Source organism: Herbaspirillum sp. AP02 (assembly GCF_015767275.1).
Lineage (GTDB): Bacteria > Pseudomonadota > Gammaproteobacteria > Burkholderiales > Burkholderiaceae_D > Herbaspirillum.
On sequence record NZ_JADWMY010000007.1, the window covers coordinates 170548 to 285073 of the forward strand.

Here is a 114526-nt window from a genome sequence, read left to right on the forward strand (position 1 = left end):
ATGGTGGCCGGCTATGGTCGCGCCTTCGGCATGCAGGTACTGGTCTGGGGACGTGAGGCCAGCCGCGAACAGGCGCTCAAGGATGGCTACCAGGCCGCGGCCAGCAAGGAAGCCTTCTTCGCCCAGGCCGATGTGTTGAGCCTGCACCTGCGCCTGAACGATGCCACCCGCGGCATCGTCACGGCGGCCGACCTGGCGCTGATGAAGCCGACGGCCTGCTTCGTCAACACCAGCCGCGCCGAGCTGGTCGAGCCCCACGCGCTGGAAGCCGCACTGGCGACAGGGCGCCCCGGCCTGGCCGGACTCGATGTCTTCGAGCGCGAACCCTTGCCGGTGGACTCCCCCCTGCTGAAAATGGATAACGTGGTGGCGACCCCGCACCTGGGGTATGTGGAAAAGGACGGCTATGAGCTCTACTTCCGCGCCGCCTTCCAGAACATCGTGAACTACGCCGCCGGTACGCCCGCGAACGTACTCAATCCTGAGGCTCTGGGGTGATGCGATGGATGGTGCGCACCGGCGGCTGATACGCCGACTGCGGCATCGGGCCGCCTGACTTCCACAGATGCTGCCATCCCGGCGGCCATGGCAGCGGTGGCCCGGCATACTCGGGGACATTGCGCCGCACCGGGATTACCGGCAGGTGCTCCGGCATGCTGCCGTTGTCGTGCCACCCCAGGCTAAATGCATAATCCGGCAACAAGGTGGCGCATACCCGCTCGAACCAGTTGGCATGTTCTTCATCCTCGCCCAGCGCACGTGCCAGCCCGTGCGGATCGAATTGCGCCAACAGCCGCGCCAGCTCCTGCGACGAAGCCGAGGGGCCATCGCCCCAACCCAGCACCGGATTGAAGTTGTAATCGGCGCCTGAGCCATACCAGCCCTCGCGCCATGGCCGCTCGATCCAGTTGCGCGGGCCGCTGAACAGGTGCCAGCGCCAATGCAGCCCGGACGGCTTGGGCCAACTGTAAAGGTAAAGCCGCTGATAGCCGGCGCGATGCAGTTCGCGCACCATCTCCATGAGCCGGACATGCGGCATGCGGTCCGGCGGAGTGCGACGGAACAGGATGGGCGTGCCATCGGCATGCTGCACTTCGTCGGAGGACAGGTTCAGATCCAGCGTACGCACTTCACTGCCGAAGCGCGCAGAAATCCAGCCCGTCAACAGGTTGACGAGCACGATCACGCCATAGCCGCGATGGCGGTGGAAGATGACGGTGCCGGGTGCCAAAGGTTTCATATCCAGTCCATTATAGATGTCATTACAAAATCGCATTGGCAGCCAGGCCGCGGCGCATCCGCCACGGTCGTGCCAGACAGGGAAACCGCCGCGGCTGCGTGTAAGATAGCGGCTGGCCCGCGCCGGAACTGCCGTTCCCCGCGCCACTGGAGCGTTCCTTGCTTGATTCCCGGACGCCCTTTTCTCGATTTTTTTGACCAGTTGGAAGATAGGAAGACCATGAGCCTGCGCATCATCGCCACCGGCGGCACCTTCGACAAGCACTATGACGAAATCGCAGGCCAGCTCGGCTTCGGTGAGAGCCACCTGCCCGACGTCATCGCCCGTGCCCGCATCACCACCGAAGTGTCCCTGGAAACGCTGCGCCTGCTCGACTCGCTGGAGATGCAGGATGGCGATCGCCAACGCGTGCTGGCGGCCTGCCAGGCCTCGCCGCAACAGGCCATCGTCATCGTGCACGGCACCGACACCATGCAGCAGACCGCCCAGGTGCTGGGCCCGGCGCTGGCCGACAAGACTGTGGTGCTGACCGGTGCCATGATCCCCTACGAGATCGCCAACTCGGATGCGCTGTTCAATTTCGGCTTCGCCTGTGGTGTGGCGCAAGTGCTGCCACCGGGGGTGTATGTGGCGATGAACGGGCGCATCTTCGCCTGGAACAAGGTCGCCAAGAATCGCAGTGCCGGCGTCTTCGAGCCGATCTGACATAGCAATGGCATCGTCCGCCCTGCCCTAGCGAGGTTGCTGCCGGGCCCACTCCCGACAGAACGACAGCAGCGCGGCCAGGCTGGGCGAAGGCGCCCGGTGCCGGCTGACCACCATGTAGAAATGGCGACGCAAGGTCGGCAACGGCGTCTCCAGTTCGACCAGCTTGCCGGAGTCGATCAAGTCCTCCACCACCGAGCGCGACAGGCAACTGATGCCCAGACCTTCGGCGGTAGCGCGCTTGATCGCCTCCGAATTACCAAATTCGAACGACGACGGCAGGTGGTGCAGATAGGGAATCAAGGCATGCTCCACCGCCTCGCGCGTACCCGAGCCCGCCTCGCGCAACAGCCAGTCGGCCTCGCGCAACATCTTCAGCGTGATCTTGCGCCCGCCTGTGACGATGGGATGCGCGGGCGCGGCCACCACGATCAGCTCGTCCATCATCCACGGTTCGACCTGCACGTCGTCGGCGTGGCAGGGCCCTTCGATCAGGCCGGCATCGACCTCGAAATTGACCACCGCATCGACGATATCGGCCGTATTGGCCACCAGTGCCCGTACCCGTGCACCGGCATGGCCCCGGCGATAGGCCGCGATCATGGCCGGCAACAGATAGCTGCCGATGGTGGTGGAGGCCCCCAGATGCAGCTCGCTGCCGGAGGCCGGGTCGCTGAACTGGCGTTCGATGGTCTGCGCGGCGTCCAGCATGTGGCGCGCCTGCGGCAGCAACTGGCGGCCGCTGTCGTTCAGGACCAGGCGCTTGCCCACACGGTCGAACAATTGCACCCCCAGCAGGCTCTCCAGCTCATTGAGCGAAGCACTGGCAGCCGACTGCGACAGCGCCACCAGGCCGGCTGCGGCCGTGGTCGAGCCCGACTGGGCCACGGCCAGGAAGATCTGCAACTGCCTGAGTGTGATCCGCATATCTCTCCCAAAAGCATTCCCGGCGTCCGGGAGTCATCGTCAATCTACCTGCTTAACAGGTAGATATTATCAAAATAACGCGTTTTTCTTTTATATGTAGCCCACGTACAGTGCACTCCATCAACCGAACTGATCCATCGAACACGTCCTGTGTGGAGAGCATCATGCGTACCGCAACACCAACCTTCCCGCTGCATCCCGCGCTGGCCGGCATCGTCCTCTCCGGCGCGGTAGCGTGGGCCGCCATGCGCCTGGGCGATATCGCCTGGCTGCAGAACCACGGCTTTTCGGCACTGACGGTGGCCATCGTGCTGGGCATCATCCTGGGCAATACCGTCTATGCGCGCATGGGCGCCTATTGTGGCGAGGGTGTGCGCTTTTCCAAGCAGACACTGCTGCGCGCCGGCATCATCCTGTACGGTTTCCGCCTGACCTTCCAGGACATCGCCCATGTCGGCATCGCCGGCGTGGTGATCGATGCGGCCATGCTGCTGTCCACCTTCGGCCTGGCCTGGCTGGTCGGCACCCGGCTGCTGAAGCTGGATCGAGATGCCGCGCTGCTGATCGGTGCCGGCAGCTCGATCTGTGGCGCGGCCGCGGTGATGGCGACCGAACCGGTGCTGCGCGCGCGCAGCGAAGAAGTCACCGTGGCGGTATCGACGGTGGTGATCTTCGGCTCCCTGGCGATCTTCCTCTATCCACTGCTCTACACCTTGCAGGCCGAACCGGTCTGGGGCCTGCGTCTGCCGGATTTCGGCGTCTACATCGGCTCCACCGTCCATGAAGTGGCGCAGGTGCTGGCCGCGGCGCGCTCCATCGACCAGCACACGGCCGACGTGGCGGTGATCACCAAGATGGTCCGCGTGATGATGCTGGCGCCCTTCCTGCTGATGCTGTCGATGCGGGTCGCTCCGCACAGCCCGGGTCAACAACACCAGCCGCACCAGCAGCGCAAGCTGTCCATTCCCTGGTTTGCCTTTGCCTTCATCGGCGTGGTCATCTTCAACTCCTTCTTCCCGCTGCCGGCCCAGGTCAACCAGGTGCTGCTGCAGATCGATACCCTGATGCTGGCCATGGCCATGGCCGCCCTGGGTCTGTCCACCCACCTCTCGGCCCTGCGCAGCGCCGGCATCAAGCCGATGATCCTCGGTGCAGTGCTGTTCGCCTGGCTGGTCATCGGGGGCGCACTGGTCAACGGCGCACTGGGACGGCTGCTGGCCTGAGTATCAGAAGGCAGCAACACGTTTCGACGCCAGCCTGAAAAAAAGCGCGGTCTCCTTCGGGAGCCGCGCTTTTTGCTTGCGGAGTTGAGCGGTGGACAGGGACGCAACTTAATGCAAGCCGCCGCGCTGGGACAATTCACGGATGATGCGTATCGTATCGATATCGGCCTCCTGATAGGCCTGGCGCCGGAAATTGTCGTAGAAGGCTTCGGAACCATCGATATCGGCCGGCTTGCCATCGTCGTACTCGAAGCGCACGAACAGCACCTCGTCCTGCGGCTCCTCGATGGTCATGCTCATGCGCGAGGCCGGAATGTCGCCCTGCGCCGGTACCTCGTAGAGCACCTGGATCTGCGGCAGGTAGGTCACCTTGTCGATGATCACCAGTTCGCCATAGCGCAACTCGCGACGCACGCTGTCCAGGCTCTTGTCGGACAGGCGGCACTCGTCCAGGTGCGGCATGAACAGACGTGGCGACTCCGCCCGCAGGACCAGGCCGTGCCACAGCTCGTCGCGGCTCAAGGTATCGATCAGCGGGTTGAGCGGATCGTTGATCTGGATGAGGTGATTGAATTTCATGTTTGCACTCGTTTAGTCTGGCCACGCTGGGTAGGCCCATGCGCGCATTGTCCCACAGGGCCGGCCCGCCGGTAGCGACCTGAAGCGGCCGGGCTGCAGGCGGACTGCTACAATGGCGCCTCTTTTCCACCCCCTGCCGCCGCCGATACCCTCCGTATGTCCGCCCCTTCTTTCGGCCTGAACAAGCCACAAAGCGAAGCCGTCCACTACATGGCCGGACCTTGCCTGGTGCTGGCCGGGGCCGGCTCGGGCAAGACCCGGGTGATCACGCAGAAGATCGCACACCTGATCGAGAACTGCGGTTACGAATCGCGCAACATCGCCGCGCTGACCTTCACCAACAAGGCCGCGCTGGAAATGCAGGAACGTATCGCCAAGCTGTTGAAGGACCCGAAACAGGCCAAGCACCTCACGGTGTCGACCTTCCATTCGCTGGGGGTGAAGATATTGCGGCAGGAGTCCAAGCATCTGGGGCTGAAGGACCGCTTTTCAATCATGGACAGCGACGATTGTTTTTCCCTGGTGCAAGAACTGGCGGTGACCACCGACAAGGCCATCATCCGCGGCATCCAGAATGCCATCTCGCTGTGGAAGAACGGCCTGGTCGATCCGGCACTGGCCGAGAAGAACGCCCGCACCGAGGACGAGGCCCAGGCGGCCCGCATCTATCGCAGCTATGTCGCCACGCTCAAGGCCTACCAGGCGGTCGACTTCGACGACCTGATCCGCCTGCCGGTGGAACTGTTCCGCAGCAACGAGGAAGTGCGCGACCGCTGGCAGCGCAAGCTGCGCTACCTGCTCATCGATGAATACCAGGACACCAACACCTGCCAGTACGAACTGGTCAAGCTGCTGGTCACCGGCGTGGGCAAGAAGCCCATGTTCACCGCCGTGGGCGACGACGACCAGGCCATCTATGCCTGGCGCGGCGCCACCATCGAAAACCTCAAGCTGCTGGGCGTGGACTTCCCCAACCTGCACCTGATCAAGCTGGAACAGAACTACCGCTCCAGCACGCGCATCCTGCAGGCGGCCAATGCGGTCATTTCCAACAACCCCAAGCTGTTCGACAAGACGCTCTGGTCGGAACACGGCCTGGGCGATCCGATCAGCGTGATGGCCATGGATGACGAGGAAGCCGAGGCCGACCAGATCGCCATCACGCTCTCGGCGCACCGCTTTGAACGGCGCGCCAAGTTCGCCGACTATGCGATCCTGTATCGCGGCAACCACCAGGCCCGCATCCTGGAAAAATCGTTGCGGCGCGAACGCATTCCCTACGTCATGTCCGGTGGCCAGAGCTACTTCGACCGCGCCGAGATCAAGGACATCATTGCCTACCTGCGCCTGATCGCCAATCAGGACGACGACCCGGCCTTCATCCGCGCCGTCACCACCCCGCGTCGCGGCGTCGGCCAGGCCACGCTGGAAGTGCTGGGCACACTGGCCGGGCAGTGGCAGTGCTCGCTGTTCGAAGCCGTCTACAAGGGTGGCCTGGAAGACAAGCTGACCGACCGCCAGCTGCTGCCGCTGCGCAAGTTCTGCGACTTCATCAACGCGCTGGAATCGCGTGCCACCCGCCCCGGCCCCTCCGGCAGCGGCGCCGAGGCCGGCCGCGTGCTGGACGACATGATGGAGGCCATCAACTACGAGTTCTACCTCTACGACAGCTTCGAGGAACGTGCCGCCCAGGCACGCTGGCAGAACGTGGTGGACTTCATCAACTGGTTGAAGGAACGCGCCTGCGGCGGCCGCGATGGCGATGGCGAGGAAAAGAACTTGCTGGAAATCACCCAGATGGTGGCCCTGATGAGCATGCTCGAAGGCCGCGACGAAGAGCAGGATGCGGTGCGCATGTCGACCCTGCACGCCTCCAAGGGACTGGAATTCCCGCACGTCTTCCTGGTGGGCGTGGAAGAAGGCATCCTGCCCCACAAGGGCGACCCCGATACCCCGCCGGAAGCCGCCGCTGCACGCGTGGAAGAAGAACGCCGGCTGATGTACGTCGGTATCACCCGCGCCCAGCGCTCGCTGCACCTGTCCTGGTGCAAACGCCGCAAGCGCGCCCGGGAAGTGATCGAGTGCCAGATCTCGCGCTTCGTCAAGGAGATGCGCCTGGACGAAGGCGAGGCAGTACCGCAGGAAAGCGAAAAGATCACCCCCCAGGCGCGGCTGGCCAATCTGAAGGCCCTGTTGCAGAAACCTCGTCCGACGCCGGAAGGAAGTTGAGCCTGGCAGCACCAGTGCGTTCAAAACGTGGCAAAAATGTCGTCCACGCGCACATAAATTGTGCGATTTGATGCGATTTGATGTGTTAGCGCCCGTCCCGGCCATCTCGCGGTTTAAAATGCCGCCTGCTAAAAAATCCCCGAGTTTCACCGGAGCAACACCACCGGCTGTGCCATCCGCGCTTGCCTGGCTGCTCCGCCCAACCATTCCAGACAAGGAAATCCACAAGATGATCAAGATGTTCTCCCGTCACGCCCGCTCGCTGGCGCTGACCGCCGGCTTCGTCGGCATGCTGGGCCTGGCTGCCTGCGGCAAGCAGGAAGACAAGAGTGCCGCTGGCGCCGCGCCGCAAGCCGCCCCGGCACGCGTGTACGTGGTCGGCGTGGAATCGGCCTATGCGCCCTTCTCCTCGGAAAACGAACAGAAGGAAGTGGTCGGCTTCGACATCGACATCATGAAGGCGCTGGCCAAGAAGATCGGCATCGAAGTCAAGTTCGTGCCGACCCCGTTCGAAGGCTTCTTCAACTTCCTGGCGCAGGGCGACCGCGACCTGCTGATCTCGGCCATCACCATCACCGACGAGCGCAAGAAGTCGGTGGCCTTCTCGGACCCCTACTTCGTGGCCACCCAGACCATCGCCCTGCCGGCCGCTGATACCAAGGTCAGCAAGATGACGGACCTGAAGCCCCTGACCGTGGGTACCCAGAGCGCCACCTCCGGTGACGAACTGGTGCAGCAGGTGCTGGGCAAGAACAGCGCCAAGATCAAGCGTTTCGACTCGACCCCGCTGGCCCTGAAGGAACTGGAAAGCGGCGGCGTGGATGCGGTCGTGGCCGATGAGCCGGTGGTCAAGAACTACATCGCCAACAACCCCGACAGCAAGCTGCGCACCGTCACCGATCCGGATTTCCCCAAGGAAGACTACGGCATCGCCGTGCGCAAGGATGATCCGGAACTGCTGGCCAAGATCAACAAGGGCCTGGCCGAGATGAAGGCTGATGGCAGCTTCGCGGCCATCAGCGCACAATACTTCGGCAAGTAAGCGCCGGCACCGGCACTACCGCAGGACGGCGGCGCGATGCCGCCGTCCTGTCTTTTCGACACCCGATTTCTTCAACCACCGATCGAGTCCGACATGGATTTCCGCTGGAGCATCATCCAAGGCTATGCGCCGCTGTTCGCCAAGGGCATTCTCATGACCTTGCAGGTGTCGCTGATCAGTATCCTGATCGGCACCGTGATCGGCTTGCTGGTGGGCATGCTGCGCCTGGCCGAGGTGCAGCACGGCGCCTGGAAGTGGCCGCTCAAATGCCTGCGCTGGCTGGCCGGCTTCTACGTCGCCTTCTTCCGCGGCACACCGCTGTTCGTGCAGATCATGCTGATCCACTTTGCAGTGATGCCCTTGCTGGTGCAGCAGGAGCATGGCCTGCTGATCAGCGGCGAACTGGCCCGGACCATCAAGCAGGACTACGGCGCCTTCCTGTCGGGTACGGTGGCCTTGTCGCTCAATGCCGGGGCCTACATCTCGGAAATCTTCCGCGCCGGCATCCAGTCCATCGAGCGCGGCCAGTCCTATGCCGCCGCTAGCCTGGGTATGAACTACGGCCTGACGATGCGCTACGTGGTGCTGCCACAGGCCTTTCGCCGCATGTTGCCGCCGCTGGGCAACGAAGCCATCACGCTGTTGAAGGATTCGTCCCTGGTCTCGGCCATCGGCCTGGCCGAACTGGCGTATGCGGCCCGTACCGTGGCCGGCACCTATGCCCGCTACTGGGAACCTTACATCACCATCTCGGTACTGTATTTCTCCATGACCATCTGCCTGGCGCTGGTCGTGTCGCGCCTGGAAAACAAGTACAGCGCACCGCATCGTCGTTGATCGCGACTGACCACTACTGACCACCACCGCAGCAATGTGCGGCAATCGCGTGCGCTCAGCGCAGGCGGGCGGTATCATCCCGCGCATGACACAGATGCAGACTCCCCCAAGCAACACCCCAGGCAACGGCCGCGCAGTCGTGATCGGTGCCGGCCCGGCCGGGCTGATGGCGGCCGAAGTGCTGGCCGCCCATGGCCTGGCCGTGGACGTCTATGACGCCATGCCCTCGGCCGGCCGCAAGTTCCTGCTGGCCGGACGCGGCGGCATGAACATCACGCATTCAGAACCCCAGCCCGACTTCCTGCCGCGCTATGGCAATCGCCGCGAGCAGATCGCGCCCTTCGTGCGCCGCTTTGATGCGGATCGCCTGCGCCAGTGGATCCATGATCTCGGCATCGAGACCTTCGTCGGCAGTTCCGGCCGGGTCTTCCCGCGCGAGATGAAGGCTGCACCGCTGCTGCGCGCCTGGCTGCATCACCTGCGCGAGTCCGGCGTGCGCCTGCACATGCGCCATCGTTGGCTGGGCTGGCAGGACGATGGCCGCCTGCGCCTGGCCGGCCCCGAGGGCGACATCAGCGTGCGCGCCGACGCCGTGGTCCTGGCCCTGGGCGGAGCGAGCTGGCCGCGCCTGGGCTCGGATGGCAGCTGGGTGCCCCTGCTGCGGGAACGCCAGGTCGAGGTCGCGGCACTGCAGCCCTCCAACTGCGGCTTCGAGCTGGACTGGAGCGAACACTTCCGCGAGCGCTTCGCCGGCGAGCCGGTCAAGCCGGTGGTTGCCAGTACCGCGCTGCCCAGTGGCGGCGTACAGAATCGTCGCGGTGAATTCATCGTCACCGCACAAGGCATCGAAGGCAGCCTGGTCTATGCCATGTCAGCCGCCCTGCGCGAGACCATCGCCAGCACCGGATCGGCCCGCCTCTATCTGGACCTGCTGCCGGACTGGTCGCTGGAGAAGGTGGAGGCCGAACTGGCCCATCCACGTGGCGCCCGTTCGCTGTCCAGCCACCTGCAGAGCCGCCTGCATCTCAAGGGCGTCAAGGCCGGCCTGCTGCGCGAGCTGATGAGCAAGGAAGATTTCGCCGACATGGGCAAGCTGGCGCGTGCCATCAAGGCATTGCCATTGCCGGTGTTGCGACCGCGCCCGATCGGGGAAGCCATCAGCAGTGCCGGTGGCGTCAGCTTCGAGGCGCTGGACGACGCGCTGATGCTGCGTGCCCTGCCGGGTGTGTTCTGCGCCGGCGAAATGCTGGACTGGGAAGCGCCCACGGGCGGCTACCTGCTCACCGCCTGCTTCGCCACCGGCCATGCCGCCGGCCTTGGCGTGGTCCAATGGCTCAAGGACGAAGGCCGCCATGCCGGCCTGGCCACCCCCTATACGGAAGGACAGAAGTGATCAACGAAGACCGCATCATCGACATCGAGATGAAGATCGCCCATCAGGAAGACCTGGTGGATGAGCTGAACCAGACCGTCTATCGCCAGCAGAAGAAGATCGAAGAACTGGAAATGCTGTTGCATGCCCTGGCCAAGCGCTTCAAGGAAATGTCCGACAGCAGCCAGGATCGTGCGGCGGCCAATGAAAGGCCGCCGCATTACTGAACCATCGGCGGCAGCACTACCGCCGGATGGAGAATTCAGGGACGGACGTGGACAATCCGACATCGCTTGTGTCGGGATGGACGTGTAAAATCTTCCTTTTGCCCCTGTCCCCGGAAGCCTATGTGGTTTAAGAATCTACAGATCTATCGTCTGCCCGCACCGTGGGCGATCAACGCCGACGAACTCGAATCCCATCTGGCGCCGCAGGCCTTCGCCGCCTGCTCCAGCCTGGACATGCAAAGCCAGGGTTGGGTCGCACCGCGCAACAATGAAAAGCTGGTGCACGTGGTGAACCGCCAGCTGTTGCTCAAGCTCGATACCGAAAAGAAACTGCTGCCCTCGACCGTCATCAACCAGGTCACCAAGGCCCGTGCGGCCGAGCTTGAAGAACAGCAGGGCTTCCCGCCCGGCCGTAAGCAGACCAAGGAATTGAAGGAACAGATCACCGATGAGCTGCTGCCACGCGCCTTTTCCGTGGTGCGCAGCACCTGGGTCTGGATCGATCCGGTCAATGGCTGGCTGCTGGTCGATGCCGGCTCGCCCTCCAAGGCCGAGGAAGTCCTGAAGCTGCTGTTCAAGGCCATTCCGAAGTTCCCGCTGGAAACGCTGCGCACGGTCATGTCGCCAGGCGCGGCGATGACCGACTGGCTGGTCAGCGATGAAGCCCCCAACGGCTTCACCGTCGACCAGGATACCGAACTGCGCTCCACCGCCGAGAGCAAGGCCACCGTGCGCTATGTCCGCCACGCGCTGGAGGCGGAAGACATCCGCCGCCACATCGAGGCCGGCAAGCAGTGCACCCGTCTGGCCCTGACCTGGGCGGACAAGGTGTCCTTCGTGCTGACCGAGAACCTGTCGGTCAAGCGCATCGCGCCGCTGGACGTGCTCAAGGAAGACAGCGAGATCGCCGGCAAGAACGACGATGAACGCTTCGATGGCGATTTCATGCTGATGACCGGAGAACTGGCCAAGCTGTTAGCCGCATTGGTCGATGCTCTCGGTGGCCAGTTGAAGGAAAACGACGGCGCTTTGGCACAAGCGGCCTGATTTCCAGCGTGCCAGTCAATGGATGACGGGAGCCTCGGCTCCCGTTTTTTTACGTCTGCGGCCGCCGCAGTCTCAGTCGTTCGCGCTCACCAGCACGTTCTCCAGTGGCAGCATGGCATGCCTGAGCGTGGCGGCCAGCCGCGCATTGGACACCCCGTCCCGGGCACCCAGCGCCAATCCATTGAGGAAGCTGGTATAGAAATCGCCCAGCGCGGTCACGTCGGCGTCGGCGCGAATCTCCCCTTCACGTTGTGCCTGCAGCAGGCGGGCGCGAATCTCGTTGCGGCGCTTGTGACGACGTTGCGATAGCGCATCACTGTGTTCGCTGTTCTCGGGGGCACAGTTGATGGCGGAAATCACCACCATGCAGCCCTTGCCGACCGGCAATCCAGGTGCCCCGGATTTGCCAGAATACATGCGCACGCTGGCACGCAGCATGGCATGCAGGTCTTCGCGTATGCCCTTTCCGGCCTGCAACAGGCGCAACGGTTCGGCGCTGACGGTACGCGAATAGACTTCCACGACCTCCCTGAACAAGGCATCCTTGTCGCCGAAGGCGGCGTACAGGCTCGGGGCCTTCACGCCGATGGCATCGGTCAGATCGGCCATGGTGGTGCCCTCGTAACCCTTGTTCCAGAAGACTTGCATGGCCTGGCGCAATGCCTGATCGCGATCGAAACTGCGCGGACGGCCGCGGGTTCTTATCATCGGTTTCCTTTGCGGGGTGTTACCCCAAACGGTAATGGACTCGTCAGGCAGTGTAGTTTATTTTAATTCAGGTTACAAAAATAAATGCAAACCCCTTGAATAATCCCGCAGTCGTTTCTATTATCTAATGCTCGTTACATAAATAAGCGTGTACCGAACAGGAATTGGTGGTCGGCAACGGCCGGTTCCCCACCACATCAGTCATATCGGCACCCATCGAAAGGACATGCCATGAGCCGCAAGACCCGAATAGAAAACTACCGCAACATCGGTATCAGCGCCCACATCGACGCGGGCAAGACCACGACCACCGAGCGCATTCTTTTTTATACGGGTGTGAACCACAAGATCGGCGAAGTGCATAACGGTGCGGCCACCATGGACTGGATGGAGCAGGAGCAGGAACGCGGCATCACCATTACCTCGGCCGCCACCACGGCCTTCTGGAAGGGCATGGCCGGCAATTATCCCGAGCATCGCATCAACATCATCGACACCCCGGGCCACGTGGACTTCACCATCGAGGTGGAGCGCTCCATGCGTGTGCTGGATGGCGCGGTGATGGTGTACGACTCGGTGGGTGGCGTGCAGCCGCAGTCCGAGACCGTCTGGCGCCAGGCCAACAAGTACAAGGTGCCGCGCATCGCCTTCGTCAACAAGATGGACCGCATCGGTGCGGACTTCTTCCGCGTGCAGCGCCAGATCGAGGAACGCCTGAAAGGCAAAGCCGTCCCCATCCAGATTCCGGTGGGCGCGGAAGACCACTTCTCGGGCGTGATCGACCTGGTCAAGATGAAGGCCATCATCTGGGACGAGGCCAGCCAGGGCGTGCTGTTCAAGTACGAAGACATCCCGCTGGAGCTGGAAGAAACGGCACGCGAATGGCGTGACCGCATGGTCGAGCAGGCCGCCGAGGCCAATGAGGAATTGCTGGAGAAATACCTCTCCGGCACGCCCCTGACCGAGGACGACATCAAGCGCGGCCTGCGCCTGCGCACAGTGGCCAACGAGATCGTGCCGATGCTGGCCGGCAGCGCCTTCAAGAACAAGGGTGTGCAGGCCATGCTGGATGCGGTGATCGACTACCTGCCCTCGCCCATCGATGTGCCGGCCATCGCCGGCCATGCCGAGGACGACAGCGAGATCGAGCGCCATCCGTCGGACGAAGAGCCGTTCTCGGCCCTGGCTTTCAAGATCATGACCGACCCGTTCGTGGGACAGCTGACCTTCTTCCGCGTGTATTCCGGCATCATCAATTCCGGCGACACGGTCTACAACCCGCTGAAGGGCAGGAAGGAACGCCTGGGCCGCATCCTGCAGATGCACGCCAACGAGCGCAAGGAGATCAAGGAAGTGTTCGCCGGCGATATCGCGGCGGCCGTGGGCCTGAAGGACGTGACCACCGGTGACACGCTGTCGGATCCGGAGCATCCCATCATTCTGGAACGCATGATCTTCCCGGAACCGGTGATCTCGCAGGCGGTGGAACCGAAGACCAAGGCCGACCAGGAAAAGATGGGCATTGCCCTGAACCGACTGGCCCAGGAAGACCCGTCCTTCCGCGTGCATACCGACGAGGAATCAGGCCAGACCATCATGTCGGGCATGGGCGAGCTGCACCTGGAAATCCTGGTGGACCGGATGAAGCGCGAGTTCAACGTCGAAGCCACCGTGGGCAAGCCGCAGGTGGCTTACCGCGAAGCGATCCGCAAGGGCGTGGAAGACGTGGAAGGCAAGTTCGTCAAGCAATCCGGCGGACGCGGTCAGTACGGCCATGTGGTGATCAAGCTGGAGCCGCAACCGGCCGGCAAGGGCTATGAATTCGTCGATGCCATCAAGGGTGGCGTGGTCCCGCGTGAATTCATCCCGGCGGTCGACAAGGGTATCCAGGAATCACTCAAGGCAGGCGTGCTGGCCGGGTATCCGGTGGTGGACGTGAAGGCCACGCTGACCTTCGGGTCGTATCACGACGTGGACTCCAACGAAAACGCCTTCCGCATGGCCGGCTCGATGGCCTTCAAGGAAGCGATGAAGCGCGCCGGTCCCATGCTGCTGGAGCCGATGATGCAGGTCGAGGTGGAAACGCCCGAGGAATTCATGGGCAACGTGATGGGCGACCTGTCCTCGCGGCGCGGGATGGTGCAGGGCATGGAGGACATGGTGGGCGGCGGCAAGCTGGTGCGCGCCGAGGTCCCCCTGTCGGAGATGTTCGGCTACTCGACCACGCTGCGCTCGCTGTCGCAGGGTCGCGCCACCTACTCGATGGAGTTCAAGCACTATGCCGAGGCGCCACGGCAGGTGGTGGAGCAGTTGACCGGTAACAAGGGCCGCGGCTGATTGCCTGGCCTGCGCAGGCAATCGGGGTTCTACGCCGGGTAGTCACAAAGCCGGGGCATCTTGCGATGTCCCGGCTTTATTTTTAAGAGACGGTCAGTCAACGTGGCTGGTTGACCTTCTCCTTGGCCATCGACAGGGCAATCGCCGCCGCCACGACCAGGCTGGCCGAAATCACGTACAGGCCATTGTTGGTGCTGTGCGTGACATCCTTGATCCAGCCGACGATGAAGGGGCTGACGAAGCCCGCCAGGTTGCCCACCGAATTGATGACTGCGATCCCTGCGGCGGCAGCGGCACCCCGCAGGAAGGCCGGCGGCAGACACCAGAACTGTGCCAGGCCGGTAATGATGCCCATGGTCGCCACCGTCAGCGTGGCCACGGCCACCAGCGGCGTCTGCGGCAGCAGGGTACTGGCGATCAGGCCGACCATCCCCACCAGGGCCGGCAGAGCCACGTGCCAGCGGCGTTCACCGGTGCGATCGGAATGCGTGCTGGTCCAGATCATTGCCAGGGTGGCGGCAGCGTAGGGGATGGCGACCAGCCAGCCGATGGTCTCAGGGCTGCTCACACCGGAGGCCTTGATCAACGTCGGCAACCAGAAGCCGATGCCATACAGGCCCATGATGAAACCGAAGTAGGCCGCCGACAGCACCCACACCATCGGATGGCGGAAGCCACCCAGCATCGAATGCTCGCTGACCGTGGCGTCGTCAGCGTCGATATTGGCCTGCAACAGGCGCTTCTCGTCATCGTTGAGCCAGGAAGCCTTGTTGATGCCGTCGTCGAGGTATTTGAGCACCATCACGCCCAGCATCAGCGAGGGCAAGGCTTCGATCAGGAACAGCCACTTCCATCCCGCCATGCCATGCGCACCATCGAAGGTCGCCAGGATCCAGCCCGACAGCGGACCGCCCAGTACACCGGCCATGGGGATGCCGGTCATGAACAGCGACGTCACCTTGGAGCGCCGGGCCGAGGGATACCAGTAGGTCAGGTAGAGGATGATGCCGGGGAAGAAGCCGGCCTCGGCCACGCCCAGGAAGAAGCGCATGATGTAAAACACCGTCGGTGTCTGCACGAACATCATGGCGCCGGAGATGATGCCCCAGCTGAACATGATGCGGGCAATCCAGCGACGCGCGCCGAAGCGATGCAGCATCAGGTTGCTGGGCACTTCGAAGATGAAATACCCGAGGAAGAAGATGCCGGCGCCCAGACCGTACACGGCCTCGGAAAACTGCAGTTCGTTCAACATCTGCAGCTTGGCGAAACCGACGTTGACGCGGTCGAGATAGGCGACCACGTAGCAGATGAAGAGGAAGGGAATCAGGCGCCAGGTGACTTTGGCATAGAGCCGCTCTTCGGCGGCCGGCGCAAACCCGGCGTGGCCGGTGGCGATGGTGGTGGTCATGGGGTCTCCGTTGTGATGGGGTACTGCTGGCCGGCCGCCTCTGCGGGCGCTCGGCCGCTGTTGCCGGCTCAGGTGAACATGTCGGGCTGGGTCGCCACCAGGTCGTCGTAGATGGGCTGGAAGTGTAACCAGCCGATGTAGTCACTCCCGACGTGCTCGCGGCTGTAGCGGGCCTTGTCTTCGGGCACCAGGCGCGGCGTCTGGCCGCTGGCGGCGATGAGCAACTGCTGTTTGCAGCATCGTTCCAGGGCGATGAACCAGAAGGCGGCCGATTCGATGCTGTGGCGGCTGGCGGTCAACAGCCCGTGGTTCTGATGGATGGCCGCCTTCACGCCGGCAAAGGCATTGGCCACGCGATGCCCGGCCTTGACCTCGACGGCGACCTGGCCGGCCTCGTCGCCGATGACCACGTGGTCTTCGAAGAAGGCGGCGGCATCCTGACTGATCGGCAACAGCGGCTGGCCCAGCGTGGAGAAGGCGGTGCCGTATTCGGTATGGGCATGGCACATGGCGACGATCTCGGGATGCGCTTCGTGCACGGCCGCATGCAACACGAAACCGGCGCGGTTGACAGCATAGTCGCCCTCGATCACGCGACCTTCGTGATCCACCAGGATCAGGTTGGACATACGCACCTGATTGAAATGCACGGCCATCGGATTGGTCCAGTACAAGTGGGGACGTTCCGGGTCACGCACCGTCAGGTGGCCGGCGAAACCATAGTCGAAGCCTTGCTGGGCGAAGGCGCGGCAGGCCGCGACCAGACGCTTCTTGAGGTAGAGACGCTGCTCGTCGAAGCTCTTGAAATCGGGAATCTCGGGGAACCTCAGGCCCAGTTGCTCGGGCTGATAGACGGATGTGCGTTTGACGGTGTCGAGCATGATGCGGTCTCCTGTTATCGGGAATGAAGGGGCGCAGGTAGTCTTCCTGACGGCTGGCTGCCATGGTGGCAGTACGCCCGCGCGTTGACAAAAGACCTGTTTTCACCGATTGTTGAATCCGGCTCAACCATAGGCCGATCCGCTGCACACTCCACCCTGCCAGCCATCCGCCATGCGCAAACTGCCCTCCTTCTTCTCGCTACGTGCCTTCGAGGCGGCTGCCCGGCTGGGCAGTTTCACACTGGCCGCACAAGAGCTGCACCTGACCACCTCGGCCATCAGTCACCAGGTACGTTCGCTCGAGGAGTGGTGCGGCAAGGAGTTGTTCATCCGCCAGACCCGGCGGGTGACGCTGACCCTCCAGGGGCAGCTGTTTCTGGGCAAGCTCTCCCCGGCCTTCGATGCGATCGAAGACGCCTGCGCGGTGTTCCGCCAGGCCGATGAGCGGGCCGTGCTGGCGGTGCATTGCGCGCCCAGCTTTGCCAGCAAGTGGTTGAGTCCGCGCCTGGGGCAGTTCATGCAGGCGCATCCGGCGATCACCCTGCAGATGTCCACCAGTGCCGAACCCATCGACCTGCAGCGCGACGCCGCCATCGATATCGACATTGCCTACGGCGCCCCACCGCACCGCGATGGCGTCCTCGTCGAAGCCCTGGGCGTGGAGCCGACCGTACCGCTGTGCTCTCCGACGCTGCTGCAGCGTCATGCCATCCGGGGGCCGCTGGATCTGCTGGAACTCACCCTGATCGAATCCAAGCTCAATCCGGTGCGCTGGAAGGACTGGTTCGACCTGCACGGCGTACGCCTGCCGCCGCGCGCCCACCCCTCCTTCGACCGTGGTTCGCTGGCGGTAGCCGCCGCCGTCGATGGCCTGGGCGTGGCGCTGGAGACGGCGCGCTTCGCCGAGACCGAACTGGCACGCGGGGACCTGGTGCGGCTGGACGAGAATGTCTTCAAGTCCATCCACAAGGAAATGCACTTCCTGTGCTATCGCCGGGGAGACGCCGGCATGCGGGCGGTGAAGGCATTCAGGGAATGGGTACGTGCGGCAGCGGGTGAACCCGGCGAGGACCACGTGCAACGCGACTAGTCCGCTTGTTTCTGCTGCACGAAAAGCAAAAACGCCCCGTTCTTGCGAACGAGGCGTTTTATTTGGCGGAGCGGACGGGGCTCTCCTACACATGCGCAGGCCGCGGAATCGCTTGCAGGCGATTCCCTTCTCGCCCCGCCGGGAGCCGCGCAGGCGGCTCCCTCCACTCCGCAGGTTTTCGCTGCGCAAAAACAAAAACGCCCCGTTCTTGCGAACGAGGCGTTTTATTTGGCGGAGCGGACGGGGCTCGAACCCGCGACCCCCGGCGTGACAGGCCGGTATTCTAACCAACTGAACTACCACTCCTAAAACCGTTTCAGCTGTCGTTGCTTGCTGAAAGAACGCTATTATAGGAGAGCTTTTTCTAAAAAGCTAGGCCCTATTCCTAAAATTGCGAAATATTTTACGGCGAGGCCTCAGGCCTTGAACTTGCCTTCAAACGCCAGCTTCGACAGCGGTTCACGCGGGCTCGGGACTTCGCGGGCCTGCAGGCCTTCGGGCAGGACGGACTTGTCGCCCAGCTTGCCGATGACGACCATGGCTTCCACCGAGAATTCCGCCGGTACGTTCAGTTCAGTGCGGGCCTTGTCCTTGTCAAAACCGGCCATGCCGTGGGCGTGCCAGCCGGACAGCGAGGCTTGCAGGGCCAGGTAGCCCCAGGCCGAGCCGGTGTCGAAGGAGTGGGTCGGGGCCGGGACGACTTCGGTCGCGCCCGGGGGCAGCATGACGGTACGCGAGAGCACCACGATCAGGACCGAGGCGTTGGCGCACCAGGCGCGGTTGAATTCGTTCAACAGGCCCAGCAGGCTGTCCCATGCAGGGGTGCCGCGACGGGCGTAGACGAAGCGCCAGGGCTGGGCATTGTAGGCGGAAGGCGCCCAGCGGGCGGCTTCCAGGAAGGTCAGTACGGTCTCTTCGGAAATCTCGGCACCGTTGTAGGCGCGGGGCGACCAGCGGTTCAGGAATTGCGGATCGATGGGGTAGTCGGCGTTACGCGGATTGGCGGACATGCTCTTTTCCTGTGAAGTTGTTTTTGAGGGATGAATTCAGGCAGCAGGCATATTAGCAGCGCCACCTTTTTCGTGCAGAGCAGCAAAGGAAACCAGCGATGCGCGACTGCTTGAGCCATAAAAAAACCCGCGCACCTTGCGGCGGCGGGTTAAATCCAATTCTCAGGGGTGATGAATTGGAGGGGGAGGAACTTCAGAATAACGATGCTCTCTCCCCACCTCCAAGCTTTTTACACGCTGTAACATCCGTTGCAATTCTGCAGTGGACTGTCGGGAAACTGTCAGGAATGTATGTGTCGTTCGACCTTCAACTTCCCCGTACCCTCACCTACTTGCCGATACAGAAACGCGAGAAGATCACCCCCAGCAGGTCATCCGGCGTGAACTTGCCGGTGATGCTGGACAGGCGCTCCTGCGCCAGCCGCAGTTCTTCGGCGAACAGGTCCAGCGCATGCTCGCCGGCCTCGTTGTCCAGCGCCGCATGGGCCGCTGCCTGGGCCAGGTGCTCATCTGCCGCCTTCAAGGCCAGCAGATGGCGCTCACGTGCCAGGTAGCGCGATTCCACGGTCTGCTGCCAACCGGCAATGCGCAACAGTTCGCCGCGCAACAGTTCCACGCCCTGCCCTTCGGCTGCCGACAGGTAGACATGGGTGGCGTCGGGCATCTGGTCCACTGCCGGCTTGTGCCCGGAGCGATCGATCTTGTTCCAGATGCGGATGATCGGCACGCCCTCGGGAAAACGGGCGGTGATCTTTTCATCTTCCAGCGTCGGTCCCCGATCAGCATCCAGCATGTGCAGGATGACGTCGGCCTTGGCCACCTCGGCCCAGGTGCGTTCGATGCCGATGCGTTCGACCTCGTCGGGGCCGCTGCCATCGGCGCCAGCCTCGCGGATGCCGGCGGTGTCGATGATGTTCAGCGGCATGCCTTCGATCTGGATGGTCTGGGTGACCTTGTCGCGGGTAGTGCCGGCGATGGGGGTAACGATGGCCACGTCCGAGCCGGCCAGGACGTTAAGCAGCGAGGATTTCCCGACGTTGGGCTTGCCCGCCAGCACGGCGTTGAGGCCGTCGCGCAGCAGGGCGCCCTGCGCGGCATGGCGGAAGACATCTTCCAGCGTGCTGCGGATGGTGGCCAGTTGACCACGCGCATCGCTCTGCTTGAGGAAGTCGATTTCTTCCTCGGGGAAGTCCAGTGTCGCCTCCACCAGCATGCGCAAGCGCGTGACCTGGTCGACCAGCTCGTGGATCACCTTGGAAAAAGCGCCGGAGAGCGACTCCGAGGCCGACTTGGCGGCCGCCTCGGTGGTGGCTTCGATCAGGTCGGCCACGGCCTCGGCCTGGGCCAGGTCGATCTTGTCGTTGAGGAAGGCGCGCTGGGTGAATTCACCCGGCTCGGCCAGGCGCAGGCCGATCTCGGCGCCAGCCTGGACGCAGCGTGCCAGCAGCATCTGCATCACCACCGGGCCGCCATGGCCCTGCAGTTCGAGCACGTCTTCGCCGGTGTAGGAATGCGGGCCCGGGAAATGGATCGCCAGGCCCTGGTCGATGGCGCTGCCATCCTCGTTGAGGAAAGGCAGATAGGTGGCGTGGCGCGGAGCCAGGCTGTCGCGTCCGCATACGGCGCGGATCACCGGTGCCAGGTTCTTGCCGGAAATGCGGACCACGCCGATGCCGCCGCGTCCGGGAGCGGTGGCGATGGCGGCAATGGGAGAAGAATCGAAAGTCATCTGCGTCTACTTGTTGTTGTGTGATCAAAACACGCTGTATCCCCCCCTTCGGGCCAGCGGTAAAGACAATGTTAAACCCGACGGGCGCGTGAGACCGAAAAAAAACCCGTGGAATCCACGGGTTTTTCCTTTGATGGGCTGCAGGAACCAGCTTTACTTGGTCTTGCCGCTCTCGATATTGCGGGTGATCACCCATTGCTGCGCGATCGACAGGACGTTGTTGGTCACCCAGTACAGCACCAGGCCGGACGGGAAGAAGAAGAACATGAACGAGAACACCAGCGGCATGAACATCATCACCTTGGCCTGGACCGGATCCGGCGGGGTCGGGTTCAGCTTGGTCTGCAGGAACATCGAAGCAGCCATGATGATGGGCAGCAGGCCGATCGGCATGTTGAAGTAGGGGATGGTGCCGAACAGGCGGTCCGGGGCGGTCAGGTCATGCACCCAGCCCAGCCACGGCGCGCCGCGCATTTCCACCGACGCCAGCAACACCGAGTACAGCGAGATGAACACCGGAATCTGGATCACGATGGGCAGGCAGCCGCCCAAGGGGTTGATCTTCTCGGTCTTGTAGAGCGCCATCATCTCGCGGTTCGTGGCCTGCGGATCACCCTTGTGGCGTTCGCGGATGGCCTGCATCTTCGGCGAGACCGCCTTCATCTTGGCCATGCTGCGATAGCTGGCGGCCGACAGCGGGAAGAACACCAGCTTGATCAGCACGGTCAGCAGGATGATGGTCCAGCCCCAGTTGCCGACCAGGTTGTGGATATGCGTCATCAGCCAGAAGATGGGCTCGGCGATCACGGTCAGGTGGCCATAGTCACGCACCAGATCCAGGCCCGGTGCAATCGCCTGCAGGGTCTTGGAGATGGTGGGGCCGGAGTACAGCTGGCTGTCCATGGTCACGCTGGCGTTGGGCGCCACGGTACCCAGCGGCAGGATGGAACCGACCGCGTACAGGTTGTCGCCGACCTTCTTGCTGAAGACGTCGCGCTGGGCCTTCTCGGGCGGGATGAAGGCCGAGACGAAGTAGTGCTGCACCATCGCGATCCAGCCGTTGTCGGCCTTGTTGACGTGCTGCTGCTTGCCGTTGGCGATCTTTTCGAAGTCCAGCTTCTCGAAATGTTCGGTATCGCTATAGACCGCCGGACCGGTAAAGGTGCTGTAGAAGTGCGATTCGCCGCCAGGCTTGTTGCCGTCACGCACCAGTTGCAGGTACAGCGAGGGATTGATGGCCGCGGCGGTGGTGTTGGTCACCGTGTGCTTGACATCGATCAGGTAGCTGTCGCGCTTGAAGGTATAGGTCTTGGTCAGCTTCACGCCACCCTGGTCGGCCACCAGCACCAATTGCACTTCGTTGCCGTTGTCCAGCGTACGCGGACCCGGCTGGGCGGTGAAGATGGTCTTGTGGTTGGGGAAGGGACCGCCGATGAGGCCCGACTCGGCCAGGTACATATGACCCGGCTCGGAATCGAAGAGCACCACGTTCTTGGTCGGATCGACCACGTCCGGCTGCTTGAGCAATTCCAGGCGCTTCAACTCGCCGCCGACGGTATCGATGCTGGCCTTCACCAGATCGGTCGTGATGGTGATGGTTTCGCCCTTGGTCGCGACGGCGCTGCCGTCAGCGCCCGGCACCGCGCCAGGCGTACCGGCAGCGGTCGGAGCCGGTGTGCCGGTCTGCGGGACGGGCGAACCGGTCGGGCTGGCGGTGGGTGCGGCCGGATTGGCGGCGGCTTGCTCCTGAGTCGGGTTGGCCGACGGGAAGAACATCGACTGATGTCCGTTATGGCGCATCCAGCCATCCCAGAGCAACAGCAGGGAGAAGGAGAATACAACCCACAGGACGGTACGTTTGATATCCATATGCGTATTGATGAGTTCAGGAGTGGCTGCAACCGTCAGCGGCCACAGGGGGAGAAACCCGCGCAGCCTGGGGCTGCGACGAAGTATTCGGAAAATCGGGAGAAGACGTGGAAGACTGGCTCATCGCATGCGCCCGCGCCTCGGCCGAGCCCGGCACGAAATCCAGTCCACCGGGATGCCAGGGATGGCACTTGCACAGGCGCTTGCCGGCCAGCAGGCTGCCCTTGAGCGCGCCATGCACGCGCACCGCCTCGGCAGCATAGTCGGAACAGCTGGGATAGAAACGGCAATTCTGCCCCAGGAACGGGCTCACTCCCAGCTTGTAGGCACGTAACAGCAGGAGCAAAGGCGTTTTCATGACTTCCTATTTCCTGGCAAATGCCGGCGCGTTCGGCAAGAAAGCAAACAACTGCAGCAACTCGGCCCGCAGCATCGCCTTGACGCCGGCGCTGCGGGCTGGATCCTTGCGCGCATTGACCGGGCGCGACAGGCGCACGATGCAATCCACGGCGGGCAGTTCAGCTTGGCGGAACAGCTCGCGTGTGGCGCGCTTGATCGTATTGCGGGTCACCGCGCGCGGCGCGAGCCGCTTGGCCGCAACCACGCCCAGGCGAGCCTGCGGCAGGCTGTTACGGCGCGCATACAACACGAAGTGCTCGGTGCGATACACGGGGCGCAAACGAAAAACGGATGAAAACTCATCCGTTTTAACGATTCGCCGATCGCGTGGGAAGTCGCCTGCTTGACGTGCTGGAAGCGGTGAGCGGACGTCCGTCACTCGAAACGGCAGCGCAATGCTCTGGCTTAAACTGCAGCCAGACGCTTGCGGCCCTTGGCGCGACGGGCGTTGATCACGGCACGGCCGCCACGGGTTGCCATACGGGCACGGAAACCATGGGTACGCTTGCGACGCACGACGGAAGGTTGGTAAGTACGTTTCATGTTGGACTCGCTAAGTTGGGCTGCCTTGGAGCAAACAGCAAAAATAAATCGGAATTCTGGAACCGCTTTCGGTGTGCCTGTTCCGCATCACCGATGCCCTGCCGCCATGTAAGCCGGCAGCCCCTGCATCGCTGACACCATTTGTTGGCCTCTGCCACCACCCGGTTGGCTTACCTGGGTAATCGACCGGCGGGCAACTGAAACAGCACTGCGTCGGCACCGCGCGCAATTCTTCAGATGGTGAACCCTGAATTAGACTGCATTTTCCACTTAGCTGTCAATGACTTATGCGATTTCCAGGCCCCGGACAGCCACCAACGGCCGAGTTTGCGACAGGATCGTGGCAGATTTGCCTCGCCTGGACGAAGAGTCGGAAATAAGTTGCCTGATCAACATGAATCCCTACCCGCCCATTGCACTCGCCACAGTGCCATCACCGGATCAGGCCGGTGCCGCGTCCGGCAGTTGAACCGGACGAAAATCATCTAAAGCATTTCATTGCGACGTCGATTGACGCCATGGGATGAGGCAGATCAGCAACAACCGCCGCAACCGGGCGCCATCGTTACAAAAAAGAGAGCGCCTCCACGCGGCGGGTAGAAATAAGTCATACCGGGCTGGCACGATTCCAGCTATAAGGGACATGGGGTAGTCATCAGTGTGCGATCCGCACCGGAGCCAGGAGACGACAAACACAGGCGAAGCGCCTGCCAACCTGACCAGGCGGACATTGTCTGCCGGTTTTGTCCCGTCGGCCATCAGGGTTTTTATGATGGCGCGCTGCGCGAAAATAGCGCACCGTGAGGTCAACCGCTGCAGCAATCCGCACATTGAAAGAGCACGGGCAGAAGATTTCTTCGCAAGCGGCGCGATGGGATTGGTGCGATCAAGAGGGATGGTTCATGGCGACGGCTAGCGACACTTCAGAAAATCTGCGCATCAGATGAACCATGCCGGACACAATGGATCACTACCTGGAAGCAAAGAGGAAGCAAAAAAAGGACTAGAATAAAAACCAGAAGTGAAAAGATCTTCGCATCACGCTGTGGATGCTACGGCTTTCAAAGAACACACCGGCAATGACGCTTTCCCGAGTCACCGACGCGTTCTTCGATAACCGCAGATGGCAAGTCCAGACATATGAATCTGTTTCGTACTTTTTTGAGAGCGACGGAGGTGGTATGGATATCTACAGCAGCTTTGCAAGCCGGTTCGACAAGACCAGAGAAGAAGAATTATCGCTTGAAGAGTATCTGAATCTTTGCAAGAACGACCCGGCAGTCTATGCATCGGCTGCCGAACGGATGCTGATGGCCATCGGCGAACCGGAGAAGGTCGATACCCGGGAAGATCCGCGCCTCTCGCGCATCTTCGCCAACAAGGTCATCAAGGTCTACCCCGCCTTCAAGGAGTTCTACGGCGCGGAAGAAGTGATCGAGCAAGTGGTTTCCTATTTCCGCCATGCCGCCCAGGGGCTGGAAGAGAAGAAGCAGATTCTCTACCTGCTGGGTCCGGTGGGCGGCGGCAAGTCCTCCATCGCCGAACGTCTCAAGCAGCTGATGGAACAGGTGCCTTTCTATTCCATCAAGGGTTCGCCGGTCAATGAATCGCCGCTGGGCCTGTTCGACTACGACGAGGACGGCGCCATCCTCGAGGAGCAATACGGCATCCCGCGCCGCTACCTCAAACCCATCCTGAGTCCCTGGGCCGTCAAGCGCCTGCACGAGTACAACGGCGATATCCGCCAGTTCCGCGTGGTCAAGCGCTACCCGTCGATCCTGCGCCAGATCGGTATTTCCAAGACCGAGCCGGGTGATGAAAACAACCAGGACATCTCGACGCTGGTGGGCAAGGTCGACATCCGCAAGCTGGAGCAGTATTCGCAGGACGACGCCGACGCCTACAGCTACTCGGGCGGGCTGTGCCTGTCCAACCAGGGTCTGCTGGAATTCGTGGAAATGTTCAAGGCGCCCATCAAGGTGCTGCACCCGCTGCTGACGGCAACCCAGGAAGGCAACTTCAAGGGCACTGAAGGCTTCGGCGCGATTCCCTTCGATGGCGTCATCCTGGCCCACTCCAACGAATCGGAATGGAAGGCCTTCCGCAACAACAAGAACAACGAAGCGCTGCTGGACCGCATCTTCATCGTCAAGGTGCCGTATTGCCTGCGTGTGTCCGAAGAAATCAAGATCTACGAAAAACTGATCCGCAGCTCCTCGCTGGGCAAGGCCACCTGCGCCCCCGGCACGCTGAAGATGATGGCGCAGTTCTCGGTGCTCACGCGGCTCAAGGAGCCGGAAAACTCCAGCCTCTTCTCCAAGATGCAGGTCTATGACGGCGAGAACCTGAAGGACACCGACCCCAAGGCCAAGTCCTATCAGGAGTACCGCGACTATGCCGGCGTCGACGAGGGCATGAACGGCATTTCCACCCGCTTCGCCTTCAAGATTCTGTCGCGGGTGTTCAACTTCGATACCACCGAGGTCGCGGCCAATCCGGTGCACCTGATGTATGTGCTGGAACAGCAGATCGAGCGTGAACAGTTCCCGCAGGAAGCCGAGCAGAAATACCTCTCCTTCGTGAAGGACACGCTGGCCTCGCGCTATGCCGAATTCATCGGCAAGGAAATCCAGACCGCCTACCTGGAGTCGTACTCGGAATATGGTCAGAACGTCTTCGATCGATACGTGACCTACGCCGACTTCTGGATCCAGGACCAGGAATACCGCGATCACGACACCGGCGAGAGCTTCGACCGCGCCGCCCTGAATGCGGAACTGGAAAAGATCGAGAAGCCGGCCGGCATCAGCAATCCCAAGGACTTCCGCAACGAGATCGTCAACTTCGTACTGCGCGCGCGGGTCAACAACGGTGGCAAGAATCCGCTGTGGACCAGCTACGAAAAGCTGCGTGTGGTGATCGAGAAGAAGATGTTCTCCAACACCGAAGACCTGCTGCCGGTGATCTCCTTCAATGCCAAGGGCTCCACCGAGGAAATGCAGAAACACGAAGACTTCGTCAATCGCATGGTCAGCAAGGGCTATACGCCCAAGCAGGTGCGCCTGCTGTGCGAATGGTACCTGCGCGTGCGCAAGTCCTCGTAAGCGCCGCAGTCGCGCATCGTCCTGCCCGACCGTCAGGGCGATGCCCGCTGCGACCCTTCGGCGCGTGCCACCCTGTGCGGCCCGCCGACCACTAGCAGGAGAACCGAGTGCTGCATCAGATCATCGACCGCAGGCTGGCTGGCAAGAACAAGAGCATCGCCAACCGGGAGCGCTTCCTGCGGCGCTTCAAGGGGCATATCCAACGTTCGGTCGCGGACGCCGTGCGCGACCGCAGCATCACCGACCTCGAAAAATCCAAGAGCATCAGCATCCCGCGCAAGGATGTCACCGAACCCTTCTTCCATCACGGCAAGGGGGGCAAGCGCGAGGCCGTACATCCGGGCAACCAGGATTACCTGCAAGGTGACCGCATCCCGCGCCAGAACGGTGGCAGTGGCGGCGGTGGCGGCAGCAGCGCCAGCAACGATGGTGAAGGCCAGGACGATTTCACCTTCGAACTGACCCGCGAAGAATTCATGCATTACTTCTTCGAGGACCTGGAACTGCCGCGCCTGGTGGAAACCAACCTGCTGCAGGTGCCCAACTGGAAGAACCAGCGCGCCGGTTATTCGGTCGATGGATCGCCCAACAACATCGACGTGGTGCGCTCGCTGCGCTCTTCGCTGGGCCGCCGCATCGCCCTGGGTGGGCCCTTGCAGCGCCAGCTCGAGGTGGCCGAGGAAACGCTGGCCGAGATGAAGCGCAAACCCGAGGAGCACAGCGCCGACATCCAGTTGCTGGAAGAGGAAGTGAAGCATTTGCGCGCCCGCATCCTGCGCATCCCCTTCATCGACCCCTTCGACCTGCGCTATGTGAACCGGGTGCGTCAACCGCAACCTTCCAGCCGCGCCGTGATGTTCTGCGTGATGGACGTATCGGGCTCGATGGATGAACAGCGCAAGGACCTGTCCAAGCGCTTCTTCATCCTGCTCTACCTGTTCCTGACGCGTAACTACGAGCACATCGAAGTGGTCTTCATCCGCCACCATACACGCGCCGACGAGGTCGATGAAAACACCTTCTTCCACTCGCAGGAAAGCGGCGGCACGGTGGTCTCCAGCGCCCTGGAACTGATGCACGAGATCATCACCAAGCGCTACTCGCCCAGCGAATGGAACATCTACGGCGCGCAAGCCTCGGATGGCGACAACTGGAACGACGATTCGCCAAAATGCCGTGAACTGCTGGAGTCCGCCATCCTGCCGCTGACCCGCTACTTCGCCTACATCCAGGTGGCCGAGCCGGAACAGAACCTGTGGACCGAATATCTGCAACTGATCGAGTCGCACCCGCACTTCGCCATGAAGAAGGTGCAGTCGGCTGCCGAGATCTATCCGGTCTTCCGCGAACTCTTTGAAAAACAGGTGCACGCATGAACAGCCGCTTCAAGCATGATCCGCTGCCCTGCCCCTCGGACTGGGACTTCCAGCTCATCGAACGCTACAACGAGGAAATCGCGCGGGTGGCCAAGGACTACCAGCTCGACATCTATCCGATCCAGCTGGAGATCATCACGGCCGAGCAGATGATGGATGCCTATGCCTCGCATGGCATGCCGGTCAACTATCGCCACTGGTCCTACGGCAAGCACTTCATGCTGACCGAGCGCGATTACAAGCGCGGCCAGATGGGGCTGGCCTACGAGATCGTGATCAACTCCGATCCCTGCATCGCCTATCTGATGGAAGAGAACACGATGACCATGCAGGCCCTGGTCATCGCCCACGCGGCCTATGGTCACAACTCCTTCTTCAAGGGCAACTACCTGTTCCAGTTGTGGACCGATGCCAGCGCCATCATCGATTATCTGGTGTATGCACGCAATTACATCGCCGAGTGCGAAGAACGGCATGGTTTCGAGCGGGTCGAGGAACTGCTGGACTCCTGCCATGCCCTGATGAACTACGGCGTGGACCGCTACAAGCGTCCGCAACGACTGTCGCTGGCGCAGGAAAAGGCCCGCCAGCGCGAGCGCGAGGCCTACATGCAGTCGCAGGTCAACGAGCTCTGGCGCACCCTGCCGGCGAAGAAGGAAACCGCCGCCGCCGCCGTCGAGGGGCGCTTCCCCTCCGAGCCCCAGGAAAACCTGCTCTACTTCGCCGAAAAGAATGCGCCGCTGCTGGAGCCCTGGGAACGCGAGGTGATCCGCATCGTGCGCAAGGTCGGCCAGTATTTCTATCCGCAGCGCCAGACCCAGGTGATGAACGAAGGCTGGGCCACCTTCTGGCATTACACGCTGTTGAATACGCTCTACGACCAGGGCCGCCTCACCGATGGCTTCATGATGGAATTCCTGCATTCGCACAGCAATGTGGTGTTCCAGCCGCCCATCACCAAACCCTATTACAACGGCATCAATCCCTATGCCCTGGGCTTCTCGATGATGAGCGACATCCGCCGCATCTGCGAGCATCCGAGCGACGAAGACCGCGAGTGGTTCCCCGAAATCGCCGGCAGCAACTGGCTCGATACCCTGCAATACGTGATGCGCAACTACAAGGATGAGAGCTTCATTGCCCAGTACCTCTCGCCCAAGCTCATGCGCGACATGCGCATGTTCGCCGTCCTGGACGATGAGGCGCGCAGCGAGATCGAGGTCTCGGCCATCCACAACGAGCGCGGCTTCCAGTACGTGCGTCAGGCACTCTCGCGGCAGTACGACATCAACCACCGCGAGCCCAACATCCAGGTCTGGTCGGTCAACACGCGCGGCAATCGCAGTCTGACGCTGCGCCACTTCCGCAGCGACGGCCGGTCACTGGGCGACAGCACCAACGAGGTGCTGCGGCACATGGCGCGGCTGTGGCAGTTCGACGTCTACCTGGAAAGCGTGGATGACAATGGCTACATCGTGCAGCGCTATGAATGCGTGGCCGAGAACAGGTATGCTCTGCGCTCATGACTGATCGCCATCCGGAGTGATGATGCCCGCTGCCCCCGCGACCCCGCGCCCGCCGATCTCGGCCCGGACCATTCCACTGTTTCCGCTGGCCAGCACGCTCTTTCCGGAAGGACGCCTGCCGCTGCAGATCTTCGAGGTGCGCTATCTGGACATGATCGGCAAGTGCATCGCCGAAGGCAGTGGCTTTGGCGTGGTGGCCCTGACGGCAGGCTCCGAGGTGCGTCGTCCGGGACAGAGCGAGCGTTTCGTTGGCGTGGGCACGATGGCGCACATCAAGGAATGGAGCACACCTTCCCCCGGCCTGATGCGCGTTGCCTGCCTGGGTGACGAGCGCTTCCGCATCCTGCAGGCCGAGCAGCAGAAGCATGGCCTGTGGACGGCGCAGGTGGAAATGATGGAAGCCGATCGCGCCGTGAAGATCCCCGACGAACTGGGCAATACCGTGCAGGCGCTGGACAATCTGTTGCAGTCGGTGCTGCGCCAGGGCCTGCCGGAAAGTGAGGTGCCGATCGCCGCGCCTTACCGGCTGGACGACTGCGGCTGGGTCGCCAACCGCTGGGCCGAGATGATGCCCATCACCGTGGAACTCAAGCAGAGCCTGCTGGCGCTGGACAACCCCGTACTCCGCCTGGAGCTGGTACAGGATGCGCTGGATGAACTGGGCTGGCTGAAATAGGCCGCACCGTCGTCAAGACTGGAGGGCCTGAACATTTCACGGCGCCACGCCGCTGATACCCGCCTCGGCCAGCAGCGCCGACATCCCCGACCAGAAGATCTGGATGCCGATACACAACAGGATGAAGGCCGACAGGCGCAGCACCACCATGGTGCCCAGGCGCCCCATCAGCACCACCAGCTTGTGCGCATAGTTGTAGCAGAGGAAGATCACCAGCGCGGTCAAGGCCGCACCGAGGGCGGCGCTGCCCACCGAAATCACCCAATCCAGCAAGCGCGTGGGCGTATTGGCACCCAGCGTGATGGAGGCGGCGATGGTGCCCGGACCGACGGTGAGCGGGAAGCTCATCGGGTAGAAACTGCGGGCCTTGATCTCGTCATCGGGCAGGTCTTCGTCATAGGTCTTGGCGACCTGGTTCGGAATCGAACTGTCCTGGCTGTTGTCGTTCAACAGCCTCCAGCCTGATACAGCCACCAGCAGACCACCTCCCACGCGCACGATGGGTAGCGAGATGCCGAAGAAGGTCAGCACATGCGAGCCGATGAAGATCGCCGCCACGAGCATGAACCAGCAATTGATGGCAACCTGGCGTGCGATACGCTTTTCGGTGCTGCGGCTGACGTTGCCCAGCAGGTTGGCGAACACCGGAGCAATGCCCAGCGGGTTGAGGATGGGCAGCAGCGTGATCGGGATCAGGACCACGGCCTTGAGGAAGAGGATGAACATGGCGGAATGGGTGCTCGGAGATGCATTGATCGGTTGACCCGGCAGCGTAGCTGAAAGCCGCTACGCTGCCAACTACGACCGCGCTGTGTGCCCGCTGTTCGTCCTCAGGCCGCCCGCAAGCGCATGCCGCGCGCACGGGTCAGCAGCAGGATTGCGATACCCAGGTTGAGCAGGTTCCAGCCGATGCCATTGGCGAAGGCAGCGTGATAGGAGCCGGTCAGGTCGAAGATCGTCCCCGACATCCAGCCACCCAGGGCCATGCCGAACATGGTCGCCATGATGACCGCCCCCACCCGCTGGCCGGCTTCGGCCGCCGGGAAGTATTCGCGCACGATGATGGCGTAGGAAGGCACGATGCCGCCCTGGAACAGGCCGAACAGGGCCGAGATGATGTACAGCGAGGCCAGGCTGTCGAAGGGGATGAACAGCAGCAGCGACAGGCCCTGCAGCATGGAACCCAGCAACAGGGTGCGCAGGCCGCCGATGCGGTCACAGATGGCCCCCGAGACCAGACGGCTGATCACGCCGCAGGCCAGCATCAACGACAGCATCTGGGCGCCACGTGCCGGGCCGTAACCGAGATCGCCGCAGTAGGCCACGATGTGCACCTGGGGCATGGCCATGGCCACGCAACAGGCCACGCCGGCCACGCACAGCAGCAACTGCGCCGCACCGGGCGAGAGGCCGAAGGGACGCGGTCCGCCGCCCAGGCGAGCGCTGGTCGCGCCACTTTCCTGCGCGGGAGGACGGGCGCGCATGAGCAGGGCCAGCGAGCACATGGTCAGCGTACAGGTGATGCCCAGGCCGATATAGGTCTGCTGCCAACCGACGCTGTCGACGAAATGCTGGACGATGGGCGGCCAGATCGCGCCGCCCAGGTAGTTGCCGCTGGCGCAGACCGCCACGGCGATGCCGCGCCGCTTGCGGAACCACAACGACGTGTCGGCCACCAGCGGGGAAAAGGTACAGGCCGTGCCCAGCAGGCCGATCAGCACACAGTGCGCCGCCATGAAGAACCAGATATTGGGCGCCAATGCCGCGGCGATGAAGCCCCCGCCCAGGCAGACGCCGCCCAGCAGCAAGGGGCGCATGATGCCGGAGCGGTCGGCCATGCGACCCATCAGCAGGCCACCTACGCCCACGCCGAGCATGGTCAGCGTGTAGGGCATGGAGGCCAGGCCGCGATCCACCTGGAAATGGGTCTGCACTGCCGGCAGCACCACCGCCATCACGTACATGCCGCTGGCGCCCACGACCATCAAGACCATGGTGATGCACAGACGTATCACGGCATAGGAGGAATCGACCTGATGACGGTCGGCAGCTGCGGACTCTGGGGGCAATGAGGGTGGCACAGTCGGTCTCCGGACTAATTTTTATATCTTTATATCGATCGGGTCTTGTTTTCTTCAGCGGCGTTTCTGATGTCTTATCTGCCGCTGACGGATTGCACCTGGCTGGTGCAGGCCGACTAGCCTAACATGGGTCGCGCCGGCTTGCAGATGAGCGCCTGCCGCCGGCGAGGCGAGACGACTTGATCAGCCGACGTAATCAGCCGACGTAATCAGCCGACGTGATACAGATGGACCTGGCGAAAGCCCAGGCGCTCCTTGTGGCGGGCGATTTTCTGCAGCATCTGCAGGCCCTGCTCGTGGCCGTCGACCACCACGCGGCGCACCGCGCTGCGGCCCTCGGCACCGTCCCACGCCTGCGTGAGCACCCAGTCGCCCAGGAGGTCCTGCACCAGGTCCACCGTGAAGATGGCGCGCGACTTGCCGTCCGAGAAGTGCAGGCGCGTGGCCACGGTCACGGGCAGTGCATGGGTGACGTGGTCAGCGGAATCGATCATGGCTAAAGCAAGGGCTACGGAACGGCGGGCGTGGATGATAGCAGGACGGCGGCCGAATACAAGCCACAGGAAAAACTGCCCGGCGCGCAGGCCGGGCATGGGGGACTTACAGGTTGGGCGCGAGCCAGCGTTCCAGCTCGTCCCTGGACACCTGGCGACGGCGGGCCATGTCCTCGACCTGGTCGGCGCCGATCTTGCCGACCACGAAGTACTTCGACTGCGGGTGAGCGAAGTAGAAACCCGAGACCGAGGCACCGGGGAACATGGCATAGGACTCGGTCAACTGCATGCCGATCTCGTCACACTGCATGGTGCGGAAAGCGTCAGCCTTGACGGTGTGCTCCGGGCAGGCCGGATAGCCCGGTGCGGGGCGGATGCCGAGGTATTTTTCCTTGATCAGGTCGGTGCTGCTCAACTGCTCGTCGGCGGCATAGCCCCACAGGTCCTTGCGCACGCGTTCGTGCAGGTATTCGGCGAAGGCCTCGGCCAGGCGGTCGGCCAGGGCCTTGAGCATGATGGAGGAGTAATCGTCATGCGCATCCTCGAAGCGCTTCTCGTACTTTTCGATACCCAGGCCGGCGGTGACGGCGAACAAGCCGATGTAATCCTGCACGCCCGAATCCTTGGGCGCGATGAAGTCCGACAGGCACTGGTTGGGACGCGCCACGCCATCGACCACCGGCTTCTCGGTCTGCTGACGCAGGCCGTAGTAGGTGAAGGCGACCTGGCTGCGGCTGTCGTCGGTGTAGATCTCGATGTCGTCGTCGTTGACGGTATTGGCCGGCAACAGCGAAATGACGCCATTGGCGGTGAGCCAGCGGCCATCGATGATCTTCTTCAGCATGGCCTGGGCTTCTTCGAAGACCTTGGTGGCAGCTTCGCCCACGACCTCATCGGTGAGGATGGCGGGGTAAGGTCCGGCCAGGTCCCAGGTCTGGAAGAAAGGGCCCCAGTCGATGTAGTTGGCCAGCAGAGCCAGGTCGACATTCTTGAACAGGCGACGACCGATGAACTTGGGCTTGACCGGGGCAAATTCCAGCCGCGTCTTGTTGGTGCGGGCGGCCGCCAGCGACAGCATGGGCGCGGCCTTCTTGCTGGCGTGCTGCTCGCGGATGCGCTCGTAGTCGGCGTTGAGCTCGGTGACGTACTGGCTCTTCTGCTCGTCGGCCAGCAGCGACTGCGCCACCGACACGGCACGCGAGGCGTCCGGCACATAGACCACCGGACCTTGATAGTTCGGTGCGATCTTGACGGCGGTATGGGCGCGCGAGGTGGTGGCGCCGCCGATCATGAGCGGCATCTTGATGCCGGCGAAATACGGGTCGCGCTGCATTTCCTTGGCGACGTAGGCCATCTCTTCCAGCGAGGGCGTGATCAGGCCGGACAGGCCGATGATGTCGGCCTTCTCTTCCTTGGCCTTGGCCAGGATCTCGGCGCAGGGCACCATCACGCCCATGTTGACCACCTCGAAGTTGTTGCACTGGAGGACCACGGTGACGATGTTCTTGCCGATGTCGTGGACGTCGCCCTTGACGGTGGCAATCACGATCTTGCCCTTGGCCTTGGCGACCTCGCCGGTGGTGATCTCGAGCTGGCGCTTTTCCTCTTCGATGAAGGGGATCAGGTGCGCCACGGCCTGCTTCATCACGCGGGCCGACTTGACCACCTGCGGCAGGAACATCTTGCCCTGGCCGAACAGGTCACCGACCACGTTCATGCCATTCATCAGCGGACCTTCGATGACGTGGATGGGGCGACCACCGTCGGCGGCGATCTGCTGGCGCGCCTCTTCGGTATCTTCCACGATCCATTGCGTGATGCCGTGTACCAGCGCATGCGAGAGGCGCTTGGCAACCGGTTCGCTGCGCCATTCCAGGGTGGCTTCTTCCTTCTTGTCGCCGGCCTTCAGGTTGGCGGCGTATTCGATCATGCGCTCGGTGGCGTCGTCGCGGCGGTTCAGCACCACGTCCTCGACACGCTCGCGCAGCTCGGCCGGCAGGTCGTCATAGACGCCGATCATGCCGGCGTTGACGATGCCCATGGTCATGCCGGCCTTGATGGCGTGATACAGGAACACGGTGTGGATCGCCTCACGCGCCGGGTCATTGCCACGGAAGCTGAAGGAGACGTTGGAGACGCCGCCACTGATCTTGGCGTAGGGCAGGTTCTCGTGGATCCAGCGGGTGGCTTCGATGAAGTCGACCGCGTAGTTGTTGTGCTCTTCGATACCTGTTGCGACCGCGAAGATGTTGGGGTCAAAGATGATGTCTTCGGGCGGGAAATCCAGCTTGTCCACCAGCAGGCGATAGGCGCGCTCGCAGATCTCGGTCTTGCGCGCGAAGGTATCGGCCTGGCCCACTTCGTCGAAGGCCATGACGATCACGGCCGCGCCGTAACGACGGCACAGCTTGGCTTCGCGCAGGAATTTCTCTTCGCCCTCCTTCATCGAGATGGAGTTGACGATGGACTTGCCCTGCACGCACTTCAGGCCGGCCTCGATGACTTCCCACTTGGAGGAGTCGATCATGATGGGCACGCGGGCGATGTCCGGTTCCGACGCGATCAGGTTCAGGAAGCGCGTCATGGCGGCGACCGAGTCCAGCATCGCCTCGTCCATGTTGATGTCGATGATCTGTGCGCCGTTCTCGACCTGCTGGCGCGCCACGGCCAGGGCTTCGTCGTATTGTTCGTTGAGGATCAGGCGGGCGAAGGCCTTGGAGCCGGTCACGTTGGTGCGCTCACCGACGTTCACATAGAGCGATTCGTCATTGATGGTGAAGGGCTCCAGGCCCGACAGGCGCATCTCGTGGGTGACTTCAGGCAGCTTGCGCGGGGCGATGGTGGCGACCGTCTCGGCAATGGCCTTGATGTGCGGCGGCGTGGTACCGCAGCAGCCGCCGGCGACGTTGACGAAGCCGCTCTCGGCGAATTCCTTCAACAGCGCCGAGGTGACATCGGGCGTCTCGTCGAAGCCGGTATCGCTCATCGGATTGGGCAGGCCGGCATTGGGGTAGATGCAGACGAAGGTATCGGCGATGCGCGACAGTTCTTCCGCATAGGGACGCATGAGCGCTGCGCCCAGCGCGCAGTTCAGGCCCACGGTCAGCGGGCGCGCATGACGGATGGAATTCCAGAAGGCGGTCACGGTCTGGCCCGACAGGATGCGGCCGGACGCGTCGGTAACGGTACCGGAGATCATGATGGGCAGGCGCTTGCCGCTTTCCTCGAAGAAGGTATCGATGGCGAACAGCGCAGCCTTGCAGTTCAGGGTGTCGAAGATGGTCTCGACCAGCAGCACGTCGGCGCCGCCTTCGACCAGCGCGCGCGTCTGTTCCAGGTACGCGGTCACCAGTTGATTGAAAGTCACGTTACGCGCGGCGGGGTCATTGACGTCCGGCGAGATCGAGGCGGTCTTGGGCGTGGGGCCAAGGGCGCCGGCCACGAAGCGCGGCTTGTCCGGGGTGGAATACTTGTCGCAGGCGGCGCGGGCCAGGCGGGCCGATTCCACGTTCATCTCGTAGACCAGATGGGCCATGTGGTAATCGTCCTGGGCCACACTGGTGGCGCCGAAGGTATTGGTCTCGATCAGGTCGGCGCCGGCAGCCAGGTATTGCTCGTGGATTTCCTGGATGATGTGCGGCTGGGTCAGCGAGAGCAGCTCATTATTGCCCTTGACGAACATCTCCTTGCCGGGAACGCTGAAGTCGGCAAAACGCTGGCCACGATAATCCTCTTCGGTCAGCTTGTAGCGCTGGATCATGGTGCCCATGGCACCATCGAGGATGAGGATGCGCTGCGACATCAGGTCGCGCAGCAGCAATTCGGTCTGGCACAGTTCGTTCGGCTTCATCTGGCGTTTTTCTCTGGTTGCGGCAACAATGCGGGCCTGTCTGCGGGACTGTCCACGCTTTGGCGGGACAAAAAAACCGGTCTGGACCGACCGTGGACCGACCGGTTTTACAGGCAAAAATGAGAGCCAGATTATACGCGAAAGCGCCCTACCACCCCGCGCCGGCCGGCCTTTGCGGCTGGATTTGCTTGCAATCCATTAACTGTTGACAAAGATGACAGCGCATCGCCCCATTCTTATCCTGACCGCCCTGGAAAGCGAACTCCAGGCCGCCGACGCGCCTGCTGGCGTGGAGCTGCTCTATTGCGGCGTCGGCAAGGTCAATGCCGCGCTGCACGCCACCCGGGCCATCCTGGAACGACAACCGCGCCTGGTGATCAACTTCGGCACGGCTGGCAAGATCGATCCCTTGCATGACGGTCTGCTGGAGGTGGCGGCGGTGATCCAGCGCGACATGGCGGCCATGCCGCTGGCGCCACGTGGCGTGACGCCGCTGATGAACCAGGAGCAACAGCCGCCGCGCCTGGAATCCGGCCACCCCGGCGTGCTGTGCGGCACCGGGGACAGCTTCGTCACTGCAGCCGATGACTGGCTGGTGGCGCAGGGCGTCGATCTGGTAGACATGGAGTTGTTTGCCATTGCCCGCGTCTGCCACCATTTCGGGCTGCCCTGGCGGGCCTTCAAGTTCGTCACCGACGGCGCCGACGACGATGCCGCCGATGACTGGCAAGCCCGCGTCCATCTGGGTGCGGAGCTGTTCTGGCGGCATCTGCCGCACGTGCTCAAGCAATACGCCTGAGCGCACCCGCTCAGGCGAAGCGGCCGCCTTCCAGCGGGAAACCCTTCAGGAATTCCGCCGCCGGCAGGCGCTTGCCGCCGGGCTTCTGCAATTCGGTCAGCAGCAGCGCGCCTTCGCCGCAGGCCACCACGATCCCGCCCTGGGCATCAGCCGACAACACCTGGCCGGGTTCGCCCTGCTGCACCACGGTCACCGGACGCGCCTGCCACAGCTTGACCACGGTGTCGCCAAAGCGGCCGGTGGCGCCGGGGAAAGGATTGAAGGCGCGGATGCGGCGCGCCAGTTGCTCTGCGCTCTGGCTGAAGTCCAGAGCAGCCTCTTCCTTGGCGATCTTGGCGGCGTAGTTGGCGCCCTCTTCCGGTTGCGGCGTGGCCGGCAATGCGCCGCGCTCCAGCTTCTCCATGGCTTCCACGATCATCCGGCCGCCCAGCGCGGCGAGCTTGTCATGCAGGCTGCCGGTGGTGTCATCGTCAGTGATGGGCAGGCTTTCGATCAACATCATCGGGCCGGTATCCAGTCCTTCTTCCATCTGCATGATGGTGATGCCGGTCTCGGTGTCGCCGGCCTCGATGGCGCGGTGGATGGGGGCGGCGCCGCGCCAGCGCGGCAGGAGCGAGCCGTGGATGTTGATGCAGCCGTAACGCGGGATGTCGAGCACGCTGCGCGGCAGGATCAGGCCGTAGGCGGCCACCACCATCACGTCATGCGGAGTCGATTGCAGCAGCACATGCGCTTCCTGCGCGACCTCGGGGTACTTGCCGTTCAGGCGCAGCGAGACGGGCTGCGCCACCGGCGTGCCGTGCTTCAACGCGCATTGCTTGACCGGCGAGGCCTGCAGCTGCATGCCGCGTCCGGCGGGGCGGTCAGGCTGGGTCAGGACCAGGGTGATCTCGTGACCGGCGGCGTAGAGGGCTTCGAGGGCGACGGCGGCAAATTCCGGCGTGCCGGCGAAAATGATCTTCATGAAAAACTCCAGACGCGGCGCTGGGCGCCGCTGGGTCGGGTTGTTAGAGATTGCGGGGCTTGTGCGGGGCGCGGGCGAAGGCCATATCGTACAACCAGTTCGGCAACAGTCTGAGCAACTTGGCCACCACCCCCATCTGCCAGGGAATGACACGGTAGCTGACACCTTCGGCGATGCTCTGTACGGCGCGTTCGGCGAAGCGTTCCACCGGCATCAGGAAGGGCATGCGATAGGTGTTCACGCGGGTCATGGGGGTGTCGATGTAGCCGGGCGCAATGGTCACGACCTTGATGCCGGAAGCGCGCAATTCCACCCGCAGCGATTCGCAGTAGCTGATCACGGCAGCCTTGGAGGCGCTGTAGGCCTCGGCACCGGGCAGGCCACGGATACCGGCCACGCTGCCGATGCCGACCAGGCGGCAGCGGCGACGCTGTGCCTCGGGTTGTGCTTTCATGCGCGCCACGAAGGGCGTGAAGGTGGCAAAGGTGGCGGTGACATTGACGGCCAGGATGCGCTCGAAGGCGCGCAGGTCTTCCTGGTATTCGGTGAGCGTTCCTTGGGAGATGCCGGCGTTGGCGATGACCACATCGGCGCCACCGAACTCGGTCATGAAAGACTCTGCGGCAGTGGCCAGGGCGGCATGATCGGTGACATCAAGCGCATACACGCGATGCCGTTCAGGATGCGGCAGGCTGGCGCGCAAGGCGTCCAGCTCGGCGCCACGCCGTGCCACCAGCCCCAGGACCGCGCCACGCTGTGCATAGGCGCGCGCCAGGGCCATGCCGATGCCGCTGGAAGCTCCGGTCAGGAAGACGCGTTCCTGGGCTGCGACGACGGGAAGGGTGGCCATGCCGGCTCCTGGGGGAATGTGAAGGGTTGCGACGAGGCGGACATGCCCGGGCTCAAATGACAACGGTCCGCGGCCTTGCGGACGCGGACCGTGCAGGACAGGTGAAGCTTACTTCTTTTTGGCTGCAGCGCCGCCAGCAGCCTTCTCGGCCGCCACCTTGGCCACCAGGTGATCCATCACCTGCAGGGCAGCGGCCTGCTGCATCGACTCGGGCTGGTTGGCCAGGGCCACGCCGACCACGGCCGGCGAGGTCACGTAACGACCGTCGATGGCGATCATGGGCACGCCGTCGACCTTGTAGGCTTCCTGCAGCTGGGCGGCACGGCGGGCCTTGGTCTGCACGCCGAAGGAGTTGTACAGGTCGAGGAATTTCTGTTTGTCGATACCCGCCTTCTCGATGTAGGCCAGGATGGTCTTGTCGGTGTTGATGCGCTGGTTCTCGACGTGGATGGCGTGGAAGATCTTGGGGGTCAGCTCATCCGCCTTGCCCATCGCTTCCAGCGTGTAGTACAGCTTCTGCTGCGGCACGAAGCTGTCGCGGAAGGCCACCGGCACCTTCTTGAAGTTGATCTTGTCGCCCTGCTTCTTGACCCAGGCGGTCAGCGAGGGGTCCCATGCGGCGCAGTGCGGGCAGTCGAACCAGAAGAATTCGGTGACCTCGACCTTGTTGCCGGAGTCGGTCGGCTGGGCCTGTTCCAGCACGCGGTAGTCGCTGCCCACTTGCGGATTGGCCGGCGAGGCCGAGGCGCCGACGCTGGCGGTGAAGGCCAGTACGCCAAAGCTGACGGCTGCCAGCAGCTTTTGATGGAAACGCATGGTATTACCCTCTCTGATGGATAGTCGTTTGGAACCGGCCTGTGCGCCGGTCTGCACCCGATGCCGGGCGGTCATCCCTTGCCGCCGGCAGCGTCGGTGCGCTGTGGATTACTTGGGAATGCGCACGATGGCGGCATCGACCCCGTTATCGGACAGCTTGCTGCGCGTGCGGTTCATCGCCTCGGCATGGTCGAAGGGACCGATGCGTACGCGATAGAGCACGCCGCTGTCAGCGGTACGTTCGGTAACGCGGGCTTCGAAACCGAGCAGGGCCAGCTTGGCGCGGGCGCTTTCGGCATCGGCCTGGTCACGGAAGGCGCCAGTCTGCAGGAAGTAGGTCCACTTGTCGTCGTTGCTGTCGTTCTTGGAGGCGGACGGCGCGGCGGCAGACGGCTTGGCGTCCGCAGTCCTGGTGTCAGGCTGCTTGGCCGGCGGGGTCGCGGCCTGCGGTACCGGAGCCACTGGCGGCACCGGCTGGGCAGCGGCGGTATTGGGCGGCACCGGGGTCTGCGACTGCTGCTGGTCGCGCGCAGCCTCGCGGGCGATGTCGCGGTTACCGTAGAGCGGACGGTTGGGATCGGCCGCCTGGGCCGGGGTCGGATCGGCCCGTTCGGGGCGAACCACCTTGTTGACGAAGGGGATGGGCGACTTGGTGATCATCAGGGCTACGCCCACGGCGATGCCCAGGCCGACGATCAAACCCAGGATCAGGCCGAGCAGCGTACCGCCGGCCTGCTTGTGATGTTTCGCGTTCAACGGTTTCACGTTTCTCTTTAGCTGCTTGTTTACATTCTGGCCGGAGCCGATACGCCCAACAGGGCCAGGCCGTTGCGCAGTACCTGACGGGTGGCGGACAACAGCGCCAGGCGTGCGGTCCTGGTTGGGACATCGTCGACCAGCACGCGTTCCGCATTGTAGTAGCTATGCAGTTCGCCTGCCAGATCGCGCAGGTAGAAGGCGACCTGGTGCGGTCCCAGCTCCTGCAGGGCATGCGCCAGCATCTCCGGGTATTCGGCCAGCTTGGCCAGCAGGGTCGCTTCACGCGGCGCGGTCAGCAGCGACAGGTCGGTCACGTCCTTGAGCTCATCCTCGTTGCCACCCCACTTGCCCAGCACGGTGCAGATGCGGGCATGGGCGTATTGCACGTAGTAGACCGGGTTTTCGTCGGACTGGGCCAGGGCCAGGTCGACGTCGAAGACGAACTCGGTATCGGCCTTGCGCGAGATGAGGAAGAAGCGCACCGCATCGCGGCCGCGGGTGAGGTCACGTTCCTGGCCTTCGACGGCCTCGCCGGCCGACCATTCGATCAGGTCACGCAGGGTGACGTAGGAACCGGCGCGCTTGGAGATCTTGACCTCTTCGCCGTTGCGCATGACGGTGACCATCTTGTGCAGCACGTAGTCGGGGTAGCCCTGCGGGATACCCACGCCGGCTGCCTGCAGGCCGGCGCGCACGCGGGCAATGGTGCCGTGGTGGTCGCTGCCCTGGATATTGATGACCTTGCCGTAGCCACGTTGCCACTTGTTGATATGGTAGGCGACGTCGGGCACGAAGTAGGTATAGGTGCCATCGGTCTTCTTCATGACGCGATCCTTGTCGTCGCCATAATCGGTGGTGCGCAGCCACAGCGCGCCATCCTGCTCGTAGGTCTTGCCAGCCTTGACCAGCGCGTCCACGGCGGCGGCCACCTTGCCGTCGGCATAGAGCGAGGACTCCAGGTAGTAGTTGTCGAACTTCACGCCGAAGGCCTGCAGGTCCAGGTCCTGCTCATGACGCAGGTAGGCGACGGCGAAGCGGCGGATCGATTCGATGTCGTCGACATCGCCGCTGCCGGTGACGGGTTCGCCATCGCTGGCGGCGACAGTCTTCTTGCCCAGGAAGTCACGCGCGATGTCGGCGATGTAGTCGCCGTTGTAGGCCGATTCCGGCCATTGGGCATCGCCCGGCTTGAAGCCGCGGGCGCGCGCCTGCACCGAGGTGGCCAGGGTGGCGATCTGCACGCCGGCATCGTTGTAGTAGAACTCGCGCAGCACATCGTAGCCCTGCACGTCCAGCAGCGACGACAACGCGTCGCCCAGCGCGCCCTGACGACCGTGTCCCACGTGCAGCGGACCGGTGGGGTTGGCGGAGACGAACTCGACCAGCACCTTCTGGCCCGCGCCTGCGGACCCACGGCCGAACGCCTCGCCCTGTTCGTGGATCGCCTTCACCACCGCCTGCTTGGCGGCAGCCGCCACGCGCAGGTTGATGAAGCCGGGGCCGGCGATCTCAACCGATTCCACCAGGCCTTCGCGGGCCGGGTCGGCCATCACGGCAGCCACGATGGCTTGCGCCAGTTCACGCGGGTTCTTCTTGAGCGGCTTGGCCAGTTGCATGGCGACGTTGCAGGCGATGTCGCCGTGCGAGGCGTCGCGCGGGCGCTCCAGGGTGATGGTCGGCGTCAGGCCGCTGTCGGCCAGCAGCGGCTGCAGGGCGGACGAGAACAGGTCGGAGATGCGTTGTTTCTGTTGTGCGAGCATGGGAATGAGGGGTAAAGCGGAAGCGGCCGTGGCGCTGGAGCGGCTGTGAGGCGCCGCGCGGAGGGATCGCTTGCAATTGGTTGAGCAGCCGAGATTATACCGGCTAGGCGTACCGTGTTGGCTGCATGAACAAGCGGCTTGCGTGCAGTCCGGCGCCCTGCCGAGGCAAAGATGCCGTAATCACAACAAAAATCGGCCCGGGCCGTCTCAGATATCGACCGGATCGACTTCCAGCGACCAGCGCGCGCGGGTCTTCATCTGCCGCAACAAGGCCAGCCATTCCTTGAGGAAAGCCTGCAGTGTCGGACGCGAGGGACATTCGATCAGCAATTGGGCGCGCTCGACATTGGCCACCCGCATCATGGTCATCGGGATCGGTTCATTGATGGTGATGGCCGGGGCGTCCAGCAAGCTGGCCGCTTCCTTCAGAAAACCCATGGCGATCTCCAGTTCGCGACCTTCGGCGCGCAACAGCGCCTGGTACATGAAGGGCGGGAAATAGGCCTGGCGCCGCTCGTCCAGCAATTCACCGGCAAAACCATCGTAGTCGTGGCGGATCACGGCCTGGTACAGCGGGTGATGCGGATAGCGGGTCTGGATCAGCACCTCGCCCGAACTGCCATCGGCCGACAGCCCGGCGCGGCCGGCGCGGCCGGCCACCTGCATCAGTTGCGCGAACAGGCGCTCGCTGGCGCGATAGTCGTGCGAGAACAGGGCGGTATCGGGATTGAGCACGCCCACCAGGGTGAGCTTTTTGAAATCATGCCCCTTGGCCACCATCTGGGTGCCGATCAGGATATCGACCTCGCCCCGGTGCACGCTGTCGAAGGCGCTCTGGGCCGAGCCCTTGAGGCGGGTGGAATCGGCATCGATGCGCAGGATGCGGGCCTCGGGGAAGATGCCATGCAGGCCCTCTTCGACCCGCTGGGTGCCGCGTCCCAACGGTTGCAGATCGACGTTGCCACAGGTCGGGCAGGCGCGTGGAATATGCAGTTCCAGGCTGCAATGGTGGCAGCGCAGGCGCCGCTCGGGGCGATGCACCACCATGAAGGCATCGCAGCGCATGCAGTTGCTGATCCAGCCGCAGGCGTCACAGGCCAGCACCGGCGCATAGCCACGCCGGTTGAGGAACAGCAGCGATTGCTCGCCCTGCTCCAGGCGCTTGCGCACGGCCGCGATCAGGGTCGAGGTGAGGCCGTCGACGGGCTTGTCGCGCTCCATGTCGATCACCTTGACGCTGGGCAGCACTGCCTGCAGGGCGGCGCGCTGGCGCAGTTCCAGACGGCGATAGCGGCCGGCCTGGGCGTGCTGCCAGGTTTCCAGCGAGGGCGTGGCCGAACCCAGCACCACCGGGATGCCAAGCTGGTGGGCGCGCCAGACAGCCAGGTCGCGCGCGGAGTAGCGCAGGCCTTCCTGTTGCTTGTAGGAGGGATCGTGTTCCTCGTCGATGACGATGAGCTTCAGCGACGGCAGCGACGACAGGATCGCCAGCCGCGTCCCCAGCACGATGTGCGCCTGCCCCAGATGGGCCGCCAGCCAGTTGCGGGCGCGCTCACCCTCGGCCAGGCCGCTGTGCAGGGCGACCACGTTCAGATGCGGGAAACGTGCGCGGATATTGCCTTCCAGCTGCGGGGTCAGGTTGATTTCCGGCACCAGTACCAGGATCTGGGCCGGCGCCGGCTGGCCAGGTTCGGACGGTCCGGCCTGGTCAGCAGCGCGGCGCAGGATGGCGGCGGCCGCCTGCAGGTAGACCTCGGTCTTGCCGCTGCCGGTGACGCCATACAGCAGCAGCGGCGCGAAACCCTCAGCGCCGGCAATCGCCTCGACCGCCTCCTGCTGGGACGGATTCAGTGGGGGGGCGGCACCCAGTTGCAAGGGGTCCGGCGGCGCATCGGTAGTCACGGGATCGATGACGGTTTCATCCGCCGTGGCGGCCACCGCCGCCTTTTTCCTCGACCTCGGCTTGGCCTTGGCGGCGGGAGCAAGCCGGCCCAGAGCCTTGAGTGCCTTGTCCAGCGCCACCGTGGTCAGGGCACGCAGATTCTTGGGCAGGCCTGGCAGCATCACCTCACCCAGCGGACGCTGATAGTAGTCGGCGGCAAAGCCGCACAGTGCCAGCCAGTGCGCCGACATCGGCGGCAACTGGTGTCGCACGGCGATCACGTCCTTGATCTTGTCGGCCTGCAGCTCGGTCTGCGCATCCTGCCCGACCACCACGCCGACCGCTTCGCGGCGGCCAAACGGCACCACGACCAATTGGCCGATAGCCGGCAGCGGCTCGTCCGGCGAGGTCGCCTTCCAGCGGTAATCAAAGACGGTATGCAGGGGCGTGTCGAGCGCAACCTGGAGCAGACGTTGTTCCACGAACTTAATGTAAATCCTGAAAAACCAGGCTAAGCCCCGGTTTAATCGAAATTTTTCAACCTATCCACAAACCCTGTGGATAACTTTGGGGACAAATGCCTCTTGACATCTGCGCGTGCAGACTGGGTATGGCTTGTGGCGCACTGCCCAAATGCAGGGCAAAAAAATAAATCAATAAAATCAATGACTTGCAAATGCCATTCTTCAGGCGGAAAAAAAATTTGCTTAGCCGCTTTCCGCAGATGCAGCATGCTTTCAATGTGCATAAGTCCCTTGACGGGGATCAGACGGATAGGTTTTGTCAAGTGCTGGCTGACAAAAAATCACTGACATTTTTGCGCATCGCCCTGTCCGACTTGTCCTACAAACTTAAAGTAATTCTTCAAATACTTCGATAAGCGGCGGTTTTGTAAACGCTTTTGCCCATTATGCACAGCGCCTGTGGATAACTTTGTTGACAACTGCCTCTTGACAAGCCTGAGAGCTAATACCAGGGCCGTTTACGGACGAACAGCGTTTCCGAAGGGTAAAAATAAACCCATTAAAATCAATGACTTACAAACGGCGCATTGCGCTCGCCGTGCATATTTCAATAAGTTTGATTCTCAATCAGAAAATGCCGGCGAATGTGCATAAGTCAGGTCGGACTGGCAAGGATGTGCATATTAACTTATCCAGCCGCACAGATATGAACAGATAGCGACAGATACGCGCACGATCAGCCGCGCATGGCACGGCTCATCTCATGCACCGCCTGTGCCAGGGTCGCCACGGCTTGCGGCGGAGTGTGCTGGGAGATGCCATGGCCCAGGTTGAAGACGTGCCCACTGCCGGCGCCGGGGCGTCCGAAGGACTCCAGCAGCTTGCGCACTTCGGCACGGATGGCGTCGTCCCCGGCGAAGAGCACGTTCGGGTCCAGGTTGCCCTGCAGGGCAACCTTGTCGCCGACACGACGGCGTGCGTCGCCCAGATTGACGGTCCAGTCCAGGCCCACGGCGTCGGCGCCAATGGCGGCGATCTGCTCCAGCCACAGGCCACCGCCCTTGGTGAAGACGATCACCGGAATCTGCTGCCCGTCCTGCTTACGCTGGAGCCGGCTGACCACCTGCTGCATGTAGGCCAGCGAGAACTGCTGGTAGATGCCATCGGCCAGCGCACCACCCCAGGTATCGAAGATCATCACGGCCTGGGCACCCGCGGCGATCTGTGCGTTCAGGTAGGCCGCCACGGCGTCGGCGTTGGTCTTGAGGATATGGTGCATCAGGTCAGGACGGCTGTAGAGCATGCTCTTGACCAGGCGGAAGTCGTCCGAGCCGCCACCTTCCACCATGTAGCAGGCCAGCGTCCAGGGGCTGCCGGAGAAGCCGATCAGCGGCACCCGGCCATCGAGTTCCCGGCGGATCTGGGTGACGGCCTTGAAGACGTAATCCAGCCGACCCAGGTCGGGGGCCTGCAGCGCGCGGATTGCAGCTTCGTCGCGCAGGGGGCGTTCGAACTTGGGGCCTTCGCCCTCGGCGAAATAGAGTCCCAGACCCATGGCATCGGGGACAGTAAGAATGTCCGAGAACAGGATGGCGGCGTCCAGCGGATAGCGTTCCAGCGGCTGCAGCGTGACTTCCGTCGCATAGTCGGGATTGGTCGCCAGGCCCATGAATGAACCGGCGCGGCTGCGAGTGGCGCGATATTCGGGCAGGTAGCGGCCAGCCTGGCGCATCAGCCACAGCGGGGTGTAGTCGGTAGGCTGGCGCAACAGCGCGCGCAGGAAGGTATCGTTCTTGAGCGGAGCGAAGGTGGACTGCGCTGTGGACGGAGAGGCGGACTGAGACGAGGAAGAAGACATGGTAGGCCTGCAATGCGATCTGAGGACAATCCGGCATTATCGCATCCTACGGGCGGGGCTTCCGGGCTAATTGTCGCTATCGCCGTGCGCTGAAATTGATGCAGGTCGTGGCAGCGGGTTTTGCTATGATTGCCCGGCTGGCGAAGTGCTCGCCCAGCCGGCCCTCCAAATGAACAAGAATCGGGCCGATCCGCCAACCGTCCACTTATCGGGAGTTTTCATGAAGACCATCATCCGTGCCGCCTTGCTGGCAGGCCTGGCCGTACTGTCGCTGGCCTTGTCGCCGGCTCGTGCCGAAGACGGCGTCCCGGCGTCGCGCCTGGATCAGGTGCTCAAGGCCGGCAAGCTGCGCATCTGCATGACAGGCGACTACAAGCCCTTCACCTATTATCGGCCTGACCAGACTTTCGAAGGCATGGATGTGGATCTGGGGCAGGCGCTAGCCAAGTCGCTGGGTGTAGAGGCGCAGTTCATCAAGACCACCTGGAGCACGTTGATGAATGACTTCATCGCCCAGTGCGATGTCGGCATGGGAGGTGTCTCGATCACGCTGGACCGCGCGCGCAAGGCTGCCTTCTCGGAACCCACCATGGTGGATGGCAAGGCCCCCATCATCCGCTGTGCCGACAAGGACAAGTTCCGTAACTTCGACATGATCGACCAGCCGGGTACCCGCGCCATCGTCAATCCGGGCGGCACCAATGAGCGCTTCGCCCGCGCCCGTTACAAGCGCGCCACACTGCTGCAGCATCCGGACAACGTGACGATCTTCCAGCAGATCGTCGACGGCAAGGCGGATGTCATGGTGACCGATGCCAGCGAGACGCTGTGGCAATCCAAGCTGCATCCGGAACTGTGTTCGGTCAGTCCGGACCAACCCCTGCAGTTCGCCGAAAAGGCCTACCTGCTGCCACGCGGCGATGTCGCCTTCAAGGCGTATGTGGACACCTGGCTGCACCTGGCCAAGGCCACTGGCGAATACCAGCAGATCTTCGACAAGTGGTTGAAGTAGTCTGCCGGCATCCCGATGGCCAGGCGCTCAGTCGAACTTGAGGTTCTTCAGTTCCGGCTTGGCATCGGGGAATTTCAGCTTCAGCTTCTGCAGTGTTTCCAGGACCACATTGGCCACCAGCAGGTTGCGATGGGTCTTGGAATCCGCCGGCACCACATACCAGGGCGCATGTAAGGTACTGGTGGCACGCAGCACCTCCTGATAGCGCTGCTGGTAGGCATCCCAGAACTTGCGCTCTGCCAGATCCTGGGGATCGAATTTCCAGTGCTTGTTGGGGTCGTCGATGCGGGATTGCAGGCGTGATTTCTGCTCCGCCTTTGAAATGTGCAGGAAGAACTTCAGCACCACAGTCCCCGTTTCCCACAACATGCGCTCGAAATCGTTGATCTGGCGATAGCGGCGCTGGCATTCCTTGTCATCGATCCAGTCATGGACGCGGGTGATGAGCACGTCCTCGTAATGGCTGCGGTTGAACACCGCAATCTCTCCTGCTACCGGCACCTGCGCATGTACGCGCCACAGGTAATCGTGCGCCAGCTCGATGGCCGTCGGCCCCTTGAAGTTGGCGATGCGGATGCCCTGGGGATTGACGGCAGCGAACACGTCATTGACCGTGCCGTCCTTGCCGCTGGTATCCATGCCTTGCAGGATCACCAGCACCTTGTGCTTGTGACCGGCGTAGAGCATCTGCTGCTGCAGGCCGATCTTGGCGGCCAGGGCCTGGACAGTGGCCTTGTCCTTTTCCTTGTCACCGCTGGAGAGCGGCTTGTTGGTGGCTTCGCTCTCTTTCAGGACGAACTTGGGGTGTACGGTAAATTGCGGGCCTATTTTCTTTGCCATGCTGTCTCGCTTTATCGTTATCGGGAAATGTCCGTATCCGGGGTGGTGCCGCTCACAGCACGCCGTGCAATTCACCCATGGCGTGCTCGATCTTGATGCACTTGTCCATGATGACCTTAAGGCCTGCGGCACGGGCGCGGGCCGCCGCGGCTTCATTGACGATGTCCAGCTGCATCCAGACGCAGTCGGCGCCGATGGCGATGGCTTCTTCCACCACCGGTGGGATGTCGGCCGACTTGCGGAAACAATCCACGATGCTCACCCGCAGGCCCTGCCCCGCCAAGGCCGTGCTGGCCTCCTGCAAACTGGCGTGACACTGTTCGCCCAGCATGGTCTGCCCGGCGTACATGGGATTGACTGCAACGATGCGATAGCCCGCCGACTGCAGGTAGGCGGCAACGTCAAAGCTGGCCCGCTCGGGGCGGTTGGACAGTCCGACCACGGCGATGATGGGCTTGCCATTGACGCGTGAGGACAGGGTGGCGGAGGAAGAAGGCGAGACGGCTGAAGACATGTGTGCTCCTGCTGAGGATGAATGGGCGCTGGGGACCCATATCATCTAAATGATTTACGCACGCCGATTTGGTTCGCCACGGCGCTTCGAAGGGCTCACTTTACCCGAACATGGGCATGACGGCAGGCGTGCCGACAGGCAGCTTGATACAGGTTAAGTAGGCGGCGCGAAAGAGGAACGGCTGGGACGGGAAAGGTCGGCTTGCGCCGCAAGATGCAGTACAGAGTACGGCGACCGATTCGCGACGAGCATGGATGAGCATGAAAAAAGGCAGCCGAGGCTGCCTTTCGATTTACTGCCTTTGCCTCGCACAACGAGGACACGCCGAGCGATCAGCGCTTCTGACGCAACTTCTGGATCGCAGCCAGCTGAGCCACTGCAGCAGCCAGTTCGGCCTGGGCGGCGGCGTGGTCGATCTTGGAGTCGCGATTGACCAGCGCTTCCTCGGCCAGACGCTTGGCTTCGGCGGCCTTGGCTTCGTCCAGGTCGGCACCACGGATCGCGGTGTCGGCCAGCACGGTCACGGTATCGGGCTGCACTTCCAGCAGGCCACCGGCCACGAACACGAATTCCTCGTGCGCCTGACCCGGCACCTTGATACGGACAGCACCTGGCTTGATGCGCGTGATCAGCGGGGTGTGACGGGGGTAGATACCCAGTTCACCCGCTTCGCCCGGCAACGCGACGAATTCCGCCTCGCCGGAGAAGATTGCCTCTTCCGCCGAGACCACGTCCACGTGAATAGTATGTGCCATGTCGTTTCCTAGTCGATGGACCGCCACCGTGAACGATGGCGGCGCCGAAAATCAAAGAATGCCCTGCTGCGTTTGCCGGCTCACCACAGTCGCACCGCATTGCTGCGTTCCGCCTGCCAGCGAAACCGGCTTTCGCCAGTCGGTCTTAGTTGATCTTCTTGGCTTTTTCGATTGCTTCTTCGATGGTACCGACCATGTAGAACGCTTGTTCCGGCAGGTGGTCCAGTTCGCCGCTGGCGATCATCTTGAAGCCCTTGATCGTGTCCTTCAGCGAAACGTACTTGCCCGGGGAACCGGTGAACACTTCGGCGACGTGGAAGGGCTGCGACAGGAAACGTTGCATCTTACGAGCACGTGCCACCAGCAGCTTGTCTTCCGGAGCCAGTTCGTCCATGCCCAGAATCGCGATGATGTCACGCAGTTCCTTGTAGCGCTGCAGGGTACCCTGGACCGCGCGGGCGGTCTCGTAGTGTTCCTGGCCGACCACTTGCGGGTCCAGCTGGCGCGAGGTCGAATCCAGCGGATCGACGGCGGGGTAGATACCCAGCGAGGCGATGTCACGGGACAGAACGACGGTCGAGTCCAAGTGGGCGAAGGTGGTTGCCGGCGACGGGTCGGTCAAGTCATCCGCAGGGACGTAGACGGCCTGGATCGAGGTGATCGAACCGGTCTTGGTCGAGGTGATGCGCTCTTGCAGACGGCCCATTTCTTCGGCCAGCGTCGGCTGGTAGCCCACGGCGGACGGCATACGACCCAGCAGCGCGGACACTTCGGTACCGGCCAGGGTGTAACGGTAGATGTTGTCGACGAAGAACAGCACGTCCTTGCCTTCATCGCGGAAGCCTTCGGCGATGGTCAGGCCGGTCAGCGCCACGCGCAGACGGTTGCCCGGCGGTTCGTTCATCTGACCGTAGACCATGGCCACCTTGGAGTTGGCCGGGTTTTCCAGGTCCACCACCTTGGCTTCTGCCATTTCGTGGTAGAAGTCGTTACCTTCACGGGTACGCTCACCAACACCGGCGAACACGGACAGACCGCTGTGCGCCTTGGCGATGTTGTTGATCAGTTCCATCATGTTCACGGTCTTGCCCACACCGGCGCCACCGAACAGACCGACCTTACCACCCTTGGCGAACGGGCAGACCAGGTCAATGACCTTGATGCCGGTTTCCAGCAGCTCTTGCGACGGCGACAGTTCGTCGTACGCGGGAGCCTTGCGGTGGATCGAAGCGGTTTGCTCGTGCGAGACCGGACCGCATTCGTCGATCGGGTTGCCCAGCACGTCCATGATGCGGCCCAGGGTCGCAGTGCCAACCGGCACCGTGATTGCCTTGCCGGTGTTCGAGATGGTCAGGCCGCGGCGCAGACCGTCCGACGAACCGAGCGCAATGGTACGAACCACGCCGTCACCCAGCTGCTGCTGGACTTCCAGGGTCAGATCCGAACCTTCCAATTTCAAGGCATCGTAAACCTTGGGCATCGCATCGCGGGGAAACTCCACGTCCACCACAGCGCCGATACACTGAACGATTTTGCCATCAGCCATTTTCGTTCCTTCAATAGATAAAATTTAAATTCTGTTTCGCTGCGCTACGTTAGCTGATCAGCCAACCGCGGCCGCACCGGCGACGATTTCCGACAGTTCCTTGGTAATCGCGGCCTGACGAGTCTTGTTGTAGACCAACTTCAACTCGCCGATCACGCTACCTGCGTTGTCGCTGGCGGCCTTCATCGCGACCATGCGCGCCGATTGCTCGGACGCCATGTTCTCGGCGACGGCTTGATAAATCAGCGCTTCGACGTAACGCACCAGCAGCTCGTCCACCACGGATTGCACATCGGGCTCATAGATGTAGTCCCAGGAGTGCGCACCCTCGTCAGCCTTGAGCTTGTCGCTGGTCAGCGGCAGCAGTTGCTGCAGGGTGGCTTCCTGCTTCATCGTGTTGATGAACTTGGTGTACACCAGGTACACCGCGTCCAGCTTGCCTTCCTGGTAAGCGTCGAGCAGCACCTTGACGGGGCCGATCAGCTTTTCCAGGTGAGGCGTATCACCCAGTTGCGTCACGTTGGCGGCCACGCGGGCGCCGATACGATTCAGAAAACCCAGACCCTTGTTGCCAATGGCGACGGTCTCGATAGCCTTGCCCTGGCCTTCCAGTTCACGGAACTTGGTGGTCAACAGACGCAGCGAGTTGGTGTTCATGCCGCCACACAGACCCTTGTCGGTCGTGACGACGATGAAACCAACGCGCTTGGCCGTATCCTGCTGGACCATGAACGGGTGCACGTACTCCGGGTTGGCCTGCGACAGGTTGGCCGCAATGTTGCGGATCTTGTCGCTGTACGGGCGGGCTGCGTGCATCCGGTCCTGCGCCTTGCGCATTTTGGATGCCGCGACCATTTCCATCGCCTTGGTGATCTTCTTCGTATTTTCTACGCTCTTGATCTTGCCACGTATCTCTTTACCTGTAGCCATGAGTAAGACTCCTTATAGCTTCAGTAAAAATTAGTACGCGCCGGATTTCTTGAAGTCAGCGATGGCGGCCGCCAGGGCTGCTTCAGCATCCTTATCCAGTTGCTTGGTGTCTTCGATCTTCTTCAACAGGTCAGCGTGGCTGGTCTTCATGAAGTTGTGCAGACCGGCTTCGAAGGCCAGGATCTTCTTCACTTCGACGTCGTCCATGTAGCCCTTGTTGACGGCGAACAGGGTCACGGCCATGATCGAGATCGACTGCGGAGCGTACTGAGCCTGCTTCAGCAGTTCGGTCACGCGTGCACCGCGGTCCAGCTGCTTGCGGGTGGCTTCGTCCAGGTCGGAAGCGAACTGCGCGAACGCAGCCAGTTCACGGTACTGTGCCAGGTCGGTACGGATACCGCCGGACAGATTCTTGATGACCTTGGTCTGGGCAGCACCACCGACGCGCGACACCGAGATACCGGCGTTGATCGCAGGACGGATACCGGCGTTGAACAGCGAGGTTTCCAGGAAGATCTGGCCGTCGGTGATCGAGATCACGTTGGTCGGAACGAAGGCGGACACGTCACCGGCCTGGGTTTCAATGATCGGCAGTGCGGTCAGGGAACCGGTCTGGCCCTTGACTTCGCCGTTGGTGAACTTCTCGACGTAGTCGGCGTTCACGCGGGCAGCACGTTCCAGCAGGCGGCTGTGCAGGTAGAACACGTCGCCAGGATAGGCTTCGCGGCCCGGCGGACGGCGCAGCAGCAGCGAGACCTGACGGTAGGCCACGGCTTGCTTGGACAGATCGTCATACACGATCAGGGCATCTTGACCGCGGTCGCGGAAGTATTCGCCCATGGCGCAACCCGAGTAGGCCGACACGTATTGCATCGCAGCCGATTCGGAGGCGGTCGCGGCCACGACGATGGTGTATTCCATCGCGCCGTGTGCTTCCAGTGCGCGCACCACGTTCTTGACCGACGAAGCCTTCTGGCCGATCGCGACGTAGATGCAGGTCATGTTCTGACCCTTTTGATTGATGATGGCATCGATCGCCACAGCGGTCTTGCCGGTCTGGCGGTCACCGATGATCAGCTCGCGCTGGCCACGGCCGACGGGGACCATCGAGTCGATCGACTTCAGGCCGGTCTGCATCGGTTGCGACACGGACTGACGTGCGATCACGCCCGGAGCGATCTTTTCGATCGGGGCGGTCAGCTTGGCATTGATCGGACCCTTGCCGTCGATCGGCTGGCCCAGTGCGTTGACCACACGGCCCTTCAGTTCAGGACCGATAGGCACTTCCAGGATGCGGCCGGTGCACTTGACAACGTCGCCTTCGGAAATGTGTTCGTATTCGCCCAGGATAACGGCGCCCACCGAGTCACGCTCCAGGTTCAGCGCCAGGCCGAAGGTGTTGCCCGGGAATTCCAGCATCTCACCTTGCATCACGTCGGACAGACCATGGATACGGCAGATACCGTCGGACACGGAAATGACCGTGCCCTGATTGCGAATCTCAGCGGTATCGCCAAGGCCTTGGATCCGGCTCTTGATCAGCTCGCTGATTTCAGATGCGTTGAGTTGCATACTAACTCCTAAAAATTGTTCTTTCGCTTAGCCAGCCAGAGGCACTTACGCGGCCAGAGCAGCTTGCAGCTGCTGCAGCTTCGCGCGCACGGAGGTATCGAACACTTCATCGCCGATCACGACCCGCACACCACCGATCAGGCTGCTGTCTACCGTCACCGAAGGATTCAGCTTGCGGCCGAACTTCTTCTCCAGTGCCGAGACGACATCCTTGACCTGGGCATCGCTGAGCTCGAAGGCGCTGACGATGTCGGCATCGGCCGAACCTTCCGATGTGTTCTTGAGCACATGGAATTGTTGGGCGATTTCCGGCAGCAGCACCAGACGGCCATTGTCAGCCAGCGTCCGGACGAAATTCTGCGCCTCGATGGACAGCGGGGTCTTCAAGGCGGCGGCAAAGACTTCTGCCAGCTTGTCGTGGGATACGGAAGGGTTCTGCGCCAGGGCCTGCACCTCAGGATGCGCTGCCACCTGGGCCATCTCGTCGACGAGATCGGACCAGGCTGCCGGGCTGCCTGCCTTGGCCACACGGAACAAGGCTTCAGCGTAAGGACGAGCGATCGTTGCGAGTTCGGCCATATTACAGCTCTGTCTTCAGTTGATTCAGCAAGTCGGCGTGGGCCGCAGCATTCACTTCGCGCTTGAGGATGTGTTCCGCGCCCTTGACGGCGAGCGTAGCGACCTGGCCGCGCAGTTCTTCACGTGCCTGGTTCACTTGCTGTTGGGCGTCGGCACGGCCAGCGGCGATGATGCGGGCAGCTTCTTCAGCGGCCGTCTTCTTCGCTTCTTCGATGATCAGCTGAGCGCGCTTCTCGGCTTCGCCGATACGCTTCTGGCCTTCATCGCGTGCCGATGCCAGTTCGCCCTGGATGCGCTTTTCGGCGGCGGCCAGATCGGCCTTACCGCGGTCAGCGGCTGCCAGCCCGTCCGCAATCTTCTTGGCGCGTTCGTCGAGCGCCTTGATCAACGGCGGCCACACGAATTTCATCGTGAAGCCGGCGAGGATGAAGAAGACCACGAACTGCGCAATCAATGTTGCATTTAAGTTCACGGTAATTTCCTTCTCAGAATAACGAGTGCCGGAACCAATCGTCCGGCAAGATGAGAATCGGCTATGAAGCGCGAATTACTTGGCGATGAACGGATTTGCAAATGCGAACAGCATGGCGATACCAACGCCGATCAGGAAGGCGGCGTCGATCAGGCCGGCCAGCAGGAACATCTTGGTTTGCAGGGTGTTCATCAGTTCAGGCTGACGTGCGGATGCTTCGAGGTACTTACCGCCCATGATCGCGATACCGATACAAGCGCCGATAGCACCCAGGCCAATGATCAAACCGCAAGCCAGAGCAACGAAAGAGACATCAGTCATGACAATTCCTTAAGAAAAGTTAATTAAATACAAAACCAAAAAACAAACTGAAAAACAGGTACTGCAAGCCTTGTGTTAGTGCGCTTCGTGCGCCTGGCCCAGGTAAACCAGTGTCAACATCATGAAGATGAATGCTTGGAGCAACACGATCAGGATGTGGAAAATTGCCCAGATAGAACCGGCGATCACATGGCCGATGAAGCCGAATGCGGTCGCGGTCGATCCCAGCAATGCGATCAGCAGGAACAACAGTTCGCCTGCGTACATGTTGCCGAACAGTCGCATGCCCAGGGACACGGTCTTGGCGGCGAATTCGATGATGTTCAGCAGCAGGTTGAACGGCGCCAGGTAGATGCCGAACGGTGCTGCGAACAATTCGTGGATGAAACCGCCAGCACCCTTGATCTTGACGCTGTAGTACAGCATCAGGGCCAGCACGCCCAGGGCGATGCCCAGGGTGCCGTTGAGGTCGGCGGTCGGAACGATGCGGTGGTGCATTTCACCCAGGCCGAACAGGCCCATGATGCTGGAAGCCAGATCCACCGGCAGGAAGTCCAGCGAGTTCATCAGGGCGACCCAGACGAACACGGTCAGGGCGACCGGGGCGATGAAGGTGCGGTCACCATGAACGATGGCCTTGGACTGGTCTTCGACCATTTCCACGACCATCTCGACGAAGGCCTGGAAGCGGCCCGGCACGCCCGAGGTCGCCTTGCGGGCAGCCAGGAACATGAAGAAGCAGGCGATCACGCCGCAGAACACGGACCAGAAAATGGTATCCACGTTCAGGATCGTGAAATCGACGATCTTGGTCTGGTGCTGGGTGGAGAGGTGTCCGAGGTGGTGGACGATATATTCTGAGGCTGTCGGCGCGTGCTCAGCGGCTTCTACGGTCATGGTCGGTGTCTAAACAGTAAAATGAAATAACTCTTAAGCACCACGATGAAGCTCAGCAGGAATGCGAGCCAATTGACACCGTGGTACAACCAAACGGTCGCGCCCATGAGCGCAAACGTCGTAGCAATCTTGATAAATTCCCCGAAGAAAAAGGCCATCGGGTTGGTACCACCGGGTTTCTGTGCACTGATATACAGTCGCAGGGCAAACAGGGCGTTGGGGATGACACAGCAAACCCCGCCCAGCAATGCGGACCAAAACGCCGAAAGTCCGCCCAACATGCCTGCGACCAAAGCAGCGACGACCGTGGTTACGAGCTGCAAGAGAATGATGCGCAGCATATCTATCCAATTTCGTGCATGCGCCGCACCCCTTAAGGGCAGACGGCAGCTTAAAAGCCCGGCGATTATAAAGGTTCGTTTTCTGGTAAGTCAAACCTTTTGCGGCCAGATCGGGGGCTTATCTGGGGCACTTCGCGGTGAGTTGTGGCAAAAAGGCAGCCACTTCGATTTTTTGCAGCGCAACAAGAAGGATCGCTGACCCATGCGGGGAGGCGATCCCGTTTTCGCGCCAAGCGGATTCTTCCCTCCTGACTGTTCGTTCAGGTTTGCACAAGCTGCACTGAAATTGCTAGCAAGAATGCACAAAAGACCACCAACGGCGCCGGTTTTGCGAACAGCGCTCAATTTAATCAAAAAAGTCGCACAGGGCCAGAAAAATATCCCGCAAATTCAATGATTTACGGAAATTAGGTGAGCGCTCGCAATCTAGCGGTGGCTGTACTGACATTTTGTCAGGAAGTTGGAAGTTGTCAGACGACCAAGCTCGCGTTCTTGGCCATATGCTGCAGCACAGCGAAGGGCCACGGCAAACGTGAGCCTGGACGCCGACGGCCAGGATTCCGCCACCTGGCATGCAGTAGAAATACGGTCTTCAGATCAGTCCCAGGTTCAGGCCCTTGAGGGTGGCGGCAGCCCGCGTGGAACACTGCAATTTGCGGAAAATGCTCTCCACGTGGGTACGCACCGTGGAGGGACTGATGCGCATGACCCTGGCGGCTTCCTTGTTGCTCTCGCCCAGGCTGATGCGTCGCAGCACCTCGACCTCGCGCTCCGACAGCAGTCCCTTGCGCGCCGGCATCGGCAACGCAGCCGTGGTATCCCCGGCTGCGGCAGCGGCTACCCACCGTACGGCATCGGCATCAAACTGGCCCGCCACAGCCTGCCGGCCGAGTACATCGTTGGCCTCATCAATGCTCAGTGCCCCCCGCCATGGGCGCCGGGCACATAGTGCGGCGTGGGCGGCGGCGACTGCCAGCAGCCGCGCCGGGTGGCCGAGGGCCTCCCCATCCAGCCCACGAAAATAGCCACTGCCATCCATGCGTTCATAGAGTTGGGAGGCCAGCGCCGCGTCCTCGCGCAGGGCCGGAATCAGGGCACCGGCACGCGCCGTCCAGTAGGGTGCCAGGCGGATGCGTTCCCAGTCGTCCACGCCAGGACGCCCCGGGCGCTCCCAGATGGTGTTGGAGACGGAGACCCGGCCGATGCCGTGGAGCAAGGCGGCACGCACCAGCCCCTGCTGTTGCAAGGGTGGCAGACCCGCCAGCGCGGCGGCCCGCGCCGCCAGTTCACTGACACGCCGCGAATAACCGGTCAACCAGGGCAGCTTCAGTTCGATCAGGTCGGCCACGATGCTCAGCGGCACCTCGTGGGCGGGCAGTTCACCGGAGGATGCCAGGGCATCCTGCCCGTCCAGCGCAGCCAGCCATGCGCCGGCCTGCACTGCCACGCGTTCTGCCAGCGGCGCCGGGTACTTGATGCCGCCAGCGGCAAGCACCATGCGGATGGCGCTGTCGGCACCGTGCGTACGGGCCAGGATGTCGAGGTCGCCCGCCAGGCTGGTGTAATACACCAGCGCCGGCACCTCGGCGCCGCTCAGTTGTTGCGGCGCCCCGCTGCCATCGAAGTGTTCCCAGACATGGCGCAGTCCGGCCTCCACCGCGGGCGGCAGGCCCAGCATGCCGGCCACATCGCCGGCCACCTCGCAATGGATGCGTGCCAGCGGTTCGATATTGGAAAAGGTCAGCGGATGGTCCGGCGGCAAGCCATGGCGCAGCATGGCCTCCCGACCACCGACATCGTCGCCCAGCAGGTTGGCGAAACCTGCGGCATTGGCGGTGCAGCCCGACCAGCGCAGCAAGGCCACCAGGCGCGCATTCAGGATGTCTTGCGCACCGGCGCCGTCCAGCTGCGCCACCTGGGCCGCCAACCGTGCGGCGCGCTGCGACTGGGCGGGGGGCTGTCCCATGCTGAGATCACCCACCAGCGCCAGGACATGCACTGCCACCTCGGCGGAAATCATCGGAATACCGCAGACAAGCGGATCGGAGGCAGCCAGATCGCTGGCTGGGGCAGGCGCGGCACTGCCGGATGGAATGACGTCGGGAAGCATCCCGACACTGTAGCGGCAACTCCGAGCGTGAGGCAATCAACTCTTCGGTTAATGGCTCCGGCCTGTATGACAGGCCGGAATCGCTGCGCCTTGCCCATCGCGCCCCTGGGGTCGGTCGATTGACCGATACCGATGGGGCCAGCGCATTCCTATACTGGCCTCACTGAAACGAACAACCCCACCACCTTCCCAAGGAGAACACCATGAAAGCAACGTCCCCCCTCTTCGCCGTCAAGACCAGCCTCGGCATGCTCGCCGTTGCCGCCGCCTTCACCGGCGGCAACGCCATGGCGGCCGCTCCTGCCGAGCAGCCCTCGGTGGTGATCGTCCACGGCGCCTTCGCCGACGGCTCCGACTGGGCCAAGGTGATTCCGCTGCTGCAAGCCAAGGGCATCAAGGTCACCGCCGTGCAGAATCCGCTGACCTCACTGGCCGACGACGTCGCTGCAGCCAAGCGCGCCATCGACAACCAACCGGGCAAGGTCGTGCTGGTCGGTCACTCCTGGGGTGGCACCGTGATCACTGAAGCCGGCAACAATGACAAGGTCGCCAGCCTGGTCTATGTGGCCGCCTTCGCACCGGACGCCGGCCAGGCCACGGGCGATCTGGGCAAGGACCTGCCGGTTCCCCCGGGCATTGCCAAGCTGTCCGTGGACAAGGCCGGCTTCGCCAGCCTGCCGCCGGCCGCCCTGGCCGCCGATTTTGCCCAGGATGTGCCGGCCAAGCAGGCTGCCGTGATGGCCGCGACCCAAGGTCCGATCGCGCTGAAGGCCTTCGGCGACAAGGTCGAGACCGCCGCCTGGAAGACCCGTCCCAGCTGGTACATCGTCAGCAAGAACGACCGCATGATCCAGCCGGATCTGGAACGCGCCTTCGCCAAGCAGATCAACGCCAAGACCACCGAATTGGCAACCAGCCATGTGCCGCAGCAATCACGTCCGGCCGAGGTGGCCAAGGTGATTCTGGATGCCGTAGCCGCCACCAAGTAAGAAGGTCAATGCCCTGCCCCGGCCGCCCAGGCCGGGCCAGGGCAGGGAGGCGCACTGCGGGCGTGCCGGATTTCAACGGATTCACACTGGCCGCGCCGAGGATTGCGTCCAAATGCTGCGAGGGGGCCTGCGACTCTGAGATAATCGCGCTATCCCCTACGAATCAACAGGACCAGCATGATTACCCTCGTCAATCGGCAGGTGGCAGACCGCCATCAACCCTGCTGACCCGGGCCGCACCATGATTTTCATCACCGGCGGCACCGGCTTCATTGGCAGCAACTTCATCCTCGACTGGCTGATGCAAGCCGCGGCTGAACCTGTGCTTAACATCGATAAACTGACCTACGCCGGCAACCCCTACAACTTGGGTGCGGTCGAGGAAGATGCGCGCTATGCCTTCGTGCAGGCCGATATCTGCGACGAGACTGCAATTGCCACCTTGTTGTCACGCTACCGCCCACGCGCGATCGTTCACTTCGCCGCCGAAAGCCATGTCGATCGCTCCATCCACAATCCCGATGAATTCATTCGTACCAACGTCAATGGCACCTTCAATCTGCTCAACAGGGCGTTGCACTATTGGCTGACACTGCCAGCCCCTGAAAAGGCGGATTTTCGCTTTCTGCATATTTCTACCGACGAGGTCTATGGCAGCCTGGCACCGGAAAGCGCGCCTTTTTCGGAAGCGTCCCCGTATGCCCCAAACAGTCTTTACTCGGCCTCCAAGGCGGCGTCAGACCATCTGGTACGGGCCTACTACCAGACCTACGGATTACCTACACTGACCACCAACTGCTCTAACAACTACGGTCCCTATCACTTTCCCGAGAAACTGATTCCGCTGGTGATTTCCAATGCCCTCGCGGGAAATCCGCTTCCTGTGTACGGTGACGGCATGCAGATTCGGGACTGGCTGTTCGTGACCGACCACTGTGCCGCCCTGCGAACGGTCCTGGCAAACGGTACGGTCGGGGAGACCTACAACATCGGCGGCGGCAACGAGCATACCAACCTGCATGTGGTGCACACCCTCTGCGATATCCTGGACGAACTGGCTGCGCGACCACAAGGCAGCTATCGCGACCTGATCACCTTCGTCAAGGACCGGCCTGGGCATGATCGTCGCTACGCCATCAACGCCAGCAAGATAGAACGCGAACTCGGCTGGAGACCGGCCGAATCCTTCGAAACCGGCATCCGCAAAACGGTGCAGTGGTATCTGACCCATGCTGAATGGATGCGCCAGGTACGCTCAGGGGATTACCTGAACTGGCTGAGACAGCAATACGGCGATCATCCGCCAGGAGCACTCCTATGAGCGATGCCACCACACCACTGCACCGCAAGGGCATCATCCTAGCGGGAGGCTCGGGCACGCGACTCTATCCGGCCACCCAGGTTGCCTCCAAACAGCTCATGCCGATCTACGACAAGCCGATGGTGTACTACCCGCTATCGAGTCTGATGCTGGCCGGCATCCGCGATATCCTGATCATTTCCACACCGCGCGATACTCCGCGTTTTGCCGAGCTGCTGGGTGACGGCCAGCAATGGGGCTTGCACATCCGCTATGCGGTACAACCCTCGCCCGATGGACTGGCGCAGGCTTTCCTGATCGGCCGGGATTTCATCGGCAATCATCCGTGTGCACTCATTCTGGGAGACAACATATTCTACGGACGCGACCTCGAACCGCCGATGCGCCAGGCCAATGCCCGAACCGACGGCGCGACCATCTTTGCCTATCATGTGCAGGATCCGGAACGCTACGGCGTGGTCGAGTTCGATCCGGCACGCCGGGTCATTGGCATCGAGGAAAAGCCAGCCCAACCGAAATCCAATTTCGCCGTGACAGGTCTGTACTTCTACGACAATCAGGTAATCGATATTGCCCGTACCATCAGGCCCTCGGCACGTGGGGAACTGGAGATCACCGATATCAACCGCAGCTATCTGGCACAGGGGCAATTGCATGTGGAATTGATGGGGCGCGGCATCGCCTGGTTAGATACCGGCACCCATGAATCGCTGCTGGACGCCGGCCAGTTCATTGCAACCATCGAGAAGCGCCAGGGCTTGAAGGTCGCCTGCCCGGAAGAGATCGCCTATCGACGAGGCTATATCGATGCCCTCCAACTGGAAAGGCTTGCCGCGCCGTTGAAGAACAATGCCTATGGCAAGTACCTGCTTCAACTGCTGACCGAAATGAGTTATTAACGGCCCTTGCTGGCCCCACACCATGCTGGTCATCCCAACTCCCCTATCTGGCCTCTTGCTGATCAAACCCCGGGTCTTCAATGACAGTCGTGGCTTCTTTTACGAGAGCTTTAATGAGCGCGACTTCCGCGCACAGACCGGGGTCGACATCCGCTTTGTGCAGGATAACCACTCCCTTTCTGCGCGCAACGTCGTGCGCGGCCTGCACTACCAGATCCCCAATGCACAGGGCAAGCTGGTACGAATCACCCGGGGCGCTGTGCTGGATGTGGTGCTCGACATCCGCCGCAGTTCGCCCACCTTCGGTCAGTGGTTCAGCCAGGTATTGAGTGCCAGCAACCGGCTGCAGCTATGGCTGCCGCCGGGATTCGCTCATGGCTTCTCGGTCCTCGAAGAGGCGACCGAATGCCTCTACAAGACCACCGATTACTGGATGCCGGAACAGGAGCGCACCATTCTCTGGAATGATCCGGCGCTGGGTATCGACTGGCAACTGCAAGGAGAACCCATCCTCTCCGACAAGGATAGGGCCGGAATTCCGCTGGCGCTCGCTGAGGTCTTTGCATGAAAGGCTTACGCATCCTGCTCACCGGTTCATCGGGGCAGGTCGGTCGGGCCTTGGCGCGGCAACTGGGTGGCGCAGAACTATTCACTCCTGCGCGCTCTGAATTGAATCTAGAAGACCCGGCGGCCATCGTCCGCTACGTGGACCAGATCGCGCCAGACCTGATCATCAATCCCGCCGCCTACACCGCTGTCGACAAGGCTGAAAATGAACAGCAGGCAGCCATCGCGATCAACACCGTCGCACCGCGGGTCCTTGCACGTACGGCCCAGCGCCACGGCATCGGACTGATCCACTTCTCGACCGACTATGTATTCGACGGTACGAAGTCCGAGCCTTACGCGGAAAACGATGTCACCGCACCATTGAACGTCTACGGTCGCAGCAAACGGGATGGAGAGATCGCCGTGCTGGAAGAGTGCGATGCCGCTTGGGTATTCAGAACGAGCTGGGTCTACTCCGCTCATGGCCGCAATTTCCTGAACACCATCCTGCAACTTGCGCAGCAACGCCAGCAGTTGAGCATCGTCGCTGACCAGTGGGGAGCGCCGACATGGGCTCGCACGATCGCCGACGCCGTGACCCGCATGCTGGGGGATGAAGGGGACAGCATCGCGCTGACTTCCAGCATGCGCGCTACGTGTGGCGTGTATCACCTCACCGCCGGCGGGGCGACCAACTGGCAGCAATACGCCTGTCGTATAGTCGAGACCATGCCAGCGCTGGGCCTGCAGGCGCAGCTATCACCCGCCGACGTCGTGCCCATCGCCAGTGCGGCTTATCCGACTCCGGCGCTACGTCCTCGCAATTCGCGTTTGTGCACGGACAAGTTCACGCGTACTTTCGGTATCCCGCTTCCACCATGGGATCAGGCACTGCAGGACTGTCTGCAGGAGATGAAGACGCTTAAGCCGTAAGGCGTGCGTGGCATCCGCCGGGCGAGCAGGTACGAAATATCAAACAACCCACAATATCGGCCTGTGCCGGTCGGATATTGATATCGCGCAAAGTATTTGACGTACGGGCAAAGGATAATATTTCCCAGCAGAATACGTTGCAGTTTTGATAATTTTGTATTGCACGAATACTTGCTTTGGCCTAGGGCAGAACCCGCTCTTTCAAGCGGTCTGGCAAGTATTCTGGACGAAGTCGGCGGGTATCTGGCTGTTGGCTCAAGTTTGCAGAGCAACTCAGCAACAGCCGATGTGGTGCGGGGGGAGAAAGTGGCGCGGCTGGCGGGGATCGAACCCACGACCCTTGGCTTCGGAGGCCAATACTCTATCCACTGAGCTACAGCCGCGCTGACGGGGCGAACCCCGGAAAGGCCTGAAGGATACCCCCTTTCCCTCCGGACGTCCATGGCGCTGGCGGTTTTTCCGTGTCAAACGGAAAGCATTGTGACTATAATCAAGAGTTCGGCGAGAGAGCGCAATGAAAGCCCTGCCTGATCCTAGTTCCACGCAATGCCAGGCGATACAAAGGGAACCGACGTTTTCCGCCCCAATTTCGAGGAAACATTACGGAGGGACGCCAATGAGCTCAGCTCAGCATGAACACGAGTCGGCAATCAAGACTCCCAAGCAATTGATCGCAGCTGTGGTCGCCGGTTTTATGGTCCCCATCGTGTGCATCGTGCTGCTAGTGCAGTATGTGACCAATGGCCAGAAGACCGGTGCCGGCTCCGACAGCCAGACGTCCGAGATGATCGCGGCGCGCATCAAGCCCGTCTCCGATGACGGCTTTACCTTCCGTGATGCCAACGGCCCCAAGCAACTGCTCTCGGGCGAAGAAGTCTACAAGACCACCTGTGCCGCTTGCCATGGTGCCGGTGTGGCAGGCGCACCGAAGGTGGGCGATAACGCTTCCTGGCAAGCCCGCATCGCGCAAGGCTATGACACCCTGGTCTCGCATGCCATCAACGGTCTGCGCGCCATGCCCGCCAAGGGCGGCAACCCGGACCTGGACGATGTGGAAATCCAGCGTACCGTGGCCTACATGGCCAACCAGTCCGGTGGCAAGTTCAAGGAGCCGGAAGCGAAGGCACCGGCCGCTGCTGAAGGTGCCGCACCCGCTGCAGACGCGCCTGCCAAGTAAGACCTGCGTTACGCAGGCAATCACGCGGCTGCAAAAAAAATCCCCGAATCGGATTCGGGGATTTTTCTTTTCTGGTCGCTCTGTCATCTTTCCGTTATCGCGTCGCTCGCCGGACGGTGCATGGCACCGTCGGGCCGGTCCAGCTCACACTCAATAACGTGGCGGCGGAGGAGGAGGATAGCCACCCGGCGCATAACCGGCGGGGGCTTGCTGGGCCGGTGCTGCAGCCTGTTGCTCAGCCACGAAGATTTCCACGCGGCGGTTCTTGGCACGGTTGGCATCCGAATTGTTCGGCACCAGCGGCTCATGTGAGCCACGACCCATGATCACGAAACGATTGGCTGCAACACCCCGCGAGCTCAGATAGTCGCGGGTACGGGCCGCGCGTTGTTGCGACAGGGGATCGTTGATCGCATCACTGCCGGTGTTATCCGTATGACCAACGATGGTGACCGTGGTAGCCGGATTCTCCACCAGGGTGGCGGCAAAACGGTCCAGCACCGGGCGCATCTCCGGCTTGATGTCGGCGCGCCCGGTATCAAAGGAGATATCGCTGGGGATTTCGAGCTTCAGACGGTTATCTGCAGTCTGCGTCACTTGCACGCCGGTGCCCTGGGTTGCCTGCTCCATGGCGCGCTTCTGGTTTTCCATGCGGTTGGACCAGATGTTGCCGGCCACGGCGCCAATGGCGCCACCGATGGCCGCGCCACCCAGTGCGCGTCCGCCACCGCCGCCGCCGGTCGCCGCGCCGATGATGCCACCCAGGCCGGCGCCGATGCCGGCACCGGTCGCCGTGCCGCGTTGTGTCGGATTCATGTCTGCACAGCCGGAGAGCGCCAGCACGCCGGCGATCGCCGCAATCGAGAGTTTCTTCATGTCATGTCCTTTCTTGTCTTTTAGTCTTGTTGTCCAAGCCATTGGCCGGTGTTCTTCAGAGCCTCGGACGCCCGATATGTTCCTGCGCGGGCAGCCGGACCCGTCAAATGAGAAAGGCATCCGGATGAGCGGATGCCTTTGAATGAAGCGGCAATGCACGTGGACTCAGTCGGGCTGGGATGGCCCTTCCAATTCCACCGTATCGGCGCCGCCTGCCGTACCGCGCTGGCTGAAATAATAAGCCAGCCCGCCAACAGCGGCGATCACGCCGCCCATCATCAGCGGCTTGCGCAGCCAACGACGCGACAACAGCGACGCACCCGTCATCAGCAACGGCGTCACCGTCTGCAGATTCAGGTTGCCCAGCCCGCCACTGCTGATCGACTTGATCGATTGCACCGCCTTGCCGCCACCGAACAGGGAGGCGGCAAAATGGCCCACACGGCTGAGGGCACCCTTGGCCAGCGACTCGGCGCTGAGATTTTCGCGCACCACTTCACGCGACTCCATCACGCCGAGCCGATACAGCGCACCCTGCGCCAGTACCTTGCGTTTGCGCTCCTCATGGGTCATACCGTGGTCCTGGTCTGTCATTCTGTCCTCACTCAGATGGAAAAGTCGCACTCACAACAGTGCATCGCGATCCTTGCGCAACTCGGCCATGGTCTGCGGCAGTGAAAGCTTGCCTTGCTGCAGAATCGAGCGGGCGTACCACACCAGGCCGACGGTCGCCACACTGAAGACCAGGCCCAGCAGGGCCAGGATTTTCCAGCCCCAGGCGTCCCACGCCAGCATGACGATCAGCACCGACCAGAATGCGATGGCAAACCACAGGCCCACTGCCGCCAGCACGAAGATGACGGCAAACCGGAGCAGGTTGGCGCCGATCTCCGACATCTCCAGCGATGCCAGCTCGATGCGACTGATGATCAGGCCGAGCAGATTTTTCGCCAGACCCAGCAGGCCCGCCGTCAACCCCGGGTTGGCGGCATGGGCCGCGGAGGCGGGCGGAGTTTCTTTGTGAGGCGTCGCCATCAGAACGGCGCTTACTTGCTGCGACCGATGACCAGGCCGACCAGCAGGCCCAGACCGGCCGAAATGGCCACGGCGCGCCACGGATTTTCGTGGACATAGTCGTCAGTCTTGGCAGCCACTTCCTTGCCCTTCTCGAGGGCGGCGGCCTGCGCGCCCTGAGCAGCTTCGGCAGCGGCTTCCAGCAAGGTCAGTCCCTTGGCGCGCAGTTCGTCGGCCTTTTCACCGGTGGCAGCTGCGGCCTCGGCGAACAAGATCTGGGCGTCCTTGACCAGGGTTTTCATATCGTTGCGGACGGTCTTCAGTGCGGGGGATTGAGGCATTTAAATTCTCCTTTTTTGCCGGTGATGGAAAAGACGAGCAAGCCGTCGCGCCCTTTTTGCCATGTGCCAGCGGGTCACGCTGGCTTGCTGCGTTGCGACGGCATTTTGATTCTACAGAGTCCGCACCCAGGCGGATAGCGCAATGCAGTCATGCTGCGCATGCATCGCAGCAGCCTTGCGCCAGCGCAAACTGATTCGATGACGCTCTGAACGTTAGGTTCCGGCGGATTTTCCCGACACATGACGTATCGGGAGACCTTCAAGCATCCAGCAGACCGTCAGAAGCGGGTTTCGCGCGCTGCCCGCAGGAAACTGTCGAGGATCGGGGTGCAATCAAGCAGCTCCGCCCCTCCCGCCCGGTGAAATTCGGGGTGCCATTGAAGACCCATCACGAAGGGCGCCTTGCGATAGCGAATAGCCTCCACGATCTGGTCCGGCCCCGACACCGCTTCCACCGACAGGTCGCGTCCGAGGTCGCGCACCGCCTGGTGGTGAATAGAATTGACCATGGCATTCTCGGTCTTGACCATGCCCGCCAGCGAAGAACCCTGCGGGAAGTGCAGCGCGTGGTAATTGCTGTCGTACTGGTCGTTGACGTGCAGGATGGCGGTCGGCACATCGGTGGCAATGTCCTGATAGAGCGTGCCGCCGAAGGCCACGTTGATCAACTGGCAGCCGCGGCAAATTCCCAGTACCGGCTTGCCGGCCTCGACAAACTCGTGCAGCAGCTCCAGTTCATACATGTCGCGTACACGGTCACCGCTCCATTCCGGGCGCGTCGCAGCCTGGGCATAGCTCTGCGGCGAGACGTCGGCCCCCCCTTGCAATACCAGCCCGTCCAGGTGCTTGGCATAGTCGCGCAGGCGGATATTGCTGGGGTGGACCAGGCCATTGGTATTGACAGTCGGGATCATGAACACCAGCACATCGCGCGACATGACCCACTGCGCGATGGATTCCTCAAGGTACTGCAGGGTCTTGCTGCGCAGGCCCTTGGCGCCACTCTCGGGGTGGAAGATACGGGCCGATACGCCGATCTTCAGGGTCCGTTGCATGACGCGGCGTCCGGCCTTGTCGGAGAGCTGGCGCAGGCGTGCCGTCAGGAAGCGCCAGGTCTGCGCCCAGGGAGCGTCGCCGGCATGATGGGGCGGCGGTGGCAGCGACGAATAAGCGGATTGCTGCGCCTGTGCGTGGGTCGCCTCGGCCGCCGGCCGGGCACCGGGCCCCGGCTGTACCGGAGCGGCGGTGACAGCCGGGTCTGCCGATGTCGGGCTACCCGCCTGCACAACAGGGCTGGCCGCAGAAATCGGGGCAGGCGACGCAGGGGCAGGATTCTGGGAGGTAGCCGGCGTCCCGGAGGTGTCGGCAGGAACTGGCTTGGCCGGGACCGGACCCGGGGTGCGGTCTGGCGGCAGGTTGGCTTCGGAATCTTGGATGTCGGACATGGCTGCAATAAGTGATCAGGATGAATGAACTGCCGCAAGCGTCATGACCCGCGCTTGGCGACAATCGTGCGACAGAGGACCCGGGGAGTGGCTGAGTATAAGCGCATTACCCGGCTTTGGACACCTGTCGGCGGCAAGGCAGCCGTACCAGCGGCGGCGGGTACCGGCGAGCAGTTTCATACAAGCCGCCGGTCCCGCTTTCATGGCACACTCCTTTCCCTCGTACTGGCAGACAACACAAATGCCTTGCATGTTCCGGTCAATTTCGCCCGGCCTGCCCGGGCAGCCAGATCAACCGTCCAGCTCCGCCATCATGTCCAAGGTCCTGATCCTCTACGCCCATCCCGCCGCCGAGCTTTCGCGCACCAATCGCCTCATGCTGGAAGCCGCCGCCCGGCTGCCGGAAGTCCTGGTCCACGATCTCTATGAGCACTACCCGGATTTCCACATCGACGTCGAGCGCGAACAGCAACTGCTGAGCGCGGCCGAGCTGGTCGTGATGCAGCATCCCATCCACTGGTACAGCATGCCGGCGCTGCAGAAAGAATGGCTGGACCGCGTGCTCTCGCGCGGCTGGGCCTTCGGTCATGATGGCCACGCGTTGCAGGACAAGCGTTTCTGGCTGGTCGCCTCCACCGGCGGCGAGACCGCCTCCTACAGCAGCGACGGCCGTCACGGCCACCGCTTCGAGGACTTCCTCCCGCCCTATCAGCAGACCGCGCGCCTGTGCGGCATGCAATGGGTGGAACCGCTGATCCTGCACGGCGCCCACCATATTCCGCCGGTGGAGTTCCAGCACCACGTGGAGCGCTATCTGGAAGGCCTGCAGGCATGATCCGCATCACCCACCTTGCCCTACCGACCCGACTTTTCACGACTGGACGTTCCCATGGATGAACAACTGCTCATCGCCCTGGTTTATCTGCTCGCGGCGGTGGCTGCCGTGCCCATCGCCAAGCGCCTGGGCCTGGGCGCCGTACTGGGCTACCTGCTGGCCGGCATCGTCATCGGTCCTTGGGGACTGGGACTGATCACCGAGGTCAAGCACATCCTCGAATTCTCCGAGTTCGGCGTGGTGCTGCTGCTGTTCCTGATCGGTCTGGAACTCGACCCCAAGCGCCTGTGGGCCTTGCGCCGCTCCATCTTCGGCTGGGGCAGCGTGCAGGTCGCCAGCGTCTCGCTGACCCTGTTCGCAGCGGCCCTGGCGGCCGGCATACCGTGGCGCATCGGCCTGATCGCGGCGCTGGGAATGTCGCTCTCCTCCACGGCCATCGCCCTGGCCACGCTAGGCGAGCGCAAGCTCACCGCCACCCCGGCCGGCGCAGCCGGCTTTTCCATCCTGCTGTTCCAGGATATCGCCGCCATCCCGATGATGGCCGCCGTTCCCCTGCTCGGCGTGGCCGTCAGCCAGGGCAGTGGCCAGGGCTGGCTGCACGCAGGCCAGGTGGCACTGGTGATCGCCCTGCTGATCTTCGGCGGACGCGTACTGATCCGCCCCATCCTGCGCATCATCGCCAAGACCGACATGCGCGAAATCTTCACCGCCTTCTCCCTGCTGCTGGTGATCGCCACCTGCCTGCTGATGCAGTCGGTGGGCATGTCGATGGCGCTGGGCACTTTCCTGGCCGGCGTGCTGCTGGCCGACTCCGAATATCGGCACGCGCTGGAGAGCGACCTGGAACCCTTCAAGGGCCTGCTGCTGGGTCTGTTCTTCATCGCCGTGGGCATGTCGGTGGACTTCGGCGTATTCCTTGCGCAGCCCTGGCGCATCATCGGCCTGGTGCTGGGCTTTCTGGCCATCAAGACCAGTGTGATGTGGGTCCTCGGCCGCTGCTTCGGCATTCCCCGTGGGCAGCAATTGTTCTTCGCCTTCCTGCTCTCCCAGGGTGGGGAATTCGCCTTCATCGTCTTCGGCGCGGCGGTCACCGCCAAGGTGCTCACGCCCGAGATCTCTTCCATGCTGGTGGTGGTGGTGGCCTTGTCGATGCTGGTCACGCCGCTGCTGTTGCTGGTGCATGACCGTCTGCTGGTGCGCTGGCTGGCAGGCGGCAAGCGCCGTCCGGAAGACAAGATCGATCCGCAGGACCATCAGGTCATCATCGCCGGCTTCGGGCGCTTCGGCCAGATCGTCGGCCGCCTGCTGGCCGCCAACGGTATCGGCGCCACGGTGCTGGACCATGACCCGGACCAGATCGATTTCCTGCGCAAGTTCGGCTTCAAGGTGTTCTATGGCGACGCCACCCGCATCGACCTGTTGCGCACCGCCGGCGCCGACAAGGCCCGCGTGCTGGTGATCGCCATCGACGACGCACAAGCTGCCCTGGAGATGGTGGACAAGGTACGCGAAGAATTCCCGCACCTGCAGATCGCCGCCCGCGCCCGCAACGTCACCCATCTCTATGACCTCATGGATCGCGGCGTGACCGTACTCGAACGCGAGACCTTCGAGAGTGCCCTGCACATGGGCCGACAAGTGTTGCAGCAGCTGGACTTCGGTGCCTACCGCGCGCGCGAGGCCGCCATGAAATTCCGCGCCCACAATGTGAAGACACTGGAAGCGCTCTACCCGCACTACAAGAACCAGGCACAGATGGTATCGATGGCCGCGCAGGCACGCGAGGAACTGCAGGCCATGTTCGCCGGCGACCGCGAGGCACTGGAGCGTGATCATTCGCACGACCAGTGGCGCCAGGAACCGCCCGCACCGCCCACGCCATAAAAAAGGGCCGGATACGCTTGCGCACATCCGGCCAAATCCCTCACTGCTTACTGCTTACCACTTACTACAAGACTACCTACAGCTCACTACTCACTACGTACTACGTACTACTGACTGCTCACCGGTACTACCCACTGCAAAACGTCAAATCGTTTATATCAATTCAGCGCCAGCGGCACGAAGATCTTCTCGTCGCCGCGTTCCACCAGCAGCGCCACATTCTTGCCGGCCTCGGTGGCCAGCTTGCGTAACTGGGCCACGCTCGACACCGGCGTGCCGTTGAGCGCCAGAATCACGTCGCCGCTCTGGATGCCAGCCACCGCGGCGGGTCCGCTGGCATCCTGCACCAGCAAACCCTTCTGGCCGCCCAACTGGGCTTGCTCATCCTTGTCCAGCGGACGCACCGCCAGCCCCAGCCGCCCCTGGTCATCGCTCTTGCCAGGCTTGGCATCGCTCTTGGCCTGCTTCATCTCACCCACCGTCACATTGAGGGTGCGCACCTTGCCGCCCCGCATCACTTCCATCGGCTTGCTGCTGCCTGGAGTGGCATCGGCCACCAGCGTGGGCAGGTCCACCGAGTGATCGATGGAATGACCATCGAAGCTCAGGATCACGTCGCCCGGTTGCAGACCCGCCTTGTCGGCAGGACTACCCTTCTCCACCGAACTGATCAGCGCACCCTCGGACTTCTTCAAACCGAAGGAATCCGACAGCGCCTGGTTCAGGTCCTGCACGGAGACCCCAAGGCGACCACGTGTCACCTTGCCATGCGTCACCAGCTGCTGCTCCACCTTCATCGCCACATCGATCGGGATCGAGAACGACAAGCCCTGGAAGCCACCGGTCTGGCTGTAGATCTGCGAATTGATGCCGATCACCTGACCATTCAGGTCGAACAGCGGGCCACCCGAGTTACCCGGGTTGACTGCCACGTCGGTCTGGATGAAGGGAACATAATTGTCGTCCGGCAGACTGCGCGACTTGGCGCTGATGATGCCGGCCGTGGCGGTATTGTCAAAGCCGTAGGGCGAGCCGATGGCCAGCACCGGCTGCCCGACCTTGACCCGCGACGGGTCACCGATCTGCACCGTCGGCAGGCTCTTCGCATCGATGCGGATCACGGCGATATCACTCTGCTTGTCGATGCCCAGCACCTTGGCCTTGAACTCGCGACGGTCGGTCAGCTTGACCACCACCTCCTGGGCACCATCGACCACGTGGGCGTTGGTGAGGATCAGGCCATCAGGCGAAATGATGAAACCCGAACCCAGGCCATGCATCACCCGCGGCTGTTGCGGCATCTGCAGCTGCGGCCCGAAGCGCTTGAAGAATTCAGAGAAGGGATCGTTGGGGTCCACGCCGTTGTCGTCGTCGTCGGCCACCTTGCGTGCCTTGCCGGTCACGCTGATGTTGACCACCGCCGGGCCATAGCGCTGCACGATGCCCGAGAAATCGGTCGCCGCCGCGACCACCGGTCCGGCCGGGGTAGCGGGCGCGGAGTTGGCCGCCACCAGCGGGGCGTTGACCGCGGCCGCCTGCGCCGACGGCAGGTCGGCGCCACGAAAATAGACATAGCTGCCGCCGACCACTGCGGCAATCATGACGGCCAAAGTGTTACGTACAAAAACAATGCGACGGCTCATCTTCTTCTCCTTGATCGAACGCGATATCGATGGTCGGGCCGGTTCGCCGCACTTGAGCGACCCACTGGCCTCAACCGTTGGAGTGAAGATTAAGCAGTGAAAATTAAGGCAGACTTAAGGCAGAAAAAAGAAGCCTGCTGCCCTGCATGTGGCCTGCCTGGCGCCGCCTAGGCAGGCAGCAGGATGAAGTCGACCCTTGCCTGCAAGCCCTTGCCGGTATTGACCAGGGTCACCGGAACGCGGTGCAGGTCGGCGATCTGGCGCACGATGGCCAGCCCCAGGCCGCTACCGAAGGCGGCACGGCTGCCGCTGGCATCCTGCGCACCGTGTGGACGCTGGGCACGATAGAAACGATCGAAGACTCGCGGCAGTTCGCTCTCGGCAATCCCGGGCCCACTGTCCTGGATGATCACCGTGCAGCGACAGGCAGCGGACAGATCGAAGCCGACATCGACCACGCCACCTGCGGGCGTGTAACGCAATGCGTTGTCCACCAGATTGTTAAAAAGAATGCGCAAGGCATCGGCATTGCCTTGCACCTGCAGCGGCCGGCCATCGTCACCTGCATCAGAGAGCCCCAGATCGATGCCGCCATGCTCGGCCACCGACGACAGGTCGCCCACCACACTGCCCAGCAGCGTGCGCAGATCCACCACCGCAAAGCCCATGGCATCGGGCTCCTGGCGCGCCAGGGTAAGCAACTGGTGCACCAGGTGGGAGGTCCGCTCCAGCCCGCTCTTGAGGTCCCCGAAAGCGGCCCGGCGCTCCTCTTCATCGCTGGCACGCTCGGCCAGTTGCGCCTGCAGACGCAGGGCGGTCAGCGGCGTGCGCAATTCATGGGCGGCGTCGGCGACGAAGGCGCGCTGGGTTTCGGTGGAATGCTTCAGCCGCGCCAGCAGGTCATTCAAGGCATGCGTGAGCGGCTGGATTTCCTGCGGCATGCCCACGTCCGACAAGGGTTGCAGCGAATTCATGTCACGCGCCGCCACTTCGGCGGCCGCCTTGCGCACCGGCGCCAGCCCACGACTCACTGCCACCCATGACAACACCCCGATGAGCGGGAACAGCAACAGCAAGGGCACCACCGTCTTGACCGCCATCTGCGCGGCGATCTCGTCGCGTGCGCTCTGCGGCTGCGCCACCTGCACCACGGTACTGCCGATCTGCGCGCTGTAGACGCGCCACATGCCATTGGGCCCGCGTACATTGGCAAAGCCCAGTTCGGCCTGGCGCGGCATGGCACCACGGGCATGCGAGTGATAGATGACGGAGCCACGACTGTCCCAGATCTGCATCATGATCTCGTCCTCCAGCTCGGGGAACTGCTGCCCCGGCGAGATCGGCGAGAAGGCCTGGCGCGGCAGCGAGGCCGCGATCTGGCGCATCTGGTAATCGAAGATCTGGTTGGCCTCGCCACGCGCCTGGAAGTACAGCGCCACCCCGGCCAGCACGATGATGGAGAACAGGCCCAGTCCCAGCCACAGCAGCAGCTTGTTGCGGATCGATTTCATGCCGGCACCAGGTAACCCACGCCGCGCACGTTCTTGATGAAGTCGCTGCCGACCTTCTTGCGCAGCGCGTGGATATGCACTTCGACCGCATTGCTCTCGATGCTGTCGTCCCAGCCGTAGAGTTTTTCTTCCAGTTGGGCCCGCGAGAGCACCACGCCCGGGCGGTCCATGAAGGCCTGCAGCAGCGTGAATTCACGCGCCGACAGGTTGACCGGCTTGCCGCCCACGGTGACCTCGTGGGTAGCTGGATTCAACACCACCTCGCGTACCTGCACCAGGCTCTCCGCCCGCCCTGCCTGACGGCGCGAAAGGGCGCGCATGCGGGCCGACAGCTCTTCCAGGTCGAACGGCTTGATCAGGTAATCGTCGGCCCCCGCGTCAAGCCCGGCCACGCGGTCGGCCACCGCGTCACGCGCCGTGGTGATGAGCACCGGGATGCCATTGCCACGCTCGCGCAGCGTGCGCAGCACCGCCAGACCATCCTTTTGCGGCAGGCCCAGGTCCAGCAGCAGCATGGCGTAATCCTCGGTCCGCAGGGCGACATCGGCCGACTTGCCGTCCTGCACCCAGTCGATGGCAAAGCCGTCCTGGCGCAAACCCTTGCGCACGGCCTCGCCCACCATGGGATCGTCTTCCACCAGCAATACGCGCATGTCGCGGGCTCCTTGTCCGATTCAGAGTAGCTTCGCCAGCAGGAACACCACCACCGAGATCAGGATGGTCGAGGCGAAGGGCAGCGAAAAGATGCGGCCGAACAGGCGGAAGCGCAAGTCCCCCGGCAAGCGGCCGATGCCCAGCTTTTCCAGCCAGGGCAGCAGGGTCGAGAACACGATGACCGAGAGAAAGATGACGACGATCCAGCGTATCAAGCGCTTCTCCTCAGAGTCGGTGGGTACGGTCGTGACGCAGCATGCGGGCCGGCCATTCGACATTCTTGCCGATGGCCAGTACCTTGAACAGCTCGCCCATCTCGGCCGGGGAAATCAGTTTCTGCATGCCATTGGCCAGCGGCAGGTAACGCAGGCTGTCCTCGGGCGAAGTACGCAGCAGCAGCTCGCCGATGCCGGCATTGAGCAGGAAGGCGCCCTGGCTGGTATAGGCCAGCACTTCGACGCCCTCTTCCACCGCCGCCACCGCCATCGCGGTGAAATCGACGTGGGCCGTGATGTCCTGCAGGCCCGGCCAGTAGAAGGGATCGGGGTGGGCGTGATGGCGGTAGTGACACATCAGCGTTCCCTGGTCACGGTCTTGCAGATAGTATTCCGCGGCCGAGAATCCGTAATCCGGCAGGATCGCCAGGCCACCCGGCCCCCGGGCCAGCATGCGACCCAGCGTATGCATGAAACCGATGGCCACCGGTGCCAGTTCGGTGAGGTAACCCTGCGGCAGTTCGTCCGCATCGGGAATCTGGGCCACCGGCAGGCCGGCCACGGCACGATCCTCGAAGCGCAGGCGCCCCTGGGCATCACATGCCACGCCGCGCTCCAGCCAGCCCTCGGCCGCCTTCACGGCCAACCGCACCGGCATGGCGTCCAGCACCTCATTGCCCACGACCACGCCGGAAAAGCTTTCCGGCAAGGCATCGAGCCACTCCACCACCGAGGCGAAAGCGGCCAGCGTTTCCTGTTGCTGCGCGCGCAACTGCGCAGAAATTTCCAGAATGAAATATTTTCGCGGCAGGGCCTCGCGCAATTGCAATTCGGCCAGGATGTCACGTGCCAGCTTGCCGGTACCGGCACCGAATTCCAGCAGCACGTTGTCCACGTCCGCACTGGTGGCGATCACCTCAGCCGCCAGGTGGGCCAGCGTGGCGCCATACAGGGGCGAGATTTCCGGCGCGGTTGTAAAATCCCCCTCTTTGCCCAGCTTGGCCGAACCACCGCTGTAATAGCCCACCTGGGGCGCATACAGGGCCAGATCCATGTAGCGTTCGAAGGAAATCCAGCCACCGGCGGCGGCGATCTCGCCGGCGACCAGTTGCTGGAGGGTGTGCGAGGCCAACTGTGCGTCGGCGCCTGGTTCGGGTAGTTGCAGTTGCATGGGCCGTATTGTATTGGAGTATCGGACTATTGGAGACCTGGAGCATGAGCTCATCCACTTCGGCCGGCGTCGCGCTGGTCACCGGCGCGGCGCGGCGCATCGGCAGGCACATCGCCCTGGCACTGGCGCGGGCCGGCTGGGACGTGGCCGTCCACTACAACCGCTCGCGCGAAGAGGCCGACACCCTGGTGCGCGAGATCGAAGCCCTGGGGCGCCGGGCGCTGGCCGTGCATGCCGAGCTGGGCGACCAGGCCCAGGTGAGCAGCCTGCTGGCCCAGGCCGCCCCGCTGGGACGCGTGCGCTGTGTGGTCAACAACGCCTCGTTGTTCGATTTCGATGACGCCGCCAGCTTCGGCAACGAACGCCTGCTGCGCCACATGAGTGCCAATGTCGGCGCCCCGGTGTTGCTGGCGCAGGCCTTGTATGCGGCCACGCCGGAGGGCGAACAGGCCGTCGTGGTCAACCTGCTGGACCAGAAACTGTACAATCCCAATCCCGACTTCCTGTCCTACACCCTGTCCAAGGCCGCCCTGCACAGCGCCACCACCCTGCTGGCGCAGGCACTGGCGCCCAAGGTCCGGGTGGTGGGCGTGGCCCCCGGCCTGACCATGGTCTCGGGCGACCAGACCGAGCAACAGTTCGACCGGGCGCACACCGTCACGCCCCTGGGCCGTGGCAGCACGCCCGAGGACATCGCCGCTGCCGTCTGCTACGTAGCATCGGCGCGGGCCGTGACGGGTACCACCCTGCTGGTCGATGGCGGCCAGCATTTGCTTCCCCTTTCGCGCGACGTCATGTTCGTGGCGAAATAACCTTTACATTTCTGATCATGCTCTTCCTGTCCCATCCTTCCCTGCAAGATTGCCGCCGCGTGTTCCTGCGCAACTACGAGGTGTTCATCAACATCGGCGTGCACGAGTTCGAAAAGAAGGGTGAGCAACGCATCCTGATCAACGTCGACCTCTACGTCCCGCTGGCCGATACCACGCCCACCGCCGACCATCTCGACGAAGTGGTCGACTATGACTTCATCCGCTCCACCATCGCCCAGCGCATGGCACGCGGCCACATCCACCTGCAGGAAACCCTGTGCGACGACGTGATGACGGCCATGCTGGCCCACCCCAAGGTGCGTGCAGTCCGCGTCTCCACCGAAAAGCCCGACGTCTATCCGGATTGCGATTCGGTGGGCGTGGAGACATTCCGTATCAAGACCGCGGGCTGATCTGATCCGCAGCATTCCAGCCTTCCTCCGCCGGCAGCACGACCAGAACCCCGCCTGATGCGGCGTTCTGTGTTTTTCGAGAATTACGTACGGTTTTACACTTCCGTCCCGCTACCAAGGTGGTAGCATGTTACGGTGTGTCGATGCGCATCATTGCCCTCTCCACCTTACGGACTTTCTGGACCGCACACCCTGCCGCGGAGACTTCGCTGCGAGCATGGCACGCCTTGGCCAGCCGGGTGAACTGGAAGACCCCGGCCGACATCAAGGTGGCCTATCGCAATGCCAGCTTCACCAGAAACAACCGTGTGGTGTTCAATATCAAGGGCAACGACTACCGGTTGGTGGTCGCTGTGCGCTACGACAAGGAATTGATCTACATCCGCTTCGTCGGCACGCATCGCCAGTACGACGCCATTGATGTGGAAACGATTTGAAGGAATGCCACATGCAACTCAAACTGATACGTACCCGCAAGGACTACCGCGCTGCACTGGCCGAGGCGGAGCGTTTGTGGGATGCTCCGGCACGTTCGCAACAAGCCGATCAACTGGATGTACTTACCCTGCTGATCGCCCATTACGAGCGCTCGCACTTTGCCATTGGTGATCCGGACCCCATCGACTTCCTGCTGCATGTCATGGAAGCGCGTGGCCTGACGCGTAAGGATCTGGAGCCCTACCTGGGACCACGTGGTCGCGTCTCCGACATCCTCAACCGGAGGCGTCCGATGACCCTGGACATGATCCGCAAGCTGAGCGCCGGCTTGAACCTCCCGGCCGATCTGCTGATCCAGCCCTATCCCGTCAGGTCGGCGACCGGTGAACCGATCAGCTCCTGATCCCACCAAGAAAAATGCCGTCCAGCTTGCGTTGGACGGCAATAATCCTGAACGACAGGCTTGGCAGGAATAAGCTCAACTACATCCCCATATACCTGCCCGCCCGGTGATTCAAGGCAATCACCAGATTGGCGGTGACCGCGCCCAGGATGGACGCGAGCAAGACCCGGGGCGTCACCACGAACAGCGAGCACAGCACGATCACCACGTCCACGCCCATCTGCAGTTTACCGGCACGCAGGCCGTAACGGTCCTGCAGGAACAGCGTGACCACGTTGACCCCGCCAAGGCTGGCGCCATGGCGAAACAACATCACGAACCCCACCCCCATCAACAAGCCACCCAGCACCGCGCTGTAGAACAGGTCCAGCTTGCCGTAGCTGATGAAGTGCGGATGCATCAGCGAAAAGCCGGAGACCAGTGCCACCGCGCAGAAGGTCTTGCCGGTAAAGCGCAGGCCCATGCGACGAAACGCGAAGTAGTAGAACGGGATGTTGATGGTGAAGAACACCACGCCAAACGGCAGGCCCGTCAGGTAATGCGCCAGGAAGGCCAGGCCGGCAGTGCTGCCGGTCAACAGGCCCACCTGGCTGTACATGTTCACCGCCAGCGAGACGAAGAGCGTACCGGCCACCAGCGCCAGTACGTCTTCATAGCTCTTGTGGCGGATATCGGCCGCAACCACTGCGGCCTTGCCTGCCACTTCAGCCACGCAGCACCTCGGCCATGGTCTCGGCCACGCGTGCAACGTTGCTGTCATTGAGGCCGGCCACGCAGATGCGACCGGTACCCACGGCGTAGACGCCGAACTCTTCGCGCAGGCGGTCCACCTGGGCGGACGTCAGGCCGGTGTAACCGAACATGCCGTTCTGGCGCAGCAGGAAGGAAAAGTCCTGGTCCGGCACCGCGCCCTTGAGTTGCGCGGCCAGCTTGACGCGCATGTCGCGCACCCGTACCCGCATCTCCTCGACTTCGGCACGCCATTGCGTGGCCAGCTTGTCGTCGCTCAGCACATGCGCCACCAGCAGTGCACCATTGCGCGCCGGGCTGGAATAGTTACGACGCACGGTCAGCTTCAGTTGGCCCAGCACATTGGCGGCCTGGCCTGCTTGCGGGCAGAACACCGACAACGCGCCGATGCGCTCGCTGTAGAGCGAGAAGATCTTGGAGAAGGAGTTGGAGAGGAAGAACGGAATCTGGCGACGCACTGCCTCGCGCACCGGCCAGATGTCCGCGTCCAGGCTCTCGGCGAAGCCTTGGTAGGCCAGGTCGAAGAAGGGCAGCAGACCGCGCTTTTCAAGCACATCGACGATCTGCTCCCACTGCGCGCGGGTCGGATCGACGCCGGTCGGATTGTGGCAGCAGGGGTGCAGCAACACTACCGCGCCCTTGGGCAGGGAATCCAGCTTGGCCAGCATGCCCTCGAAGTTCAGGCCCTTGGTCTGCGCATCGTAGTAGGGGTAACGCTCAGTCTTGAAGCCGGCGCCTTCGAAGATGCCGACGTGATTGTCCCAGGTCGGGTCCGGCAGCCAGATGGTGGGCTGCGGGAAGAAACGCGCGATCAGGTCGGCACCCACCTTCAGTGCCCCCGAGCCGCCCAGGGTCTGCACGATGGCCAGATGTTCCGCCGAGGGCAGATCCGCGCCGAAGAGCAGCTTGGCCACCGCCTGGCGATAGGCCGCATGACCTTCCATGGGCAGATAGACGTAGGGCGTGCCGGCTTCGGCCACCGCGGCGGCAGCGGTGCGCACCGAGGGTAGCACCGGCACCACGCCACGGCCATCGGTGTAGATGCCGATGGAAAGGTTGACCTTGTTGCTGCGCTCGTCGCGCTGGAACTGTTCCATCAGGCTCAGGATGGGATCGCCGGCATACGGCGGGAGATGCGAAAACATGAGGACCTCGTCAGATTGAGAAACGCCGATGCCGGTGCAGCCGAGCTTCACCGGCAAAACCGCCATGGTAGCGCGACGCGGGGAAAATTTCCTGCCCGACGTCGCCCTGGTGGCTTTTTTACAGGTATTTCTTCAGGCGCAGGTGGTAGATCGAGACGCACACCAGGCTGATGGTCGCGCACACCATCAGGTAATAGCTGGGCGACACCGGATTGCCGGTCTTGCCCACCAGCCAGGTCACCATGAAGGGCGTGAAGCCGCCGAAGACCGTCGCGCCCAGGCTATAGCTGATGCCCATGCCACGCACGCGGGTGGACGGCGGGAAGATCGAGGACAGCACCACCCCCAGCGAACCGAAGTACACCGCCTTCAGGATGCCGGCCCAGATCATGATGGCCATCATCACCCACACGCTGGGCTGGGAGATGACCCAGACGAAGGAGCCATAGATGGTGGCCAGCGTGAGCACGGTGGACACCACCATGATGCGGGTGCGGCCATAGCGGTCGGCCAGCAGACCCATGAAAGGCGCGCCCACCATCAGGATGGCCCCGGTCACCGCTGCGGCGGCGAAGGCGGTCGATTGCGGCAGGTGCAGTTGCTTGATGGCAAAGGTGGGCATATACAGCAGCATCAGGTAGGTGGCGGCGGTGGAGACCGACAGGATGCCCATGGCCACCAGCACACGGGTCACCTGCAGGCCCCAGGAAGCGTCATCCGCCTGACTGGCCTGGGCCTTCTTCGCCATCGGCACTTCATCGATGTGACGACGGATGTACAGGCCCACCGGCGCGATCAAGAGGCCGAAGGCGAATGGCAGGCGCCAGCCCCAGGCGGAAATCTGCTCGGGCGTGAGCCACAGGTTCAGCAGGAAGCCGGCCAGCGCCGCCATCAGCGCGGCCGCGCCCTGGCTGGAGAATTGCCAGCTGGCCATGAAGGCGCGGCGCTTGGAGCCGGTCTCGGTCAGCAAGGCAGTCGCCGAACCGAACTCGCCACCGGCCGACAGCGCCAGCAGGATGCGCGCCACCAGGATGCCGATGGGGGCCGCCACGCCGATCGATTCATAGGTCGGGATCACGGTACAGATCAGGGTGCCCACCACGGTCATCGACAGCGAGACCAGCAGCGCCGGCTTGCGCCCCACCTTGTCGCCGTACCAGCCCAGCAGGATGGCACCCAGCGGACGGAACAGATAGGACAGGCCGAAGGTAGCGAAGGTCACCAGCAGCGAGACCGTGTCGTCGCCGGTGGGGAAGAACAGCTTGGAAATGGTGACGGCGAAGAAGCCGTAGGCCACGAAATCGAACCATTCCAGGGCATTGCCGATGGAGGAGGCAATGATCAGCCGCCGCGTGCGGGCGGCCGACATCGGGGCCGGCTCGCTGTGCGCGCTGGGTGAGACTTCCTGTGCTGCCGATGGAGACGCTGCGTTCATGTTCTTGTTCCCGGTGGAAAGAGGGACTGCGTTGGATGGCGTGAGGTTGCGTACGGTGGATGCTGCGGACCCGGAGCCTCGGGGATCACGCCGGCATTGGGCTCGCGGCCTGCCCGGTGCGCCGTGCATCGGCTACCTGCCGTCCCTGGCGTCCGATATCCCACAGCAGGCCCGCCATCAGTTGCAAGCCCTCGCGGGCCACCGAGCCCAGCAAATGTTCATCCGGCGCATGCTGCGAGCAGGAGGGGTAGGAATGCGGTACCCACAGCGTGGGCAGGTTCAGCGCTTCCGAAAAGCAGTGGTTGGGGATGGTGCCGCCCAGGTTGGGCAGGATGGTCACCGGCTTGCCGGCAGTCTCCTGCATGGAGGCGGTGGCCAGCGCGACCCAGGGGTCGTCCGGATCAAGACGGGTGGCCGGAGCCGCCGCCTGGATCTCGATCTGCACGTCGTGGCAACCCTGCTCGTCGAGATGCTTGCGCAAGCTCGTCTGCACGTCCTCCCACACGGTGCCGACCACGAAACGCAACTGGAACACGACCTGCGCCCGTGCCGGGATGGCCCCCACCGGACGCTGTGCATTGCCGGCCTCGAAGGCGATCAGTTCCAGCGTATTCCAGGCAAACAGGCGCTCGCCGGCAGACAAGCCGGGCTCGCCCCATTGCGCATCGAGCTTGGGATCGCCGGCATCGCTGCCCACGGCAAAGTCACGCACCAGCGTGCGCACGCGCTGGCTGACCTGGCGCGGACGCAGACCGGGCACCAGGATCACGCCCCGCGCATCCACCAGCGAGGCCGCCACATTGGCCAGCACGGTGGCCGGATTGCGCAGCACGCCGCCCCAGTTGCCGGCGTGATGGGCGCCATTGCCGGTATCGAGACTGAGTTTGAACTGCAACGCGCCACGCGAACCGAGGAACAGCGTCGGGCTGGACGCCGCCAGCCGCGGGCCGTCCGAGGCCAGGAACAGGTCTGCCTCCAGGTAATCGGCGTGCTCGCGACATGCCTCGTAGAGGCCGGGCGATCCGACTTCTTCCCCCATCTCGAAAATCATCTTCACATTGCAACCGAGCTTGCCGTCGGCCGCCCGGATCGCCGCTGCCAGTGCGCCCAGATTGATGCTGTGCTGCCCCTTGTTGTCGGCGGCGCCGCGTCCGTACCAACGGTCTCCATGCGGCTCCAGCTGCCAGGGTGAACGGTCCTGCTGCCAGCGACCTTCCTGGCCGTTGACCACGTCGCCATGCCCATACATGAGCACGGTCACGGCATGTTCAGACTCGATGCGGCGTGCCAGCAGCAGCGGCGGCGCACCGGCAATCGGGTTGTCCACCTGGCGTGATTCGAAGCCCAGTGCCGCCAGGGCCGGGGCGATCTCGTCCTGCAGATACTGCGCCAGCTCGGAGGCGCGAGCGGCGTTCTGGCTTTCGGTGGGTAGCGCGATACGACGCTGCAGGTCGTCCTGGAAACGACCGGAGTCGAAATACTCGGCGGCCAGGCGGAGGGCGGTACTGCGGGACATGGAACAGGCTCCTTGATACTTGATCTGGAAGTGATTCTAGGAGCCACCGATATTTCTAACAATGTCAATTTTTAAAACGCTTCATTCTAATTTTAGCAAATTAATAATTCATGCTGCAGTACGATATTTAGCCCAAAAACCGTGCATCAATTGCGAAATTCCTGCAATTTTTTGTCCAATTATGCCGCCGCGCACCATAACAAACTTCCACTGCGTTGCAATGATTAAGTCCATAACTTGTTTAAAATAGAAATCTCTCTCACCAGCCTCCTTTCCGCCATGCAAAGTACCACGCTGCGCTATTTCTACCAGGTCGGCCGCACCGGCTCACTCACCGCCGCGGCCGAACGGCTGCATGTGGCCGTCTCGGCCGTAAGCCGCCAGGTCGCCAAGATGGAGGAAGAGACCGGCGTCCCGCTCTTCGAACGGCGCGCACGCGGCATGGTGCTGACACCGGCCGGCGAGGTATTGATGGCCTTCGCCCGACGCAATTTGCTGGAGGTGGAACAGGTGCTGGCCGAGGTCAAGGGTCTCAATGCGGTGGGCCAGAGCGTGGTCACCCTGGCCTGCTCGGAAGGCTTCGCCTGGGACCTGCTGCCCAATGTGATGGCGCAGTTCCGCGAGCAGTATCCGGGCATGCAGTTCAAGCTCAACGTGGTGGGCGCGGCCAAAGCCTCGCAGATGGTCGTCGATGGCGAAGCCGATATCTCGGTCACCTACAGCCTGGGACCGGCCGAAGGCCTGGCCATTGCCTATCGAGAGTCGGGGCCGATCTTTGCGCTGATGAAGCGGGAGCATCCGCTGGCCACGCGCAAGCTGCTGGCCCTGAATGATCTGCAACCCTTTCCTCTGGCGCTGCCCGAGCAAGGCTCCACGGTCCGACAGCTGTTCGATATCGCCTGCGGCATGCGTGGCCTGCTGTTCGCCCCGGTCTTCACCAGCCATTCGCTGGGCGCGGTGTACCGTTTCACGGCGCGCTCGCCCGATACGGTCGCGCTGGGTGGCTTCCTGACCGTGCAAGAGCGTGCCGAGGAAGACGGCATGGCCCTGGTCGCCATGGCCGAGTCCGAACTGCATCAGCGCACCCTGCAGGTGCAGACCATGGCCGGACGCAAGCTACCACCGGCAGTCTCGGCCTTCGCCGACTTCCTGATCACGGCGATCCGCCAGATTCGCAACCGCCACGCATTGGGGGCAGGCTGATCCGCGAGCTGGGCGGCGGGCCATGCACTGATGCGGCCTGGACGCCACGTTTTACGCAGGGCGCAGAGCCTGAACGCGCCCCGCCCATGGCACGAACCGGCGCTGCATGAGAAAATGCCGGTCCTCCGCCCGTGCCCAGCCATCTTGCCCGTTGACCAACCGGCAAGCTTGTCGTTGGTGCGGCAGCAACAGCCTACCGATGAAGGAATTCCCCCCATGAACGACATTGCAGCCGCAGCGCAACTGTCCGACCTGACCGACCTGCCCCAGCTTCCCGGACTGGATGAAACGGCCACGCCGGCGGCCGGCGCGCATGCGGAAGTGACCGCGCGCGGTTCGCGCCGCTTCGAGATCCTGGAAAAGGGCATCCGCCGCATGACCGGCCGTGCCATCGCCGACTTCGACATGATCCGCGACGGCGACGTCATCATGGCCTGCATGTCCGGCGGCGCCGACAGCTACACCATGCTGGAAACGCTGCGCTACCTGCAGACGGTGGCACCGGTGAAGTTCGAGATCATCGCCGTGAACCTGGACCAGAAGCAGCCGGGTTTCCCCGAGCACATCCTGCCCGCGTATTTCGAGCGCATCGGCGTGCGCTACCGCATTGTCGAGGAAGACACCTACAGCATCGTCAAGGACAAGATCGCCCCCGGCAAGACCACCTGTTCCCTGTGCTCGCGCCTGCGCCGCGGCATCCTCTACCGCGTGGCCAAGGAACTGGGCGCCACCAAGATCGCCCTGGGCCACCACCGCGACGATATCCTGCATACCTTCATGCTCAACATGTTCTACGGTGGCAAGATCAAGACCATGCCGCCCAAGCTGATTGCCGATGATGGCGAGAACGTGGTGATCCGCCCGCTGGCCTATGTGCGCGAACCGGACATCAAGAAATACGCGGCTGCCATGGAATTCCCGATCATCCCCTGCAATCTGTGCGGATCGCAGCCCAACCTGCAACGCCAGGCCATGCGCGAAATGCTCAATGATTGGGAAAAGACCAATCCGTTGTGGATCAAGAGCATGTTCACCGCCATGGCCAACATCACCCCTTCGCACATGCTGGACCGTAGCCTGTTCGACTTCGGCAGCTTCCAGCCCGTGGCCGGCAAGGAGGCCTCGGGCGACACCCTGTTCGATCGCGACGATCAGCTCGACCAGGGTCAATCGGTCGTCAACCTGCTCTGATTCCCACCTCGGCCGACACCATTCTCATCCTTGCCAAGGCCGGGTCGAGACTTAGGGTGACGAGACACCACGTCTCACCTTGTTCCCCGGAAGCCCGCCTGCAGCGTGGCTTGCGCGGCCGGGGCGGCGGCCAGCCCCGGCCAAAAAAGTAAATTTTTGTTGTCACCCGGCTATAGTCGGGGATTGGACGACAAATACCCTCCTCTTCGACGCTTGAAGGCGAAAAACCCCATGTTCTAATCTGACCCATCGTAGTGAGCTGCCGCGAGGGCTCGCTGCCAGGTAAGAATAAAGATAACCATGCAGTCGTGGTTTCGCAGGGAAACGTGATCCCGACACGGAAAATACCGGGAGGCCGAGCCGCCACCGACGTGCCGGCCGCCGCGTGAAACATCGCACCCACGCCTCTGCACCCGAACGACTCTCCGCCCTACGTGTAAGAGGCTGCCTGATGGCTCATTTTTGGCGCGACAAGCGCGTTTTCATCACCGGTCACACCGGCTTCAAGGGAAGCTGGCTGACTCTTTGGCTGCACCTGATGGGCGCCAAAGTCAGCGGCTATTCGCTGCCGGCACCGACCAATCCCAGCCTGTTCCACCTGGCGCGGCTGCACAATTGCGTGCAGACCACCACCGGTGACGTGCGCGATCCCAAGCACCTGGCCGAAACATTGGCGGCGGTGCAGCCGGACATCGTCTTCCACCTGGCAGCCCAGCCGCTGGTGCGCGACTCCTACAGCACACCCCTAGATACCTATGCCACCAACGTGATGGGCACCGCCCATCTGCTGGAGGCAGTGCGCCACACGCCGTGCGTGCGCTCGGTGGTGGTGGTCACCAGCGACAAGTGCTATGAAAACCGTGAATGGCTATGGGGCTATCGCGAGGACGACCCGATGGGCGGCCACGATCCCTACAGCAGCAGCAAGGGCGCAGCCGAACTGGTGACCTCGGCTTACCGCCGCTCCTTCTTCGCCAAGGACCCGGAAAACCCGGTCGGCATCGCCAGCGTACGCGCCGGCAATGTCATCGGCGGCGGCGATTTCGCGCCCGACCGGCTGGTACCCGATTTCATCCGCGCGCTGGAACGAAACGACGCCGTCAGCATCCGCAACCCGCACGCCGTGCGGCCCTGGCAGTTCGTACTGGAGCCGCTGTCGGGCTATCTGCAGATCGCCCAGTTACTCTATGAGCACGGCGGCAAATATGGCGAGGCCTGGAACTTCGGCCCGGCCGATACCGATATGCAGACCGTCAGCCAGCTCTGCGCCACCTTCAATCATTCCTTGCAGAAGAACGACGTGATGCCGGTGGAAGTCAGACTGGAGCCGCAACCGCAAGGCCCGCATGAGGCCGGCACCCTGCGCCTGGACATCTCCAAGGCACGGCAGCGCCTGGACTGGATTCCCAAGATGGAGCTCTACACCGCGCTGGAACTGACTGCGCAATGGTATGCCGGCTACCTCAACAACGAGGATCTGCGCGGCCTGAGCGAGAATCAGATCGCCTTCTACCAGAGTCTGACATAATCTCCGGGTTACGCACCCGGAGAACAGTCAGCTCATGAACATCCTCGTCACCGGCGGCGCCGGTTATATCGGCTCGCATACCTGCGTGGAACTGCTTAAGGCAGGCCACGAAGTCATCGTCTTCGACAACTTCTGCAACAGCAGTCCCGAATCGGTCAAGCGGGTACAGCAGATCAGCGGCAAGCAGCTCTCGCTGGTCAAAGGCGATATCCGCAACCGCGACCAGCTCGAGAGCGTGCTGCGCGAATTCAAGTGTGATGCGGTCATCCACTTCGCTGGCCTGAAGGCTGTGGGCGAATCGGTGGAAAAGCCGCTGATGTACTACGACAACAACGTGGTCGGTACGGTGCGCCTGCTGGAAGCGATGGAAGCCACTGGCGTGAAGACCATCGTCTTTTCCTCCTCGGCCACGGTATACGGCGATCCGCAATACCTGCCCCTGGATGAAGCCCATCCGCTATCGGCCAGCAATCCCTACGGCCGTAGCAAGATCGTCATCGAAGACATGCTGCGTGACTATCATCGCGCCCATCCCGACTGGAAGATCGCGCTGCTGCGCTACTTCAATCCGGTAGGCGCGCACGAGAGCGGCCTGATCGGCGAGGACCCCAACGGCATTCCCAACAACCTGATGCCCTTCGTGGCGCAGGTGGCCATCGGCCGCCGCGAGAAGCTCAACATCTGGGGCGGCGACTATGCCACGCCCGACGGCACGGGCGTGCGCGACTTCATCCATGTGGTGGACCTGGCCCATGGCCATGTGGCCGCACTGCAGGCTCTTACGACGCCACAATGCTTCGCGGTCAACCTGGGCACCGGCATCGGCTACAGCGTACTGGACGTGGTCAAGGCCTACGAAAAGGCTTGCGGCAAGACCTTGCCCTATACCATCGCCGATCGCCGTCCCGGCGACATCGCGTCCTGCTACGCCGATCCGGCGCAGGCCAGCGAAAAGCTCGGCTGGGAAGCCAGACTCGGACTGGATGCCATGTGTGCGGATTCCTGGCGGTGGCAGCAGAAGAATCCCAACGGATTCAAAGACAGCGCCGCCTGACTCCGGCCAAAGGCCATTCAGCCGCGTTGCCGCAGGGACCGGACCGTATCCGCGATGGCCTGGCGCAAGCCGCGCACTGGCGGCGCGCCTAGCGCCTGGGCCTTGGTGATATCGGGAATGTAGCGGTTGCGGCCCGGATTGTCGGCAGCCGCCTTGGCCATGATCCGTACCGGCTTGTCCGGAGCAACCAGCTCACGCACTAGCCCGGCCAGTTCGGCCACCGTCACCGCCTCCGCCGAACCTACGTTGTAGGCTTCGCCAGCCTTGCCATCGCGCAGCAAGAACGTCAGCCACTGCGCAAGGTCGGCCTGGTGCATGTAGGAACGCACCGGAGTGCCATCTCCGCCCACCACGATTTCCTGCCCGTACAAGGCATCGCGAATAAAATTGCCGATGGCGAAGTGCGCGTTGAGCGGCAGGTCCTCGCCGACAAAGGCAAAGCAGCGTGCCACTACCGCATCGAACCCGTATTGCGCCGCATACAGCGCGCACAGGTGCTCCGCCTGGCGCTTGGCCAGGCTATAGACATTGCCGGGGTTGAGCGGGTCGGGCATGCTGTGAAGATGTTCCGGCATCGCCACCAAGCCGGCAGGCTGCGGCCCGTAGGCGCCACCTGAACTGGTGAACAGGAAGCGCGCGGCACCGGTGGCCACTGCCAGCTCCAGCATATGGCGCGTGCCCGCCGCGATCTGGTCGTACCGCTCCAGCGGCGTCAGCCTCGCTGCATCGGTGGAGTCGGCCGCAGCATGCAGAATGTGGGTGAACCTGTCGGTGCGCGGCAAGGTCTGCGGCGACAGGATGTCGCCCTCGTGAAAGCGCAGCCAGGGCAGCCCATCGAACTCGGGATACTGGTCCAGGAAGCGGCGTGGCGCCCGACTGAGCACGACGATCTGAGCGCAGTCCGGCGCGCCGCCCTCTCCTGCCCGATCAAGGAAATGGCGCAGCAGCGCCTTGCCGAAGAAACCTGTCCCACCGGATATCAGAAGTTTCATTGCGTCTCTTTTCATGTTGGCCCGCTCACGAGAACGTAGCGGATTTCAGAACACCAGCACCTTCTGCGCCCCTGCCTCGGCCAGCATTCTTCCTATCGTCTCGCCACCCCACGATACGGTGACCACAATGGGCAATCCGGCGTGCTCGCGCAGCGCGGCATCACGATCCATGAAACGGTATTGCCCGGCATAGGCCGATTGCGACAGCGCTTCCCAGCGCGCATCAATCACGGCGCGCACCCGGCAGGCGGACAGCGGCCCTCCGGCCGCGCGCGAGCGGAAGAAGTTGTCGCCAAAGCCATAGACCACGATCTCCTGGCCGGGAACGAACTGTGCCGCCATCCTGCCAGCGCGGTCGCGCTCTTGCGCAAGATAGGACGCCAGCGCCTGCGGCAGGCCATGCGGCGCCTCCAGCCCGGCCACGTTGTCGGCCCCCGCAGCGCCGATGACATAGCAGGCGGGGAAGGGATTGCCATCCTTGTAGGTGAAATCCTGCCGACCGGCCTGGCGGATTCCGAGGCCCCAGCCACGCACCACATCTGACAAGGATGCGATGGAAAAATGATTGACGTGCAGGCGGTCGAAGTAATAGCAGAACTCCCGCCGCGGCGCGGATGCATAATGCGCCGCATCCGGTACCTCGATGTAGATCTTGCCACCGGGTGCCAGCTTGCCGACGATGCGGGAAAAGTCCTTGAGATCGACGATATGTTCCAGCACATGCGAGAGGATGATCACGTCGAACTTCTGATCGAGTTCCTGCCACGAACGATTGAAGCGGATGCGCGGATGCGCGCCACGCCCACCCGGTGCATCTTCCTTGACGTTGGGATCGCTGCCGGTATAACGATGCTGCGGGAAGCGCGCTACCAGCGTGCGCAACAGGCCCGCCTCGCCGCATCCCACGTCGAGCACGTCCAGCGCCTCCGGCCCGCCAAGGATGGCGGCCAGGGTATCGGCTTGCGTGACATAGCGCCTGGCGTCCAGTTCGGAAATCTCCGCGTGGACCGACATCTGATCATTGGTATTGGCGGCGTAATAGCGGTCATAGGCTTGCGCATCGACCGGTGCCACATAGGCGAAATCGCAGGCCGCACAGACCGACACTGTGATATCGGATGGCAGCCCCACGCGCTGCGAGAGTGCGAGCGACAACAAGGGCTGCCCGGGCGGCGTACCACAAAGGGGACAGGCGCACAGGGGGGGGCGTGTCCAATGGCGCGTATCGGAATGGGGGTGGTCCATGAGGCGTCAAGTCCTGGTCGGGGATCAAGGCAGGAGCGCAGCGTCCCGCACTACCTTGCACATCATCAATAGAAATAGAACGACGAGTCGTCCATGATATCGGAGTAGTGACGCAGCCCCACCTTGTAGTCCGGATGGATGTGCTTGACCTCGTCAAGCAGCTTCCAGAGATCCGATGCCCGGTGATAGGCGCACACGCAGAGCTTGGGCCGCTGCACCCGGATGGTGCCGGCCGCGCCCTTGAGCGCTTCTTCCTCGGCACCTTCGATATCGAGCTTGAACAGCGTCACCGGGCCGGTGATGATGTCATCCAGGCGTATGGTCTGGATATAGGAGACGATGTCATTGGGGATGGGACTGTCGATCTCCTGCAGCAGGTCGAACGACATCGCGGGACGATAGGTGAATTTCTGGTACGACGACGACAGACCGAGATTGTAGAAGAACACCTCGGGCCGGTCGGCATGTCGTTTCAGGCCATCGTAATACGCCGGCAACTCCGGTTCGAACAGGTAGGCATGGGTCGCCTTGCCGAGGCGCTGTTCCATGCGCTCCAGGCTGTCACCGTTGAAGGCGCCAGCATCGACGTAATAGGCCATGTCGGCAGGCCGGATAAAATCCGCATCCAGGTATTCATCCGCGAAGGGGGACTTGATGCTGTCGGCCACCTGGGTGTCCAACGTACGACGCATCCGGATCAGGCCGTCGAAGATCTGACGTGAACGTTCATCGTCCAGTGCCAGGAAAGCCGAGATGAAGCGCATGGCATCGGTGTCGAGTGCGTCGACGAAGGAGCGGAAATCGCTCTCGGCATTATGTGAAGTACGCAGTGCAAACATCAGTTCGTGCATGTTCTTCACATGCTTCCAGCCCAGCCCGTGCAATTGCGCCATGATGACATTGCTGTAGCGACCGCTGGCCACGACCACGGTTTCGTTCTCGCCATCGATCTGATCGGGACCGCCGATAAGGATACCGTCGATGCGCTTGCCGTGCTTGTCCCGACTGTTGTCGATGAAGCCCTTGACCACGATACCGCGCTCGGCGCAGAAGCGCGCAACCTTCGCGCCCAGTTTGTGCGCACCGAAGATGTACAAACCCCGATCCGCGCTGAACACCCCTGCCAGCGCGGCCTCCAGCGTGGCGCAGGCGGCCGGGCGATTGGCATCGGCCAGGGCCAGCACTTCGGGATAGCGATGCAACTGCCGGAGCAGCTCGAACTTCTCCCGCTGGGCCAGCACCACATGCTCACCGCACTCCGACAGGCGTTGCTCGCCGAGGCGGAACGGCAGCACCACCGCGCCGCCATCGGGCCGGGCAATGCTCAGGAAGTAATCCGTATCGGCCTGCAGATCGGCGGCATGCATGCCGGCCGCGTCAATTCCCTTGAACATTCTTTCCTCGCGATGAAATGGAGGGCGCCCGGTGACGACGCCGCAATGCCTGATGCCTAGGCCGACGGCACGTTGAAATAGCGCTCGGCCAGGCTCTCGCGCCCACGTGGACGGATCACCAGCCCCGTCGGCCCGTTGTAGACCACGCTGTCCGCCGGGATCGCACGATCAAACACCAGCGTATTGGCCCCGATGGAAGAACGCGCTCCAATGGGCTTGTTGCCGATGATCTGCGCACCGGCGGTCAACGCCACGCATTCGCCGATCTTCAACTCCGGATCAGTGTTGACGGTGACGTTCTGCAGTATCACCAGGAAATTGGAATATTGCGCATGGCCGAGCACGCTGCCCACCGGATGGTTGAGGAAGAAGATCTCGGGCAGCGCCAGCTTGTAGGAGCAGAACACGCCGTTGAGCGCCTGGTTCAGCAGCATCAGCTTGTCGCACAATGGCTGGTTCTGCGAGCGCTTCCAGAGGCTGTTGCCCATGAAGTACAGCAGATGGCAATACTGCCCTGAATGCAGATGCGACAACTGCACCTTGCCATCGACCACGAAGCCCCGGATCGAGACGAACTTCAGGCAATACTCCAGTCGCTGCAGGGCCTCATCGAAGGCAGCGTCGACATCCGCACCGGCAAACGCGTAACGGTCAGGGAAAAAACGGTCGAGCTGCTGGCCCATGTAGGCCTTGAACTCCTCTACCGGCATGGACAGGTCCATCATCGCGCAAGCCCGTCAGCGTCAACACCGGGCCGCTGCAGCGGCAGTTCGTATTGGGCGCGCGCGAGATCTTCCGGCACCCCCATGTCGATGAAATAGGCGTTGGTCTGCATGCCGTAGATGGCTGCCGTATTCAACTTGCCAGTCAGCACATCAAGCTCGAAACTGAAGGCGGCATTGCTGCTAGCGGTGAATACCCGCGCATGGACGTAATAGACGCCGGAGTTGATCAGGCCCGCCTGACCCACGCCCTTTTCGCGAAAACCCAGCACACGTGCAGACTGGTCAATCTCGACGCGCCCGAAGCGGGAGGTGTCGGCCATGTACTTGAGCGCCATGGCAACGTCGGCCTCCTTGTCACGGGCAAAAGCGACCAATGCACTGGCATCCAGGTCGAGCAGGGTGTCGCCGTTGACGACGATGGTTTCGTCAATGTCGTGCGAGCGCATGGCGTGACAGATCGCGCCACCGGTTCCCAGTGGCTGCGGCTCCACCGAATAGGCCACGGGAACACCGCGCCATTGGCTGCCGTACAGCGCCCTGATCTTTTCCCACTGGAAGCTGACAGCCAGCACCAGTTCGCTGGCACCACCCTCCACCAGCCGGTCCAGCACATAGGACAGGAAGGGACGACCGGCCACCGGGATCATGGGCTTGGGCGTCTCCCGGGTCAGCTCGCCCAGGCGGGTTCCCAGTCCACCGCACAGGACGATGGCCTTCATGCCGGCTCCGGCCGGAAGATCCGTTGTTCGATGTGGGCGCACAGGGCGTGTTCGATAACCAGATGACATTCCTGGATGCGCGGCGTGGAAGCCGACGGCACGCACAGGCAGTGATCAGACAGGGCCTTGAGCTTGCCGCCCGCTTGCCCGGTGAGGCCGACGACCGTGATGTCCTTCTGGCGGCAGGCTTCGATGGCGTGCAGGATGTTTTCCGAATTGCCACTGGTGGAAATGGCGATGAACAGGTCTCCGGCGCAGCCATTGGCCAGCACCTGACGGGCGAACACCTCCTTGTAGCCATAGTCGTTGCCGATGGCCGTGAGGATGGAGGAATCGGTGGTCAGCGCAATGGCCGACAGGGGCGGCCGATCGAAATAGAAGCGACTGACCAGCTCACCGGCAAAATGCTGGGCATCGGCGGCGCTGCCGCCATTGCCGGCGATCAGTATCTTGTTGCCGCGTTGATAGGTCTGCACGCACAGCTCGCCGATGGCCTGCAGCTCGGCATTGAGGGCGGCGTCTCCCAGGAAAGCCTGGAACACCTGCAGCGATTCCTGCATGTGCAGGGACAGTCCATGGAATGAGTTACCAGACACTTCTACCTCCATCGACGACCAGATTGGTTCCATTGAGATAGCTCGAGGCATCCGAGCAGAGGAAGGCAATCGCGCCGCGATATTCATCCGGACGCGCCATGCGGCCCATGGGAATGAGCTTGACCAGCTTGCTGACGAACACGTCGTTCTGCCCGGCATACACGCCGCCCGGCGAAAGCGAATTGCAGCGTACGCCCTGCTCGCACCAGTAGGTGGCCAGGTACTTGGTCAGCCCGATCAGGCCGTGCTTGACCACCGAGTAGGTCACCGGCTTGACCGGCTGCAGATGGGGCTCGCGCCCCTCGACCTGGTACAGCCGCTGATCCGGTGCGATGACCCCGAGGTCGGAGGCGATATTGACGATCACGCCACCACCGGCCTGCGCCATGTGCGCACCGAATACCTTGGAACAATTGAACGCACCGCCCAGACCGACATCGATATCGAGCTGCCATTGATCGGAAGGGAAATTTTCCAGGCGCGAGAAATTCATCCCGTCCGCATCTTCCACCTTGGGATTGCGGGCGGCATTATTGATCAGGATGGCAATTGCGCCGTGCTGCTTGAGAATGGTGTCACGCGCCGCCTGCACCTGTTCCAGCCGGGTGATGTCGGTCTGCAGGACCAGCACGTCGATGGCGAACTCGTCACGCAGCGCGCTTGCGTTTCTTTGCAGGCCGGCAGGGTCGATGTCGAGCAAGACCGGCTGCCCGCCCAGGCTGGCAATGGTGGCTGCGTGCTGATAGCCCAACATGCCACCGCCACCGGTGATGATGGCGACTTTGCCTTGCAGGTCGAACAGGTCTTTGCTGGAAACGGAATTGGACATAGCCTTGATCTTTGCCACAGAGAAAATGAAAGGACGCTCGCCATCAGGCATGCCCGCTGGCCGGCGCCGGAACGGCTGCTCAACTGCGCAGCTGCCCTCCATCGAGGACGAACACGGCACCGGTCGCGAAGCTGGTGCGCGCCGAGCACAGGAAGAGCACCATGTCGGCCACTTCCTCGGGGGTGCCGAAACGGGCCAGTGCGACGTCGCGCTCCAGCATCTCGGTCACCTTCTCGGGCGCGGCCTTGACCTTGCGCTCCCAACTGCCGCCCTCGAAGAGGATATTACCCGGTGCCACTGCATTGATGCGCACACCCTCCTTGGCCAGGTAACGCGCCGCGCTGCGCACGAAACTGTTGAGCGCAGCCTTGGAGGCCGAATAGGCGGTCGGCGCACCCAGCTCCGCACTGCCGCAGATCGACGAGACGCACACGATGGCCGCACCTTTCTTCAGGAAGCGACGCGCGGCGTGGACCGTGTTGGTCGTGGCCAGCAGATTGAGCTGCAAGACCCGCAACCACTCTTCTTCCGATTCGGTACCGGGTGGCACCGAGGTGCCGCTGCCGACGTTGCACACCAGCAGATCCAGCTGACCATGAACGGCAACGGCGCGCTCCACCACCGAGGCGGCGCCGGCTGCAGTGGTGACGTCACCGGCCACGCCGATGCCACCGATCGCATGCGCGGCGGCCTCCAGCCTGGAGGGGTCGCGGCCGTTGAGCAGCACCTGGCAAGCTTCACCGGCCAGGGCGGCGGCGATCTGCCGGCCGATGCCCTGCGAAGAGCCGGTGACCAGGGCCACCTTGCCGCGCAGCTCAAGTTCCATAGTGGCGGCTCAACAGCCCGGTCACCATCTTTACATACCGCGCCAGGGCACCGGCATGGTCGCCGTCGTCGGCGCGGGCGGTCTGCAGGATGAAGCTTCCGGCGTAGTGTCGGCGCGCCAGGCCGGCCATCACCTTCTCGAAGTCGGCGTCGCCGGTCCCCAAGGGGACGGTGGTGCCGCCCAGTTTGCGATCCTTGACGTGGACATTGACGATGCGCTCGCCATAGGCGGCAAATTCTTCATCGGGATCGAAGCCCAGGCTGGCGCTGTTGCCGATATCGTAGTTGACGTTGAAGACGTCAGCCGGCAACAGGGCCATGAAGGCCCGATAGTCATCCGGACCGTAGTCAGTCTCGAAGATCACCTGCACCCCGGTGGCACGCAGCACCTCCGCCCGTTCCAGCAGATGGCGTACCAGCACATCACGTTGTTCCGCTGTCTCCAGGCGGCCGTTGTCCACCAGCGGCACCACCACGAAGCGCACCTCCAGGCGCGCAGCCGCAGCCAGCACCAGATCAAACTTGCGCAGCAGTTCACTGCGTTGCTGGCCCTCGTATTTCCAGAACGGCATCTGCATGAAGCAGTCGCCAGTCAACGAGTGGACGGCCACGCCATGGCTTGCCCTCAATGCCCGTATTTCGGCCTGACCTTGTTCAGTGATGAAGGGGTTCTGCTCCAGACGCTCGTCGTCCAGGGTCCATTCCATTGCCGTCAGGCCCAGCGCCTGGGCACGCGGAAACTCGAGTTGCCAGGTATCCCAGGGAAAGGCCTGGATCTTGCCGTCGATGCGATCGACCAGGCGTCCCTGCATGAATCCTATGTTGTTCATCACAATCCTTTTGCGGTCCATCCGCCATCGACGATCAGGTCGGTGCCGGTGACATATTTGCTGGCTGGCGAGGCCAGGAAGATGGCGGCGCCCACCAGGTCCTCGGGCTGTCCCCACCGTCCCAGCATGGTATGGCCGGCGCGCTGTTCATGCAGCACCGGGTCGGCATGGCTGGCGGCGGTCATGGCGGTCTGGACATAGCCTGGCACCAGGCAGTTGACGCGCACCTGGCTCGGTCCCAGATCCAGCGCCAGCGCCTTGCTCATCATGCGCAGACCACCCTTGGCGGCGACGTAGGCGGGATTATTGGGAAAGGCCATGAGCGAGCCGATGCTGGTGACCGTGATGATCGAACCCTGCCCGCGTGCGGCCATGCGGCGTCCGGCGTTGGCGCAGCAGTCATAGGCGCTGCTGAGGTTGCTGGCAAGGGTGGCGTTGAAGGTCTCGCTCGATTGCATGCCGCCCTGGGAAGGCAGGGTAATCCCGGCCACGTGCAGGTAGACGTCGATGGCACCAAACTCGGCCTCGACATCATCGAACAGTCCAGCCACGGCGGCCGGAGCGCATACGTCGCAGCGACGGTAGTCGAAGCGCGCATCGGCAGCGGCATCCGAACGCCCGAAGCCCACCACCCTGGCGCCGGCATCGGCCAGGCCATTGGCGATTGCATGACCGATACCGCGCGAGGCACCGGCCACCACGGCGACCTTGCCCTGCAGGGAAAAGAGAGAAAGGATGTCGCTCATCGCGAACTCATTCGCCGATCAGCGGGATGAGCATGTTGCTGCGCAGCTCTTCACGGTCGAGGAAGGGGAACAGGTCTTCCAGCGGCGACGATTCCATCTTGCCGTTGGCGCCCTGGCGGGTGGCAATACGCGGGATACGCGGCTCTTCCGGCAGCACCATGACCTCGCACAGCAGCGGACCGTCGCCGGCCAATGCCTGCTTGAGCTGCTCGGACAAGCGCGCGCCCGATTCGATGCGGATGAATGGCACGCCATAGGCGCGGGCCAGGGTTTCCAGGTCGGGCAGCGCCATTCCGCTGCTGGCATCGGCTCCGACCAGGCGCTTGAAGTAGTTGGTCTGCGAGGTGCGGATCGAAGCGTAACCGGCGTTGTTGATGACGAAGCATTTCACCGGCAATTGCAGGCTGGCCATGGTTGCCAGTTCCTGCACGTTCAGTTGCAGACCGCCGTCACCCTCCACGCAGATGGTGCGCTGGCGACCCGCCGCCAGGCAGGCGCCGACGGCCGCCGGCACGCCGAAGCCCATGGCGCCGGTGCCACGATTGTGGAAGCAGCGCTGGCCTGGTTTCAGGCGCAATGCCAACAGGAACAGTTCCACCGAGAAGCCGGCACTGCCGGTGGCGATGACGTCACCCTCGGCCATCTCGGAGGAGAGTGCATCGGTGAAGTGATACAGGCTGAGCGGTCCTTCGGTGGTGATCTGCTCGGGCTGCAGCAGGGGATACTTCTGCTTCCAGCCGGCAATGCGCTCCAGCCATGGTGCGTAGGACGGCAGGGTCGGCTGGCGATCGAGCGCCGCGTGCAAGGCCACCAGATAATCCTTGGCATCGGCCACCACAGGCAGGGCGATTTCCATCTTCATCTTGCGAATCTCGGCGACGTCGATATCGACCATGATCTTCACGGCACCGCGGGCAAAGCGGTCATGCGCGTAGGCCGTCATCGCCATGTCCAGACGGGCGCCCACTACCAGGATCAGGTCGGCGTTCTGCAACGCGAAGTTGGCCCAGCGCGGCGCGATCGAACCGGGACGACCGGCGTACAGGGGATGGTCTTCCTCGATGATGTCCATGCCCAACCAGGTGGTCAGCACCGGCACGCCGGCGCGGTCGAGAAAATCGCGCAGTTCCGGTACGGCGCCAGCAATGCGCACGCCGCTGCCGGAGATGACCACCGGACGTTGTGCCTTGCGCAACAATGCGAGGGTTGCCTCGGCCTCGCTGCGCAGGTCTGCGCGCGGCGCCTCCACCGCTGCCGGCGCCCGGCGCAGGGTCGCCGGATCGACTTCCATGGCCTGCACATCCAGCGGCACATCCAGCCAGACCGGGCCACGACGGCCACTCATGGCGGCCTGTACCAGTTCATCGAAGACCACGCCCACGTCTTCCGGACGCAACAGGGTCACGGCCTTCTTGGTGATGGAGGACACCATGGTGACGATATCGGCTTCCTGCACGCCCAGCATGCGCAGTTCGGTACCGGCCTTGAGGTCGGCGGTCTTGACCTGACCGGAGACGAAGAATACTGGCGTCGAATCCAGCCAGGCGCCGAGGGTGGCGGTGATGACATTGGTCGCACCCGGGCCGCTGGTCACCAGGCAGGCACTGGGGCCGGCCAGCAGCTTGCCGGCGGCTTCTGCGGCGATGCCGGCAGCCTGCTCGTGCAGGCAGAGCACCGGTTCCAGCTGCGGGTGAAGGCCCAGGGCGTCGTTGAGGTGCATGGCCCCGCCACCCGGCAGGAAGAACACCTGGCGGATACCCAGTTCGGCCAGGCGGGACATGATGTAATCGGCGACGCGCATTTCAATTCCTTCAATGGCTGGGAGCCGTTGGCAGGCTCATCCTTGCCACCGGTTCAAGAGTTGACTTCAGCGTCTTTTAACGGCACGAAGTCCATTTTGTTTAGTTCAGCGAGGCCAGATATTCCAGCGCCGACCAGAATCCGGCGCCGTGGTCCTTGTGCCCTTGCCATACCTCAGGGATGAATCCCATACCCGGGCAGGCGGCGATCTTCTTCCAGCTGGCAGGCCAGTCGACGTCGCCGGTGCCCATCACCACGCCTTCGCCGTTGGTCCCCTTGGCGTCGGCGACGTGCAGATGCGCCGAATAGGGCAACAGCAGGGCCAGGGATTGCTGGAAGTCCAGGCCGAAATGGTTGCAGGTCATCTGCAGGTGCGACAGGTCCAGGCACAGGCGCATGTTCATGGCGCGCGCCTGCGCTGCCAGCTCATCGGGCATCATGAAGATGTTCTGGTGACGCTGGCCGCCGAAGTGCCAGGGGAAAGGCGCCATGTTCTGCGGGATCAGTTCGGTGCGGCCGAAATCGATCTGTGCGCAGGAAGCAAGGAAACGCTCATACAAGACCTTGCGATGCGCCAGCGGGAACGGCGCATCGGCCGAGAAGCCGCCGACATTGGCCACGATCAGCAAGGAATCGGCCTGCGGGAAGAACTCGGCGATGCGCAGCGTGGCATCGACCACGCGCTGCAGGTTGTCGATGGAACGCTGGCGGTAGGCCTCGTCGTCTGCGGCCAGGTCCAGCAGTTCGCTGTTCTCGAACAGCTCCGGCGCATGCACCACCAGTCGGGTGCAGGCGACCTGCGTCAGATAGGGAGCAGGATCGACCCCAAGGTCGCGATACGACAGGTGGAACTCGAACAGGTCCGGCTTGACCCAGGTCTCGTACTGGCGGAAATCGTGATAACGCACCGGCACGCCCCATTTCACAGGGAAGTGGTAGCGGCGGTCGATGCTGAGTTTTTCGCGCAGATCGCTTTCGAACAGGAATTCGCCCTGGGCAATGGCGCGATTGGCCGGCTTGCCCAACAATTCGACCAGTTTGTAGGGCGCCAGGCCCTGGCCCGGACTGGCCACGCGCAAGGCGTTTTCGCTGAATACCTCGCCTTCGGCGATGTCGCGCGCAGCAACCACGCTCTTGGCCAGGTTTTCACGGTTGAGCAATTCACCCTGGCTGGCATGACGGCCGGGGCCGCTCCACGGCAGCGCTTTCTCGATCTGGCGGATGCCGTCCACCAATTGTCGGAACTCGGCCGGCTCCAGGCTGGCCAGGTGGTCCGGCCCTTCCATGTTGCGGTCCAGGGTGATGTGGCGTTCCACCAGCGAGGCACCCAGCGCCACTGCGGCCAGGGTCACGGCGGTGCCACGCTCATGGCCCGAATAGCCGATGGCGCCATGCAATTGCTTCAGGCGGGCGATATAGCCCAGCTGGATATCGGATTCCGGCGCCGGATAGGTACTATTGCAATGCAGGAGCGCGAACGGCACCTGCAAGGTCTTGAGCTGATCGATGGCCCGCACGATTTCATGTTCAAAGGACATGCCAGTGGACAACACCAGCGGCTTGCCCAGGCTGGCCGCCTTGCGAATCAGGTAGGGATTGCACAGGTCGGCCGAGGCGATCTTCAGGGCCGGGACATCGAAGCCTGCCAGCACGTCGACACTGGGCTCATCCCAGGGCGTGCACATGTAGGTGATGCCACGCTGGGCGCAATAGTCGCGCACGGCGCGATGGTCGGCGATGCTCAGCTCGACCTTGTTGAGCAGGTCCTGAATGTATTCGACACCAAGGTCTTCCGCCACCGAGCCATCGGCCTTGGTCCGGTACAGCGCGCTACGATCACGCAGCTGGAATTTGGCGCAGTCGGCACCGGCCTCGATGGCCGCGTCCACCAGCTGCTTGGCCAGTTCCAGCGAACCGTTGTGGTTGTTGCCGATTTCAGCGATGACGAAGACGCGTGCCCCGCCGATTTCATGTCCATCGATGGAAAAAACCGTATTGCTCATAAGATTTTGGTGCGCCAAGAAACGACACCCTCATTTTCAAATTTGAAGATCGACAGCTTGCAGTTCAGGTCCTTGAGGCGCTTGGCCAGTTGCTGGCGATACTGCGGCTGTACGAAGAACAGGAAAAACCCACCCGCGCCGGCACCCAGCAGTTTGCCACCCAGCGCGCCGGCCTGCATCGCCGATTCATAGATATGCGCCAGCTCGGGATTGCTGATGTCGGCGGAAAGGCCGCGCTTGAGCTGCCAGGCCTTGTCCAGGCAACGACCGAAGTCCATCAGTTCGCCGCGGAGGAGATGGCGGTGCATCTCCCGGCATAAGGCCACCATCTCGGTCAGTTGCTCGGCCTTGTTCTCGTTGGAGTAGGTCTCGCGCTGCTTCTTGTGCAGCGAGCCGGAATCATGCTTGATGCGCGAATCGCAAAGGATCAGGCATTCTTCCAGTTCGTTGACGGTCGCGGCTTCCAGGCGGATCGCATGGACCAGGTTCTTCTTGTCGCCCAGTTCGATCAGGTTGAAACCGCCGAAGGCAGACGCATACTGGTCCTGCCAGCCACCGGCCACGCCGAAGCAGACACGCTCGGCCTGGAAGGCCAGTTCAGCCACTTCATAAGTGGTCCAGCGGTCCAGCCGCATTTCATTGAAGGCGGCGACCACGGCGGTAGCGACCGCGGACGAGCCGCCCAACCCTGAGCCCACCGGGAAGTCGGAGCGCACATACAGGTCAAACCCATAGATCGGCTTGATCACCGACACCACCGCCGACAGCAGGTCCTGGCGGGGCGAAGCCAGCAGGTCCAGCAGCGAGGGGTAGTGGGTATGGGTATCGAGGTCTTCGGAGTAGATGTGGATGTTGCGGTCGGCGCGCGGGATCAGGGTGGCGTGGGCATACAGCGCCACGGTGGTACTCAGGACCGCACCGGGATGATCCACGAAGTAATAGGTCAGGTCCGATCCACCGCCGCCGAAGCTGATCCGCACCGGGGCGCGGGCGCGCGTGAGGACCGGAGCCTCGGGCGAAGCCAGCTCGTACTCCGGGGTGATCAGGTCCATCAAGCGACCGTCCGGGGCGACCTTGGGAATGACAGTGAATCCCAGGTCCAGCAACTTCAGCATTTCCTCGCGGCTGGCGTTCATCCCGACGCTGCGGAAACTCTTGTTCATGCAGGCAGTGACGCCTTCATCGGTCTGGCCACCGTTGAGCAGGAAGCGCCGCACGTCACCATTGGTGATCAGGCCCTTCAACTGGAGCTCACGATCGGTTACGAAGACGGTCTGGAAACGGCTCGCTTCAATCTTGTCGATGGCAGACAGCAAATCCTCGTCGTCGTAGACGATCATTTTTTCCAGTAGCTGGTTCAAAATGCGACCCCCAGGAAGCGTTCAAGATGATCAACCACGTGATCCAGATGACTTTCGGTCAGCCCAGGGAAGACACCCACCCAGAAGGTATCGTTCATGATGACATCGCTATTGCCCAGCTCACCGCTGACGCGATAGTTGCGCCCGATCATGTAGGGCTGGCGGGTCAGGTTGCCGGCGAACAACAGACGGGTTCCGATGCGCTGCTGGTCGAGGTAGGTCAGCAGGTCTACCCGTGACACCGGCGCGTTGGGGCGCAAGGTGATCGGGAAACCGAACCAGGAGGGATCGGATTCCGGCGTGGCCTCCGGCAGGATCAGGAACTCCTCACAGCTCTTCAGGCGTTGCTTGAGATAGGCGAAATTGCGCTTGCGGGCAGCCACGAAGTCATCCACCCGCTCCATCTGGGCCAGGCCGCAGGCGGCTTGCATGTCGGTGATCTTGAGGTTGTAGCCCAGGTGCGAATAGGTGTACTTGTGGTCGTAGCCTTCGGGCAGGTTGCCCAGTTTCCAGCAGAAGCGTTTCTGGCAGGTATTGTCCTTGCCCGGAGGGCAATAGCAGTCGCGCCCCCAGTCACGGAAAGATTCGGCAATACGCTTGAGTTCAGGGTTGTTGGTAAACACCGCGCCGCCCTCGCCCATGGTGATATGGTGGGCTGGGTAGAAGCTCAGGGTACCGATGTCACCGAACGTGCCCACCAACTGGCCACGATAGGTCGAACCCAGAGCATCGCAGCAATCCTCAATGAGCCACAGCCCATACTTCTTGCACAGGCCGACCACGACGTCCAGGTTGTAGGGATTGCCCAGCGTGTGGGCCAGCATGATGGCCTTGGTCTTGTCCGAAATGGCAGCCTCGATCCTGGCCGGGTCGATGTTGTAGGTCGGGATATCCACGTCCACGAACACCGGCACGGCGCCAAACTGCAGGATGGGGTTGACGGTGGTCGGGAAGCCGGCTGCCACGCCGATCACTTCATCTCCCGGCCGGATGGCGCGCGCGCCCAGGCTGGGCGAGGTCAGTGTCGAAAACGCGATGAGGTTGGCCGACGAACCCGAATTGACCGTAATCAGGTGCTGCACGCCCAGATACCGGGCCAGCTTGGCCTCGAAGGCATCGTTGAAGCGACCGGTGGTGAGCCAACCGTCCAGCACCGATTCGGTCATCAGTTCCAGTTCCCTGCTGCCGATCACCTTGCCCGCCGGGGCCACGGTGGTCACGCCGGGGACGAATGCCACCGGCTGGTGCGCCAGTTCGCCATACTGTTTCACCAGTACAGCGATCTGCTTTCTCAACTGATCTTTATCCATGATGTTCTGTTTTGCAGTCTTGCGACCTGGTTACCCTGCTTACGACCAGCGCTTCCACGGAGCGCGTCCGGACCACCACAGGTCTTCGAGATAGTTCTTGTCGCGCAGGGTGTCCATCGGCTGCCAGAAACCATTGTGATAATGCACCCTGAGCTGGTCTTCCTTGGCCAGGCGCTCGATGGGGGCGCCTTCCCAGACGGTGGCGTCCTGCTCGATGTAGTCCAGCACGCGTGGCGAAAGGACGAAGAAGCCGGCATTGATCCAGCCGCCCTCCTCGGGCGGCTTTTCCTTGAAACTCATGACCCTGTCGCCATCCACGCTGAGCGTACCGAAACGCCCTAGCGGCCGCGCCCCGGTCACGGTAGCCATGCGGCCATGCTCGCGGTGATAGGCAATCGAGGCGGTGATGTCGATGTCGCCCACGCCGTCACCATAGGTGAAACAAAAGTCATCGTCGCCGATATACTGGCCCACACGCTTGAGGCGGCCGCCGGTCTGGGTGTCGGCGCCGGTATCGATCAGGGTCACTCGCCATGGCTCGGCATGCTTGTGATGCACTTCCACCGAGTTCTTGGCCAGGTCGAACGTGACGTCCGAGGTATGCAGGAAATAGTTGGCAAAGTATTCCTTGATCACGTAGCCCCGGTAGCCGCAGCAGACCACGAAGTCGGTCAGGCCATGGCTGGCATAGATCTTCATGATGTGCCAGAGAATGGGATTACCGCCGACTTCCACCATCGGTTTGGGTCTGAGAGCCGTTTCTTCGCTGAGTCGAGTACCCAGTCCGCCGGCCAGGATGACAACCTTCATAAGCGCCTTTATTGAACTTTGATGCGATAATTCCAATAATTCGGCCCATTAAATCACACTTGAAAAAAGGCCTATTTGGCGATTAGAAAGGTTTTTTTCAGCCTCACCCACGCCTTCGCAGCTCATCCGGCGGCACGCCACAGCCTCCCGGAAGGAACGCGGATCAGCTGTGACGGGCGGTCGCCGAACCGTATCAAGACCGGGTCAATTCGACCCAACACGCTTCAATTCCACGCTTCTTCCTCAAAAATCCTGTATTTTCCTGATCAGGTCCTTGTTTAATCTTCTCACTCCGGAATCGCAATGAGCCAGAATGCAAACAACAACGCCCCGTCCTCCAAGGCACTGGAAGAAAAGCTGGCGCAGATCGACGGCCGTCTTGATGGGCTCGAAAACAGTCTGAGGCAGTTGATGACAACCACCCGCGTCATGGCCGAGACCCAGGCGAAAGGCCTGGCGCAGATCGAACGGTCGATGCAGCAACTGCTCATCCCGCTGCATATTTCCTTGTCAAAACTGAAATCGACCACGCATCTGGTGTCGCGCAACGTCTACCGCGGCCCGCGCGAGGTGATCCGCGTGATCTTCCTTGTTCACAATGTGGAAACCTGGAACGCCCTGGATGAAATCTATCGCCTCATGCTGGAACACGAGCGTTTCGAACCGGTGGTGGTGACCCTGAAGCGGGATTTCCTCAATGCCCAGCGCTTCGGACAGGAAGAGATCAACTACAACGGCCTGATGCAGTTGGGCATCAAGCCGATCCGCTTCAACAGCAACGATCCAGTGGAAGAGCTGGAACTGCTCAAGCTGATGAACCCGGACATCATCTTCCGGCAAGCGCCCTGGGATATCAGCATCCAGCCTGAATTCCGCTACAACGAAATCAACTTCGCCAAGGTCTGCATGGTGCCTTACGGTTTCGGTTCGGTCGCCATGCAGGATGAACACTACAACCACCAGTTCATGCGCAACTGCTGGCGCATCTATGCCGAATCGCCGCTGGCACTGGATCGCGCACGCGACTTCATCTTCGACTCCAACATGGTGGTGGCTGGAACACCCAAGTTCGACCAGATCATCCGCGCCAAGGGCGAGGCCGCCTGGCCCTTGCCAATCGGCCCCGACAAGATACGCATCATCTGGGCACCGCATCACAGCATGACCGCGGACTGGCTCAATTTCTCGACATTCCGGAGCAACTACAAGCTCTTCCTGCAACTGGCCCGCGAATGCCCGCACCTGGATATCGTCTTCAAGCCACACCCCGCCCTGCTGGAAAAGGTCGTCGCCTATGGCTTCATGACCCAGCCCGAGCTGCGCAGCTACCTGGAAGAGTTCCTGTCCCTGCCCAATACCGCCATGGTCACCGACGGAGACTACGCGCCGCTGTTCTGGGGTTCGGACATCCTCATTACCGATGGCATCGGTTTCTTCGGCGAATACATGGTCACCGGCAAGCCCATCATCTGGACCGAGAACCCAGGCCATTTCCCCTTCAATCCGATCGGCGAGATGCTGCAGGAAGGCATGTATCGCGCCGCCGATTTCGAAGCGGTCGTGGCTTACCTGGAACAACTCTGCGTGGACAAGCAGGACCCGCTCAAAGAAAAGCGCGAGGAAATCATCCAGCGCCTGTTGCCGCGCCCTGAGGGCAGCGCGCAATTCATCGTCAACGACCTCCTCAATGAAATAGACAAGCAGTAAGCCCGCATCCTGCTTCGCCTGGCACTTCACTTACAAGAAAATCGAATGAACATCGTCATCCTCGCCGCCGGCATGGGCAAACGCATGCAATCAGCCCTGCCCAAGGTCTTGCATCCACTGGCAGGCAAACCCCTGCTGGGCCATGTGATCGACACTGCCCGCACACTCGCTCCCACGCAACTGTGCGTGATCTACGGCCACGGTGGTGACGCCGTACCCAAAGCCTTCGCCGACCAGGGCCTGGCATTCGCCCTGCAGGAACCGCAACTCGGCACCGGTCACGCTGTCATGCAGGCGCTGCCCCACCTGGAGGATGAGGCCCCGACCCTGGTGCTCTACGGCGACGTCCCCCTGACCAGCACTGCGACACTGCAACGCCTGCTCCAGGCCGCCGGCCAGGACAAGCTGGGCGTGCTGACGGTCGAACTGGACAACCCCAGCGGCTACGGACGCATCGTGCGCGAAGGCGGCAAGATCACCCGCATCGTCGAACAGAAGGATGCCGGCGCGGCCGAACTCGCCATCAAGGAAGTCAATACCGGCATCATCGTCGCCCCTACTGCGCGACTGCGTGACTGGCTGGCCAAGCTGTCCAACAAGAATGCGCAGGGCGAGTATTACCTCACCGACGTGATCGCCGCAGCCGTGGCCGATGGTGTCGAGGTGGTCTCGGCCCAACCCGACGCGGTGGCCGAAACCCTGGGGGTCAACAGCAAGGTGCAGTTGGCTGAACTGGAACGGGTACACCAACTGCGCATCGCCCGTGCCCTGCTGGAGTCCGGCGTGACACTGGCCGACCCGGCACGCATCGACGTACGCGGTGTGCTCAACTGCGCGCGCGACGTCAGCATCGACGTCAACTGCGTCTTCGAAGGCGAGGTCAGCATCGGCGAAGGTGCCACCATCGGCGCCCACTGCGTCATCCGCAATGCCCGTATCGCTGCCGGTGCGAACATCAAGCCCTTCACCCACATCGAGGACGCGATCATTGGCGCCCGCGCGCAGATCGGCCCTTATGCGCGCCTGCGCCCGGGCACTGAACTGGCAGACGACGTGCACATCGGCAACTTCGTCGAGGTCAAGAACAGCATCGTCGGTCTTGGCAGCAAGGCCAATCACCTGGCCTATGTGGGCGATGCCGACGTCGGCAGCGGCGTCAACGTCGGTGCCGGCGTGATCACCTGCAATTACGACGGTGCCAACAAATTCCGCACCATCATCGAGGATGACGCCTTCATCGGCAGCGATAGCCAGCTGGTCGCACCGGTGCGCGTAGGCAAGGGTGCCACCATCGGTGCCGGCACGACGCTGACCAAGGACGCACCGGCCGGACAACTGACCCTCTCGCGCGCCAAGCAACTGTCGCTGGCGGGATGGCAGCGCCCGGTAAAGATAAAGAAGTGAGTGCCCAAGCGCGAATCTGACTTATCCACAGCAAAAAAATCGGCCGGCCACATTGTGCGCCGGCCGATTCTTTTTAGCGCCGCTCACAAGGCATCAGGTCTCGATGGGCACCGCCGTTTCGAACTTGCTGCGATGGATGGAGAAATAGCTGCGCACATTGCGCACGTTACGCTGCGAAGCGAACAGGCGATGCGCCAGCGCGTGATAGGCCGGCATGTCCCGCACCAGCACCACCAGCACGAAATCCGGCCCCGGCGAGACGCGATAGCACTGCTGCACCGCCGGCTCGCCGGCCACCTGCGCCTCGAAGGCCTGCTGCTCTTCCTCGCCCTGCCGGTCCAGCGTGATCTCGACCACCGCCGTCAGCGTCGACGACAGGCGCACCGGATCCAGCAAGGCCACCTGACGCGCAATCACGCCGGCCTCGACCAGCCGCTTGACCCGTCGCAGACAGGTCGGCGGCGAGGCATGCACCTGGGCGGCCAACTCCTGGTTGGTCTGGCTGGCGTCGGTCTGCAAGGCTTGCAGGATGCGGCGGTCGAGGTCGTCCAGGTCTAGTTTCATAGGGCGGGATGAATGGGCTTAAACGGCGCGGAACGTGTGGCTCTAAAAAAAGAATAGCTTTACAACGTAGCTAATATGAAATAAATATTCATATTAGATAATATTTTGAAGCAATATTTCTACCACCTAGTTTTAAGCAATATTAATTCAAATCCTATTTATTTTAGAAATCTTATTTCAATCTGTCTGCCCTACCATGCATGCACATCTTCTCCAGTGAGGCATTTCATGTGCGGCATCGTCGGCGCAGTAGCGCAACAAAACGTCACCCCCATCCTGCTCGAAGGCCTGAAGCGCCTTGAATACCGTGGTTACGACTCCTGCGGAGTGGCACTGCACGTGGATGGCAAGCTGCAGCGCTCGCGCAGCACCTCCCGCGTGGCCGACCTGCAGCAGCAGATTGCCCAGACCGGCCTGGCCGGCTTCACCGGCATCGCCCACACCCGCTGGGCCACCCACGGCGCCCCTGCCACGCACAATGCCCACCCGCACTTCTCGCGTGACCGCATTGCGCTGGTTCACAACGGCATCATCGAGAACCACGACGAACTGCGTGCTGAACTGCAGGCGGCCGGTTATATCTTCGAGAGCCAGACCGACACCGAAGTGATCGCCCACCTGGTCGACCACATGTATGACGGCGACCTCTTCCACACCGTACAGCAAGCCGTGCGCCGTCTGACTGGCGCCTATGCGATTGCCGTCTTCTGCGCCGACGAACCGCACCGCGTGGTCGCGGCACGCCAGGGTTCGCCCCTGATCGTGGGCGTGGGCGAGGGGCAGAACTTCGTCGCCTCCGACGCCATGGCCCTGGCCGGCACGACCGACCAGATCATCTACCTGGAAGAAGGCGACGTCGTCGACCTGCAACTGCAAAAGGTCTGGATCGTCGACAGCAACGGCCGACCAGCCGAGCGCGAAGTACGCACGGTGCAGGCCTACACCAGCGCGGTGGAACTGGGCCCTTACCAGCATTACATGCAGAAGGAAATCTTCGAGCAGCCGCGTGCCATCGCCGACACCCTGGAAGGCGTGGTGCGCATCATGCCCGAGCTCTTCGGCGACAAGGCCTACAAGGTCTTCAAGGAGATCGACTCGATCCTGATCCTGGCCTGCGGCACCAGCTACTATGCCGGCCTGACCGCCAAATACTGGCTGGAATCGATAGCCCGCATCCCCGTCAACGTAGAGATCGCCAGCGAATACCGCTACCGCGACAGCGTGCCCAACCCGAAGTCACTGGTGGTCACCATCTCGCAGAGCGGCGAGACCGCCGACACCCTGGCCGCACTGAAGCATGCCCGCAGCCTGGGCATGCCGCATACGCTGACCATCTGCAATGTGGCCACCAGCGCCATGGTGCGCGAATGCGAACTGGCCTACATCACCCGCGCCGGCGTGGAGGTGGGTGTAGCTTCGACCAAGGCCTTTACCACTCAGTTGGCGGCATTGTTCCTGCTCACGCTGGCACTGGCACAGACCCGTGGCCTGCTGACTGACGAGGAAGAAGAAGCCCACCTCAAGGCCATGCGTCACCTGCCGGCAGCCCTGCAAAGCGTACTGGCACTGGAGCCCAGCATCGCGGCCTGGTCCGAAGCCTTTGCGCGACGCGAGAACGCCCTTTTCCTGGGCCGCGGCCTGCATTACCCGATCGCACTGGAAGGCGCGCTCAAGCTCAAGGAAATCACTTATATCCACGCCGAGGCCTACGCCGCTGGCGAACTCAAGCATGGCCCACTGGCACTGGTCACCGACCAGATGCCGGTGGTGACGATTGCACCCAACGACGCGTTGGTGGAAAAGCTCAAGTCCAACATGCAGGAAGTGCGCGCACGCGGTGGACAGTTGTATGTCTTCGCCGACGGCGATTCACGCATCACCTCGGCCGAAGGCGTACACGTGATCCGTATGCCGGAACATTACGGCGTGCTCTCGCCTATCCTGCATGTGGTGCCGCTGCAGTTGCTGTCGTATCACACGGCATTGGCAAGGGGGACGGATGTGGACAAGCCGCGGAATCTGGCGAAGTCGGTGACGGTGGAGTGAGGGGGATGGGATTTCTGACAGTTTTGTTCCATACAATTATAGTCAGAGACATGCAATTAAAGTCTGAGACATGTAATTAAAGTCTGAGACAAGTTTTTCGTGCAGCTCTAGGATTGAAAATCTTTATGTCGGTGGTTCGATTCCGCCCCGGGCCACCAAGAATGTTCCAAGTAAAAGCGCCAGCCCTCACCGGTTGGCGTTTTTCATTTCTGGGACTGGAAATTTTCGGCTTCGGCCTATTTTCGGTTTCCTCCTGCCGATTTGCCCTCCTCGCATACCTGCTTTCCCAAGTCCAGCAACATACGCTTCAGGCTCCTTCTTGGCCTCGAGATTTGACCGCCTCTGCACTTAGTCCAGTGAAAAGTTTGACAGTGAAGTCGTCGAACATCCTGGGGAGCGCCTTGCTGACTAAGAATATACGCTGACATCGAATCATTCGGCACCCTGTGCCCGCGTGGCCTCGACGGCCAATACCGGCCGTTGACCGCGTCCGGTCTGAACGACCGCTTCTCGGGTGAAAGCCGCCAGTCGATTGCTGGATTCTCCGCGCGCTGGCTCGAGCCGCCCCTGCGCCGCCATCCAGCTAGAAATTTGAAAGCCGTCACTCAGCCGCAAGTGCAGGGCCAAGGCACAGCACAACTGTTTTTGCAGCATGACGTCACTGATAAGCGGCCGGATAACGGTGGGCTCAACCGTAGAGTCAATGAAAAAATACTCGGTGACGGCTTGAGGAAAGCGTGGAGGCACCTTGTACTGTGATCTTTCAGCCCCCCGCTCCCTGCAACCGCGTGCGATGCAAAGCCAAGTACACGCGATGCGCGTCGCTGAGCCAGCGCAGCGCCATACCGGGATGTAGCCCCAGGTGACTCCGGATCTCATCCGTCAATGTTGGCGAGATCAAAAGTCCGCCGTCATCGTCAAAGCTGATCAGAAACCGATCAAACAGCGCATCCAAATTGGCCACCAGCAAAAAGCCGTTAAACACGTCCAGTCGCTCCGCATCGCTGGCGCACTCTACCCATGGTTTTGCATGGCTGGCGCGAAGCACCTCGGGCAGCGCCACGGCTGTCACAGCGCAGGCGCCGCCCCAGTAGTCAAGCATGGCCTCCCGGAATTTCTGCTGTCCTACTCTCTGACGGACCAGTCGTTCCACCTCTGTTCCGCCAAGGTTTGGTGGCAGTTGAGCCAACTGGCCGGCCACTGTCGCCTCATAGTCGTTGGCAGCTTGGCTGGGCAGGGCACGCGCCAAACCAGCGGCACGACGAAGCAAAGTCGCCAAGCTCGCTACCGTGTCGGCAGAAAAGCCATCGGTTTGACGATGCTGGGGAAATGAGCGGCGCATCTCGGGTAGCAGGGCTGGCGTTTCGGCGCGCAAGCGCAGCAGGTAACCGCCTGCGGGCTGGACAACTACCTGCGCGGTTGCGACGTGCCGTGCTGAAGCCAGCAGTACACCATCTGGCTCGCTGGCGACTACATGCTCGAAGCCATGATCGTGGCCCGCCTTTTCGACCAAGGCTCTCTGGAGCGGGTTCATCAACGTTGTCACGGCAGTATTGAAAATGGAATCCGACATGGGCGCCTACCGCAATGCTTCCTGCCGCTCTGCAATGAACCTACGACGGAATAACAATCCTTCATCTGAGCTGGGGTCAAGAGTCAAGCGGACAACGTCGCCCTGCAGGTCTAAGGGAGGGGGCGTAGTCGTCGTGACGATGTATTGAAACGGCAGTTGACCGTCTGGATACTGCTCCTTTTGGAGGGTATCGATCAGTGACAGGAAGTTCTCATAGAGCCCTGTGCTCATGTCCGCCTCTCGAGGGCAATCATGAATGAAGAGCCCTGGCAAAGCGCCCTCCGTGCGTGGACTGTCCAGCATGCAAGCTATATCGCCGAGCAGGACCTCCAAGACTCGGAAGGCTTCTCCCCCGCGCATGGAGAGCCGAAATGGCCGCTGCTCGTCACGCGGATCAAAGGTGCCAAACGCACCGTCGGGGAACAATTGTTGGGTCAGGCCGTCGGTGATTGATGCAAGTGATTTTTCTCGGTCGGACTTATTCTGCTGCAGCACAACCAGTTGGGTCTGAACACGTCCAAGGTCCTGCTCAACCTGAATGCTCTGAGCACGAGAAGCTTCGATATCAGCCTGTGCCTGCGCCGACCCAGAGGAGCTTTCCCAGCGAGCAAGTTCTTCCAGCAGGGCAGGCCATTTATTGGCTTCAAGCTCGGCAGTCCGCTTGGCCAGTCGAGTCCGGCTCTGCGTGGTGATGAGCGTCTTTTCGTTCAGCTGCATCGCCTCAATTCGCTGCGCCAGTCCGTTCTTGCGCAATAACACCCTGCCTGCACGGGAAACTGACTCATCCATTGCAAGTTGGAGGTTCTTCTTGTCTCGGGCATCGCGGATGCTGGCCTGCTCCAGTAGGTGTATCTCCGCCTTCACATGCTGGCATTCGGAGAACCGCACATTACCTTCTTCGCAATGCCCAGTCAGCTGCCTAAGTTTGAGCAACTGCGTTCCCAGGGAACGAAATGCTGCCTCATCACCTCGCCTGGCGGCATCTGCAAGGTCAAACTCAGTTTTGGCTTTTTCGTGTTCAACCTGCACCAGCTTCAACTCGGCTCGCAGGTCGGCTACGGCTTGGTCGTCCGCTTCCTGCTTGGCGTTCCACTGTGCCAACCGCTTTTCGGCCTCCTCGCTTGCTGCCCTGATGCGACGTTCCACCGAGTCCCCGAAAAGGTCGTCGACGCGGATAGGCAAATCATCAGGCAGCTGGCCGCGAGCTCTCAGGCTCGACTCGATTCGGCGGCGGATTAGCGCAGGCTCCTTCATCAGAGCTTCGGTTTTCTCCTTCGCCTTCTTGACGCTATCCTCCAACTCAGCCGCCTTGGTCAAAAGCGCGGACTCTCCCTTGTCCAAGAGACCAAGCACTGCTCGCATGACGATGGGTGGATCCTGACGGCGACGTTGCAGCAAATTTCCTTCACCGTCGCGCCAGGCAAAGAACGACTTGAACCGTGACCCTTGATCCCGGCTGATCCAGGCCAGCAAATGCCGCCATTCGATGGCCTGGCCAGTCTCGGGAATGCTCTTGGGCGCGACCCGGCTCATCATGTCGTCCGCGAGCTTCTTGAGAAAAGCACGGTCACTGCCCTCGGTCTGGCGAGTCCAGATGCCAGTGATCTCCGTACCCGGGCAGGCCACGCCCTCCTTGTGCGCATTGAAGTACCGACACAAAGTGAAGGGCTGTCCGTCCACATGCATCACGGCAATGACGCCGCCTTGCGGAAATTCTCCGACCAGCTCGTCACGCAATTCCGCCACGGCTTCAGAAGTATCGCCCATGCACAACCTCAGCAAGAGGCACAGCGAGGACTTGCCCACACCATGCCCGGCCGCGCGTGTGCCTTTGGCACGGCCGGCGGTTGGCTCTTTGGCCCACACGATGTTCAGCCCGCGTTGAAAGGAGATCGTGCGCAGCACGTGATCTTCGCCCGGTTCGTCGAACAGGGCCAAGCACTCAAACCACAGGCGCGGCGCGCTTCTGTCTGTCGATAAATGCTTGGTCAGTTGCTTCACAGCGCCGTCCTCCCATTCAGGCTTGTTTAATTGACGGGGCCGTAGCTGCCGTACCTTCATCGGCCGCAGTCATCCCCGCGAAGGCTCGAGTAGCTGCTTGAACCAGCACCGTCGCCACCGGTGCGGTTTCTGCAGTCACCAGCGCATAGGCAGGAAGTGCCACTGTTTGAATGCGCTCGATTAGGTCAGTGGCTGCGTGCAGCCGGATCACGCCCGTCGCCTCAAAGTGACGAGTCCACTGGTGCATGCGGTCGCCCGGCAACCTCGCGCTGTCGAACACACCGGGATGCGTTTGCTCGAACGCACGAAGCCGGGCGACACCCTGAGTGTCCACAAAGCGCCCCTGCAAGTCAGCGCGGCCTGCAAGCGTTAGCGCCTGGGTCAACTCGCGGCGAGGCATTCGACCTGCCTGCTGAATGATCGTGAGCAGCAGGCCGGCAAGGTGGGCATCGGCTTCATCTCGAATTACGCCATGGGCGGAGTAACTGCGAGTCGCCTGTGCCCCTGGGAGGTGGCTGAGCAGAGCACCGTAGGGCTCCCCATTGGCTTCAGCAAGATCCATACGGTCAAACTCACGAAGGACCAAGCGCTTGGTCCGGTACTCTCCATGTTCTCGTTCCTCGGCCCTTCGCAATGCAGCAAAGGTCTCTGCAGTGCAGTCTGGTCCAAGTACATCGCGCGGTTCCAAAAGGTATTGCACTTCCTCTCGCGTCAGTCCGAATAAGTTGCGAGCAACGATAATGTCCAGCTCGGCGGATAACTGCGCTCGCTCCGCCGGATCGTGCGCCGGAGTGATGTCTTGGCCTGCCAACTCCGGAGTTTTTGCAAGTTCTTCGACGAGTCCTTCCATCTCTGCGCCAGCGCATGAAAGCCGGGCCGCCAACGCACACGCCCTGGCGGCGGCGCTCCCAGTTGCTACAGTTCTTGGAAACGGCAACGATGCAAGGATCGACAACGACATTGTTAACGCGACCTTCATGCGCACGATGAAATCCATCGCCAACGTGTTCCCCACTGCCAGCCAGAGGAGCATGATCGCTGGACTACTAGGTTCAAATTCGATAGTCGGAACTTTGTGGCCACATACGGTGTTTGGAGGAATCATCGCAGCCATGAGTGCGCGCTGATTCGTGGAGTTGCCGACATCA

The 114526-nt window shown here is 62.3% G+C and carries 104 protein-coding genes and 2 tRNA genes (2 of these 106 running past the window's edge); 36 read left to right on the forward strand and 70 right to left on the reverse strand.

The window, feature by feature from the left end; genetic code table 11:
* Positions 1–498 carry the 3' portion of a D-2-hydroxyacid dehydrogenase family protein gene (locus I5R65_RS15620; RefSeq protein WP_180668529.1) on the forward strand. It extends 489 nt beyond the left edge of the window, so only the last 498 of its 987 coding nucleotides appear in the window; the start codon falls outside the window, past its left edge; it ends in the stop codon at positions 496–498.
* Here I5R65_RS15620 and I5R65_RS15625 read toward each other — a convergent pair.
* Positions 476–1240 (reverse strand): L-asparaginase, encoded by a 765-nt coding sequence (locus I5R65_RS15625; protein WP_180668530.1) that lies wholly within the window; start codon positions 1238–1240, stop codon positions 476–478. The genes I5R65_RS15620 and I5R65_RS15625 overlap by 23 nt on opposite strands.
* 219 nt (positions 1241–1459) lie before the next feature.
* Between I5R65_RS15625 and I5R65_RS15630 the strand changes: the two genes are divergently transcribed.
* Positions 1460–1945 (forward strand): asparaginase domain-containing protein, encoded by a 486-nt coding sequence (locus I5R65_RS15630; RefSeq protein WP_180668531.1) that lies wholly within the window; start codon positions 1460–1462, stop codon positions 1943–1945.
* Positions 1946–1972: 27 nt separating this feature from the next.
* On the opposite strand, the gene I5R65_RS15635 is transcribed toward I5R65_RS15630, so the two are convergent.
* Positions 1973–2872: a LysR family transcriptional regulator gene (locus I5R65_RS15635; protein ID WP_180668532.1), complete on the reverse strand. Its 900-nt coding sequence runs from the start codon at positions 2870–2872 to the stop codon at positions 1973–1975.
* Positions 2873–3036: 164 nt separating this feature from the next.
* On the opposite strand from I5R65_RS15635, the gene I5R65_RS15640 reads away from it, so the two are divergent.
* Positions 3037–4095 (forward strand): YeiH family protein, encoded by a 1059-nt coding sequence (locus tag I5R65_RS15640; RefSeq protein ID WP_180668533.1) that lies wholly within the window; start codon positions 3037–3039, stop codon positions 4093–4095.
* Positions 4096–4203: 108 nt separating this feature from the next.
* Here the strand turns inward: I5R65_RS15640 and I5R65_RS15645 are convergent, their stop codons facing one another.
* The gene (locus I5R65_RS15645) at positions 4204–4674 is read right to left on the reverse strand and encodes an SRPBCC family protein (RefSeq protein ID WP_180668534.1); all 471 of its coding nucleotides are present in this window, start codon (positions 4672–4674) and stop codon (positions 4204–4206) included.
* Between the two features lie 156 nt (positions 4675–4830).
* Between I5R65_RS15645 and I5R65_RS15650 the strand changes: the two genes are divergently transcribed.
* The 6 genes from I5R65_RS15650 (at position 4831) to I5R65_RS15675 (ending at position 11428) form a co-directional block, all read left to right on the forward strand.
* Positions 4831–6903 carry a UvrD-helicase domain-containing protein gene (locus I5R65_RS15650; protein ID WP_180668535.1) on the forward strand — a complete coding sequence of 691 codons (2073 nt, stop codon included), beginning with the start codon at positions 4831–4833 and terminating at the stop codon, positions 6901–6903.
* A 229-nt stretch (positions 6904–7132) separates the two neighbouring features.
* Positions 7133–7945 carry a basic amino acid ABC transporter substrate-binding protein gene (locus tag I5R65_RS15655; RefSeq protein WP_180668536.1) on the forward strand — a complete coding sequence of 271 codons (813 nt, stop codon included), beginning with the start codon at positions 7133–7135 and terminating at the stop codon, positions 7943–7945.
* A 93-nt stretch (positions 7946–8038) separates the two neighbouring features.
* On the forward strand, positions 8039–8782 hold the full coding sequence (locus tag I5R65_RS15660) for an amino acid ABC transporter permease (RefSeq protein WP_180668537.1): 744 nt from the start codon (positions 8039–8041) through the stop codon (positions 8780–8782).
* Positions 8783–8876: 94 nt separating this feature from the next.
* Positions 8877–10175, forward strand: a complete 1299-nt coding sequence (locus I5R65_RS15665) for a TIGR03862 family flavoprotein (RefSeq protein WP_180668538.1) — start codon at positions 8877–8879, stop codon at positions 10173–10175.
* Positions 10172–10381 carry a SlyX family protein gene (locus tag I5R65_RS15670; protein WP_006461382.1) on the forward strand — a complete coding sequence of 70 codons (210 nt, stop codon included), beginning with the start codon at positions 10172–10174 and terminating at the stop codon, positions 10379–10381. The genes I5R65_RS15665 and I5R65_RS15670 overlap by 4 nt, the downstream gene beginning before the upstream one ends.
* Before the next feature lie 120 nt (positions 10382–10501).
* A complete protein-coding gene (locus I5R65_RS15675) occupies positions 10502–11428 on the forward strand; it encodes a recombination-associated protein RdgC (protein WP_180668539.1) in 927 nt (308 codons plus the stop codon).
* Positions 11429–11500: 72 nt separating this feature from the next.
* Here the strand turns inward: I5R65_RS15675 and I5R65_RS15680 are convergent, their stop codons facing one another.
* Positions 11501–12136, reverse strand: a complete 636-nt coding sequence (locus I5R65_RS15680; protein WP_180668540.1) for a TetR/AcrR family transcriptional regulator — start codon at positions 12134–12136, stop codon at positions 11501–11503.
* A 231-nt stretch (positions 12137–12367) separates the two neighbouring features.
* On the opposite strand from I5R65_RS15680, the gene fusA reads away from it, so the two are divergent.
* Positions 12368–14473: an elongation factor G gene (gene fusA / locus I5R65_RS15685; protein ID WP_180668541.1), complete on the forward strand. Its 2106-nt coding sequence runs from the start codon at positions 12368–12370 to the stop codon at positions 14471–14473.
* Between the two features lie 97 nt (positions 14474–14570).
* Here fusA and I5R65_RS15690 read toward each other — a convergent pair whose 3' ends face one another.
* Entirely contained in the window at positions 14571–15884 is a 1314-nt protein-coding gene (locus I5R65_RS15690) for an MFS transporter (RefSeq protein ID WP_180668542.1), read from the reverse strand.
* A 68-nt stretch (positions 15885–15952) separates the two neighbouring features.
* Positions 15953–16765, reverse strand: a complete 813-nt coding sequence (locus tag I5R65_RS15695) for a class II aldolase/adducin family protein (RefSeq protein WP_180668543.1) — start codon at positions 16763–16765, stop codon at positions 15953–15955.
* Between the two features lie 172 nt (positions 16766–16937).
* Here I5R65_RS15695 and I5R65_RS15700 point away from each other — a divergent pair, with 172 nt between their 5' ends.
* Complete coding sequence (locus tag I5R65_RS15700; protein WP_180668544.1) at positions 16938–17855, forward strand: LysR substrate-binding domain-containing protein; 918 nt, start codon at positions 16938–16940, stop codon at positions 17853–17855.
* A gap of 229 nt (positions 17856–18084) precedes the next feature.
* On the opposite strand, the gene I5R65_RS15705 is transcribed toward I5R65_RS15700, so the two are convergent.
* The 7 genes from I5R65_RS15705 to rpmH all read right to left on the reverse strand — a co-directional run bounded on the left by I5R65_RS15705 (position 18085) and on the right by rpmH (position 23405).
* Positions 18085–18161: transfer RNA gene (locus I5R65_RS15705), tRNA-Asp, on the reverse strand.
* 110 nt (positions 18162–18271) lie between these two features.
* A complete protein-coding gene (locus I5R65_RS15710) occupies positions 18272–18865 on the reverse strand; it encodes a nitroreductase family protein (protein WP_102662791.1) in 594 nt (197 codons plus the stop codon).
* Positions 18866–19193: 328 nt separating this feature from the next.
* On the reverse strand, positions 19194–20594 hold the full coding sequence (gene mnmE, locus I5R65_RS15715) for a tRNA uridine-5-carboxymethylaminomethyl(34) synthesis GTPase MnmE (RefSeq protein WP_180668545.1): 1401 nt from the start codon (positions 20592–20594) through the stop codon (positions 19194–19196).
* 153 nt (positions 20595–20747) lie between these two features.
* Entirely contained in the window at positions 20748–22463 is a 1716-nt protein-coding gene (gene yidC / locus I5R65_RS15720) for a membrane protein insertase YidC (RefSeq protein ID WP_180668546.1), read from the reverse strand.
* Positions 22464–22479: 16 nt separating this feature from the next.
* Entirely contained in the window at positions 22480–22821 is a 342-nt protein-coding gene (gene yidD / locus I5R65_RS15725; RefSeq protein ID WP_180668547.1) for a membrane protein insertion efficiency factor YidD, read from the reverse strand.
* 6 nt (positions 22822–22827) lie between these two features.
* A complete protein-coding gene (rnpA, locus tag I5R65_RS15730; protein ID WP_180668548.1) occupies positions 22828–23241 on the reverse strand; it encodes a ribonuclease P protein component in 414 nt (137 codons plus the stop codon).
* A 26-nt stretch (positions 23242–23267) separates the two neighbouring features.
* Positions 23268–23405 carry a 50S ribosomal protein L34 gene (rpmH, locus tag I5R65_RS15735; RefSeq protein ID WP_006461360.1) on the reverse strand — a complete coding sequence of 46 codons (138 nt, stop codon included), beginning with the start codon at positions 23403–23405 and terminating at the stop codon, positions 23268–23270.
* Positions 23406–24586: 1181 nt separating this feature from the next.
* Between rpmH and I5R65_RS15740 the strand changes: the two genes are divergently transcribed.
* From I5R65_RS15740 to I5R65_RS15755, 4 genes are all read left to right on the forward strand, one after another.
* Positions 24587–26509: a PrkA family serine protein kinase gene (locus tag I5R65_RS15740; RefSeq protein ID WP_102662788.1), complete on the forward strand. Its 1923-nt coding sequence runs from the start codon at positions 24587–24589 to the stop codon at positions 26507–26509.
* Positions 26510–26616: 107 nt separating this feature from the next.
* Entirely contained in the window at positions 26617–27885 is a 1269-nt protein-coding gene (locus tag I5R65_RS15745) for a YeaH/YhbH family protein (protein WP_180668549.1), read from the forward strand.
* Entirely contained in the window at positions 27882–29411 is a 1530-nt protein-coding gene (locus I5R65_RS15750; protein ID WP_180668550.1) for a SpoVR family protein, read from the forward strand. Before I5R65_RS15745 ends, I5R65_RS15750 begins: the two co-directional genes overlap by 4 nt.
* A 22-nt stretch (positions 29412–29433) precedes the next feature.
* On the forward strand, positions 29434–30087 hold the full coding sequence (locus I5R65_RS15755; protein WP_180668551.1) for an LON peptidase substrate-binding domain-containing protein: 654 nt from the start codon (positions 29434–29436) through the stop codon (positions 30085–30087).
* A 36-nt stretch (positions 30088–30123) separates the two neighbouring features.
* On the opposite strand, the gene I5R65_RS15760 is transcribed toward I5R65_RS15755, so the two are convergent.
* The 4 genes from I5R65_RS15760 to metH all read right to left on the reverse strand — a co-directional run bounded on the left by I5R65_RS15760 (position 30124) and on the right by metH (position 36512).
* Positions 30124–30813, reverse strand: a complete 690-nt coding sequence (locus I5R65_RS15760; protein ID WP_180668552.1) for a MarC family protein — start codon at positions 30811–30813, stop codon at positions 30124–30126.
* A gap of 104 nt (positions 30814–30917) precedes the next feature.
* On the reverse strand, positions 30918–32168 hold the full coding sequence (locus I5R65_RS15765; RefSeq protein WP_180668553.1) for an MFS transporter: 1251 nt from the start codon (positions 32166–32168) through the stop codon (positions 30918–30920).
* 209 nt (positions 32169–32377) lie between these two features.
* Positions 32378–32662: a WGR domain-containing protein gene (locus tag I5R65_RS15770; protein WP_180668554.1), complete on the reverse strand. Its 285-nt coding sequence runs from the start codon at positions 32660–32662 to the stop codon at positions 32378–32380.
* 106 nt (positions 32663–32768) lie between these two features.
* Positions 32769–36512 carry a methionine synthase gene (gene metH / locus I5R65_RS15775; protein WP_180668555.1) on the reverse strand — a complete coding sequence of 1248 codons (3744 nt, stop codon included), beginning with the start codon at positions 36510–36512 and terminating at the stop codon, positions 32769–32771.
* A gap of 214 nt (positions 36513–36726) precedes the next feature.
* Between metH and I5R65_RS15780 the strand changes: the two genes are divergently transcribed.
* On the forward strand, positions 36727–37311 hold the full coding sequence (locus I5R65_RS15780) for a 5'-methylthioadenosine nucleosidase (protein WP_180668556.1): 585 nt from the start codon (positions 36727–36729) through the stop codon (positions 37309–37311).
* A 10-nt stretch (positions 37312–37321) separates the two neighbouring features.
* On the opposite strand, the gene fmt is transcribed toward I5R65_RS15780, so the two are convergent.
* The 7 genes from fmt to hemE form a co-directional block, all read right to left on the reverse strand.
* Positions 37322–38275, reverse strand: a complete 954-nt coding sequence (gene fmt, locus I5R65_RS15785; protein WP_180668557.1) for a methionyl-tRNA formyltransferase — start codon at positions 38273–38275, stop codon at positions 37322–37324.
* A gap of 43 nt (positions 38276–38318) precedes the next feature.
* On the reverse strand, positions 38319–39125 hold the full coding sequence (locus I5R65_RS15790; protein ID WP_180668558.1) for an SDR family oxidoreductase: 807 nt from the start codon (positions 39123–39125) through the stop codon (positions 38319–38321).
* Positions 39126–39233: 108 nt separating this feature from the next.
* The gene (locus I5R65_RS15795; RefSeq protein ID WP_180668559.1) at positions 39234–39941 is read right to left on the reverse strand and encodes a thiol:disulfide interchange protein DsbA/DsbL; all 708 of its coding nucleotides are present in this window, start codon (positions 39939–39941) and stop codon (positions 39234–39236) included.
* 108 nt (positions 39942–40049) lie between these two features.
* Entirely contained in the window at positions 40050–40706 is a 657-nt protein-coding gene (locus I5R65_RS15800; protein ID WP_180668560.1) for an SPOR domain-containing protein, read from the reverse strand.
* 20 nt (positions 40707–40726) lie between these two features.
* Entirely contained in the window at positions 40727–42460 is a 1734-nt protein-coding gene (gene argS, locus I5R65_RS15805; protein ID WP_180668561.1) for an arginine--tRNA ligase, read from the reverse strand.
* 207 nt (positions 42461–42667) lie between these two features.
* Complete coding sequence (locus I5R65_RS15810; protein ID WP_180668562.1) at positions 42668–44824, reverse strand: primosomal protein N'; 2157 nt, start codon at positions 44822–44824, stop codon at positions 42668–42670.
* A gap of 718 nt (positions 44825–45542) precedes the next feature.
* Entirely contained in the window at positions 45543–46664 is a 1122-nt protein-coding gene (gene hemE, locus I5R65_RS15815) for a uroporphyrinogen decarboxylase (protein ID WP_180668563.1), read from the reverse strand.
* Positions 46665–46884: 220 nt separating this feature from the next.
* Between hemE and I5R65_RS15820 the strand changes: the two genes are divergently transcribed.
* The gene (locus I5R65_RS15820; RefSeq protein WP_180668564.1) at positions 46885–47676 is read left to right on the forward strand and encodes a transporter substrate-binding domain-containing protein; all 792 of its coding nucleotides are present in this window, start codon (positions 46885–46887) and stop codon (positions 47674–47676) included.
* Between the two features lie 27 nt (positions 47677–47703).
* On the opposite strand, the gene I5R65_RS15825 is transcribed toward I5R65_RS15820, so the two are convergent.
* The 12 genes from I5R65_RS15825 to I5R65_RS15880 all read right to left on the reverse strand — a co-directional run bounded on the left by I5R65_RS15825 (position 47704) and on the right by I5R65_RS15880 (position 58553).
* Positions 47704–48516, reverse strand: coding sequence for a polyphosphate kinase 2 family protein (locus tag I5R65_RS15825; protein WP_180668565.1), 813 nt, complete (start codon positions 48514–48516; stop codon positions 47704–47706).
* A 52-nt stretch (positions 48517–48568) separates the two neighbouring features.
* Complete coding sequence (locus tag I5R65_RS15830) at positions 48569–49030, reverse strand: CoA-binding protein (protein WP_180668566.1); 462 nt, start codon at positions 49028–49030, stop codon at positions 48569–48571.
* Positions 49031–49362: 332 nt separating this feature from the next.
* Complete coding sequence (locus tag I5R65_RS15835; RefSeq protein ID WP_180668567.1) at positions 49363–49785, reverse strand: F0F1 ATP synthase subunit epsilon; 423 nt, start codon at positions 49783–49785, stop codon at positions 49363–49365.
* A gap of 145 nt (positions 49786–49930) precedes the next feature.
* Positions 49931–51331: a F0F1 ATP synthase subunit beta gene (gene atpD, locus I5R65_RS15840; RefSeq protein ID WP_006461339.1), complete on the reverse strand. Its 1401-nt coding sequence runs from the start codon at positions 51329–51331 to the stop codon at positions 49931–49933.
* A 57-nt stretch (positions 51332–51388) separates the two neighbouring features.
* Positions 51389–52261 carry a F0F1 ATP synthase subunit gamma gene (atpG, locus tag I5R65_RS15845; protein WP_180668568.1) on the reverse strand — a complete coding sequence of 291 codons (873 nt, stop codon included), beginning with the start codon at positions 52259–52261 and terminating at the stop codon, positions 51389–51391.
* A 30-nt stretch (positions 52262–52291) separates the two neighbouring features.
* A complete protein-coding gene (gene atpA / locus I5R65_RS15850; protein WP_180668569.1) occupies positions 52292–53833 on the reverse strand; it encodes a F0F1 ATP synthase subunit alpha in 1542 nt (513 codons plus the stop codon).
* A gap of 45 nt (positions 53834–53878) precedes the next feature.
* Positions 53879–54412 (reverse strand): F0F1 ATP synthase subunit delta, encoded by a 534-nt coding sequence (locus tag I5R65_RS15855; RefSeq protein WP_180668570.1) that lies wholly within the window; start codon positions 54410–54412, stop codon positions 53879–53881.
* Position 54413: 1 nt separating this feature from the next.
* Entirely contained in the window at positions 54414–54884 is a 471-nt protein-coding gene (locus I5R65_RS15860) for a F0F1 ATP synthase subunit B (protein ID WP_180668571.1), read from the reverse strand.
* Between the two features lie 75 nt (positions 54885–54959).
* Positions 54960–55205 carry a F0F1 ATP synthase subunit C gene (atpE, locus tag I5R65_RS15865; RefSeq protein ID WP_006461334.1) on the reverse strand — a complete coding sequence of 82 codons (246 nt, stop codon included), beginning with the start codon at positions 55203–55205 and terminating at the stop codon, positions 54960–54962.
* A gap of 75 nt (positions 55206–55280) precedes the next feature.
* The gene (gene atpB / locus I5R65_RS15870) at positions 55281–56102 is read right to left on the reverse strand and encodes a F0F1 ATP synthase subunit A (protein ID WP_180668572.1); all 822 of its coding nucleotides are present in this window, start codon (positions 56100–56102) and stop codon (positions 55281–55283) included.
* Positions 56099–56443, reverse strand: coding sequence for an ATP synthase subunit I (locus I5R65_RS15875; RefSeq protein WP_180668573.1), 345 nt, complete (start codon positions 56441–56443; stop codon positions 56099–56101). The genes atpB and I5R65_RS15875 overlap by 4 nt, the downstream gene beginning before the upstream one ends.
* A gap of 592 nt (positions 56444–57035) precedes the next feature.
* Positions 57036–58553 carry an HD domain-containing phosphohydrolase gene (locus tag I5R65_RS15880; protein ID WP_180668574.1) on the reverse strand — a complete coding sequence of 506 codons (1518 nt, stop codon included), beginning with the start codon at positions 58551–58553 and terminating at the stop codon, positions 57036–57038.
* A gap of 203 nt (positions 58554–58756) precedes the next feature.
* Between I5R65_RS15880 and I5R65_RS15885 the strand changes: the two genes are divergently transcribed.
* From I5R65_RS15885 to rfbD, 5 genes are all read left to right on the forward strand, one after another.
* The gene (locus I5R65_RS15885) at positions 58757–59542 is read left to right on the forward strand and encodes an alpha/beta fold hydrolase (protein ID WP_180668575.1); all 786 of its coding nucleotides are present in this window, start codon (positions 58757–58759) and stop codon (positions 59540–59542) included.
* Between the two features lie 241 nt (positions 59543–59783).
* Positions 59784–60863, forward strand: coding sequence for a dTDP-glucose 4,6-dehydratase (gene rfbB / locus I5R65_RS15890; RefSeq protein ID WP_180668576.1), 1080 nt, complete (start codon positions 59784–59786; stop codon positions 60861–60863).
* A complete protein-coding gene (gene rfbA, locus I5R65_RS15895) occupies positions 60860–61762 on the forward strand; it encodes a glucose-1-phosphate thymidylyltransferase RfbA (RefSeq protein WP_180668577.1) in 903 nt (300 codons plus the stop codon). Before rfbB ends, rfbA begins: the two co-directional genes overlap by 4 nt.
* A gap of 22 nt (positions 61763–61784) precedes the next feature.
* Positions 61785–62330 carry a dTDP-4-dehydrorhamnose 3,5-epimerase gene (rfbC, locus tag I5R65_RS15900; RefSeq protein ID WP_180668578.1) on the forward strand — a complete coding sequence of 182 codons (546 nt, stop codon included), beginning with the start codon at positions 61785–61787 and terminating at the stop codon, positions 62328–62330.
* Complete coding sequence (gene rfbD / locus I5R65_RS15905; RefSeq protein ID WP_180668579.1) at positions 62327–63244, forward strand: dTDP-4-dehydrorhamnose reductase; 918 nt, start codon at positions 62327–62329, stop codon at positions 63242–63244. The genes rfbC and rfbD overlap by 4 nt, the downstream gene beginning before the upstream one ends.
* Before the next feature lie 307 nt (positions 63245–63551).
* Here the strand turns inward: rfbD and I5R65_RS15910 are convergent.
* Positions 63552–63627: transfer RNA gene (locus I5R65_RS15910), tRNA-Arg, on the reverse strand.
* 233 nt (positions 63628–63860) lie between these two features.
* Between I5R65_RS15910 and I5R65_RS15915 the strand changes: the two genes are divergently transcribed.
* Positions 63861–64421, forward strand: coding sequence for a cytochrome c5 family protein (locus tag I5R65_RS15915; RefSeq protein WP_180668580.1), 561 nt, complete (start codon positions 63861–63863; stop codon positions 64419–64421).
* 150 nt (positions 64422–64571) lie between these two features.
* Here I5R65_RS15915 and I5R65_RS15920 read toward each other — a convergent pair whose 3' ends face one another.
* From I5R65_RS15920 to I5R65_RS15940, 5 genes are all read right to left on the reverse strand, one after another.
* Positions 64572–65297 carry an OmpA family protein gene (locus I5R65_RS15920; protein ID WP_180668581.1) on the reverse strand — a complete coding sequence of 242 codons (726 nt, stop codon included), beginning with the start codon at positions 65295–65297 and terminating at the stop codon, positions 64572–64574.
* Positions 65298–65462: 165 nt separating this feature from the next.
* On the reverse strand, positions 65463–65870 hold the full coding sequence (locus I5R65_RS15925; RefSeq protein WP_231395190.1) for a hypothetical protein: 408 nt from the start codon (positions 65868–65870) through the stop codon (positions 65463–65465).
* Between the two features lie 51 nt (positions 65871–65921).
* Positions 65922–66332 carry a phage holin family protein gene (locus I5R65_RS15930; RefSeq protein WP_180668583.1) on the reverse strand — a complete coding sequence of 137 codons (411 nt, stop codon included), beginning with the start codon at positions 66330–66332 and terminating at the stop codon, positions 65922–65924.
* 11 nt (positions 66333–66343) lie between these two features.
* On the reverse strand, positions 66344–66652 hold the full coding sequence (locus I5R65_RS15935; RefSeq protein WP_180668584.1) for a YqjD family protein: 309 nt from the start codon (positions 66650–66652) through the stop codon (positions 66344–66346).
* A 278-nt stretch (positions 66653–66930) separates the two neighbouring features.
* Positions 66931–68097: a gamma-glutamyl-gamma-aminobutyrate hydrolase family protein gene (locus I5R65_RS15940; RefSeq protein ID WP_180668585.1), complete on the reverse strand. Its 1167-nt coding sequence runs from the start codon at positions 68095–68097 to the stop codon at positions 66931–66933.
* A 313-nt stretch (positions 68098–68410) separates the two neighbouring features.
* Here I5R65_RS15940 and I5R65_RS15945 point away from each other — a divergent pair, with 313 nt between their 5' ends.
* Together I5R65_RS15945 and kefC are read left to right on the forward strand one after the other, a co-directional pair.
* The gene (locus I5R65_RS15945) at positions 68411–68932 is read left to right on the forward strand and encodes an NAD(P)H-dependent oxidoreductase (RefSeq protein WP_180668586.1); all 522 of its coding nucleotides are present in this window, start codon (positions 68411–68413) and stop codon (positions 68930–68932) included.
* A 54-nt stretch (positions 68933–68986) separates the two neighbouring features.
* Positions 68987–70816, forward strand: coding sequence for a glutathione-regulated potassium-efflux system protein KefC (kefC, locus tag I5R65_RS15950; RefSeq protein WP_180668587.1), 1830 nt, complete (start codon positions 68987–68989; stop codon positions 70814–70816).
* Positions 70817–70974: 158 nt separating this feature from the next.
* On the opposite strand, the gene I5R65_RS15955 is transcribed toward kefC, so the two are convergent.
* From I5R65_RS15955 to I5R65_RS15975, 5 genes are all read right to left on the reverse strand, one after another.
* Positions 70975–72459 carry a DegQ family serine endoprotease gene (locus I5R65_RS15955; RefSeq protein ID WP_180668588.1) on the reverse strand — a complete coding sequence of 495 codons (1485 nt, stop codon included), beginning with the start codon at positions 72457–72459 and terminating at the stop codon, positions 70975–70977.
* A 167-nt stretch (positions 72460–72626) separates the two neighbouring features.
* Positions 72627–73970 carry an ATP-binding protein gene (locus tag I5R65_RS15960; RefSeq protein WP_180668589.1) on the reverse strand — a complete coding sequence of 448 codons (1344 nt, stop codon included), beginning with the start codon at positions 73968–73970 and terminating at the stop codon, positions 72627–72629.
* On the reverse strand, positions 73967–74623 hold the full coding sequence (locus I5R65_RS15965) for a response regulator (RefSeq protein WP_006461313.1): 657 nt from the start codon (positions 74621–74623) through the stop codon (positions 73967–73969). Before I5R65_RS15965 ends, I5R65_RS15960 begins: the two co-directional genes overlap by 4 nt.
* A gap of 21 nt (positions 74624–74644) precedes the next feature.
* A complete protein-coding gene (locus I5R65_RS15970; RefSeq protein WP_006461312.1) occupies positions 74645–74839 on the reverse strand; it encodes a DUF2905 domain-containing protein in 195 nt (64 codons plus the stop codon).
* 10 nt (positions 74840–74849) lie between these two features.
* The gene (locus I5R65_RS15975; RefSeq protein WP_180668590.1) at positions 74850–76010 is read right to left on the reverse strand and encodes a class I SAM-dependent methyltransferase; all 1161 of its coding nucleotides are present in this window, start codon (positions 76008–76010) and stop codon (positions 74850–74852) included.
* Positions 76011–76054: 44 nt separating this feature from the next.
* Between I5R65_RS15975 and I5R65_RS15980 the strand changes: the two genes are divergently transcribed.
* From I5R65_RS15980 to I5R65_RS15995, 4 genes are all read left to right on the forward strand, one after another.
* Positions 76055–76822 (forward strand): SDR family oxidoreductase, encoded by a 768-nt coding sequence (locus tag I5R65_RS15980; protein ID WP_180668591.1) that lies wholly within the window; start codon positions 76055–76057, stop codon positions 76820–76822.
* 17 nt (positions 76823–76839) lie between these two features.
* On the forward strand, positions 76840–77235 hold the full coding sequence (locus I5R65_RS15985; protein ID WP_006461309.1) for a dihydroneopterin aldolase: 396 nt from the start codon (positions 76840–76842) through the stop codon (positions 77233–77235).
* A 143-nt stretch (positions 77236–77378) separates the two neighbouring features.
* Positions 77379–77672: a type II toxin-antitoxin system HigB family toxin gene (locus I5R65_RS15990; RefSeq protein WP_180668592.1), complete on the forward strand. Its 294-nt coding sequence runs from the start codon at positions 77379–77381 to the stop codon at positions 77670–77672.
* An 11-nt stretch (positions 77673–77683) separates the two neighbouring features.
* A complete protein-coding gene (locus I5R65_RS15995) occupies positions 77684–78076 on the forward strand; it encodes a type II toxin-antitoxin system HigA family antitoxin (RefSeq protein ID WP_180668593.1) in 393 nt (130 codons plus the stop codon).
* Positions 78077–78155: 79 nt separating this feature from the next.
* Here the strand turns inward: I5R65_RS15995 and I5R65_RS16000 are convergent, their stop codons facing one another.
* From I5R65_RS16000 to I5R65_RS16015, 4 genes are all read right to left on the reverse strand, one after another.
* Positions 78156–78788: a YitT family protein gene (locus tag I5R65_RS16000; RefSeq protein ID WP_180668594.1), complete on the reverse strand. Its 633-nt coding sequence runs from the start codon at positions 78786–78788 to the stop codon at positions 78156–78158.
* Positions 78781–79971, reverse strand: coding sequence for an amino acid aminotransferase (locus tag I5R65_RS16005; RefSeq protein ID WP_180668595.1), 1191 nt, complete (start codon positions 79969–79971; stop codon positions 78781–78783). The genes I5R65_RS16000 and I5R65_RS16005 overlap by 8 nt, the downstream gene beginning before the upstream one ends.
* A 118-nt stretch (positions 79972–80089) precedes the next feature.
* Complete coding sequence (locus I5R65_RS16010; protein ID WP_180668596.1) at positions 80090–81406, reverse strand: MFS transporter; 1317 nt, start codon at positions 81404–81406, stop codon at positions 80090–80092.
* An 85-nt stretch (positions 81407–81491) separates the two neighbouring features.
* Positions 81492–82922: a M20 family metallopeptidase gene (locus I5R65_RS16015; protein WP_180668597.1), complete on the reverse strand. Its 1431-nt coding sequence runs from the start codon at positions 82920–82922 to the stop codon at positions 81492–81494.
* Positions 82923–83201: 279 nt separating this feature from the next.
* Between I5R65_RS16015 and I5R65_RS16020 the strand changes: the two genes are divergently transcribed.
* From I5R65_RS16020 to galE, 4 genes are all read left to right on the forward strand, one after another.
* On the forward strand, positions 83202–84125 hold the full coding sequence (locus I5R65_RS16020; protein ID WP_180668598.1) for a LysR family transcriptional regulator: 924 nt from the start codon (positions 83202–83204) through the stop codon (positions 84123–84125).
* Between the two features lie 216 nt (positions 84126–84341).
* Complete coding sequence (ttcA, locus tag I5R65_RS16025; protein WP_196872191.1) at positions 84342–85316, forward strand: tRNA 2-thiocytidine(32) synthetase TtcA; 975 nt, start codon at positions 84342–84344, stop codon at positions 85314–85316.
* Positions 85317–85767: 451 nt separating this feature from the next.
* Positions 85768–86844, forward strand: coding sequence for a CDP-glucose 4,6-dehydratase (gene rfbG, locus I5R65_RS16030; RefSeq protein ID WP_180668599.1), 1077 nt, complete (start codon positions 85768–85770; stop codon positions 86842–86844).
* Between the two features lie 34 nt (positions 86845–86878).
* Entirely contained in the window at positions 86879–87898 is a 1020-nt protein-coding gene (gene galE, locus I5R65_RS16035; RefSeq protein WP_180668600.1) for a UDP-glucose 4-epimerase GalE, read from the forward strand.
* Between the two features lie 17 nt (positions 87899–87915).
* Here the strand turns inward: galE and I5R65_RS16040 are convergent, their stop codons facing one another.
* The 15 genes from I5R65_RS16040 to rfbF all read right to left on the reverse strand — a co-directional run bounded on the left by I5R65_RS16040 (position 87916) and on the right by rfbF (position 104083).
* Positions 87916–88890 carry an NAD(P)-dependent oxidoreductase gene (locus I5R65_RS16040; RefSeq protein ID WP_180668601.1) on the reverse strand — a complete coding sequence of 325 codons (975 nt, stop codon included), beginning with the start codon at positions 88888–88890 and terminating at the stop codon, positions 87916–87918.
* A 45-nt stretch (positions 88891–88935) separates the two neighbouring features.
* Positions 88936–90045 (reverse strand): class I SAM-dependent methyltransferase, encoded by a 1110-nt coding sequence (locus tag I5R65_RS16045; RefSeq protein WP_196872192.1) that lies wholly within the window; start codon positions 90043–90045, stop codon positions 88936–88938.
* 155 nt (positions 90046–90200) lie between these two features.
* On the reverse strand, positions 90201–91529 hold the full coding sequence (locus I5R65_RS16050) for an FkbM family methyltransferase (RefSeq protein WP_180668603.1): 1329 nt from the start codon (positions 91527–91529) through the stop codon (positions 90201–90203).
* 56 nt (positions 91530–91585) lie between these two features.
* The gene (locus tag I5R65_RS16055) at positions 91586–92254 is read right to left on the reverse strand and encodes a hypothetical protein (RefSeq protein ID WP_180668604.1); all 669 of its coding nucleotides are present in this window, start codon (positions 92252–92254) and stop codon (positions 91586–91588) included.
* Positions 92251–92973, reverse strand: a complete 723-nt coding sequence (locus I5R65_RS16060; RefSeq protein WP_180668605.1) for a nucleotidyltransferase family protein — start codon at positions 92971–92973, stop codon at positions 92251–92253. The genes I5R65_RS16055 and I5R65_RS16060 overlap by 4 nt, the downstream gene beginning before the upstream one ends.
* Positions 92970–93533 (reverse strand): SIS domain-containing protein, encoded by a 564-nt coding sequence (locus tag I5R65_RS16065; RefSeq protein ID WP_231395199.1) that lies wholly within the window; start codon positions 93531–93533, stop codon positions 92970–92972. Before I5R65_RS16065 ends, I5R65_RS16060 begins: the two co-directional genes overlap by 4 nt.
* Before the next feature lie 25 nt (positions 93534–93558).
* Entirely contained in the window at positions 93559–94398 is an 840-nt protein-coding gene (locus I5R65_RS16070; protein ID WP_180668606.1) for an SDR family oxidoreductase, read from the reverse strand.
* Between the two features lie 79 nt (positions 94399–94477).
* Positions 94478–95224: an SDR family NAD(P)-dependent oxidoreductase gene (locus I5R65_RS16075; protein ID WP_180668607.1), complete on the reverse strand. Its 747-nt coding sequence runs from the start codon at positions 95222–95224 to the stop codon at positions 94478–94480.
* Positions 95214–96053 (reverse strand): sugar phosphate isomerase/epimerase, encoded by an 840-nt coding sequence (locus tag I5R65_RS16080; RefSeq protein WP_180668608.1) that lies wholly within the window; start codon positions 96051–96053, stop codon positions 95214–95216. The genes I5R65_RS16075 and I5R65_RS16080 overlap by 11 nt, the downstream gene beginning before the upstream one ends.
* Positions 96053–96799 (reverse strand): SDR family oxidoreductase, encoded by a 747-nt coding sequence (locus tag I5R65_RS16085; protein ID WP_077236272.1) that lies wholly within the window; start codon positions 96797–96799, stop codon positions 96053–96055. The genes I5R65_RS16080 and I5R65_RS16085 overlap by 1 nt, the downstream gene beginning before the upstream one ends.
* 7 nt (positions 96800–96806) lie before the next feature.
* Positions 96807–98600: a thiamine pyrophosphate-binding protein gene (locus I5R65_RS16090; RefSeq protein WP_180668609.1), complete on the reverse strand. Its 1794-nt coding sequence runs from the start codon at positions 98598–98600 to the stop codon at positions 96807–96809.
* A gap of 100 nt (positions 98601–98700) precedes the next feature.
* Positions 98701–100602, reverse strand: coding sequence for an N-acetylneuraminate synthase family protein (locus tag I5R65_RS16095; RefSeq protein WP_180668610.1), 1902 nt, complete (start codon positions 100600–100602; stop codon positions 98701–98703).
* Positions 100599–101942 (reverse strand): sugar kinase, encoded by a 1344-nt coding sequence (locus I5R65_RS16100; RefSeq protein ID WP_196872193.1) that lies wholly within the window; start codon positions 101940–101942, stop codon positions 100599–100601. Before I5R65_RS16100 ends, I5R65_RS16095 begins: the two co-directional genes overlap by 4 nt.
* Before the next feature lie 17 nt (positions 101943–101959).
* The gene (rfbH, locus tag I5R65_RS16105; RefSeq protein ID WP_180668612.1) at positions 101960–103273 is read right to left on the reverse strand and encodes a lipopolysaccharide biosynthesis protein RfbH; all 1314 of its coding nucleotides are present in this window, start codon (positions 103271–103273) and stop codon (positions 101960–101962) included.
* 39 nt (positions 103274–103312) lie between these two features.
* Entirely contained in the window at positions 103313–104083 is a 771-nt protein-coding gene (gene rfbF / locus I5R65_RS16110; protein ID WP_180668613.1) for a glucose-1-phosphate cytidylyltransferase, read from the reverse strand.
* A gap of 303 nt (positions 104084–104386) precedes the next feature.
* Between rfbF and I5R65_RS16115 the strand changes: the two genes are divergently transcribed.
* Together I5R65_RS16115 and glmU are read left to right on the forward strand one after the other, a co-directional pair.
* The gene (locus I5R65_RS16115) at positions 104387–105790 is read left to right on the forward strand and encodes a CDP-glycerol glycerophosphotransferase family protein (protein ID WP_180668614.1); all 1404 of its coding nucleotides are present in this window, start codon (positions 104387–104389) and stop codon (positions 105788–105790) included.
* Positions 105791–105835: 45 nt separating this feature from the next.
* Positions 105836–107194, forward strand: a complete 1359-nt coding sequence (glmU, locus tag I5R65_RS16120; protein ID WP_180668615.1) for a bifunctional UDP-N-acetylglucosamine diphosphorylase/glucosamine-1-phosphate N-acetyltransferase GlmU — start codon at positions 105836–105838, stop codon at positions 107192–107194.
* 93 nt (positions 107195–107287) lie between these two features.
* Here the strand turns inward: glmU and I5R65_RS16125 are convergent, their stop codons facing one another.
* Positions 107288–107758, reverse strand: a complete 471-nt coding sequence (locus tag I5R65_RS16125) for an Lrp/AsnC family transcriptional regulator (protein WP_180668616.1) — start codon at positions 107756–107758, stop codon at positions 107288–107290.
* Positions 107759–107986: 228 nt separating this feature from the next.
* Between I5R65_RS16125 and glmS the strand changes: the two genes are divergently transcribed.
* Positions 107987–109804, forward strand: a complete 1818-nt coding sequence (gene glmS / locus I5R65_RS16130; RefSeq protein WP_180668617.1) for a glutamine--fructose-6-phosphate transaminase (isomerizing) — start codon at positions 107987–107989, stop codon at positions 109802–109804.
* A 763-nt stretch (positions 109805–110567) separates the two neighbouring features.
* Here glmS and I5R65_RS16135 read toward each other — a convergent pair.
* The 3 genes in view from I5R65_RS16135 to I5R65_RS16145 are tightly spaced (at most 16 nt apart) and all read right to left on the reverse strand, a layout consistent with a single transcriptional unit that may run on beyond the window.
* Positions 110568–111377, reverse strand: a complete 810-nt coding sequence (locus I5R65_RS16135; protein ID WP_196872194.1) for an HNH endonuclease — start codon at positions 111375–111377, stop codon at positions 110568–110570.
* 6 nt (positions 111378–111383) lie between these two features.
* The gene (locus I5R65_RS16140) at positions 111384–113378 is read right to left on the reverse strand and encodes a hypothetical protein (RefSeq protein ID WP_180668618.1); all 1995 of its coding nucleotides are present in this window, start codon (positions 113376–113378) and stop codon (positions 111384–111386) included.
* A 16-nt stretch (positions 113379–113394) separates the two neighbouring features.
* Positions 113395–114526, reverse strand: the end of a protein-coding gene (locus I5R65_RS16145; protein ID WP_180668619.1) for an N-6 DNA methylase. Its footprint extends 3338 nt past the window's final position; only the last 1132 of its 4470 coding nucleotides appear in the window; the start codon falls outside the window, past its right edge — the gene reads right to left on this strand; it ends in the stop codon at positions 113395–113397.

Excerpts from the sequence above, each read along its gene's own strand:
- glmU (WP_180668615.1), top strand. The coding sequence starts at position 105,836 with ATGAACATCGTCATCCTCGCCGCCGGCATGGGCAAACGCATGCAATCA.
- I5R65_RS15965 (WP_006461313.1), bottom strand. The coding sequence starts at position 74,623 with ATGCGCGTATTGCTGGTGGAAGACGATCCCATGGTGGGCGAGGCCGTG.
- I5R65_RS16085 (WP_077236272.1), bottom strand. The coding sequence starts at position 96,799 with ATGAGCGACATCCTTTCTCTCTTTTCCCTGCAGGGCAAGGTCGCCGTG.
- I5R65_RS16005 (WP_180668595.1), bottom strand. The coding sequence starts at position 79,971 with ATGTTTTCGCATCTCCCGCCGTATGCCGGCGATCCCATCCTGAGCCTG.
- rfbA (WP_180668577.1), top strand. The coding sequence starts at position 60,860 with ATGAGCGATGCCACCACACCACTGCACCGCAAGGGCATCATCCTAGCG.
- I5R65_RS15835 (WP_180668567.1), bottom strand. The coding sequence starts at position 49,785 with ATGGCACATACTATTCACGTGGACGTGGTCTCGGCGGAAGAGGCAATC.
- I5R65_RS15990 (WP_180668592.1), top strand. The coding sequence starts at position 77,379 with ATGCGCATCATTGCCCTCTCCACCTTACGGACTTTCTGGACCGCACAC.
- I5R65_RS16100 (WP_196872193.1), bottom strand. The coding sequence starts at position 101,942 with ATGATCGTCTACGACGACGAGGATTTGCTGTCTGCCATCGACAAGATT.
- I5R65_RS16075 (WP_180668607.1), bottom strand. The coding sequence starts at position 95,224 with ATGGAACTTGAGCTGCGCGGCAAGGTGGCCCTGGTCACCGGCTCTTCG.
- metH (WP_180668555.1), bottom strand. The coding sequence starts at position 36,512 with ATGAAGCCGAACGAACTGTGCCAGACCGAATTGCTGCTGCGCGACCTG.
- I5R65_RS15795 (WP_180668559.1), bottom strand. The coding sequence starts at position 39,941 with ATGCGTTTCCATCAAAAGCTGCTGGCAGCCGTCAGCTTTGGCGTACTG.
- I5R65_RS15825 (WP_180668565.1), bottom strand. The coding sequence starts at position 48,516 with ATGGCAAAGAAAATAGGCCCGCAATTTACCGTACACCCCAAGTTCGTC.
- I5R65_RS15975 (WP_180668590.1), bottom strand. The coding sequence starts at position 76,010 with ATGCAACTGCAACTACCCGAACCAGGCGCCGACGCACAGTTGGCCTCG.
- I5R65_RS16015 (WP_180668597.1), bottom strand. The coding sequence starts at position 82,922 with ATGTCCCGCAGTACCGCCCTCCGCCTGGCCGCCGAGTATTTCGACTCC.
- yidD (WP_180668547.1), bottom strand. The coding sequence starts at position 22,821 with ATGAAAACGCCTTTGCTCCTGCTGTTACGTGCCTACAAGCTGGGAGTG.
- I5R65_RS15940 (WP_180668585.1), bottom strand. The coding sequence starts at position 68,097 with ATGTCCGACATCCAAGATTCCGAAGCCAACCTGCCGCCAGACCGCACC.
- ttcA (WP_196872191.1), top strand. The coding sequence starts at position 84,342 with ATGAACGACATTGCAGCCGCAGCGCAACTGTCCGACCTGACCGACCTG.
- I5R65_RS15740 (WP_102662788.1), top strand. The coding sequence starts at position 24,587 with ATGGATATCTACAGCAGCTTTGCAAGCCGGTTCGACAAGACCAGAGAA.
- I5R65_RS15695 (WP_180668543.1), bottom strand. The coding sequence starts at position 16,765 with ATGCTCGACACCGTCAAACGCACATCCGTCTATCAGCCCGAGCAACTG.
- I5R65_RS15660 (WP_180668537.1), top strand. The coding sequence starts at position 8,039 with ATGGATTTCCGCTGGAGCATCATCCAAGGCTATGCGCCGCTGTTCGCC.
- I5R65_RS15790 (WP_180668558.1), bottom strand. The coding sequence starts at position 39,125 with ATGGCCACCCTTCCCGTCGTCGCAGCCCAGGAACGCGTCTTCCTGACC.
- rpmH (WP_006461360.1), bottom strand. The coding sequence starts at position 23,405 with ATGAAACGTACTTACCAACCTTCCGTCGTGCGTCGCAAGCGTACCCAT.
- I5R65_RS15855 (WP_180668570.1), bottom strand. The coding sequence starts at position 54,412 with ATGGCCGAACTCGCAACGATCGCTCGTCCTTACGCTGAAGCCTTGTTC.
- I5R65_RS16060 (WP_180668605.1), bottom strand. The coding sequence starts at position 92,973 with ATGAAGGCCATCGTCCTGTGCGGTGGACTGGGAACCCGCCTGGGCGAG.
- I5R65_RS15625 (WP_180668530.1), bottom strand. The coding sequence starts at position 1,240 with ATGAAACCTTTGGCACCCGGCACCGTCATCTTCCACCGCCATCGCGGC.
- I5R65_RS16010 (WP_180668596.1), bottom strand. The coding sequence starts at position 81,406 with ATGAACGCAGCGTCTCCATCGGCAGCACAGGAAGTCTCACCCAGCGCG.
- atpE (WP_006461334.1), bottom strand. The coding sequence starts at position 55,205 with ATGACTGATGTCTCTTTCGTTGCTCTGGCTTGCGGTTTGATCATTGGC.
- argS (WP_180668561.1), bottom strand. The coding sequence starts at position 42,460 with ATGCTCGCACAACAGAAACAACGCATCTCCGACCTGTTCTCGTCCGCC.
- I5R65_RS15680 (WP_180668540.1), bottom strand. The coding sequence starts at position 12,136 with ATGATAAGAACCCGCGGCCGTCCGCGCAGTTTCGATCGCGATCAGGCA.
- I5R65_RS15955 (WP_180668588.1), bottom strand. The coding sequence starts at position 72,459 with ATGAGCCGTCGCATTGTTTTTGTACGTAACACTTTGGCCGTCATGATT.
- I5R65_RS15880 (WP_180668574.1), bottom strand. The coding sequence starts at position 58,553 with ATGCTTCCCGACGTCATTCCATCCGGCAGTGCCGCGCCTGCCCCAGCC.
- mnmE (WP_180668545.1), bottom strand. The coding sequence starts at position 20,594 with ATGACTTTCGATTCTTCTCCCATTGCCGCCATCGCCACCGCTCCCGGA.
- I5R65_RS16080 (WP_180668608.1), bottom strand. The coding sequence starts at position 96,053 with ATGAACAACATAGGATTCATGCAGGGACGCCTGGTCGATCGCATCGAC.
- I5R65_RS15750 (WP_180668550.1), top strand. The coding sequence starts at position 27,882 with ATGAACAGCCGCTTCAAGCATGATCCGCTGCCCTGCCCCTCGGACTGG.
- I5R65_RS15820 (WP_180668564.1), top strand. The coding sequence starts at position 46,885 with ATGAAGACCATCATCCGTGCCGCCTTGCTGGCAGGCCTGGCCGTACTG.
- kefC (WP_180668587.1), top strand. The coding sequence starts at position 68,987 with ATGGATGAACAACTGCTCATCGCCCTGGTTTATCTGCTCGCGGCGGTG.
- I5R65_RS15770 (WP_180668554.1), bottom strand. The coding sequence starts at position 32,662 with ATGATCGATTCCGCTGACCACGTCACCCATGCACTGCCCGTGACCGTG.
- I5R65_RS15755 (WP_180668551.1), top strand. The coding sequence starts at position 29,434 with ATGCCCGCTGCCCCCGCGACCCCGCGCCCGCCGATCTCGGCCCGGACC.
- I5R65_RS15830 (WP_180668566.1), bottom strand. The coding sequence starts at position 49,030 with ATGTCTTCAGCCGTCTCGCCTTCTTCCTCCGCCACCCTGTCCTCACGC.
- I5R65_RS16070 (WP_180668606.1), bottom strand. The coding sequence starts at position 94,398 with ATGTCCAATTCCGTTTCCAGCAAAGACCTGTTCGACCTGCAAGGCAAA.
- I5R65_RS15980 (WP_180668591.1), top strand. The coding sequence starts at position 76,055 with ATGAGCTCATCCACTTCGGCCGGCGTCGCGCTGGTCACCGGCGCGGCG.
- I5R65_RS15935 (WP_180668584.1), bottom strand. The coding sequence starts at position 66,652 with ATGCCTCAATCCCCCGCACTGAAGACCGTCCGCAACGATATGAAAACC.
- I5R65_RS15875 (WP_180668573.1), bottom strand. The coding sequence starts at position 56,443 with ATGCTGCGCATCATTCTCTTGCAGCTCGTAACCACGGTCGTCGCTGCT.
- rfbF (WP_180668613.1), bottom strand. The coding sequence starts at position 104,083 with ATGAAGGTTGTCATCCTGGCCGGCGGACTGGGTACTCGACTCAGCGAA.
- I5R65_RS15650 (WP_180668535.1), top strand. The coding sequence starts at position 4,831 with ATGTCCGCCCCTTCTTTCGGCCTGAACAAGCCACAAAGCGAAGCCGTC.
- rfbB (WP_180668576.1), top strand. The coding sequence starts at position 59,784 with ATGATTTTCATCACCGGCGGCACCGGCTTCATTGGCAGCAACTTCATC.
- I5R65_RS15645 (WP_180668534.1), bottom strand. The coding sequence starts at position 4,674 with ATGAAATTCAATCACCTCATCCAGATCAACGATCCGCTCAACCCGCTG.
- atpB (WP_180668572.1), bottom strand. The coding sequence starts at position 56,102 with ATGACCGTAGAAGCCGCTGAGCACGCGCCGACAGCCTCAGAATATATC.
- I5R65_RS15885 (WP_180668575.1), top strand. The coding sequence starts at position 58,757 with ATGAAAGCAACGTCCCCCCTCTTCGCCGTCAAGACCAGCCTCGGCATG.
- I5R65_RS16095 (WP_180668610.1), bottom strand. The coding sequence starts at position 100,602 with ATGAGCAATACGGTTTTTTCCATCGATGGACATGAAATCGGCGGGGCA.
- rfbH (WP_180668612.1), bottom strand. The coding sequence starts at position 103,273 with ATGGATAAAGATCAGTTGAGAAAGCAGATCGCTGTACTGGTGAAACAG.
- galE (WP_180668600.1), top strand. The coding sequence starts at position 86,879 with ATGAACATCCTCGTCACCGGCGGCGCCGGTTATATCGGCTCGCATACC.
- rfbC (WP_180668578.1), top strand. The coding sequence starts at position 61,785 with ATGCTGGTCATCCCAACTCCCCTATCTGGCCTCTTGCTGATCAAACCC.
- I5R65_RS15995 (WP_180668593.1), top strand. The coding sequence starts at position 77,684 with ATGCAACTCAAACTGATACGTACCCGCAAGGACTACCGCGCTGCACTG.
- I5R65_RS16135 (WP_196872194.1), bottom strand. The coding sequence starts at position 111,377 with ATGTCGGATTCCATTTTCAATACTGCCGTGACAACGTTGATGAACCCG.
- glmS (WP_180668617.1), top strand. The coding sequence starts at position 107,987 with ATGTGCGGCATCGTCGGCGCAGTAGCGCAACAAAACGTCACCCCCATC.
- rfbD (WP_180668579.1), top strand. The coding sequence starts at position 62,327 with ATGAAAGGCTTACGCATCCTGCTCACCGGTTCATCGGGGCAGGTCGGT.
- I5R65_RS15675 (WP_180668539.1), top strand. The coding sequence starts at position 10,502 with ATGTGGTTTAAGAATCTACAGATCTATCGTCTGCCCGCACCGTGGGCG.
- I5R65_RS16115 (WP_180668614.1), top strand. The coding sequence starts at position 104,387 with ATGAGCCAGAATGCAAACAACAACGCCCCGTCCTCCAAGGCACTGGAA.
- I5R65_RS15920 (WP_180668581.1), bottom strand. The coding sequence starts at position 65,297 with ATGAAGAAACTCTCGATTGCGGCGATCGCCGGCGTGCTGGCGCTCTCC.
- I5R65_RS15760 (WP_180668552.1), bottom strand. The coding sequence starts at position 30,813 with ATGTTCATCCTCTTCCTCAAGGCCGTGGTCCTGATCCCGATCACGCTG.
- atpG (WP_180668568.1), bottom strand. The coding sequence starts at position 52,261 with ATGGCTACAGGTAAAGAGATACGTGGCAAGATCAAGAGCGTAGAAAAT.
- I5R65_RS15700 (WP_180668544.1), top strand. The coding sequence starts at position 16,938 with ATGCGCAAACTGCCCTCCTTCTTCTCGCTACGTGCCTTCGAGGCGGCT.
- I5R65_RS15925 (WP_231395190.1), bottom strand. The coding sequence starts at position 65,870 with ATGACCCATGAGGAGCGCAAACGCAAGGTACTGGCGCAGGGTGCGCTG.
- I5R65_RS16090 (WP_180668609.1), bottom strand. The coding sequence starts at position 98,600 with ATGCGCGTCGCCGATTACATCATGTCCCGCCTGGCCGAACTGGGTATC.
- I5R65_RS15635 (WP_180668532.1), bottom strand. The coding sequence starts at position 2,872 with ATGCGGATCACACTCAGGCAGTTGCAGATCTTCCTGGCCGTGGCCCAG.
- fusA (WP_180668541.1), top strand. The coding sequence starts at position 12,368 with ATGAGCCGCAAGACCCGAATAGAAAACTACCGCAACATCGGTATCAGC.
- atpD (WP_006461339.1), bottom strand. The coding sequence starts at position 51,331 with ATGGCTGATGGCAAAATCGTTCAGTGTATCGGCGCTGTGGTGGACGTG.
- I5R65_RS15960 (WP_180668589.1), bottom strand. The coding sequence starts at position 73,970 with ATGAAATCGATCCGCAACAAGCTGCTGCTGTGGCTGGGACTGGGCCTG.
- atpA (WP_180668569.1), bottom strand. The coding sequence starts at position 53,833 with ATGCAACTCAACGCATCTGAAATCAGCGAGCTGATCAAGAGCCGGATC.
- I5R65_RS16065 (WP_231395199.1), bottom strand. The coding sequence starts at position 93,533 with ATGCAGGAATCGCTGCAGGTGTTCCAGGCTTTCCTGGGAGACGCCGCC.
- I5R65_RS15665 (WP_180668538.1), top strand. The coding sequence starts at position 8,877 with ATGCAGACTCCCCCAAGCAACACCCCAGGCAACGGCCGCGCAGTCGTG.
- I5R65_RS15640 (WP_180668533.1), top strand. The coding sequence starts at position 3,037 with ATGCGTACCGCAACACCAACCTTCCCGCTGCATCCCGCGCTGGCCGGC.
- I5R65_RS15780 (WP_180668556.1), top strand. The coding sequence starts at position 36,727 with ATGACAGCGCATCGCCCCATTCTTATCCTGACCGCCCTGGAAAGCGAA.
- yidC (WP_180668546.1), bottom strand. The coding sequence starts at position 22,463 with ATGGATATCAAACGTACCGTCCTGTGGGTTGTATTCTCCTTCTCCCTG.
- fmt (WP_180668557.1), bottom strand. The coding sequence starts at position 38,275 with ATGAAGATCATTTTCGCCGGCACGCCGGAATTTGCCGCCGTCGCCCTC.
- I5R65_RS15930 (WP_180668583.1), bottom strand. The coding sequence starts at position 66,332 with ATGGCGACGCCTCACAAAGAAACTCCGCCCGCCTCCGCGGCCCATGCC.
- I5R65_RS15945 (WP_180668586.1), top strand. The coding sequence starts at position 68,411 with ATGTCCAAGGTCCTGATCCTCTACGCCCATCCCGCCGCCGAGCTTTCG.
- hemE (WP_180668563.1), bottom strand. The coding sequence starts at position 46,664 with ATGTCTTCTTCCTCGTCTCAGTCCGCCTCTCCGTCCACAGCGCAGTCC.
- I5R65_RS15710 (WP_102662791.1), bottom strand. The coding sequence starts at position 18,865 with ATGTCCGCCAATCCGCGTAACGCCGACTACCCCATCGATCCGCAATTC.
- I5R65_RS15655 (WP_180668536.1), top strand. The coding sequence starts at position 7,133 with ATGATCAAGATGTTCTCCCGTCACGCCCGCTCGCTGGCGCTGACCGCC.
- I5R65_RS16125 (WP_180668616.1), bottom strand. The coding sequence starts at position 107,758 with ATGAAACTAGACCTGGACGACCTCGACCGCCGCATCCTGCAAGCCTTG.
- I5R65_RS16055 (WP_180668604.1), bottom strand. The coding sequence starts at position 92,254 with ATGATGGACCTGTCCATGCCGGTAGAGGAGTTCAAGGCCTACATGGGC.
- I5R65_RS16040 (WP_180668601.1), bottom strand. The coding sequence starts at position 88,890 with ATGAAACTTCTGATATCCGGTGGGACAGGTTTCTTCGGCAAGGCGCTG.
- rfbG (WP_180668599.1), top strand. The coding sequence starts at position 85,768 with ATGGCTCATTTTTGGCGCGACAAGCGCGTTTTCATCACCGGTCACACC.
- I5R65_RS16020 (WP_180668598.1), top strand. The coding sequence starts at position 83,202 with ATGCAAAGTACCACGCTGCGCTATTTCTACCAGGTCGGCCGCACCGGC.
- I5R65_RS16050 (WP_180668603.1), bottom strand. The coding sequence starts at position 91,529 with ATGTTCAAGGGAATTGACGCGGCCGGCATGCATGCCGCCGATCTGCAG.
- I5R65_RS15690 (WP_180668542.1), bottom strand. The coding sequence starts at position 15,884 with ATGACCACCACCATCGCCACCGGCCACGCCGGGTTTGCGCCGGCCGCC.
- I5R65_RS15985 (WP_006461309.1), top strand. The coding sequence starts at position 76,840 with ATGCTCTTCCTGTCCCATCCTTCCCTGCAAGATTGCCGCCGCGTGTTC.
- I5R65_RS15630 (WP_180668531.1), top strand. The coding sequence starts at position 1,460 with ATGAGCCTGCGCATCATCGCCACCGGCGGCACCTTCGACAAGCACTAT.
- I5R65_RS15915 (WP_180668580.1), top strand. The coding sequence starts at position 63,861 with ATGAGCTCAGCTCAGCATGAACACGAGTCGGCAATCAAGACTCCCAAG.